Genomic DNA, 115343 nt, shown 5'->3' with positions numbered 1-115343 from the left:
AATTATTTTTCTTTTTGACAAGATTCACAAAATTAATGATTTTAAAGTAAATAGAAATGAATTTATGATGAATTACAAATTCTATCCTCCACAAAAAAATCCCATCCGGAGATGAGATCTTTTTTATATCCTGAAGTATATACTATTATTGAGTAACTCTTTTGAAGGTATATGTTCTTGTCTGGAATATCTTAGGATCCTGAGTCTCCTCTCTTACAGCAAGATTGAGCGTTGTAGCATCCAAAGTAATAACCTTTGCATTTTGCGGTTCTACTATTCCCTGGATTTTCATCTGAACGTCTTTCCCTTCCTTATTATAAGTATAATTGAATTTGATATCTGAAAGAATAGCACACTGACCAGGTGTAGCAGTATCTCCCCAGTTCGTTTTCCCTCCTTTGGAGTCTACGCTAAACCACCATCTTGTCTGTTTCTGACAATCTGTATAAGTAATCGTGTTAGAAACCGGGTCTTCACCAACTTCTACAGTGGTAACTACTTCTTTTAACGGTTGCCATGTCCCAACAAGAGGAGCTTCCAGAACAGTATCATTGTCACTACTACAGCCTGTAGCTGCAGCAAACAAAGATAAACCTGCAAATAGTAATGCTAATTTCTTCATAGATCAATTTTTTCAAGCGCTAAAATTATAATTTTTTTGATTTATATTACTATTTTTTATGAAAAATTATTTCATCTCCTTATATTTATATATATTTAAAAATACGAAGACCTCATTTTCCCTTTATTTAACAAATAATGAATACATGAGCATCATTCATTCTATTAAAAAAGTTATTTTTGCAGGAAACAAAATACAGATGCAGGATATAACGAAAAACAATTTTGACTTTATACGTGTTCTCCTCGCCTTTATTGTCTTTCTTGGACATCTTGGCACCCTCAGCGCTTCTCCTGATCTCAAAATTTTTGAGTACAGTCCTATAGAAATTGCCGTTTTCGGGTTCTTCGCTGTGAGCGGATTTCTGATTGCAAGGAGCTATGAAAGGTCTTCAAGCCTGAAAAGTTATTTAAAAAAGAGAATCAGAAGAATTGTTCCCGCTTACTTATTGGTTATTTTTTTATGTGCAATTTTATTAAGCCTGGTAAGTACATATTCTTTCACCGAATATTTCAGCAATACACAGGTTTACAAATACCTTTTCTGGAATTCATTATTTTTAAATTTTAAAGCACCCTGGCTTCCGGGAGTTTTTGGAAATCAGGCAGTGAACGGTGCCCTATGGACACTGAAAATAGAAATGTGCTACTATTTTGCAGTTCCTCTGTTGTTTTTGCTTTTCGGGAAGAATAATAAGTACAGAAATACCAGTTTGATTATTTTATATTTTTTATCACTTATTTATCTCAACTATTTTGAATCTTTAAATAAAATTTCACTTGCCAAACAGCTTCCAGGAACATTATCCTATTTTATCCCCGGAATGCTGATTTACTTTAATTTTGATAAATTTATCCAACATAAAAATATCATTTTCGTCATTGCTCTTGCCACGGTGTGGATTGATTTATATTTACCTATCCAGCTTTTTTCCCCAATGATGATTGGTGTTATCGTAATGTATATTGCCTATTCATTTAAATTTTTAAATAATTTCGGAAAATATGGTGATTTCACATACGGAATTTATATTTTTCACTTTCCTATCATCAGAACTTTCCAGACTTTAGGATTATTCGAAGATTACAATCCTTTTGTAATGGCTTTGGTATGCATGTTGGTGGTAGTTGCTGTAGGTGTAAGCTCCTGGCATCTTTATGAAAAAAGATTTTTATAATTTTGCAGTATAAAAAACATAAATGAAAAATCTTGTCTCTATTATTACTCCTTGCTACAATTCAGCGGAATTTATCGAGGAAACCATACAGTCTGTTCTTAACCAAACCTATGAAAACTGGGAATGGCTGATTACAGATGATCTTTCTCAAGACAATACTGTTGAGATCATCAGAAAATATAATGATCCCAGAATAAAACTATTGGTACTGGAGAAAAACGGAGGTGCAGGAAATGCAAGAAACAAAAGTCTGGAAAGAGCACAGGGAAGATATATTGCTTTTCTGGATTCTGACGATTATTGGTATCCTGAGTATCTGGAAACGATGACGGATTATATGCAGAAGCATAAAGCAGAACTTGTTTATTGTAATTATTCAAGATGTAATGAACAGCTTGAGCCTATTCTGAAAGATTTTCTGGCGGAAAAGACAGTTACGTTCTCCAATCTGCTGAAAACATGCCGTCTTGCACCGGTTTCTACGATGTATGATACTAAAAGAGCCGGGAAATTTATGTTCCCTGTAAAAAGTAAGCGTGAAGACCATGTGATGTGGCTGAATCTTTTAAAAGTAATACCGGAAGGGATTCCTGTAAAAAAGACAATGGCAAAATACAGAATGCGTGAAAACAGTGTTTCCAGAAATAAGAAAAATATCATCAAAGATCAGTATCTTGTCTATAAAGACTTCATGGGATTCTCAACAGTAAAATCATTGTATTATACCGCTAACTGGGCACTCAACGGATTCCTGAAGTACTCGAAAATTTTTAATTAATGGAATATTCTAAAGAGTTTAAAGCTGCTCTGAGTGCTTTTTCCGGAGCAGAGAAGGATAAACTTATTTTCAGACTTCTGAGAAAGGATAAATTATTGTCCAAAAAGCTCTACTTTGAACTGATAGATCCCGAAACTACCGATGATAAAAGAAATGCCATGGAAGAACATATAAAAGAACAGGTTCTTCTGGCTTCAAAATATGTGGGAAATGCCCAATATTTTCTGTCTGCTGTACGAAAAATAAGTGCTGAAATCACAGAACACACAAAAGTTACCACCGATAAATTCGGAGAGATTTCTCTGAATCTTTTTCTCGTTAACAAGGTATTGGAAAACAACAGTGACCTCAGCAGACAAAGGTTTGACAATGTCTACAAACTTTATATTTACATTATCAATAAAATATTTAAATCGTTGACCCTTGTTAAGAAGCTGGATGAGGATTACTGGATAGAAATTGATGAATATCTTCGTGATACTCTGGATAAAATTTTAGAAAATCATTATCTCCAAAAGCTCTGTATCAACAATGGTCTTGACTTCAACTGGTTTGAATGTGACAGGATTCCTGATAACATTGATCAGATCATGAAAGACATTAAAAGCCAGGGATTCTTAAGATAGAATTTTCTGAAGAATCATTTTGGTAGAGTCTGGTTTTTCATCTACAAATTTCCCGGCATTTTCAGACATTGCGAACAGCTCTTCCTTATTATCGTCATTGGCGAGAAATAACACAAATTCTGAGGCAGCATACTCATCCGAGAAAGATTTTCCACCATTAGCAGAGATCAGGTCATCAGCTTCCGGATTCTTTTTATAATGATTCCCAAAAATCACGGGAACACCAAAAGCAGCAGCTTCCAGAATATTATGAAGTCCCGCCTCATGAAACCCACCTCCTACAACAGCTACATCTGCATAAGAATAAAGCTTCGATAATAAACCAATACTGTCTATGATCAGAATCTGAGTATTGAAAGCTGATATGTGAGTATTTTGTATTTCGCTGTACAGTAAAGCATCCGGGAATATATTTTTCAGATGCTCTACTCTTTTCAGATCATGAGGTGCTATTATAAGTTTTACCGTATTATTTTTACGCGAAACCACTTCTGCTATTTTCTCTTCCGCCTGCCACGAACTTCCGAAAACAACAGCTTTATTCCCTCCGATAAATTCTGTAATATAATCTACATGATTATTTCTTTTGCGGAGCTGTTTTACCCTGTCAAACCTGGTATCACCTGTTACGGAAGACTTCGTTAATCCAACACTTTTCGCCAAAGCCAATGAAAACTGAGTCTGGTGGAAAAACCAATCTACATTTTTCTGAAGCTGTTTTACAAACCATTTTCCGTAGGAAGTAAAGAAAGACTGTCTTTCGTAAAACAATGCTGAGATCACATAGACTTTTGTCCCTTTATTCTTTAATTCTGCAAGGAGGTTGTACCAATAATCATATTTAACCGTAAAAAATAGTTCAGCATTAAACTGATCTGTAAATTCTTTTACAGTCTTTTTATTATCGAAAGGCAAATAACAGATAACGTCAGCAATGTGTTTCTTCTTAACCACATTTTCATATCCTGACGGGGAAAAGAAGGTTACCAATATTTTGTACTGAGGAAAACTTTCTTTAAGCTTCTCTAATACAGGTAATCCCTGCTCATATTCACCCAGACTTGCCGCATGCATCCAGATGACTTTATCCGTTTTTGAAAATACAGATTTTACTTTATCCAAAGACTTCCTTCTTCCTTCAACGCCTTTTTTAGTTTTATTATTAACCAATGCGAATATCTTCATTCCAAGGGTAAGGAGACTGATCAATATATTGTATAAAAAAGCCATTTTACTTATTCTTTAATTTCAATTCTGTCATGATCTGTACAAGGGCTAGATATGACTAAAAATTCGATTTCTTCAGTCGATTCATTGGAGATAAAATGCTTCGATCCCGGCTCAACAGATATAGATTTTCCCTGCCCAACCAGAAATTTTTCTCCACGAATATACAATACCGCTTCTCCTTTCAGAATATAGAAAAACTGTTCTGCCACTTTATGATAATGAAGTTTCTCTGAAATTCCCGCGGGCATTTTCTCCTGCTTTATGGATAAGTTTTGCGTGTTTTTAAGAATCCAGCTGTCACATTGGTTTCCCCACGTATAATGTTCTGAATTATTTTTAGAATGTATCATTTAAATAGATGAGCGATAAAGAGTAATGCAGGAGTAAATAAAATAACTGATAAAAATAGAGTTGCCAATGAAATTCTGGGTTTAGCTTTATCATCAACCGCATATCTGAACATATAGTCCTGAAGATTCAGAAAAACCACTGCCAGCAGAACAAAAAGAATTCTCAGTCCGGTTTTCATAATTAAAAACTGAGTAGTCATGTTTTGATCTGTAATTTCTACAGGAAAATTTGTGTCTTCGGGATGTCTTGTTCCATAAGTGAATACAGCATACAATCCCAGAGCAATTACAGGGATCAGAAAGGCATATATTTTCCCACCAAATCCATCCGCTTTTCCTTCCATATCAAAATGGACGGGAATTCTCTCTGGCAAAGTGTTATAGTTCTTCAGAGTAAATACCCATAAGAAAGCGACCCATCCAAAATTTAAAATATCAAAAATTATATAAAGAATATTTTCCATTCCAGATGAGATTGAATGATGATTAAATTACACTTTTCAACACTCTCAATTTGTGAGTATGCTTATTCATCTCTTTATTGAAAATCCCCGTAGAATCCAGCGTGTCTATTCTCACTTTTCCTGAAGCATGGATGATCTTTTGATTCTCCAGCATAATTCCTACATGGATAATTTTTCCTTCTGCATTTTCAAAGAATGCAAGATCTCCAGGCTGTGTTTCTTCTACGAAAGTAAGCGGTTCTCCTACCTCAGCCTGCTGTGACGCATCTCTGGGTATTTTTATGTTGTGAATTTTATAAACCAATTGGGTAAATCCGGAGCAGTCTACTGCAAAAAAGCTTTTCCCTCCCCACAGATAAGGTACGTTCAGGAACTCTTTTGCTGTCAATGCAATACTTTCACGCACATCATGACTTCTTCTGGAAGCAACCACCGGAAACTCTACTTCTGATCCCATAGAAAGTAAAGTTTTCCCATCGTTCATGAGTACAGAAGAAAAATCTTCGGTTACGACAGTCACTTTTCTTTTGGCCAGCTCTTCGTCTGTCACAGGTTTCAGCTGCTTGGTATCCATCCATCCTTCATAGCCATCATAATGCATTTTTATTTTGGTCCAGTTTTTATTTACTTCCAAAATATCTGCACTTTCCCCAAACAATATTTCCGTAACAATTTCAGCTCTGTCAGAATTTTCTGCACGAACCGGCGCTACTGTAACAATACAAACTCCTTTATTCATTAATTTTCAATTTAAAGATTGAATAATTTAAAGGTTACAATACAATGTATATCTCTTTAAATGTTTAATCCTTGAATATTTCAGTTACTTTCTGCGAAGAAAGTTGACTCCATCACGCAAAGGTAAAATAAGATTTTCAAAATCTTCGTCTTTTGCTGCCAAATCATTTAATTCCTGGATAGACTGAGTAGATTTCAGCTTTGGATTTTCTTCCAGCACTTTTCCATACCACAATACATTATCAAATAAAATCACTGTTCCTGATTTTGTATGAGGTTTAATCAATCTGAAATATTCGGCATAATTTTCCTTATCGGCATCTACAAAAATCAGATCAAAAAACTCATCTGTTTCTTTTAAATATTCCTTGGCGTCCTGAAGTTTAAAATCGATCTGACCGGCATATTCGCTGGATTCAAAATATTTTTCAGGAAGATAGGCAAGATCCTCATTCACATCCAATGTGGTAATTTTTCCATCTTTTGCCAATCCTGATGCAAGACATAAAGTAGCATATCCGGTAAATGTTCCTATTTCGAGAATATTTTTCGGCTGCAGCATCTGGGAAATAATTGTCAGCAGTCTTCCCTGCTGATATCCGGAAATCATATGGGGCTGTGTGGTTTTCTGATAAGTCTCTCTTCTCAGCTTTTTCAGAATTTCGGATTCCGAAGAAGCGTGCGCCTCCAAATATCTGTCCATTTCAGGATTCTTTTCTTCAAAAAAACTCATACCATTTTAATTTAAACAAATTTAAGGATTTTAAAGCTACTTTTTTAATTCAGGAAGAAGATACAAAAAAAGAGAGAAATGAATCCCTCTTACATGCATCTATCGTCACTTTAAAAAGTTATTATAAGGCTACACAATATTGTCCTATTGAAGCACAAACCCATCCCGGGCAGCAGTCAGTGGTTCTTTGACAGATTATCTGAGGATTGCAGTCCAGGACAGCACCTTGTACATTTTTCATAGCTTCTCTTGAGATCTTTTTTAAATTTTTCATAATGATTTTAGTTTAGTATTAATTTCCTACTCTTTAGATTTTCGGATACCTCTTTTATTATTTCCTAATACAGAGATTTAAATATACATATTCTTTTATTAATCAACCCATTATACATTAATAAATTATTTATAAAATGTATTAAAAATTCCACATCAGTGAAAACCCCATATAAAATACCGTGAAAACACGGATGTTATTTTTGTTGTATTAGTTATAAGTTTGTAATAAAAATAAGGGGTAAAAACACTAAGAGAAAACAAGATGATTGCAGGAGAGACACAAACTAACCATGAGAATCACAAAAAAGTTGTACTGAAAAGTAGAACTGATGCTTCTGCAGCAAAAAGTAAGACAGAAATATCCACTTCATTTTTGCAACGAATTATTTCGCTCCTGAAAAAGGAAGAATTAATTTGATTAAGAATAGATCCCGGCCACCTTCGGGATTTATTTTTGTTTTAAACTGTGGAATTTTATTTCCATCATCCCAACATCCATTCAACAGAACTTACTAAGTTCATTCTACAAGTCTTTTATCAGAACTCATCTTTATAAGCCTGCCAAACCGGCTTCAAATATTCATGAGCAGCTAGTACTCTTCAGAAATTCTCACTAAAATTCCTTCCTGAAAAGTCAAAACCCTCATAAAAAACAGGAAAAACACCTGTATTTAAGTGCCCATATGCCTCTACCTTTGAGATAAGTTTTCCAACCATGAAACATTCAAAACAAGGAGGAACCCGAAAATCCTAAAAAGAGTAGGGATATTTTAAAAACAGCAGCATGAAAACAAAGACTTTATTATTAATTGGAGCAATAGTGGGACTTGTTATGATATTTTCCCAGCTAAAACCTCAGGAAATGTCTTTTTATAAAGAAAAAGGCAATTACATTGTAGACAACAATTACCTCCTTAAAGAGGTCAAAAAAATTTCGGATGAAGACATGAAAAATTTATTAAGCCTTCAGAAAATTCATCAGAACAGTTTGGGCACCAATTTCATTGTATACAAAATCAACAGGCAGTATATAATCCGCGGATGTTTAATGAAAGCTAATATCGACTGGAAAAAATATGGTGATCTGAGAGCAAAAGTAGAGGGCATCCTGAAAAAATATGGTGCTAAAGAGCTTGGAACAGATTATTATGCGATTCAAAATAACCAGGTTGCGACCAATGCAGCTTTACTAAGCCAGAAAGATATCGCCTCTTTAAGCAGATTGACTATTAAAGGTGCAGAAGAATATACCATCTGCCCGCCCACGATGGGAAGAAGGAATCTTACCAATGTGATTATAAAATCTTACAAAGTTAATACAGCTATTGATCCCAGAATCAATGTAAAACTGAATAATGTATTGGTGAATTACAAATAAACTCAAAGGCTGTTTTTAGTCTTAAGACAGCCTTTTAAAATTTTCATGCCATGAAAAGAAAGCTACAGCTATCCGGGATTTTCATTATTCTTCTAATAGTCTTCACTATTGGTCTGAAAGGAACATTTGATGGCTATTACGGTTTCTACTATGAAAACAAAAAGTATGACAAGCCTTTGGTTTATGCAATGTCAGAAAATATTGCCCAGTTAAAGCCTGTCAATATATTTACTTCATATACAGGTTTTGATACAGGATATGGCTTCTATGCCCCCAATGTTGCCAGTGATTTTGTAATGAGTTTTGAATTACAAGACAAGAATGGAAAAATTCTGGAACAAAAGACACTTCCATATTTTAAAAACAAGGAAAGCAGAGTAAGATTTACTACTGTCTTCAATATGTTTCTAGATAAAATTTCAAGTAAAAATATATACGACAAAAAATATTATCAGTATCTGGATATTATTATCAGACAGATCGCTAAACATGTGATGACAGAGAATTCAAAAGCGGTCAGCGTTACCACAAAACTTTATCTGTATGATTACCCTTCAATTACTGATTTCAAAAAGGGAAAAACGAATGAAAATTTAATTCTTATTGACGAATTTAAACATTAAAGTGATGAAAAATCTGAATGCATTCTATACCCGTATTGAAAATTTCTTTTTCAAACAGGACAACCAGACGGAATTCCTGGGTTTCTTCCGTGTTGCCATAGGAACGGTTATTCTATTACAGTTTATGGCAGTGATGCCGGATTTTGATCAGTTATTTTCAAGCAGCAGTATTATTCCACAGGATATTATGGGTGTTTTTACTCCCGACTGGATGATTACTTTCTCAAAAATTGTAAGTTTCTTACAAAGCTGCGGAATTGAAGAAAGCACAACGATTCTGATGACCAAAGTCTCATTTATCACATTGTGTACTTTTATTATTACTGGATTTTATTCCAGAATTGCTGCCTTTCTTTTACTTATCCTGCAGATTGCATTGCTTAAGGGAAGTTCTTTCTTTGCCTATGGCGCAGACTTTTTTACGAGTATGTCTTTATTCTATCTGATTCTTTTCCCTGCTGATCAGCATTTTTCACTGAGAAATTTTATTTTCCGCAAAAATCCTGTAGATAGCAATTTCACTCCGGTCAAAAGATTATTTCAGATTCATATTTCTATTGCTTATTTCTTTTCAGGACTCGACAAAGCTTTAGGTTTCAACTGGTGGAACGGCGAATCTATCTGGAAAGCGATCCATCTGCCCTACTCCAACAGAGATCTGAATATTGATTTCAGCTGGCTGGCAGAACATTCTTATATTTTAAGCTTTATCGGATGGAGTACGATTATTATCGAGATGTGCTACCCATTTTTTATCTGGTACAAACCGACACAGAAAACATGGCTTTACCTAACGATTTCCATGCACATAGGAATTGCTCTCGTTCTCAATCTATATTACTTCTCAGCAATTATGATCATCTGGAATATCACGAATTTTTACTTTGAACAAACCGCTAATAAAAAAGTCTTCTCCACAAAGAAAACAATATCGGCGCAATATCTTCCCAATCAAATTGATTCATAAAAAAATCCCGAATTGCTTCGGGATTTTTGATGATATAGGGTTTAATCATTATTTCTTAGGAGCGATATCCATCAGTTTCATAAACTCATCAAGTTTAGGCATGATGATGATTTCTGTTCTTCTGTTTTCTGATCTTCCTGAAACGCTCATATTAGTCGCTTTCGGGTTGTATTCAGAACGCCCGCCAGCTGTAATTCTCGCCGGATCTACACCAAACTGAGTCTGAAGAACTTTAGCTACAGAAGTCCCTCTTAATGCAGAAAGATCCCAGTTGTCTCTCGGAAGATTTGGAGAATTCAGCGGAGCATTATCCGTATTACCTTCAATTAATACTGAGTATTTATCGTAATCGTTGATTACTTTTGCTACTTTTCCTAACACTTCCTGAGCTGCAGGTAAGATATTGTAATCTCCGGTTTTGTATAACATTTTATCTGAAAGAGAGATCATTACAACTCCTTTCAATACTTTCACCTGTACATCCTCATCTGATACATTATCCAAAGATCTCTTCAGTTTATTAGACAGTGCAAGGTTCAGACTGTCGTTCTTAGCATTACTGGAGATCAATTGCTTGATATAGGAATTGGAAGCATTGATTTCCCCTACCAGTTTATCAATGTTTGCAGAACTTTTTCCAGTATTGGACAGACATGCATCAAGTGATGATTTTAAAGCATCATGCTGACTTTTCAATAAGTTGTTTTCCCCTGTCAATGCCGAGTTCTGAGATTTCAAATCCTGAATTTCTCTCTGTCTTTCTCCGATATTTTCAATACACTGCTTATAGTTTGTGCTCAAAGCATCATACTGCTTTTTGCTGACACAAGATGTCATCCCCAGCGCCATTGCAGAAACTGCTAAAATTTTTAAAATCTTCATAAATAATCATTTTTAGACTACTCAAAGTTAGGAAAATTCAATTGAATTATATCGGTTATCTTTGCATAAAAGAAATTCTCAACATCTATGTTGAATAAATTAACCTTTACAAATCAATTAAAAAATCTCGTTCACGAGCCGGGAAATCACACCTATCTTTTAGCAGTAAGCGGAGGGGCAGATTCTATGGTTCTGGCCTCTTTATTCAGGGATTTAGCGCTTGAAAATCAAGATCCGTTGTTTCAGTTTCAGGTTGCTCATATCAATTATAAACTTCGGGGAAATGATTCGGATCTGGACCAGAAAACAGTGCAGGATTTTTGTGAGAAAAATCATATAAAATTTCATCTGTATGAAGTTTCGGAAAAAGATCAGAAGCCTGACAATTCAATCCAGCTTTGGGCAAGAGAACTTCGGTACCGCTTTTTTAACAAAATCAGGAAAAAAGAAAAACTGGAATTTCTTGTTACAGCCCATCATCTTAATGATCAGCTGGAAACTTTCATCATCAATTTATCCAAAGCTTCGGGAATCAATGGATTGAGCGGAATCCCATCAAATGATAATGATATTCTGAGACCTTTTTTACAATTTTCCAAAAAAGATATTTATCAGTTTGCCGAGCAGCATACTATTGAATTCCGGGAAGACCTTTCCAATAAGAAGAATGATTATCTGAGGAATAAGATCAGAAATGAGATTGTACCGATGCTGATGGAAACCAACAACCACTTTCTGGAAAACTTCAGAAAGAGTTCTTTATATCTGAATCAAACCAAAGATTTTGTACAACAACAGATCCAGGAAATAGAAAATCGTCTCACGGTATTTAACCAAAACTATAAAATCCTATCAAAGGAAAAACTGGATAGTGAAAGTGATTTTGTAAAATTTGAAATTTTAAAGAAATACGGATTCAATCAGGAGGAAGAAATTCCGAAAATTTTTAAAGCCGAAAATAACAGTTCTTTTTTTTCAAAGGAATATCAGTTGATTGTTAACCGGGATGAGCTCATTTTTATTGATAAAAGCGAAAAAAAGGCAATTCCGGAAGAAATACTACTGATAGAACACTTTGATTTTTCCAAAAACCAGATGATCCTCGATCTTGTAGATCATATTGAAAGCATTTCCGGAATCAATAAAGAATTTGAATGGGATTTCGATGCCGAAAAGCTTCAGTTCCCTCTTCTTTTGAGAAAACAACAGGATGGGGATGAATTTTATCCAACAGCGTTTTCAGGGAAGAAGAAAGTTTCTAAATTTTTCAGGGACGAAAAATTATCTATTTTAGTAAGGCAAAAAATCTGGATCTTAACAGACCGTGAAAATTCCGTTTTGGGAATTATTCCTTTCAGACAGGATAGAAGATTTATAGCAACAAAAGACACAAAAAAAGTTCTGACGATTACATGAACAGAAGAGCAACAAACACTTTAGCAATTGAAGATTTCCAGAAAGACAACAACGTTGCCTTTGGTATTCTGTATCAAAAATATTTTGGCTACACCCGAAAATTTGTTCTTGCCAACAAAGGGAATCTGGAAGATGCAGAAGATGTTTTTCAGGATGCCTTGATTATTTTGTATGAGAAATTGTATGATGACGATTTCAAAGCCTACACCTGTCTTGCTAATTATGTAACCGGAATTTCTAAAAACCTTTGGCTGAAAAAGCTGCGCAACCGAAATTTTTTTGTGGAAATGCATGAAAGCTATTATTTTGAAAACAAAGAAGAAATCAACCAGGCTATAGAAAATGAAAGAGATTATTGGGATAAACTCAACGATTATATCAATAAAATCTCATCACACTGCCAAAACCTCATCCAGGATATTTTTATGAAGAACAAAAATATAGAAGAAATTCAGAAAAAATACAAGTATTCCAGCAAGCATAATGCCCAAAACCAAAAGCACAAATGTGTAGAGCAGATCCGTAAAATAAAAAAAGACGATAATAATTAAAACTGATTATCAATACTTTAAATAAAATTTAAAAAAAATCACCTTTTCATTGGGTGATTTTTTTTGTTTTGGGGAACTTCTTAATAAATACTTTATCTTATGTTCACAAAAATTATCTATACATTTTTATTTTTAGTCTCAATTTCATTTAATGCGCAAAGCACAAAAGGAATCAGCTTTCAGGCTAAAAATGTAGAAGAGGCCAAAATACTGGCAAAACAGCAAAATAAACTCATCTTTATTGATTTGTACACCACCTGGTGCGGTCCGTGCAAACTGATGAAAAAGAATACGTTTCCGAATCCAGAATTGGGAGAGTTTTTCAACAAAAACTTCATCAGCCTTTACATTGATGCCGAAAAAGAAGGAACAGAACTTGCCAAAAAATTCAAAATTGTGAATTATCCTTCCTTTCTTTTCTTAGATCACAACGGCGAATTGGTGCAGTATGAATATGGATATTACAATGCTGCACAATTTTTAAATGTAGGACAATCGGTCTTAGAAAAAAGAAATACAACAAAGAAAACCCACACATTAAGTGAAGTGAAAGGTAAAATAGTGGGCGAATCCATTCCTGATTTTACGGCAAAAGATCAATTTGAAAAAACATTTTCTTTGTCTCAGGGAAAAAAGAAAACCATTTTGGTTTTCATTCGCGGACAATGGTGCCCATACTGCAATAAGTATGTGGAAAGTCTTCAAAATATCGCACCTGAATTAGAATCCAAAAATGTAAGGCTGGTCATCATTTCCCCTGAAAAACCGGAATTTATAGAAAAAACTGTAAGCAAAACCAAAACCGCATATTCTGTTTTATATGATGAAAACTACAGAATCGCTGAACTTTTTGATGTGCTTTACACGCCTGAGAAAAAAACTCTTGACTTCTACGAAAAACATTTGGGAGACGATTTCAGGAAGAGCCGTTCTGATGAATCCGGAAGACTGCCTGTTTCTGCTACCTACATTTTAGATGAAAATCAGAAAATTGTCTGGAGGCATTTTAATCCCAACTACAAAGAGAGAGCTTCTTTAGAGGACATTTTAAAACAACTTTAATATGAAAAATATCATCATCATACTGTCTTTTTTGTTTTCATTTACAGCATTTTCACAAAAAACCGAACACCGGAATTTAGAAAATAAACTGGCAATTCAGGGATATGATCCTGTTTCTTACATTGAACAGAAAAAGGCCATAAAAGGAAAAAAGGAATTTGCGGTTAATGTAAACGGGGCAATTTATTACACCTCTTCGGAAAAAAACAGAGAGCTCCTGAAAAAAGATCCTGCCAGATACGAACCTGTTTATGGTGGTTGGTGCGCTTTTGCACTGGGAGATTATGGCGAAAAAGTAGAAATTAACCCTACAACTTTTAAAATAATTGACCATAAAACCCATTTATTCTACAATAAATTTTTCAACAATACGCTGAATTCCTGGAATAAAAATGAAACAACACTGAAAAAAAATGCAGACCAAAACTGGAAAAAACTGACAGAAAAATAAACAATTTATCTTAAAAAAACGCTATGAAAATATTTAAAACTTTATTAGGAACAGCGCTTTTACTGCTTCTGCAAAGCAATTACTTATCTGCTCAAGGATGCAGTGATGCCGGATTCTGTACAGTTAACAGCCTCCAGCCAAATAATAACGACAGTATAAAAGCGTATCACAATCAGATTAAAACCGGGATTTTCTTTGGAAAAGCAGACAATTCTATTTCTGTTTTTGGAAATTATATTGAATACAACAGACAAATCAACAAAAAATTGGGTGTGGATGCAAAACTTACTACTTTGGCACAAAATGGCAATGATGTTTCCACTTTTGGACTTTCTGATATTTTCCTGAATGCAAATTATCAGGCAAATAAAAACCTGAAATTTACTTTGGGTGCAAAAATTCCTTTGTCAGATGCAGGAAACTCCAGAGAAAATCTGCCTTTGCCAATGGATTATCAATCCAGCTTAGGAACGTTTGATTTAATTGTAGGCGTTGGCTACGAAATAAAAAAACTCCAGCTGGTTGCCGCTCTTCAGCAGCCTTTAACACAAAATGACAATCAGTTTTTGGCATCACAATACCCAGCAAGTTCAGCATTGAGAGGATTTTTATCTACCAACAAATTTAAAAGAAGCGGTGATATTTTGCTCAGGGTTTCTTATCCTTTAATGATTAATTCAAAAATAAGACTTACACCAAGTATCTTGCCGATTTATCACCTGAAAAACGATCGTTTTACTAACCAGAACAATGTAGAACAAGAGATTAACAATTCAGAAGGTCTTACATTAAACGGAAATGCTTATCTGGACTACGAGATCAACAGGAGAAACAGTATTCAGCTCAACGTAGGCGTTCCTTTTCTTGTAAGAAAATCCAGACCCGACGGATTGACAAGAAGTTTTATTGCTAATGTAGAATACAGAATAAAATTCTGATTCCTTTAATTGGAAACTTTACAACAAAAAACATCAGGAATTATGAAAACAATTATTATGGCATTCTTTACAGCCTTTATTTTGGCTTCCTGCATCAGGGAAAACACATCAACAGAAGATTTAATGGAAATGGTACCGGAAAATGCCATGCTAAAATATTCAGGAGATTTTATGCAGGGTCCTTACGGAAATAACGTGAACGGAAAAGCGGAAATCTATGAAAAAGACGGAATTCAGACCCTGGTTTTTAATAACAATTTCACCATAAGCAACGGGCCGGATCTGTATGTCTATGTAAGTAAAGAACAGCAACCTTCACAATTTATTTCTTTAGGAAAACTGAAATCTGTAAACGGTGGACAAATCTATACTTTTACTGGTTCAGTGAATTTTGACGACTATAAATACGCAGTCGTTCATTGCCAACAGTATAATCATTTATTTTCTTACGCTTTACTTCAGAAACCATAATCACATCATTATGAAAAACTATATCAATTGGGCATTACGGTTAATTCCCGCCATCATTCTACTCCAGACTCTATTTTTCAAATTTACTGCTCATCCTGATTCGGTTGCTATTTTTTCAAAACTACATGCAGAACCGTACGGAAGGATTTTTTCCGGAATTTTAGAACTTATTACAGCAATATTAATTCTGAATCCAAAAACCACTTTTTGGGGAGCCGTTTTAGGATTCTTCACAATGATAGGAGCTATAGCATCACACATTTTTATTTTAGGAATTGCAACCAATAATGATGGCGGAAAATTATTTTATCTTGCTCTCATCGTTTTTGTCTTTTGTGTGATTCTTTTACTTAAATTAAAAAAAAATAAAGTATGAACAGAGACGAGTCGGTTTATGCCATCTTACGCGAGATTCTTACCGGGCAACAAGAGCTTTTGCAAAAAATTTCTACTGAAATATATACTCATAAAATCCCATCTTTAGACGATTCTACCATTGGTGGTCATACGAGGCATATTATTGAGTTTCTTGAAATTTTACTGAACTCTTACCATATGAGTCAAATTAATTATGATGGAAGACAAAGAAATCTGGAATTAGAAGAAAACCCGGAAAAGGCAATGAAAGTAATTACTGAAATACTTTCTGCCATCGATCTGCCGAATAAAAATTTGACTTTGAAGCAAATTGCAGGAAATATTTCTGTAGAAATTCCCACCAATTTTTATCGGGAACTGCTGTACAACATAGAGCACTGCATTCATCATCAGGCATTGATAAAGGTAGCTTTTAAAGAGATTAAAATGAGTCATTTACTCCATAAAAATTTCGGAATTGCGCCTTCTACCATTCAATACAGAGAAACTCAAAATCTAACCTAAATGTGTACCGTAACCTATTTTCCACATAAAGACAAAATCGTACTGACCTCTAACAGGGACGAAAAGCCCAATCGTGCTGCCCAGAAAATCCATCAGGAAAAAGGTCTTTTTTATCCGAAAGATACCGCCAAAAACGGAACCTGGTTTGTGGTTTCAGAAAGCGGAAATGCTATCGTTTTACTAAACGGCGCTTTTGAAAATCATCAAAGAGAAACAGAATACAGGAAAAGCAGAGGCCTCATTGTTCTAGATTTAATAGCACAAGAAAATATAACCAGTGCCTTACAACTGATTCAGTTGTTAAATATTGAACCTTTTACACTGGTTATTGTACAGAAAAATCAATTGGCAGAATTTCGTTGGGACGGCTCGGAAAAACATTTTAAATGGTTAAACATTAACCGTCCTTATATTTGGTCTTCCGCTACTTTGTATGATGAAACTGCAAGAGAAGAAAGAAAACAGATTTTTCAGGAATTTCTGCGGAAAGAAACAATTTCAGAAGAAACAATCTGGAGTTTTCATCATCAGAAAACCAATGATCTGGAAAACGGAATTACCATAAAAAGGCAAAATACGATACAAACCATCAGTACGACACAGGTTGTAATTTCCGAAGAAATTACAATGAAGCATTATGACCGGCTCAACCCACTTTCAAAACCTGAAAAAATTCTCCTTAAAAATGAAACTCAAACATCAACTTCATAAAATTGTACATTGGGAATACTGGTCCACATTTTCCATTTATCTGCCGCTTTTTCCAGTATGGCTTTACTGTGCATGGAAAGCAAGAACGCTCTTGTTCTTCCATGGGGCTAATCCTTCTATAAAATATGGAGGTATGGCTATGGAAAGCAAAAAAGAAATCTATGATTTGATTCCCAAAGATTGGATTCCGAAAACTATTTTAGTATCTTCAGAGATCTCATTTCAGGAAATTATATCTGAGTTACAATTAAAAAAAATAGAATTTCCCATTATTGTAAAGCCCAATATTGGTTTGAAAGGTTTAGGGGTTACACAGCTTGAAGATTTAAATGAATTAAATAATTATCAAAAAAACAATAATTATGATTTTTTGATTCAGGAAAAAATAAATTATCAAAATGAGGTTGGCATTTTTTATCACAGATTTCCTAACGAGAGCAAAGGAAAAATTACAGGAATGGTGAAAAAAGAATTTCTTTCTGTAAAAGGAAATGGCAAAAATACCTTGAGAGAACTGGTGATGGGAAACCCCAGAAGTGCCTTTCAGATCAAAGCCATAGAACAAAAAATGGGCAGCGAGATGCAGAAAATTCTTCCCGAAAATGAAGAGATTATGCTGATTCCGTTCGGAAGCCACACCAGAGGAGCCAAATTTATTGATATTTCAACCGAGGTTACGGAAAAGTTAGAGAAAAAAATAAATGAAATCTGCACCAAAGTGAATGGTTTTTATTTCGGAAGATTAGATGTAATGTATGAAAATCCAATTTTTTTGCAGGAAGGGGAAAATTTTAAAATCATAGAAATAAATGGTGCTAAAAGTGAGCCTACGCATATGTACGACCCGAAGCACTCTTTATTTTTTGCATGGAAAGAAATTGCAAGACATTGGAAAATAATGGCAGAAATCAGCAGAAAAAATCATGAAACAGGTTTCCCTCACTTAGATGTAATAGAAGGGCTTATGGCTCTAAAAAACAATTTGAAAATAGAAAAAAAGCTGAGAAAAGTTTCACTAATTGATTAATCTATAAAAAACAATTACTTTTGTATAACAGTATTTACCTAAAATAAAAATATGAGACTCTCTTCGATTCATAAACTTTCGTTTCTCTTTTTCTTTTTTATTACTCTTAGTTTTTCTGCACAGATCAAGAATCCTGTAAAGTTTAAATTCACCATCAACGATCTGGGAAACAATCAATACGAAGCGGTATTGAATGCTACCATGGAAAGCGGATGGCATATTTACTCTAAAGATTTACCGGAAGATACCGGAATTCCGACAGAATATAAAGTTACAGGAAAGAATATTGAATTGATCGGAAAATTTTCCGAAGTGGGTAAAAAACATGAAGAATTTTCCGAAGCATTTGGAGGTACCATTGTTTTCTACTCCAATTCGGCTGGATTTAAGCAGAAATTTAAATTAAAAGATCCTACCAAGCCTGCAGATGTCACTTCTGAGATTACCTATCAGACTTGTGATGACAGAGTCTGTCTTGCTCCCAACACATTAGAATTCAATCAAAAAGTTACCCCAAAAGGGGCAACGGAAGTGGTTTCAACCGAGGAAACAGCAGCCCCTGTAAAAGATTCTGTGAAAGTTTCCGAGACCGTTACTGAAAATCCTGCAAAAACAGAAGCTACGATTACAGAGACATCAAAACTGGATCCAAAGCAGCTGAAAATTGCAACCATCGATTTCAAAAAACCATTAACAGATTGTGGGACTGCTTCTACTAAAGTGGATGAAAATTACTGGACGTATTTATTCTTAGGATTTATCGGAGGATTAATTGCTTTGCTTACGCCATGCGTTTTCCCGATGATTCCACTAACGGTTTCTTTCTTTACCAAAGGAAATAAAAACAAAGCAAAAGGAAAAAGAGATGCGCTGATCTATGGGTTTTTCATTCTTCTGATCTTTGTTTTACTAAGTATTCCTTTCCACATTATTGATGGTATTGCCGGAAATATCTTCAACGAAATTTCTACAAGCGTATGGCTGAACATTGCGTTCTTTATCATATTCATCTTCTTTGCCGGAAGTTTCTTCGGGTATTATGATATCACACTGCCAAGTTCAATTGCCAACAAATCTTCGAAGGCAGAAGAGGCAGGAGGAATTATCGGTATTTTCTTCATGGCATTAACGCTGGTGATTGTTTCTTTCTCATGTACAGGACCTATTTTAGGAAGTTTATTAGGAAGCGCTGTCACAGGTTCATCCAATGTTCCTATGCTGCTGACCTTTGCTTTGGCAGGATTCGGGCTGGCATGGGCGATTATTTTTGGATTGCTGGCGTTATTCCCGCAGGCATTACAAAGTCTTCCGAAATCCGGAGGATGGATGAATACGGTAAAAGTTGTTTTAGGATTTGTAGAATTGGCTTTGGCTTTAAAATTCTTGTCTAAAGCAGATCTTGTCTCCAAAACATTTTTCTTAAAAAGAGAGCTTTTTATTGCCATCTGGATCATTATTGCATTAGGGTTAGCATTATATTTACTAGGATTCATCAGATTCCCGCATGATGATAAAAAACCTAAAATTTCTGTCACAAGAAAGATATTAGGGGTATTGGGTATTGGTTTTGTGATTTACCTTATTCAAGGTTTAATTCCGTCTGAGCGTCCTAAACTTCAGTTATTAAGCGGAATTTTGCCTCCACTGAATGTAAGTTATTTCCATGATGAAAAAGACGGAATTTTAGGAATGCATCCGGAACACGACTTCTTCAAAGCAATAGAACTGGCTAAAAAAGAAGACAAGCCAATCCTGATCGACTTTACAGGATACGGATGTGAAAACTGTAGAAAAATGGAGGAATTTGTATGGAGCGAACCGGACATCTTGCCAATCCTACAGAATGATGTTGTATTAGCATCTCTGTATGTGGATGACAAAGAAGAGCTTCCTGAAGATCAAAAAACAAAAATCGATCTTGGAGACGGTCAGATCAAAAAGGTAAAAACAATTGGGGACAGATGGAGTTTATTCCAGCAGGTTAACTTTAACAATAACTCTCAGCCTCACTATGTTTTAATAACTCCGGACGGAAAAGTAATCAATACACCTGTTTCAGGATATATGCCTAAAGAGGACTTCAAAAAATTCCTTGAATGCGGAGTGAATTTCTATAAAAAGAATAAATAAATTATTCACATATCATTTAAAACTCGCACTTTATCGTGTGAGTTTTTTTATTGGATCTTGAGCTTATTCCATACATATTTACTATATGTCCCGCAGATAAAAAAACTTAAAAAAACACCACCATGATTAACCGATTATAAAAAATGTATTAAAAGAAACAGAAATGTTTAAAATAAATTACAAAACTATCAATAGATTCATGAATTTATAGATTTATCAATAATCAAGGCATATGTTTTGTATGAATTCTTTAAAAAAATTATAGTCTAACATTCAAAAATTTTAATCATGGCAGAAGTAATTGCACAAGAGAAACAGGGCAGCAAACAAAAGAAAAAAATGATCCGGGTAGACATGACTCCTATGGTAGATCTGGGATTCTTATTGATCACTTTCTTTATGTTCACAACTAATTTTACAAAACCTAACGTAATGGATTTAGGGTTACCAGCAAAAGATCCAAATCCTCATCCTACGGATATTCCCGTAATTGGGGATCAAAACCAGATTACATTTATCCTTGGGAAAGACAACCGGGTATTTTATCATCAGAGTAATCAGAAAGATCTGAATACAGAAAACCTTAAGGAAACCGATTTCAGTGGAATCAAAATTTCAAAGATTATTGCCGATGCCTATAAGAAAGCTCCGGCTCCTAACAAATTCACAGTTATTGTAAAGCCGACAGATGAAGCCAGTTACAAAAATTTTGTAGATATGCTGGACAACCTTGCTATTTCTAAAAAGGAAAGATATGGGGTAACAGACATTAAGCCCTGGGAAACAAAGATTTACAAGGAATTAGTTCAATAAAAGACAAGGGCATTTTTTTAAATGCTCTTTTTTTGATTAAATTTGAAAGGAGAAACGGATCGGCAGCATCTCACCTGCTGTATTATTTTTAACCTTCTAAATTTTGGAATCATGCTGAACTTTGAAAGAAAAGGAAACGGAAAAGAAACTTTGGTACTTCTTCACGGGTTTATGGAAAATCTATCCATCTGGAGTGATATGGAATCTCATCTTTCCAAAGATTTTTCATTACTCAAAATTGATCTTCCCGGACACGGTCAGTCTGAAATTTTAGCTGAAGTTCATACCATGGAATTAATGGCTGAAGAAGTAAAAAAAGTTCTGGATCATCAGCATGTAGAAAAAGTGCATCTTCTGGGGCATTCTATGGGAGGATATACGTCACTTGCTTTTGCAGAAAAATATCCCGGCTCTTTAAAAAGTCTCACTTTATTTTTCTCTACTTACTTTGCGGATGATGAAGAGAAAAAGCAGCAGCGTATTAAAAGCTATAGAATCATTAAAGATGCATTTGCCCATTATGCAAGAGCCGGAGTTCCTAATTTATTTAATCCCAATGAAAGAGATATTCTGGAAGGGAAAATTGAAATTGCTCTTGAAACCGCCCTTTCCACCAACAATATGGGAGCACTTGCCTGTGTAAAAGGCATGGTGGAAAGAACCGACAAAAAACATGTACTGGAAAATCTGGAAGCTAAAATATTAGTACTGGCAGGCAAGCACGACAATGCCGTAAAAACAGATATGATGATCAAACATCTTCCGGACAGAACAAATATCAAGTCTTACATTCTGGACTGCGGACATAACGGACATTGGGAAAAACCCGGTATCTGTGCAGAAATCATCAACACAGAACTTCTTCACAATCTTCCAAAAAAACTGGTTTTATAAAACAGGTTACCTGACAAATTAAACCGTGCATAACAAAAAATCCTGTATATTAGTAGAGGATAATTTTGGTAATGGCTTTATTTTCATTCAAAAAAAAGAAACCACCGGCACCACCGGTTATCGGGCTTACACTTTCAGGCGGAGGAATGCGTGGGATTGCTCACATTGCTGTTCTGAAAGCCCTGGAAGAATATCATCTGAAACCGCACATAATCTCAGGAACAAGTGCAGGCTCTATCATTGGCGCTTTTTATTCTTTTGGAAAAACGCCGGACGAAATGATGGAAATTGTAAAACAGACTTCTTTTTTCTCCAGATCATCCTTAAAATTGTCAAAAAACGGAATTTTCAGCTCTAATTTTATTTTAAAACTGTTCAAAGATTATTTTCCGGAAGACAATTTCAGCATTTTAAAAATTCCTATGTATGTAGCTGCAACAGAAATGACTCATGGCATCGTAGATTTCTTTTCTGAAGGAGAACTTTTTGGGCCATTACTGGCATCTTCCAGTGTCCCATTCATTCTTCCTCCGGTAAGAATTGGAGAGAAAATTTATGTGGATGGCGGCGTTCTTGATAATCTTCCTATTGAACCTATCCTGGATAAATGTAATTTCCTGATTGCTTCTCATGTTAATTCCATCAGCTATGATGAATTAAACAAAATGAGCCTGATGAAGGAATTTGACAGAATCCTTCACTTAGCCATTGCAAAGTCTGTGTATTCTAAAGCGAAATACTGTAATATATTTTTAGATCCTCCCAAAATGACGAAATACAGTCTTTTCAACAAAAGATATATGGATGAAATATTTCAACAGGTTTACGATTATACCTGCCAGGAATTGGAAGAAAAAGGATTCCGGAAAAAGATGTAGGAGTTTTGAGATAAAAAGGATTTAAAACCTATTTACCTTCTCACAATTTATTCTTTTTGCGCTTCTATAAGGCATCTTCTTTTACCTTTTCTTTAAAGTTTACTATTGTTCCGGCTAAAGAATCTAAAGATTTTCCTCCGGCTGCATTAATGTGTCCGCCGCCGTTGAAATATTTTCTTGAGAATTGGTTCACATCCACATCATCCTTACTTCTGAAAGAAATTTTAACGAAATCTTCGTACAAATCTTCCATAAAGAATGCAGACATTTTTACACCGGCAATACTCAAACCATAATTTACAAAGCCTTCTGTATCTCCTTTCTGGAAACCAAATTCTTTCAGTTCATTTCTTGTCAGGCTTAAAATGGCTACTGTTCCGTCATTCACCACTTCTATTCTTCCCAGAACCAAAGCCAGTAAATGCAGTCGGGAAACCGTATTGGTATCCCATGTATTGGAAGTAATCATAGCAGGATCTGCGCCGTGTTCAATAAGATTAGCAATAATTCTGTGCGTAGTAGCACTGGTGGAACGAAAACGGAATCCTCCTGTATCTGTCATTATTCCGGTATAAAGACATTCTGCCATATCCTGGTTCACCAGTTTTTCATCATTCATTGCTTCAATAAAATGATAAATCATCTGTGAAGTGGCAGGAATTACTGTATCGGAATAAACAAAATCAAATTGTTCCGGCTGCTGGTGATGATCAATAAGGATTTTCTTTCCGGGAGCTTTTATTAGCCAGTCTCCCAACAATCCGATTCTTGACGGAGAATTAAAATCCAGGCAGAAAATAACATCTGCTCCGGCAATCATATCCGCAGCAAGCTTTCTTTTATATTCTGCAATAATAACTTTTTTAGATTCCGGCATCCATTTCAGAAATTTCGGAAAATCATTAGGTACGATAACCTCTGCATGAATTCCTTTGGCTTTCAGATAATGTTTCAATCCTAAACTTGAACCAATAGCATCTCCATCCGGATTATAATGGGTAAGAATCACTATTCTGCTCTCCTGGGTAAGTAATGTATTGATATCTGAAAGTTCTGTTGGTGTAAACATCCGGTGTTTATTTTTCGTTAAAATTAAAGTTTTCAAAGATAGAGCTTTTATATAAATCATTTAAATATTATTTTTGCACCGGAAAACGGTTTTCCCGTGAGGGTTTGTAAATACCCAACCGAAAAACAATAAATTTTATTTTAAAAAAAGATAATTAAAGTTTGTAACTTATAAAAATTTATATATCTTTGCAACCTGAAAATTAATAGATTAATTACGATTTAAACATATAGTAATGAGTAAAAGAACATTCCAGCCATCAGAAAGAAAGAGAAGAAACAAACATGGTTTCAGAGAAAGAATGTCTACGCCAAATGGAAGAAGAGTTTTGGCTGCGAGAAGAGCTAAAGGCAGAAAGAGATTAACTGTAAGTGCTGCACGCGCTAAGAGATAATTTCTAATTATCATATACAAAACATGCTTGAGAAGTTCCTTTTCAGGCATTTTTTGTTGTTAAAATTTACTAAAATTTAGGCTGAATCAACATCTTTTTTCTATTTTTAAAAGTTGAAATATTTTTACAAGAAACAGCCTTTAAAATTAAATTATGCCACATACCAATATCTCCGGAGACAATATTATAAGTTTACAACACGCAAAGATTGCGCAAAAAAACTTCACTGTTCTTTCTGATGTAAATCTTAACATTAAAAAAGGGAGATTCTGCTACCTTATCGGAAAAACAGGTTCCGGAAAAAGTTCCCTTCTGAAAACGCTTTACGGACACATTCCGTTGGCATCAGGACACGGAGCTGTTGTTGGATTTGATCTGGCAAAACTAAAGCCGTCCGATATCCCAAACTTAAGAAGAAAACTAGGAATTGTATTTCAGGATTTCCAGCTGCTTTCAGACAGAACGGTTGAAAAAAACCTGAAGTTTGTTCTTGAAGCAACAGGATGGAATGACAAAGTAAAAATGGAAGATCGCATCAACGAGGTTTTAGGAAGCGTGAACATGAAAAGTAAGAAGCACAAAATGCCTCATGAGCTTTCTGGAGGAGAACAGCAGCGTATTGCCATCGCAAGAGCTCTTCTTAACCACCCGGATCTTATCTTAGCGGATGAGCCGACAGGAAACCTTGATCCTGAAACTTCCAATGAAATTATGACGCTATTAAAGCAGGTTGCCCTTGAAAATGGTGCTGCAGTAGTAATGGCAACCCATGATTATCACATGATTCAGAACTTCCCGGGTGAAGCGATCAGATGTGAGGACGGAAAAGTTTCAGTATTGGATACTTCAGAATTATTTGAATAATAATTATTCTCAACCGCCTTACTTAAAGACATGAAACTCCTTCGTGAGTTCAAGATATTGGTCCGAGTATTGTCTCGGACTTTTTTCTATGATAAAATCAGATTCCCTGATTTCTTTTTCATGTGACGAAAACTCAAGAATCAATCTTTTTGCCTTTGCATTTTCAATTCCCCTGATATTAATTTTTCTGTTCAGATGCAGACTGTTTTCTTTACCTACTGAAACAAAAACCTCTCCTGCTTCCACCGGTATGATTACAGAAAAGATTCCGTTTTCAGACAATAATTCTGCCGCATTACTGATTAGCTGTCTAAAGTTGAGCTCTACAGTCTGACGTGCAATCTTATCTTTTTCAGATCCTGATTCTTCAAAATACGGAGGATTGGACACAATAAGATCAAACCGGTCTTTCGTTTCAAAAGTTTTAAAATCCTGATGAGCGTTTTTCAACCTGGCATGAAAAGGAGAATTTTCAAAATTGAGTTGGGTAAGTTTTACTGCTTCTTCATTAATATCCAATCCTAAAAAGTATGCCTGTGAATTTCTTTGTGCCAGCATAAGAGAAATTAATCCGGTTCCTGTTCCCACTTCCAAAACATTGGAAGCATTTTCAATGTCAGCCAAAGCTCCAAGCAGAACTCCGTCTGTTCCTACACGGAAAACGTCTTTAGACTGCTGAATTTCAAATTGTTTAAATGTAAAGGCTTTCACTATAAATTGGTAGGTAGTGTAATAATGAATGTAGACCCCTTCCCTACTTCTGATTTCACAGAGATCTCACCTTTATAATCCTCGATCATTTTTCTCACCATAGACAAACCAAGCCCCATCCCACTGCTTTTAGATGTAAAATTCGGTTCGAAAATTCTTTCGTACATATTTTCAGGAATCCCGATTCCGTTATCCTGAACAGAGATAATCACTCTTCTCTGGTGCTGTTCCACATCTACATTGATGATCAGTTTTCTCTGGTCACTTTCTGCCTGTTTTGCATTGGTAACAAGGTTTGTGATAATTCTGGAAAGATAAATCCTGTCCATATTAATCATAATATTCGTCTTGTTGGCATGCATGAAAATACTGTCATCATTGAATACACGGAGAATATCTTCAACTTCAGTATTCAGATTGATCACTTCATTATTTTTTTCAGGAAGTTTGGCAAATTCTGAGAATGCGGAAGCTACTGTAGCAATAAGATCAATCTGATCCACAATAGTTTTACTCATTTGCTTTACTCTTTCTCTGATATTCGGATCTTCAGGATCAAATTTTCTTTCAAAATTCTGAATGGTCAGCTTCATTGGCGTCAATGGATTTTTCACCTCATGCGCCACCTGTTTGGCCATTTCTCTCCAAGCTTCTTCCGATGCTTTGAATCTAAGTCTTTCTTTCTGGTCCTGAATCTGTAAAATCATCCTGTTATAAGCCCTGGCCAAAGCATTAAGCTCATCATTCTTATAATATCTGATAGGACGCATTTCGTTTTCAAACAAGGTAATACGGGTAATCATATCAGAAAACTTGGTGATGGTTTTTGCAAGACTGTTAGACGTCACCCAACTGATCCAGATACTGAAAAGAATAAGGAATATATCGACTAAAAGAATATATTTTACATATTGATGAAGAACCTCAAGATAAGCAGATTCATTATGGTATAAAGGGATATAAACAATTCCGATGGGTTCAAGCTCATTGTTTTTAAGCAAAAGGTAGGAAGAGGTAAGTTTAGCATCCTTAGCAGCATCATAATTGACCATATCTACTCTTGCATCAGTAGAGAGGATCTTATTAACGATTTCCAGAGGAATTGTTTTCTGCTCCACCAATCCTTCATCTTTGTTGGAAAGCAAATAGTTTCCTTTCAGATCATAAATAAAAATGTCATGCTGGTTGATATCCGCTATTTCAAAGATTTTATTCCCCAAAACCTCCGGAAGATCTTTTGTTTCTATAAGTTTCTGGCTTACGGCATAGTCCAGATATCGCATTACAGCATTGGTTTTATCCTGCATATCGATATTACTCTGCTGTAAAGAATGATTTCTCAATACAAAGTAAGGAACAAGTGATGTAGCAACCACGCTTAAAAAACATACCAGCAGGAAACCGAAAAACACACGATTCCTTAAACTATATCCTTTATACTTATTTATTGACATTCTACTTTTTAATTAACCTAGCAATATACTTACCAATGATATCAAATTCCAGGTTTACTTTATCACCAATTTTCAAATGTTTCATATTCGTAAATTCCCAGGTATAAGGAATAATAGCTACGGAAAACTGATTATCTTCACTTTTAGCAACAGTAAGACTGATTCCGTTTACCGTAATAGAACCCTGAGGTACCGTTACAAAAGTTCCGTCATTTTCATATTTCATGGTAATAAAATAGCTTCCGTCTTTATTTTCGATACTCACCACTTCACCGGTTTTATCAACATGTCCCTGAACAATATGGCCATCCAGTCTTCCATCCATCTTCATGCATCTCTCAAGATTTACAACAGTTCCCAGTTCCCATTTTCCAAGGTTCGTTTTTTCCAATGTTTCATTGATCGCTGTAACTACATAATGATTGTCTTTTATCTCAACAACGGTAAGGCAGCAGCCGTTGTGCGCAAGACTCTGATCAATTTTCAGTTCGTTTGTAAAAGGGCATGTGAGGGTAAAATCTATATTGCTTCCTTTTTCTTCAATCTTCTCAATAACACCAACTGCTTCAATAATTCCTGTGAACATATTATTTTTTGCTAAATTTGTAAATTATAATCTTCAAAGATAATCAAAATGAGCCCAAAAAACCATAAAGTACGAGTAGGAATTTCAATCGGTGATTTCAACGGCATCGGTCCGGAGATCATCATGAAGTCTCTGAAAGACAAAACTATTACAGATTTTTTCACGCCTGTAATTTTTGGCTCGGGAAAATTATTCACTTATCAGAAAAATATTTTTAAGCTGAATCTTAATTTCAACTACGTTAACGAAGCTTCACAGGCTCAGGCAGGGAAACTTAATATGGTTAACCTTACCAAAGAAAATGTGAATGTAGAATTAGGAGTTCCTACTGAAGAATCCACCAAAATGGCGATTGATTCTTTAGAAGCAGCTACTGAAGCTTTGATGAAAGGAGATATTGACGTATTGGTAACCGCTCCCATCAACAAGGATGAAATGGTAAAAATGGGCTTTAAGCATGCCGGACATACAGGGTATTTTGAAGAGAAATTCAATAAAAAGGGACTGATGTTCCTTGTCACTGAAGAGCTTAAAGTAGCCGTTTCCACGCATCATATTCCTATTGCTCAGATAGCAGAAAATATTTCCAAAGAAAAGATAAAGAAACAGATCAGAGTATTAAATCAAACGTTAATAGAGGATTTCTGCATTCAAAAACCTAAAATTGCCGTATTAGGATTAAATCCTCACGCAGGAGACGGCGGCGTCATTGGTCATGAAGAAATTGAAATCATCAGCCCGGCCATCAAAGAACTTTCTGACAACGGAATACTGGCATTCGGCCCTTTCCCTGCAGACAGTTTTTTCCAGCCGATTAAATACAAAAATTTCGATGCTGTGTTAGCAATGTATCACGATCAGGGGCTGGCTCCTTTTAAAACATTAGCCTATGAAGAAGGAGTAAATTATACTGCCGGACTTCCTTTTATCAGAACATCTCCGGATCATGGAGTTGCCTACGATATTGCAGGAAAAAATGTGGCCGATGAGCAGAGTTTTACAGAAGCTATCTTCACAGCGATCAAGGTCTTCAAAAACAGAAGTGAATACACCGAACTGATGAACAACCGCCTTCAGCCTAGAAAAATGGCTGTAGACAACGGAATAGATGAAGATCTACCGGAGGAAACTGAAGCATAAATCTTTAAAACAAATTTTAAATTAATTTGTTTCAGATTTTATTTGTTATTATAAAAAAAATGCATATTTTTGCACACTCATTTTATGGACAAGTTAAGAAACTATGACGTAAGCTTTTCCGGACTTAAAAACGGAAGACACGAGTTCAAGTTTGAGATAGATAAAACGTTCTTTCAATTATTTGACACTGAGCAGGAATTTACAAATCCTAGAATAGAAGTGAATGTATCACTTGATAAACACACTACTTTTTTAGAATTTGAGATTAAGATTAATGGATGGGTTGAATTGGTTTGTGACATCACAAATGAAAATTTCGACTATCCTATTGAGAATGAAATCAAAATTTTGGTGAATTTCGGGGAAGAATATGATGACAGCAATGAAGATGTCATTACCATTCCTACCGCAGAGCATGCTTTCAATGTAGCACATTTGATTTATGAAAATGTAATGCTTTCTATCCCGATGAAAAAGATTTCACCCAATGTAAGTAATGATGATCTTAAAATTCTTGACCAGTTCAGTCCAAAAGATATTGACGTAACTGAAGAAGAACATGAAAGTGACCCTAGATGGGATGCTTTAAGAAAATTAAAAGACAATAATTAAATAGAATAATTTAAATATGATGAGATGATGAATCTCATCGCTCATCAATTAAAAAAGTTATTAGAAAATGGCACATCCAAAGAGAAGACAGTCGTCTACAAGAAGAGATAAGAGAAGAACTCACTACAAAGCTGTAGTTCCTCAATTAGCTAAAGATGCAACAACAGGAGAGCTTCACCTATACCACAGAGCTCACTGGCATGAAGGAAAATTGTACTACAGAGGTAAAGTAGTATTGGAAAAAGAAGTAGCTGCTACTGAAGAAAACTAAGAGTCGCTTTTCGCTGAAAAAGCCTCATTTTAATACAAAAACCGCCCAATTTTGATAAAATTTGGCGGTTTTTTGTTGTTTTTTACGTTTTTTTGGTATCTTTGGCATCAAATCAAATATCAAATTTATGGACATTAAAGACATACAAAATCTTATCAAGTTTGTATCTAAGGCTGAAGTATCAGAAGTGAAGTACAAAACTAAAGATTTCGAAATCACTATTAAAACTCCATTAGCTGGAAGCGATGCTGTTTATGCACAACCTGCAGTATACCACACTGCACCTCAAGCAGTAGCTGCTCCTGCACCTGCTGCAACTCCTGCTGCTGCACCTGCTGCTGAAAAAGCTGAAGCGGCATCTGATGACAGCAAATATGTAACGATTAAGTCTCCAATGATCGGTACTTTCTATAGAAAGCCATCTCCTGATAAAGACGTATTTGTAAATGTAGGTGACGAAGTTTCTGTTGGTAAAGTAGTTTGCGTTATTGAAGCAATGAAACTTTTCAATCAGATTGAATCTGAAATCAGCGGAAAAATCGTTAAGATTTTAGTTGATGACGCTACTCCTGTAGAATACGACCAACCTTTATTCTTAGTAGACCCATCTTAATTAAAATATTGATTAATGATGATTGATAATTGATGATAAAGTCAATTTCAAATTTCAAATTTTCAAATTTCAAATCGTATTAAGATGTTCAAAAAAATATTAATAGCCAATCGTGGCGAAATTGCAATGCGTATTTTACGTACTTGTAAAGAAATGGGGATCAAAACCGTTGCAGTATACTCTACTGCTGATAAAGACAGTCTTCACGTAAGATTTGCTGACGAAGCGGTATGCATTGGCCCTGCTATGAGTAAAGACTCATATCTTAAAATCCCTAACATTATTGCTGCTGCGGAAATTACCAATGCGGACGCTATTCACCCAGGTTACGGATTTTTATCTGAAAATGCTAACTTCTCAAGAATCTGTCAGAAGAACGGTATCAAATTTATTGGTGCATCCCCTGAGCAGATTGAAAAAATGGGAGATAAAGCAAACGCTAAGGCTACCATGAAAGCAGCAGGTGTACCATGTGTACCAGGTTCTGACGGGTTGATCGAATCTTACGAACACGCTGTAAAAGTAGCTGAAGAAACAGGTTACCCTGTAATGATCAAAGCTACTGCTGGTGGTGGAGGTAAAGGGATGAGAGCTGTTTGGAAAGCTGAAGACCTTAAAGATCACTGGGAATCTGCCATTCAGGAAGCTGTAGCGGCCTTTGGAAACGGAGGTATGTACATGGAAAAACTGATTGAAGAGCCTAGACACATCGAAATTCAGGTTGCGGGTGACCAATTCGGTAAAGCTTGCCACCTTTCTGAAAGAGACTGTTCTGTACAGAGAAGAAATCAGAAATTAACGGAAGAAACACCTTCTCCGTTTATGACTGACGAACTTCGTGAGAAAATGGGTGACGCTGCTGTAAAGGCTGCAGAATTCATCGGATATGAAGGAGTGGGAACTATTGAATTTCTTGTAGACAAACACAGAAATTTCTATTTCATGGAAATGAATACAAGAATCCAGGTAGAACATCCTATTACTGAGCAGGTAATTGATTATGACCTGATCAGAGAACAAATTCTTCTTGCGGCCGGAACTCCTATTTCAGGAATCAACTACTACCCTAAATTACACTCCATCGAGTGTAGAATCAACGCAGAAGATCCTTATGCAGACTTCAGACCGTCTCCGGGAAAAATTACAGGATTAAATATCCCTGGCGGACACGGAATCAGAGTAGATACTCACGTATATTCCGGATATACAATCCCTTCTAATTACGACTCTATGATTGCTAAGCTTATCACTACTGCTCAAACGCGTGAGGAAGCAATTGCAAAAATGAGACGTGCGCTTGAAGAATTCTATATTGAAGGAGTAAAAACAACGATTCCTTTCCACAGACAACTGATGGATAATGAAGATTACCTTTCAGGAAACTACACTACAAAATTCATGGAGGATTTTGTAATGGATAGAAAATATGATAATCACTAAGATTATTTTTTAATAAAAATGAAACTGCCTCAAAAAGAGGCAGTTTTTATTTTAACCTGTAAATTTTAAATTTTTAATGCAAAGCACGAAGCAGTTCTAACCGTGTTTTATTGCCGAGGAATGAATAAAAATTAATAAACAAACTGAAAATAAAATTTCACCCTTATAAAGATATATTACCTATAACAGTCTGTCAACAGGGAAAATATTTTCTAATCCTCCATTATTCCACCCTAAAATCTACTTCAATTTTCCCCTCAAACGTCACTTGGTAATTGTTTATACATATCATTAATATTGTGTAAATTTGTAAAAAACAACAATATGTCAACAGCAGAACAAACAAAAAACTCACAGTATTTTATTGACCTTGAAGACAAACATGGAGCGCATAACTATCATCCGCTTCCAGTGGTTCTGGACCGCGGAGAAGGTGTCTTCGTTTGGGACGTGGAAGGTAAAAAGTACTATGATTTTCTTTCAGCATATTCTGCTGTGAACCAAGGACATTCTCATCCTAAAATTGTAGGCGCTTTAGTGGAGCAGGCCCAAAAGCTGGCTTTAACTTCAAGAGCTTTCTACAACTCTAAATTAGGAGAGTACGAACAGAAAATAACGACTCTTTTCGGGTTTGACAAGGTTTTACCAATGAACTCCGGAGCAGAAGCTGTGGAAACTGCCGTAAAATTAGCCAGAAAGTGGAGTTATGAAGTAAAAGGAATTGCAGAAAATGCAGCGAAAATTATCGTTTGTGAAAACAATTTCCACGGAAGAACAACCACTATTGTTTCTTTCTCTAATGATCCTGATGCCAACCAGAACTACGGACCTTTTACACCAGGATTTATCAAAATTCCTTATAATGATATCGCAGCATTAGAAGAAGTTCTAAACAGAGAAGCTGGAAATATTGCAGCATTCCTTGTAGAGCCTATTCAGGGAGAAGCCGGAGTGTATGTTCCGGATGAAAACTTCCTTAAAAACGCTTCTGAACTATGTAAAAAATACAATGTTCTTTTCATTGCTGACGAAGTTCAGACGGGTATCGCAAGAACAGGAAGATTGATTGCCTGCCACCATGAAAATGTACAACCGGATATCCTGATCTTAGGAAAGGCACTTTCCGGAGGTATGTATCCTGTATCTGCTGTTTTAGCGAACGACAACATCATGAATGTTATTAAACCGGGACAGCATGGCTCCACGTTCGGAGGAAACCCTATCGCTTGTGCCGTAGCAGTAGCAGCATTGGATGTAGTAGCTGACGAAAAACTATCTGAAAGAGCAGAAGAACTAGGGAAACTTTTCAGAGCTGAAATTAACAAGCTTATTGAAAAAACAGATCTTATTACCAAAGTAAGAGGAAAAGGTCTTCTAAACGCTATTCTGATCAATGATACGCCTGAAAGTTCTACCGCATGGAATCTTTGCTTACAATTAAAGGAAAATGGACTTCTGGCAAAACCTACCCATGGCAATATCATCAGATTAGCTCCACCATTGGTCATTACTGAAGAACAACTGCTGGACTGCGTGAAGATTATCGAAAGGACTATTCTTGAGTATAAATAAACGGATATTCATCGGTTATTTCAACACGATCAATATTTTAACTGTTGATTCCGGAAAATATTAATGGGTATGGCAGTCAACAGTCATACCTTTAATGTATCATCAATACGTGTATTACACCATCAGAGGTTACTTTAAAAACATAAAAAAATCATATTTTTTCACTTTTTAAAAATTTAGGAATTGTATTTGCTATATACATCCGGCTACAATAAAGTGTATTCTTCAAAGGTGGTATTTTTCGGAATCTGCATAATAGAGATAAATGACAAAGATTCGTCTATAAAATTCAAATTTAAACTTATCTTTGAAAGATTAAAACTATTTAGAATGACCTTAGGAGAGATAATACATATTTCCTTATCAAACAAATCGTTGTGATGAATATAAGTGGTTTGATCATAACATATAATGAAGAAAAAAATATACAGGATATCCTTGAGTCTTTCGATTTCTGTGATGAAATAATAGTGATAGACTCTTTTAGTACGGATAAAACTGTAGAAATTGCGAAAAAATTCGCGCATGTAAAGGTGATTCAGAATAAATTTGAGGATTTTACAAAGCAAAGAAATTTGGCTCTTGATCATGCAACCAACGACTGGGTTTTATTTTTGGATGGTGATGAAAGAATTACTCCGGCACTGAAGCAGGAAATTATTGCAGAGCTTAACAAACCCGGGCAAAAGGATGCCTACTATTTTTACAGGAAATTCTTTTTTGCCCAGAAACCAATTCATTTTTCAGGAACACAGTCTGACAAAAATTTCAGGCTGTTCAGAAAATCGAAGGCCAGATATATGGCAGGAAAAAAAGTACATGAAACTCTTGAGGTAAACGGAACCATCGGGATTTTAAAAAATAAATTACTCCATTACTCCGTTTCAGATTATGAATCTTACAGAAAAAAAATGATTCACTACGGAATTTTAAAGGGGAAAGAACTGGCTGCTAAAGGAAAAAAATACAGTGTTGGGGTTCAATATCTTAAAACTGCTTTTAAATTTTTTAAAGCCTATATAATGAGATTAGGTATTTTAGACGGAAAAGAAGGCTATCAGTTATCCTACCTGCAATCTTTAAGCGTTTACGAAACCTATGAATCATTAAAAAAAGAGCAAAATTAGTTGAATGAAGATTTGTATCATTAGTTATGATTTTTGGAATTATGATAAGTATATTGTTGAAACATTATGCAAAAGAGGTATTGATGCTCATCATATAAAGATCAGTACTGTTACTCATTCCAATTTCAACGAAAGAGCCGTAAATGCTTTAAGTAAAACTTTTTTAAATAAAAATCTTAAGACTGAAAAAAGACAGAAATACGTTCTGGATTCTCTGAAAAAATTAGGACATCAGGATCAGATCCTGGTGATGAATCCGGATACATTTGACCTTTCTACGCTTAAAAAAATCCGAAAATCTACAGACCGTATGGTCACCTATCTTTATGATAATCTTGAAAGAGTTCCGGTGGAAGACAAACTGTATCTTTTTGACAAAGTCTTTTCCTTTGACTATATTGATGTCGAAAAGCACGGATTCGAAAAATTAACCAATTACATTTACCTTCCGTACTGTCCACAAGAAAACCAACAGCCTGAAATGGATCTTTTCTACATCACCTCTTATGATAACAGAAGAGTCTCACTTATAAAATTACTGGCTAAAAAGCTTATTGAACAGGGATTAAAATTCCAGATTATGATTATTGGAAAAAAATCATGGAAACATCAGCTGACCAATATTTTCATGACAGTACCTAAAAATCTTTTCCTGATTTTCAGTATTAAAAAAATTCCGCATAACGATCTTCCAAAATATTATAAAAATTCAAAAGTTCTGCTGGATCTGATGCGTGAAGGGCAATATGGTCTCAGCTTCAGAGTTTTTGAAGCCATATCTCTGGAAAAGAAAATTATTACTGATAATGAAGCCATTAAAACCTATGATTTTTACAATCCCAATAATATTTTGATTTTAAACAAAAATATTAGTAATCTTGACAAATCTTTTTTTGAAAAACCTTACGAGAAAATTCCGGAAGAAATCTACCACAGATACACTTTGGATTGTTGGGTGAATAAAGTTTTTGAACTTGATACTAAAAACTGACAAATGGGAATCTTAAAAAAAATAAAAAAACACTTCGAAAGAAAAGAAAAACTTAAATATCTTCAGTCTAAAGATATAGTCAACATTAATCTGTATGACGCTTCCCAAAAAACAATCCTGTTTGCATCAAGAGATTTCCCTGCCCATGATAAAGAATCCGGGGCTAACAGACTGAAAGAACTTATATTTATTTACAAAGAATTAGGATACAACTGCATTTTATTTGCTCCCCATATGTTTGAAGATGATTCTTATGTGAAGTTTTATCAGCAGCACAATATTATCGTTTATACAGAGAATAATAAGTACAGAAATATCTATGATTTCCTGTCTTCTTTTAAAAAGATAGATTACGTTTGGCTTAACGGCCCTCTGGCTCTGAATCTTTTTTATAAAAAAATGAAAACCATTTTACCTTCTGCCAAATTTATTTATGATATGGTGGATATTCATTTTTTAAGGTTTAAAAGAGCCATAGAACTGGAACCGACGCGTATTTCATTAAAGAAAAATTACAAACATTTTTTCCGCCTGGAAACAGTTGTTGCACCGCAACTGGATTATATAATTGCCATATCTGATAAGGAAAAAGAAATTATGAGCCAGTATGCAGATAAAAATAAGATCATTACGGTATCTAATATTCATTATCCAAAAATTGATATTTCTGAAAGAAAAAATTTCATTGATAGTAAAGGTATTACCTTCATAGGATCTATTCACGAACCGAATATTGATGCGGTAAAGTTTTTATATGAAAAAATAATGCCCATTGTCTGGAAAACCAATCCTGAGATTGAGGTAAGCATCATCGGAAATGTTTCAGAAAAGCTGGATCTTAAATTATATCCTAAGTTTAATTTTTTAGGCTTTGTGGAAAGCATTGAAGAGCATTTTATGAATTCAAAAATTATGGTAGCTCCTCTAAGATTTGGAGCTGGGGTAAAAGGAAAAATCGGGCAGGCTTTTGAATACTTTTTCCCTGTGGTTACCACGGATATTGGGGCAGAAGGAATGATGCTTACCGATAAAAAGAATGTACTGATTGCCAATGACGAAACCCGTTTCGCAGAGGCTATTATTCAGCTGAATAATAATGAAGATCTTTGGAATACATTAAGCAGAAATTCTGTAGACAGCCTGAAAGTATTTTCACCTGAAGAAGTAAAAGAAAAACTTAAAACACTATAATCCATGTCATTAAGTGTAAATTACCATGGTTTTTTTGACGGAAATTTCGGAATTTCCGAAGCGACCAGATTAAATGCTTTAGCATTAGAAGCAATGGGAATCAAAGTAAACCGGATTAATTATTCCAGTGAAACTTTTGAAAAAATGGATACGGATTCCGAAGAATCAGCTTCAATCAATGTTTTCCATATTAATATCAATTTTATTAACAATTTTTTTTCTAAGAATCAGGATCTGAATCTTAAGGATCATTATAATATTATTTACTGGGCCTGGGAATTTCCGGAAGTTTCTGATAAAGTTGTTGAGATATTAAATGTCTTTGATGAGTTGTGGGTACCAAGTGATTTCTGTGTGAATATCTTTACAAAGTATACCGGCATTCCGGTGATCAGATTTTCTCATCCGATTCAAAAAATGGCAGAGTCTAAGGATTTTGAGCTAAGCCAATATAATATTTCTACGGATTCCAGGATCTATCTAACGATTTTCGATTCTCTGAGTACTACCATCAGAAAAAATCCGGAAGCTACGCTGGAAGCATTCACAACAGTTTTCAAAGAAGATAAAAACAGCGTTCTTATCGTGAAAACGCATAATCTTGAAAGAAGCAAAGATGCCCAGAAAGCGCTGGAAGCTTACAATAATATTCCGAACGTCATCATCATTAATGAGCATTTTTCAAAGGAGAAATTACATTCCCTGATCCAGCAGGCTGATGTTCTGATTTCTCTCCACGGTTCAGAAGGTTTCGGACTGACAATGGCAGAAGCAATGGCCTATGGAAAAATTGTAGTCGGAACGGGTTATTCCGGGAATCTGGACTTTATGAATGTAAATAACAGCTTTCTTATTCAGTATGATTTCATCAAAACATCCAATACAAAAGGATTGATTGACGAAGGCTTAACGCTTGCCAGGCCAAGTCTCAAAGATGCTGTTGAAAAGCTCCAAAACATCAAAAACAATTTTGACAGTCTGACCCCGATGAGAGAAAAAGCAAAATTACAAATCGCAGAGAATTTTTCTATCCCATCTGTTGGGGAGCTATTCAGAATAAGACTGAATTTCATTGATGGTTTTGTTAAAAAAGAAAGCAGCGGAGGCCGTGATGTCAATAATGTTTTTTATTTGAGCGAGATTGAAAGGTTAAACAACAGAGTTAATTATCTAGAGCGAACTCTTTATAATAAAATAAGAAAAAAAGTAAACGCATTTTTCAAAAAAAGCAGAAAATAATTTTAATCTCCCTCATTTTCTGGTTTATCAGCTTATGGGAAGATCACCAGATTTAAAGATGAATTCATAATATTTCAGATGAAAGATAAAATTGCAATAGTAGTCCAAAGATATGGGCTGGAAATTAACGGAGGTGCAGAACTTCACGCAAGATTATTAGCTGAAAAATTGTCTGTTAAGTATGATATTGAAATTATCACAACATGTGCTATAGAATTCGAACGTTGGGATAATCATTATCCGGAAGGGATTGAAATCATCAATGATATTAAAGTAAGAAGATTTAAAACTTTAAAAAAGGATTTAAAAAGATTTAATGGGCTAAGTAAAATAGCTCGTAACTTATATAAATATCACAGCAGAAGACTAAGCTTTGTAAACTTCCCTTATTTGCTTTATAAGAGATTTAAATACAGCAAAAAAGACTTCAATTTTAATGAATGGTTAGAAGTACAGGGACCATTTTCCAATGATTTAATTCAGTTTATAAAAGACAAAAAAGAAAATTATAAGGCTTTTATTTTCTTCACTTATTTATATCATCCTACCAATATCGGGATTAGAGAAGTTGCTGAGAAAAGCATTCTTATCCCAACAGCACACGACGAGCCTCAATTTTATCTTGATGGTTATGCACAATTGTTTTCTCTTCCAAAATTCATCATGTACAATACACAAATTGAAAAAGATTTTGTAGAAAGAGTTTATCCACAGGCACTAAAGCTAAAATCAGAAATTGTGGGGATTGGTTTTGATGATTATGATGCAGCATCGGGTGCACTGCCCAACGATCTTTATCATACCAAATACTTTATTTATATAGGAAGGATTGTTGAAGACAAAGGCTGTGTCATGATGATTGAATATTTTAAAGATTTCAAAGAAAAACATCCTGAATATCGTGATGTAAAGCTAGTTATGGCAGGCAAAAATTCTCTTGAGGAAAGAATAACTCAGGGAGATGATATTATCCTTACCGGATTTGTAGATCACGACCTCAAAAATACTTTACTGAAGAATGCCAGCGCACTTATAATGCCCTCATTCTATGAAAGTCTTTCACTGATTACCTTAGAGGCTATGTTACTGAAAATCCCTATCATTGTAAATAAAAACTGTGAGGTCTTGTATTCTCATGTTGAAAAGAGTAAAACCGGGAAAAGCTTTACAAACAGCACAGAATTTTCCCAGGCATTAACGTTTTATATGCAGCAGTCACAGGATGATCTTGTTTCTGAAGGCATCAAAGCAAAAGATTATGTTTTAAAAAACTATTCATGGGATACCATCATCAAAAAATTTAATTCCGCCATTACATCTTTATAATGACCAAAAAAATTCTATTTTTTTTTCCTGAAAATCCATTTTCAAACAGGGCAGGAAATACTACGAGAGCAAAAACCACCCTTACTGTTTTAAAAAAAATGGGATATCACATTGATCTGGTAGGAGCCGCTGAGATTTATAAGAGCCAAAACGATACTACAGATTTTGATCAGAATATTGTTGACCATCTGTTCTTAATTAAACACAGACCATTAAAAGTAAAAACATCAACAGATTATTGGAAGCACAAAATATCAAAATTCTATAAGAAACCTAATGAGTATAACCACTTATTGACAGATTTTGCAAAGAAAGAATTTACTGATATCTTCAATAAGGAAAAATATGATGCCGTTATCATCAATTATGAATTCTGGGCAGGATTAATTGATCATGAATCTATGAAAAACACTTTAAAGATCATAGATACCCATGATTGGATTACCCTCAATGAGTTTTACAAAAACAAATCATTAGATATTGGAAAACGTTTCAATGAGGAAATCAACAATCTCTCAAAATTTGATAAAATAATCACCATTTCAGAAGATGAGCATCTTGTATTTAAGAGATTCCTGGGTGAAAAGGTAATCAATATACCACCTTCTTTCCCCACTCATTTTGAAAAAAGTGATCTTGGTAAAAAGTATGATTTAATTTTTGTGGGGTCTGAAAACATTTTCAATATACAATCCATAAAGTGGTTTTTTGACCATGCATATCCATTGCTTCCTCCAAATATCAACATTGTAATTATCGGGAGAATTTGCAAGCATATTAAAGAAAGAGAAGGTGTTACCTTGATAGAATTTATAGAAAGCCTGGAGGAATATTACCACCAGTCAAAAATTGCAATTTGCCCGATGCTGGAGGGAACAGGAATCAAAATCAAGGTAATAGAAGCATTATCTTACGGTCTTCCTATGGTGGGAACAGAAAGAGCAATTGATGGGTTTCCTTCAAAAACTTCAAATGGATGTCTGGTAAGTGATCATCCTGAATTTTTCAGAGATCAGATCATGTCTTTACTGCAGGATCAATCTTATTATCAGGATATGAAAATACAGGCTGAGGAATATTTTAAAAATAATTTTTCTGAAGAAAAAGCGATTGAAAAATGGAAAAACATTTTACACTAATGGATGACCTGGCCATTATCATACTGAATTACAATTCTTTTGAGGATACCCATCGGGAGGTGAATTCATTATTAATCGAAGGTATCCCGGGAAAGTCTATTTATATAGTTGATAATAATTCAAAAGACAGAAAGGAAATAGAGCAATTGGGCTCTGAAAAGCAAATTAACTATATTTTAAGTGATTATAACGGCGGCTATGCTTTCGGTAATAATTTAGCGATTGACAAAGCGCTTGAAGACGGTAAGAATTATTTTTTATTATTAAATCCGGACATTGAAATTTCCCGCAATACCATCAGCCAGTTATATAACGATTTAAAAGAATTTCCAGATATTGGAATCATTGGTCCAAGAATCTGCTACAGAAATATTCGTGACAGAATATTCTCAGATGGAGGACTGTTATTTCCAGAGGAAGGGTTTCAGGGAGGACACACCCATTCTGAACAGGATAAAAACCATGTAAATGCTCCTCATTATAACTACAGCATAAAATATGTAGATGGAAGCGCCTTGATGTTCCGAAAAGAAATATTGGATGATGTAGGCTTAATGAACACCAGCTTTTTCATGTATTATGAAGAGTCTGAATGGTGTCTGCGGCTTCTTAAAAACACCCAATGGAAAATTGCGGTCAATACACAATGTGAAGCTTTCAATCTTGCCAGCGATAAAGGTAGTTTTTATGAGTATTATATTACCAGAAACCGGATCTGGATGTGCAGGCTGTATGACGGAAATTTAAAATATGTGACCAGAGAGCGATGGAAGTTTGCAAGAAAAGCACTTAAAAAAGGAAAATTTTCCATGGCGAAAGCGTACATAAAAGGTATATTAGACGGTCTTTATTCCAATTTAGATAAAATAAAAAATGAGTAAAAAAAATATTATTAAAGTAGGATATCTTCTATCATATGACTACTGTTACATCTTTACATCTCTTCAGCATATTTATGAGCATGCAGACTGTATCGTAATAAGTTATGATGCCAATAATAAAACCTGGGCAGGAAATGATATTCATATTCCAGAAAGTGTTTTCAGTGCTATCAAAAAATTGGATACTCAGAATAAAATCATCTTTTACAAAGACACTTTTTTCATTGAAGGGATGCAGCCAATGGAGCTGGAAACCAGACAAAGGAACATGATGGCGGAAAAAATGGGTTCCGGCGGATGGCATATCCAGATGGATGGTGATGAATATGCTTATGACTTCGGAGTATTAGCCCAATTTTTGAAAAGGAATAAATTTTTATTAAATAACCCGGCTAAAAATCCTTTTAATTTTCAGGTAAATTTTGTGACATTATTCAAACATAATACGGAGGGATTCTTTGTCATTACTCCTTTTGATGAAAAGTGTATGCTAATTACAAACTATCCTCACTATGAATATGCCAGAAATACAAATAAAGGCAGAATTCTCCCATTGGATTTTTACTTAATACACCAGTCATGGGCACGGGAAGAAAGTGAAATTTCAGAAAAGATCAATAACTGGGGACATAAAAATGATTTTGACACTTCAACATTTTTAAATTCCTGGAAAACGGTGAATGCTGACAATTATAAGACATTTATAGACTTCCATCCTTTATATAAAGGCATTTGGAAAGAGCTTTCCTTTTTCCCCGCAAAAAACATTGATGAATTTATTCTTTCCTTTTCAAAGAAATATCCTCAGCAAAAACTCAATCTGAATTTATCTTTCACAAAAAAAATAAAGATGAGAATTAGAAGTCTTTTTTAATTCTTTCAGACCAAAATAGTAAAGGCTAATGTTTGTTGTAACACTAGCCTTTTTTCTAAATTATCTGATAAAAATATTTTCAAATTTCTCCATGACTATCCGAGGATTGAAAAGCTCTGAGTAGCAATCCCAGTTTTTACCTGCATCCGGTCGAAAATCCTTCAGAATTTGCATGATATCCTGTTTGTCGCTATATAATATGGCTTTATCTCCCAAAATCTCAAGATGTGATTTCTCATCAGATCCGGACCATGTTATAATAGGTTTATTTTTAATAGAAAACTCACCTACAGCCATTCCGAAACTCTCTCCTTGCGTGCGGGCATGCAAAAATGCATCAGAAGTATTAATAAATTTCACTTTTCTTTCGACATCAGTTGTTGGTGGAAGAAAAATAATATTCTTGTAAGACCTGAAAAAATTTCTCTTTACAAATTCATCAGTTCCCATAAAAACAAAGTATATATTTTTATTTTTCAGGGCTGTTTTTTTTACAGCTTCCATCACAAAACCAATATCAAAAGTTTCAGTTCCGCCATATCTCGCGAATACTACGGCATCTTTTGGGATATTCAACTCAGCGCGAAGATCACCACTCACTTCAGGAAGATCTACAATATGAGGAACAAAAGGAAGTTTTCCGCCGCTCATTGTTTTGGCCAGCCATTCAGAGACATAGGCATAAACATCACCGTAAGGTTCGTTATATTTAAAAACCGCATGAATAGCCGTTTTAATAAGATCATGAGGAGTATCTGTTTCTCTTTCTCCGGATTTTATTGCATAAAAAAGATCTGCATTTGCCTTTTTAATAATTTCATCCCTTTCCTTGATATCGCTATATCCAACAACGCTAAATCTTTTTTTAAAACGTCTGATGGCTTCTTCAGCGTTATTCGGACTATTTTTAGGATAAAGGATCATTGACTCGTTGCCAAGCATTTCCTCGTTATAATAAGCATAATCAAAAAGAGCATTAGAAGTCCCTCTATAGCATAATTGATTTTCGTGGAAAATAATTTTCATTTGTTAGTACGTTAAATTATTTAGTTTCACCCTTTCTCCATAGCAGTAATAAAAGTATATAATCTTATTCCTGTATTTTCTGAGATAGATTCTGACAAGCAAAAAAGCTTTTCATTGATCAACTAAACTTATAAGTTACAAAAATACATTTTTAACTACAAGAAAGTAGATTTTCAACTATAAGGACATAGAAAACATTAGTCTTAAATTAATATTACTTATAAAATTTTCCACAAATAATATCTTTTTCTTTACTATATAAAAGAAACCGCCTCAAAATTGAGGCGATTTCTTTGTTGTAAAATATTAATATTATTTAGTTAGTATGCATAGAATTCAATTCCTTCATAGACATATCCTGAAGGTCTTACACTTGATCTTGAATAATAGTGATCTTTACCATTCCAATATCTGTAAATAGGAACCGTATTAGGCTGTTGGGTAGCAAAAGCATTGAACTCAATTCCTTCGTCTACGTATCCTTGGTAATATCCCGGAGTTCTCGTATAATAGTGATCTCTACCATTCCAGTATCTATAGATTGGAATTGTATTTGGAGCTTTATATAAGAATGCATTGAACTCTGTTCCTTCATAAGAATATCCGTTGTAGCTTCCCGGAGTTTTTGTGTAATAATGGTCTACTCCATTATAATATCTGTAAATTGGAATTGTATTGAATTCCATATACACTTTATTATCAATTAAGTATTGATCTACATACGCTTTAAGCTGAGCTTTTTTAGCAGCATCTTTCACTAAGTCATAGATAATAACCAATCCGTTGCTTCCAAAATCAACCAGAACAGAGTTGCTTGCGTTAGAACTGTTTTGCCAGTTGGAAATATTAATTTTAGGATTGGTCTGATCAAGGTTTAAATCTCCAACCAGACCTTTTGACGGATCTCCCCCTCTTGTTTTATAAGCCAATTTTTTAGAGTAGTTCATAGATGATTCCGAAGTATTCACGTCATTGGTTACATCTACATCAAAAATATCTTTCATACCTACTTTTACACCAATTCTTGCTGCACGGTCACGGCTTTGACTTCTTGTTTCTGCCTGGAATAATACATCCATTTTTGCTCCCGTATAGATATCAAGTGTTACGTGAGTTCCATAATCTTCTACAATCTGCTGTGGAGTTTTTGTCTGCAGATCCTGTACAAATTCCGGAGTAAGATAGTCTCCCAACATATCCGTAGTGGCATTGAATCGTACCCTTTTTTGTTTAATCGTAAGGTTATAGCTTCCGTAAATATACTTTCCTTCAAACTTATTGTTGGTTGTTACGGCAGAATTAAAGCCTACTGAAAGTGTTTTTTTGAATAAGGGAATACCTGCAGTAGCATTCACTTTGGTAGAAACCATTTTGGAATAAGATTCGGCATTCTCACCATATTCTTCAGTGTATTCCTGTGAGAATGTGTTTTCACTGATTAATCTGTTGGCCTGCTCCAGTTTAAAACGATCAATATCAATCACTTTAAAACCGGCTGCTGTTGCATTGGCATATTCACCGGCAACGTTATAACCATGTCCTAAGACATCATAAATTCCGTCTCCTGCAAATTTAGCAGCTGATAATCGGTTATTGGCTTTTGCCGCAGGACTTTCAGGAGTTACCTCGCTGTTCAGTTCCTCAGTTGAACATGAACTCATGAAAAGCATCAGTAAACTACTGAAGCAGAATAAAATTTGTTTTTTCATAGTATTATTTAAAAGTTTTAAACAAATATAAAATTCAATACTATGTAAAATATAAAACAACAGCTGATATATATCATTTATTAGTGATTTTAATACACAATTAAAATATTATGAATAAATACTTTAACAATCACTCATTATGAATTAATTAAAAAAGTCAAATTATCAAAATACACTCACCCTCATTTATAAACAGACTCATAAATAAAACCCAATGATTATTACCTATCAGTATATTATTCACAACCACAGTTCATGGATTGTAATCTATGAATAAAAAATTATTATCCTAAAAATAAAATTGGGAGTTTAAAAACCGTATTTATCGAAAATCTATTGAAATAAGTAAAAAAGCCAGGGTTAAAAAACAATACACCGTCAGAAATCATCTCTTAAACGCATAATTTTAAGTAAATTTGCAAAAATTAAAATTGAAATGGAGAAAGTAAGAGTACGTTTTGCTCCAAGTCCTACAGGACCATTACATTTGGGAGGCGTAAGAACTGCATTATATGATTATCTTTTTGCCAAAAATCAAGGTGGAGAATTTGTATTGAGAATTGAAGATACAGATACGGCCAGATATGTAGAAGGAGCTGAAGAATATATTGAAGAAGCTTTAGAATGGTGCGGAATCATTCCTGATGAGAGTCCTAAGAAAGGAGGAAAATTTGCTCCTTACAGACAGTCTGAAAGAAGAGACATCTACGACAGATATACAGAACAGATCCTAAAGACTGATTATGCTTACATTGCTTTTGATACTGCGGAAGAACTGGATGCAATGCGTGCAGAATATGAAGCGAAAGGTGATGTTTTCTCTTATGATAATAAAACAAGAAACCGTTTAAGAAACAGTCTTGCCCTTTCTGAAGAAGAAGTTCAAAGGTTATTAGACGAAAAGACGCCTTATGTCGTAAGATTTAAAATGCCTGTTGACAGAGTATTGAATCTTGAAGACATCATCCGTGGAAAATTTTCAGTCAATACCAATACTTTAGATGATAAAGTTCTGGTAAAGAATGACGGAATGCCAACTTACCATTTTGCGAATATCATTGATGATCATGAAATGGAAATCTCTCACGTCATCCGTGGTGAAGAATGGCTGCCTTCTTTAGGTCTTCACACCTTATTATATGAAGCAATGCAGTGGGAAGCACCACAGTTTGCCCACCTTTCTTTAATTTTAAAACCTGAAGGAAAAGGAAAATTAAGCAAAAGAGACGGAGATAAATTCGGATTCCCGGTATTCCCTCTAGATTTCAAAGATCCAACTACAGGTATAGTTTCTAAAGGATACAGAGAAAACGGATATCTTCCTGATGCTTTCATCAACATGGTGGCACTATTAGGCTGGTCTCCTGCAGATGATAAAGAAATACTTCCTTTAGATGAAATGATTAAGGAATTCGATCTTCATAAAGTACATAAAGCGGGAGCAAGATTCAGCAAAGAAAAATCTGAGTGGTTCAACCATCAATATATTCAGATGAAATCTGATGAAGAACTTCTTCAGATTCTGAAAAACACAGATCTTGATCTTTCCGGTGCTTCTGATGAAAAACTATTGAAAGTAATTCATCTGATGAAAGAAAGAGCCACTTTCCCGAAAGACATCTATGAAAATGGAAAATTCTTTTTTGAAGCTCCTACTTCATATGATGAAAAAGCATCAAAAAAAGCATGGAATGAAGAAACATCAGTAATTTTAGGTGAATTGGCCGCTGCTTTTGAAACGACAGACTTTGTGGGTGAAACTTTAAAGCAGACAATGCATGATTTCGCCGAAAACAAAGGATTAGGAATGGGTAAAGTCATGATGCCGTTACGATTATCTTTAGTAGGAGAACTGAAAGGACCAGATGTTCCGGACATTCTGGAAACCCTTGGTAAAGAGGAAAGTATCTCCAGAATAAACAATGCTATAAATAATTTTAAATAGAATAACCATAATTTTTCATACATTTGAAAGATTTAATTTACTTCAAGAAATGGAATATTTAAGTTTCGAGCTTCCTATCAAAGAATTGATGGATCAATACCAGACGTGTTCTTTAGTAGGAGAGGAAAGTGGTGTTGATGTAAAATTAGCATGCAGCCAGATTGAGGATAAGATTCTAGAAAAGAAAAAAGAAATCTATGGAAATCTTACACCTTGGCAAAGAGTACAACTGTCCCGTCATCCGGATCGTCCTTATACATTGGATTATATCAATGGAATGGCAGACAAAGGCAGTTTCTTAGAACTTCATGGAGACAGAAATTTCGCTGATGATCCGGCAATGATTGGAGGATTGATTACCCTTGATGGTCAGAAAGTAATGATCATAGGGACTCAAAAAGGAAGAACGACCAAAGAAAGACAGCACAGAAGATTTGGAATGCCAAATCCGGAAGGATACAGAAAAGCCTTAAGATTAATGAAGCTTGCTGAAAAGTTCAATATCCCTGTGGTAACTTTAGTAGATACACCGGGAGCTTATCCAGGGCTGGAAGCTGAAGAAAGAGGACAAGGAGAAGCTATTGCAAGAAATATTTTTGAAATGGTTCAGCTAAAAACTCCGATCTTCACTTACATCATTGGAGAAGGTGCCAGTGGTGGAGCATTAGGAATAGGTGTGGGAAATAAAGTATATATGCTGGAAAATACATGGTATACAGTAATTGCACCGGAAAGCTGCTCTTCTATCTTATGGAGAAACTGGGATCATAAAGAAGATGCAGCCAATGCATTAAATCTTACTCCGGCGGATGCCTTAAGAGAAAAGTTCATTGACGGAATCATTGAGGAACCGCTTGGAGGTGCTCATTATGATCAGGAAACAACCTATTTGAACCTGAAAAATTCAATTTTACAAAACATCAAAGCCTTCTCCAAATTTACAGGACAGGAGCTTGAAACCCAGAGACAGGACAAATTCATTGCAATGGGTCAGTTTAAAGGATAAAAAATAAAACGGTTAAGAATTTCTTCTTAACCGTTTTTATTTAGTTTTCTTCTGTTTATTCTATTCCGCAACATTCAGGGCAATTTCAATATCCTGGGTGATTTTCTTTAAGGAAGAATATTTTGCATCACACACCGATGTGGTCATTACATACTCCCCTTTATCAACCAGTATAAAATTCTCCCCTTTTGCAGGAACCGTAAGATTATAGTATTTTTTACCGCTTATCTTAACAATAAGGTTACATGAGGATCTGTTCTTGATATTAATATAAGCTTCACTTTTGTTAACATCGTTATTAAACAGATGGGTAAGCATTGCCGCTCTCCTCTTACCTTCTTCACTAGGTTCAGCTTTGGATGCTGTTGATGCGCCCGCAGTTTTTGCAGTTCCGGCAGAACCTGCTGAAGCAAAAGAGGTAGTCCTTCTTTCTTCTTTTAAAGCTTCAATAGCTGCGGCTGTATTATTAGAAACAGGTTTTCCATTAGCAGTATAAGTTTTATTTGCAGCAATCGTTTTTCCGCTATTCAATTCATTATTCTTAACGATATTTTCAATTTTCTCTTTACTGATGGGTTTAATCGTAGGTTTTGCTTCAGGAGAATTACCGGCCATGATAATATCAATCAGCTTTCTTTTAAAATAGTCTGTTTTTGCGTGTCCCGGGTTCTGTTTCAAAAAACCGGCAATGACTCTTGCCTCCTTTGAGATCTCGGCTTCCTGTTCGGTATAGATAATTACAGTTTCTTTTTCAACAACTGCTCTAGATTTTGTTTTTTTCTTTTTTTGAGAAAAACCCAGGGCAAAAATGCATATAAATAGAAGGAAGAAGATTTTTTTCATTAATCAAACCTTTAAAATAGTATTAAATATATTAATAACGTGAAAAGTCATTTTTTAGTTTATCATTAAAATCATTATCTTTGCACTGCTCTAAAATTAAGCTAAAAATTAATACTAATCTTAAATAAAAAATAATAGATATTATGTCTTATACACCAGTTGCTGCAGACGTAGCTAAATTAAGAAACCAAACAGGTGCAGGTATGATGGACTGCAAGAAAGCTCTAGTTGAAGCTGAAGGAGACTTCGAAAAAGCGGTAGATATCCTTAGAAAAAAAGGACAAAAAGTTGCTGCTAACAGAGCGGACAGAGAGTCTACTGAAGGGGCAGTAATCGCAAGAGTAAACGAAGACAACACTTTAGGTGCTGTAATTTCTTTAAATTGTGAAACTGACTTCGTTGCTAAAAACGAAGCTTTCGTTGAGCTAGCTTACGAATTAGCTGAAATGGCTATCTTCGCTGCTACTAAAGAAGAGCTTTTAGCTACAGATTTCCACGGGATCACTGTTGCTGAGAAATTAGTTGAGCAAACAGGAGTTATCGGTGAGAAAATCGAAATCGGATCTTTCGAAAGAATCCAGGGAGATTTCTTAGGAGCTTACATCCACGCTGGAAACAAAATCGCTGCAATCACGTCTCTTTCTGCTAAAGTAGACGGAGCTGAAGAAGCGGCTAAAGCTGTTTCTATGCAGGTTGCTGCAATGAACCCAATTGCTCTTGATGAAACTGCTGTTTCTCAGGAAACTATCGACAGAGAATTAGAAATCGAAAGACACAAACTTACTGAAGAAGGTAAGCCTGCAAACATTATCGATAACATCCTGAAAGGTAAAATGCAGAGATTCTACAAAGACAACACTTTGGTACACCAGGATTTCATTAAAGACGGAAGTATCTCAGTTGCTGATTACGTAAAATCTGTAAATGCAGACTTAAAAGTAACAGGATTTGTAAGAGTAAGCCTGTAAGCTGACTTTTTCAAAAAAAATATAATCCCGGTGAATTTCACCGGGATTTTTTTATTAATATTATTCCACTCATCAATACAACTCCACATTCTTAAAAATTAGCAGAATTAAAAAAATCACCCATTAAAGAACTATCCACAGATAATCACACAGCTCAAGCTTAAAAGTTAATTACCAGTTTCGTATCCAAGATGGCTTTTAGTTAAAAATTGGCGATATTTTTTTAACATTTATTTAAACTTTATTAAAAATATTTCATTTTTTATTTTATTTTTGTAGAAATCCTAATTCCATACACATGAAAAGATTTCTACTCAGTTTGGTATTAATTTTTTTGACAATTAATCCACTCTTTGCACAAAGGGATACCGAGCATTGGATTGCTCCTTATTATGACAGTGTTGGAGGGTATAACAATATGATATACCTTTCTACTGATTCACCAACTCCTTTTGATGTAACTATTTACAACAATAATACCGTGGTTACAACCGTTACAATCAGCAAAGGTAATCCACAAACCTATAAGGTTGCCAATAACCTTATTTCCACAGGAACATCTACCGAAGCATTCAATGTGGGTAATAAAGGGCTTTATTTAAAGGCTGCCAAACCTTTTTACTGCAGCTTAAGACTGGCTCAGAGTGTTCATGGGGAAGTAATAACAAGTAAAGGAAAGGCCGGAATTGGAAAAACTTTTTTCGTTGCTGCTGCTCCCAATACGAATACAAGCAGTATTCAGAATTTTACGGCAGGTGTCCTTGCTACTGAAGACAACACGAATGTAACAGTATCATGGAACCCAACCGCTGGAGTAGTGTTTATTAACGGCAGCCCAACTGGAAATACTCAGACTTTTACTTTACAAAAAGGACAATCTTTCATTCTTGCAGGATCCGGATCTCAGTCTGGAAACAAAACAGGTTTTATTGGTGCCAAAATAGTTGCTGACAAGCCAGTAACATTGACCAATGGAAGCTGTAACGCCAATTTCTCTGCTTCAACAACAGGAAGTGACCCGGTTCTGGATCAATCTGTTCCGGTTGACAGACTTGGGAATACTTTTGCCATGGTAAAAACAAGATCTACTGATCCTATCTTAAATATGGAGGGTGGTCTTATTGTGGCCACTGAAGATAATACCGAAGTATATTTAAATGGTGGAGGTACTGCTGTTGCTACACTTGCTGCCGGAGAATGGTACAGAATTAATGAAACCAGCTATGTTGCTCAGGGGACATCAGGACATTCAAATATGTTCATTTCCACAACCAAAAATGTATATTTATATCAATTTATTGGAGTATTAGCAAGTGATGCTACCAATGGATTTAACTATATCCCGCCATTAAACTGTTTCCTTCCAAGAAAAATTGATGAAATCGGGAAGATCAATGAAATGCCTCTTGGGGTAGGAGGAGCCAGCTCAACACCAAGTGACCTGAAAGTAAAATTAAATATTTTAACAGAGGCTGGCGCTACTGTCATGTTAAATGATGCTCCTCTTTTACCTGATGCAGGACCTTATCCACTGGCAGGAAATGCGAACTGGGTAACCTATGCCATCAACAGTGTAACCGGAAACATTAAGATTACGTCTACAAAAGCTGTAACAGCAGGTATCAACGGAGGATATAGCTCTGCGGGATACGGAGGGTACTTTGCAGGATTCTCATCAATCCCTGTCATTGCGAAAAAGACAGGTGAGTGCGTACCGGGAATCATTCTTGAAGTAGACGATGGATATGAAACCTACCAATGGTTCCGTGACGGAGTTGCCATTCCGGGCGCTACCAGTTATACCTATACTCCTACGCAGTCAGGAAATTATACCGTAAAAGTAACGATGGGAACATGCCCTCCTGTGACAACTCCTATCTATAAAGTACAAACTTGTTTAAAAGAAACTACACAGGCACTTAATGCTTGCTCTACTAAAATTATTACTCCAACGTTTACTTCTTCCACCCAAACTGTGGTTCCAAGTACAGTAGTAATTATAACTCCTCCTACCAAGGGAACAGCCGTGGTTAATCCAAACGGAACCATCACGTACACTCCTAATCCCGGATATTTAGGACCAGACAAAATTGTTTATAAATTCTGTGGAAACTCAGTTGAGTTTACAGATTGCGAGCAGGTAACTTTAAACCTTACGGTAGTGCCATTCATTGTAACTGACACTTCTATTAAGGCCTGCTGGTATGATGTGGCTCCTTATGCTTATTTTGACCTTACAAAAGCAAAGGTAACAGACTATAATGCTGTTACGAAAAAATATTACCGCACTCTGAATGACCTTACAGCAGGGATCAACGAAATCACAACACCCGAAAATTTCCCTTCAACAGGAGGATTTGTATATGTGAAAGTAACGACTGCTGAAGGATGTACAGCAAATGCAAAAATTGAATTAATTGTACTTCCAATTAAAAAATCTCCAATCCTTGTAGATCAGTATATCTGTATGGATGCAAAAACCAGCCTGGATGCTGGTCCCGGATATGATTCGTACCAATGGAGTACAGGAGCTACCACATCAGGTATCAGAGACATAGGTGTTGGAGAATACACGGTAATTCTTGGTAAGAACGGATGTTTCCTTACACAGACTGTAAAAGTTAAAAAAGTGGAAGATCCGGTAATCCAGACTATTGAGATTAACAATAATACAGCAACTGTAATTGTAAGCGGCGGTAAAGCACCTTACAAATATGCAGTTGACGGAACTGCTAACTGGCAGGACTCAAGTACCTTTACAGGCTTAACAAGAGGTCAGCATACTTTCTATGTAAAAGATGCTTATAACTGTACTCCTGTTGCTGTAGAAGTCACGATTCCTAATCTGTTAAATGCCATTACACCTAATGGAGATAATGTAAATGATTATATAGATTACAGTGAGCTTGCTTACAAAGAAAATCTGAGCTTTGTAGTGTATGACAGATATGGAAATATGGTGTTTACCGGAAATAGATTCAACAACTACAGATGGGACGGAAAACACTTTGATAAAAAACTGGGAACAGGAACATACTGGTATCATATCAGCTGGAATGAATCCAACAAAGAAAAGACTCCAATAAAATATACAGGTTGGATTCTTGTTAAAAACAGAGAGTAATAATTAGTTTAAAACTATTTTGAACGAGCCACGATCATCAGATCATGGCTCATTTTTTTAAGCTGTAAAGTTAAATTTGCTTATTATATTATGTTAAAAAGAGAAAAAAAGATAACATAAACTTAAATTTTGTTTAACTACAATTTCAAAATCATGTATTTTTTGTTCTATTTTCAACAATTTAATACTTTTTATTACTAAATTTGTGATAAAGACCACCGCTGAATGAAAAAAATTTTATGTTTTTTGTTTATGTTCTGTATTTTCACTTCTGCTTTTGCCCAGTTGGACCGAGAGCATTGGTTTGCTCCCATGATAGACAGATCAGGTGCTTCTTCTCCTTACCAGAAACTTTACTTATCTACTAACAGAACAACCCCTTTTCCTGTAAGCATTTATAACAATAATATTCTGATCGGGACGGTAAATATCAGTAAAAACAACCCTCAAAAGTTTGATGTATTAAGGACTTATATTATTACCAAACTGCAGGCAGATCTATTTACTCCAACATCTAAGGGGTTATATCTTAAAGCTGAATTTCCTTTTTATGCCAATCTAAGGTTCTCTGTGTTCAATCATGCGGAAATCCTTACTTCAAAAGGGATTCCTTCCACAGGACAAAAATTCTATGTAGCTTCTGCTCCTATCACAGTAAGCAATCCTATATTGAACTTTATGACAAGTATACTGGCAACTGAAGATAATACTTCCGTCACGATTTCCGGATATAGCCCTGCCGTTCAGTTTTCAAACGGAATGACCGGAGCAACCAACCCGACAATCACTTTCATTTTAAATAAAGGGCAATCTTATATTATTGATGGGATTGGAAATATCGCATCAAACTTTGATGGTTTTATTGGGGCTAAAATTACATCAACCAAACCAATCAATGTTACCAACGGAAATTTTAATGGACAATATGCAGGAAACATCACTTCCAGCTCAGATATTTTAATGGACCAGGCAGTACCTGTCAACAGACTCGGAAATGAATTTGCTCTTGTAAAAGGTAATGGTGCTATTGGTTCCCACATGGAAGGAGCTATTGTAATAGCTACTGAAGACAATACTCAGATATTTGTCAATAATGAAATTCTTCCTGTTTCTACCATCAATGCCGGAAAATACTTTGTAATTCCCGACTCAAAATACATCCTTCAGGGCAACGGACATTATAACTTATATCTCAAAACATCAAAAAATGCTTATGTCTACCAAATTTTAGCAGGAGCTGCAAATACAGGAAATGAAACGGCCACCGGTGGATTTAATTATATTCCTGCTTTGAACTGTTACCTGCCAAAGCAAATTAATGAACTTGGCCTTATCAATGAAAATTTTGTTCATTCCAATGGTAACCCCGGAGGAGTGCTTAATATTCCCACAAAACTAAATATTATTACTGAAAGAGGAGCTAACGTTACAGTGAACGGAGCTAGTCCTCCTGCAATAACCGGCCCTTACAACATGACGGGTACAACGAATTGGGTCACTTATGGAATACCCAACGTGACGGGTACGATTACTGTAGTTTCAGATAAAGCAATTATGGCTGGAATCAATGCCGGAAGTGATGCTGTAGGGTATGGAGGCTTTTTTGCGGGCTTTCCTACACAACCTGTTATTTTACAATCCGGAGGCGGCTGTATTCCGGGAATGATACTTACCGTAGATCCTTTAATCTATGATACCTACCAATGGTATAGAAACGGAATTATTGTTCCGGGAGCTACCACTTCGACAATCACCCCTACATTACCAGGATACTACACATGCTCTGTAACAATGGGAAGTTGTGCACCTTTGGTTACTGAACAATTTAAAGTTCTGAACTGTACAAAACTGACCAATACATCATATAACGTATGTAATGCTAAAACCATAATTCCTACATTCAGCAGTTCATCACAGACTCCCAGTCCAGGTACGGTAGCTATTACGACAGCGCCTTCATTAGGTACAGCTGTTGTAAACCCTGCTACTGGTATTATTACTTATACTGTAAATACTCTGGGCACATCAGGAACAGATACATTCACTTATACATTCTGCGGAAACGACCCCGACTTCCCGGATTGTGAAACAGTAACCGTTACCCTGAATATTCAGCCTCTAACGGTAATGAATGCAACATTATCTGCCTGTGATATCAATGGGCAGGGAACCTTCAATCTGACGACAGCCAATGTTACCAGCAATTCCCCTGTTACCATTACTTATTATCCTACCCTTCTGGATGCTCAGAATGAAAATGCCGCAGCATTGATAAATAACACAACCGCCTATACCGCAACTAACGGAACAATCATATATGCAGTTGTTAATGACCATATTGGCTGTAAAAATATTGCACAAATAACACTATCTCTTTTTAATAAAGCTATCATATTGGATAACTACAATGGTGTTTTCTGTGATGATAATCTGGATGGATCAGTTACTGTTGTGCTTTCCAATATTACCCCTATTGTATTGAATAACCCTAATTACTTTACGAATGTCAGATATTATGCAAATTTAGCAGATGCCAATGCAGGAAATAGCAATAGTCTCCCTAACAACTGGAGTTATACAGCAAACACAACCATTTATATCAGAGTAGATTCTCCTGATGGATGTGCTTCCGTAATCAAACCTTTACAATTCAGTATCGGAGCCAAAATAACATTGATTACAAAAAACGTTACTGAAAGCATCTGTGATGATGATTTAGATGGAATAAAAAACATCAACTTAACTCAGTTTATTCCTCAGTTTACATTAGATCCAAATGTAGCCTACACTTTCCATGCAACTTTAGCAGATGCGCAGAATAATGTGAATGCAGTTTCACCCACTGTTAATATTACGACTTCGCAGACTTATTATATCCGTTTTGAAAAAAATGGAATTTGTCCTGAAGTAGGCACTCTGAAAATCAACATTAAAGTTCCTAAGAAATCAGACATTCTAAAAGACAAGGCAATTTGTCCAAAAACAACTACAACACTTAATGCAGGACCTGGTTTTGAAAAATATTTATGGAGCACAGGAGCTACCACTCCTTCCATCACCAATGTCGGCCCCGGAAGTTATTGGGTAGAACTTACCTCCAATGGATGTGTTTACAAGCAATCCGTAAATGTTACAGAACTGCCGCTTCCTATAATAACCTCTATTGAAATTGACGGAACAACTGTAAAAGTTGGAGCAAGTGGTGGTACACCCCCTTATGAATATTCTTTAGATGGTGTAGTATGGCAAAGTTCTAATGTTTTCTACAATGTTCCCAGAGGAGCACACAATATATTTGTAAGGGACTCCAAAATGTGTGAGGATATTAAAAAACCCTTTGCCATTATCAATCTGATCAACACTATTACTCCAAATGGAGACGGCGTTAATGAAACAATAGACTATTCTGCTTTAATGAAGAATGATAATCTTGTATTTCGTATCTTTGACAGGTATGGTGCGGAAGTCTTCAGAGGTACTCCTGAAAACAGATACACCTGGGATGGAAGAATTGGTGGCAGGTATGTTCCTACAGCAAATTACTGGTACTTTATTACCTGGACAGAATATGGTTCCAATCTTCTGGTAAAATACACAAGCTGGCTACTTGTAAAACATAGATAACAACAGAAAGCCGGATGAAACATCAATTGAAGATTCAGCACCTCTTTCTTCCGGTTTTTTATATACATACCCTACTTTTTAAATGAATGGCAGGTTTCTAACACTCCTTAACAATTAAATCCCAAAGTTTAATATAACTTTAACCACTATTCTTCATCTAACTATATATAATTGCTTTATTTCTATGTAATTTTGCGCATTATATGAAGAAACTGTTTACTCTGCTGCTATTGGTTTTTCTGGCAAAAATTAATGCACAAATATATTCCGGGGAGGTATTTCTGAGAGACAACTCTATTTTATATCTCAATCAGGTGTATGTCACAAACTTGAATACACAAAAAACTGTTCTTACGGATTACAATGGTAATTTTAATATTCCGGCCAATACCGGGGATGTGATCCGGTTTACCTCTATTGTAACCGAAAGAAAAGATATCAAGCTTACCCCTCAATCCATGGAACAAAAAAATCTGGTTGAGCTTAAGATTGCCTATTATGAAATTCAGGAAATTGTTCTCAGCAGGTTCAAGCCTACCGGAAATCTTCGGTATGATGTAAATTCTTTAAGAAAAGAAGACAAAGCTTATGCTCTTAAAAAAGTAATTGGTCTTCCTGAACCAAAAGGTGACGGTACGCCTCCAGAACTGCCTGTTGCCGGACTTCGGGATGGAGGTCTTACCTTCAGTCTGGAAAGCATCTATGATATTCTTTCAGGAGAAAGAAAGAAAAAACAGCGTTATCAGGCCTATGAAAGGATGAACAGTTCTGTGGCACAGATCAAAAATTATCTGGGTAAAGATTATTTTGCCAAATTTAAAATACCGGAAAACTTAATTGATAACTTCCTTCAGTTTGTTTATTCCTCAGAAAACATCCAGGCTTATGTGCTGGCAGGCAACTTTGAAGCTGTGAAAGTGCCTATTGAAAAATACCTTCCAATCTACCAGAAAAGACTTAGAAGTTCGCATCTTCAGGAAGTTGTAGGCAGTAACTAGAAAATCAGGTAAAAAACAACTCAAAATATTTTATAACTCATGTATATTACATGGGTTATTTTTTTGTTGAATAGCTGGAAAGACCATCTATCCTTTACTGCTATTCGAAAAATATGAATTATTCAAATTTCACAACACATTATTCTTTAATGTTCAAAAATATGCTTAATTTTATCTCACAAACAAGTGTTTAAAAATAAAAAGCCTTGTATTTCGTTATCAAATAAAAACTAAGCAACCAAAACGCAAATTAAGAGTGAAGCACCGAATTTTTAATTTAATATTAATTAATGAAAAAATTACTTTTACTTCTTTGTTGTATGTTTTTCGTTACCATGTCTTCTCAAAAAAAAGGGAAAGACTACAGTAATATTTTGAAAAGTAAGAATATCTACGAGATTAATGCCTTTTTACGGGACGCCCATCCTGATGATCCCAAAAGATCCGTTCTGAAACCCAGGGTGATGGAAATGATGAAAGAGTATATCAAGAATGCACATCCTGCAGACCAAAAGGTAAAAGACATGCAGGAAATGCTTGCTATGCTGCGGAGAAGACCTTCTACCAAAATTACCTTTGATGAAATGAATGCCATCATCAAACAAAAACAGATTGCAAAATATAAAGCTGAGCTGGCTGCAAAACAATCTACCACTGTGTATACGCCCAGTACTGCCCAAAATACATATGTTGTCAACACTACTGCCAATAGCGCAATTCCCAACACTGAAGCAGAAGAGTTCAACATGTTAATGGCAGTCTCTCCTGTAGAACATAAAAACAGGACTGTAAAAATTTTAAATTCCTTATTTGATAATGATCCTAATGCTAAGGAATGCATTGTTTTGATTCAAAATAAGTCAGACTGCAATATCATTGTAAGAATGGAAGGTGTAGGAACTACCAAATATAGACTGGCAGTTCCTGCTCAGGGCGAAGGCTCCATTGTTATAGAAAAAGGGCAATATCTTTTTACCAGCCTGGTTTGCGGAGCTCAGTATGCTTCACAAAAAACAATTGAAAGACCCATTATGGTGGCTCTGGGAAGTCAATAATACACACCAAAGGCAAATTATCTCTATGTCTTTTACCACCAAAAGACATAGAGACTCCATAAATTTTCACTATTTTTGCACTCATTTTATAACTCAATGGGCAAGAATAAATTAGCAAGATTTGCAGAAAACAAAATATTACCGAATGTAATCCAGCCAACAAGGGAAGATGCTTTAAATGGTTTCGATCTTAAAGGAAAATGGAGAGACAATTTCTTTAAAAATGATAATCCAGTTATACTGGAATTAGGTTGTGGAAAAGGGGAATATTCTGTAGGGCTCGCAAAAACATTTCCTGAAAAAAACTTTATCGGAGTAGATATTAAAGGAGCAAGATTTTGGTTTGGCGCAAAAGAAGCTGTAGAAAACAACATGAATAATGTAGCGTTTTTGAGAACTCAGATTGAGCTTGTTGATTATTTCTTTGCAGAAAATGAAGTTGACGAAATTTGGATTACATTCCCGGATCCACAGATTAAATACAAAAGAACAAAACACAGATTAACACATCCGGATTTTTTAAACCGATATAAAAAGTTCCTGAAGCCAGGAGGTATCATTCACCTTAAAACCGATTCAGAATTCCTGCATGGGTATACGCTTGGATATCTGCAAGGAGCAGGTTATGAGATCATTTCTGCCCACCATGATATATATGGTGCACCAGAATACGATCCTAATACAGAGCATTTGAGAGATATCAAAACGTATTATGAAGAGCTATTCTCAGCGAAAGGAAAAACCATTACTTATATCAAATTCCGGATAAACTGATGAATTAAACGATATGATGAAAAAAAATTTTTTAACAATTTTATTCTTCACATTTCTTATCTCCAACTTTACACAGGCCCAAAAGAGCAGTAAAGACATTTTAAAAAGCACAAATATTAAAGAAATTGAAGAATACCTGAAGAACGCACACCCTGACGATCCTAAAAAAACCGTGCTGAAGCCCAAGCTTATTGCTTTAAAAAACTCCGAATGGACAAAGGGTGCACTTACTGCCAAACCTATGGAAGCAAGGTCTGTTATTGCGGATATTCCGAAGAACGCGATGAGGAATCCTGATTCTGATGATGCGGAAGAGTTTAGAAAGCTTATTGCTGAAACATCTGCTGAACATAAGGAGAAGACAGTAAAGGTGCTGAACGCTATGTTTAATGAGGATATCAGCCGCAATGAAGCTATTCTCTTATTCAAAAATAATTCTGACTGCAATATTGTATTACGGATAGAAGGAAAAGAGTTTTATAATCTTGCAGTTCCTGCTCGTGCAGAAAACTTCATTGTACTTAAAAAAGATTCATATACGCTTAGCAGCAACATCTGTGATATGAAATATTCCTCTCAGAAAGACATTAAAAAAAGTATATTTGTAACAATAGACAACCCGAAACCCTCCAATGTTGAACTGAAATCAATTCAAAAGGAGCAGATAACGGAGCAATCACAGAAAAAACAAAAGTCAAAAAATAAAATAGGATGAAAAAACTATTAGTTCTTACCGGAACTTCATTGATTCTTGCCAGCTGTAATGTCAATTATGGAGCCTACCCGGGAGGAACTTCCTACCCTTATCCTGCCAACAATTCCGGTAACAGAGCCAATACAGAAAGAGAGTACAATGATCTTATAAAGACTTATAAACCGGAAACAGCCGACGTACTTAATGACCTTCTTAATAGTGATGATCCTAAAAATCCCAGGACCTCTATTTCTGTAGAAAATAAATCCCCATGCAATATGGTGCTTACAGTAAGCGGAGGTAATTTTTTCAAGAAAATTCCTATTGGTGCCGGTAAGATAGGATACACTATGGTTCCTAAAAATCAGAACTACAGATTATCCGGGGTTGTGTGCAACTCTATTTACCAGTCTACAAAGTTTGTCACAACTTCTTATTCTGTAAAACTTTCAAACTAACATACAGCCCGCAGAGTTTCTGTGGGTTTTTATTTTAAATAAAAAATTCTGATATTTTCTTGCAATGAATAGCCAAAAGATACTAAACAAGATTATTTTAAAACTTTCAAGGTAAAATTGATCACTAAGTATAAAAATGAGTTTTATACATACTTTTCTAAGAAATAGCTCTTGTATATAAATAAAAAAACGCTGGACCGAAATCCAGCGTTTTTCCTATATTAAAGAAAATCTTCAATTATTCTGCATCGAAATCAGCATCTGTATCAGCAGATACTTTTTCTCCTTCTTCTTTAGATTTTTCTTTATCAGCTTTTCTTTGAGACTGACCTTCTTTGATAGATTCAGAAACTACGCTAAGGATCATATCAATAGACTTAGAAGCATCATCGTTTCCTGGGATAACGAAGTCAACTTTTCTAGGGTCAGAGTTTGTATCAACGATACCGAAAACTGGAATACCAAGTTTCTTAGCTTCAGTTACCGCGATGTGTTCTCTCAAGATATCAACTACAAATACAGCAGATGGAAGTCTCACCATGTCAGCGATAGAACCTAAGTTCTTCTCCAGGTTAGCTCTTTGTCTGTCAACTTGTAATCTTTCTTTTTTAGATAAAGTTTCGAATGTACCGTCTTTTTTCATTTTGTCGATAGCATTCATCTTCTTTACAGCCTTTCTGATAGTAACGAAGTTCGTTAACATACCACCTGGCCATCTTTCTGTAATATAAGGCATATTAAGTTCAGAAGCGTGTTTTGCAACTACTTCTTTCGCTTGCTTTTTAGTCGCTACGAAAAGAACTTTTTTACCTGCAGAAGTTAATTTTTCTAAAGCGCTGCATGCTTCATCTAATTTAACTGCTGTTTTATGTAAGTCTACAATGTGAATACCGTTTTTCTCCATAAAAATGTATGGAGCCATATTTGGATTCCACTTTCTAGTCATGTGACCGAAGTGTACGCCAGCCTCTAAAAGGTCTTTTACATTTGCTTTTGCCATGTTTTCTGTTTTTGTTAGTTTACTTTCCGTCTTTTAAACAATCAACAACTTCTTTAGATGGGAGAAGCGTTTGGATGCTAAACGTAACGGGCAATTGGCGGTCTGCTTTTTGCTTTTGGCAATGGGCTTTTCGCCGAGATTAAGTTTAAAAAAAATTTAATACATTTCTGTAGCCAGTAGCCATAAGCCATCTGCCAACGAGAAATCTTAACGTTTTGAGAATTGGAATCTCTTTCTTGCTTTTTTCTGACCTGGCTTCTTTCTTTCCACCATTCTTGCGTCTCTTGTAAGTAAACCAGCTGGCTTCAATGCTAATCTGAACTCAGCGTTGATTTCGCATAAAGCTCTAGAAATACCTAATCTGATAGCCTCTGCCTGACCTGTATTTCCACCACCGAATACGTTTACGGTAACGTCATACTGACCAACAGTCTCAGAAAGGATAAACGGTTGGTTTAATTTGTAAACCATCACGTCTGTAGAGAAATATTCTTTAGCATCTTTACCGTTTACTGTAATAACACCAGAACCTGGTTTTACATAAACTCTAGCTACAGAAGTTTTTCTTCTTCCGATTTTGTGAACTATAGACATAATTAATTATTTAAATTCGTTAACATTAATTGTTTTTGGCTGTTGAGCTTCATGTTTGTGCTCAGTTCCTTCATATAAATAAAGGTTCTTAAGGATAGCAGCTCCTAATCTGTTTTTAGGCAACATACCTTTTACAGACTTTTCTAATACCTTTAAAGAATCTTTCTTTTGAAGTTCAGCCGCAGTCATAGACTTCTGCCCACCAGGGTATCCTGTATGCCAGATATAAGTCTTATCAGCCCACTTGTTTCCGGAAAGTGTAATTTTCCCAGCATTCAAAACGATTACGTTATCACCACAATCTACGTGAGGTGTGTAGTTCGTTTTGTGCTTACCTCTCAAAATCTTTGCAACCGTAGAAGCTAATCTACCTAACGGCTGTCCTTCAGCGTCTACCACAACCCATTCTTTATTAGCAGTAGCTTTGTTCGCTGAAACAGTTTTGTAACTTAATGTATTCACACGTTTTAGTTAAAGATTAAACATAATTTACCCCTAAAAGGGTGTGCAAAGGTACAAATTATTTTTGTAACCCAAAAACATATTTTATTTAATCTATATAATCTTTTCCCTGCCCCCTTCTATTAATAGATTTTAACACTATTTACAATTTTGGCACAGATCTTGAAAACTCATGAGCCGATGAAAAATACACTTCCAAGATTCTAAAAACACCAATGAAACAGCAAAGAGTTTATTCCCTCAACTCTTTCTTTTATTAAGTTTACTGTAACGATTCTGTAAGATATATTAACATCATCACAATTTCATCGAAATAATTATATTTGTGGCAATCATATTCCATAATCATGAGCCACGGAAAAATAAGAGATGATAAAACCTGCCTCAACTGCGGGCATCAGGTTGAAGAAAGGTTTTGTCCCCACTGCGGACAGGAAAATACTGAAAGACGACAGCCCTTCTACTTTCTTTTCACCCATTTCATTGAAGACTTCACTCATTATGACGGGCAGTTCTGGGGAACAGTAAAAAATTTGTTATTTAGACCCGGCAAACTGACAAACACTTATCTGGAAGGAAAGAGACAGAAATTCGTTCCTCCTGTAAAGCTTTATATTTTTGTCAGTTTCATTACATTTTTCGTTTTTGCTCTGTTTCCTATGGTTAATATAGGCTCTACAAAAGAGGGAAATAGTGGTGAAAATAATAAAACAAACTTTTTAAAAGTCATGAAACCTGTCGGAAAACAAAAGCTTATAGACAGTATAAAAGCAAAAAAATATCTGACTGAAAAAGACTCTCTTGCGATTGAAGGAATAAAAGCAGTTCCTGACTCTTCTGAAATAGAAGATATGATTGACATGGACAAAACAATAGATCCGGATTTTACTTTTGGTGACTACAAAACCAGGAAGGCTTATGATTCTGCTAAAGCCAAAAATCCGTCATCTCTTAGTTTTATTGAAGCCCCTATCATTCACAAATTCTTTGAGCTTAAAGAAAAAGGCGTGAAGAAAAAGGAAATTATTGCCGGTATGGTAGAAAAGTCATTTCATAATCTCCCAAAAGCACTTTTTATCTATCTCCCTCTTTTCGCATTATTTTTATGGATCTTTCATAGTAAGAAAAAATGGTGGTACTTTGATCACGGAATTTTCACGCTGCATTACTTCTCGTTTTTACTGCTTACCATATTATTGATATTCTTACTTACCAAATTGGCGGGTCTCACAGACTTCTGGCTGATTAATACCATTTTATATTTAGCAATATCACTCCTGTCATTATACACTATGGCCTATTTCTTTATTGCTCACAGGCGGGTTTATCGCGCCCATGGTTTGGTAAGCATTATTCTCGGAATGATATTATTCACCATTAACTTTATTGCATTCATGTTTTTGCTTTTAGGCCTTGCTCTAATAAGTTTCATGATGATTCATTAATAATAAAAGAGGCTTTCAATTGTGAAAGCCTCTTTTATTTATTTTCTTAATGACTTAGTTGCCCTAAAGCTTGCTATTACATAATAGGCTACAAACACCATAGAAAACTTTAGAATGGATGGAATAGCCAGTTCAAGTTTAAAAATTAAAGTACCTGCACCAACCAGAATCGCCATCACTACAAAAGACAGTCCCAGTTTTTTAGCCAGTGTAAAATCTGGAGTATCCAAATAATAAGCAATACCCCAGGCCGCACCAAAAGCAATAGCATAATAGAACTCCAAACCAATGTTTTCTGAACTTAAAAAGAAATAATTAATCAGGAAGCTTACTACAGTTCCCAATGCGAAATATATCAACGCTTTTTGCATGTCTGTAAAAATATGCTGCAAAAATAGAGAATTTAATCGGGGTGCAGAATTGTCGCAAACATTTAATTATTGAAACCAACAATATCACCCAAAAAGGTAATTGACCACAAACATTACAAATTATAAATTTGAAATAGAATCAGGAGCTGAGATATCCTCCTAATCATTTTGCAGGGTATCGAAGAGGAAACATCTGATTTTTCAAAAATTAAAAAAACAATTACAAACCAAAAAAACAATAGACATGAAAAAGATTCCAAAAAAAACAGTAGAAATTACGGACTTTAACGAAGACAATGTTGAAGTGAATGTAATAATCAGTGCCAATACACAATTTGGTGATCCCCATTTTATCATCAATGGAACCCGGATAGATGACAACAATTTAAAAGATGACGGATTTTCTTTTACTATTCCAAAAGCAGATGTAAAGTCCGGTAATTTACTTTTTGCAACTTCTTTTAATATTAATATGCAGGTAAACCATCTGCAGATCTTAATCAATACATGCAGAATAAAATTCGAGTTCCCTCAAATTCCTAGCAAGAATTTTGACTTCAACCCCTTTAAAGGTAAAACAACCGAAGATTTAGCTGGCAGATTCATCTATGGAGTCTATAAGTACATAAATATTGAGCTATGAAAAAGATATTACTAGTAACTCTGACAGTTGGATCAACATTACTATTTTCTCAAAACAAAAAAATTAGTGCAGAGTTAAACAAGCTGGAGCTTTCCAATGCTCCAAGTGTAATACTTCTCGGCTTGGCAACTTCTGATCTGGAAACCCCAAAATCGAAAAAAGCATTCATGACCAGTATTGTGAATTCTTTCAGCGAAAATGAAGGTCTTCCCAATGCGTACGCAGTAGAACTTACCCCGACCCATTTATTTCCTCTGACGGAAATGGATGCGTTGAAATACGCTGGCATTAAAACCATCAAAAATGCTGATAATAGAAAAGAGGAGTATAAAAATAACATTTTCAGTGAAGCAAAAAACGTTTCAGTCTCATTTGCCTTTCTGAAAAATTATAAAATTGAAAATCTTGAAACGGAAAATCCTTCGGTATCTTTTTCTTTGCGAACTACAGTAGTTAAAATAAGAAATAAAAAAAATATAGAGGCTATCACAACCTCAAACACGAATATATCAAAGGAATTAACCGATATCCAGGAAGAGTTTAGAAAATCAAAGGAATATAATGATATAGAAGCATCCAATGCCAGCCCAGATGAAAAAAATGAGATGAGGGTAAAAGCGCTAGAAAAGTTCGTCCCAGATTACTACAAGACAGAAACTGAAAATTATAAAAAATACCTTGACGAAAAACCTGCTTTTCAATTAGATGTCGCTTCGGCCTACAGTACTTTCTTTTTAGATAACCAGTTTAAAAATAATCAATTCGGGAAATTTGGGGTTTGGCTGACAATGAGTTCTGGAATCAATCTGGAAAGGAGAAATCAAGAGCCAAAGCCAAAATCAGCTGAAGAACAAAAGTTAGCCGCAAATCAAAAGAACGAAAAGCCCAAAGTAATGATCAAAGAAACCCCTGAAGACCCTTCAAAGATTGAAAAACGATTAAATTTTTATGCCGTTGCAAGATACATGCAGGACAAAACAGTTTATGATGTTGCCAACGGGTTCAGCAAAACCAACAATTATGATTTTGGTGGAAAAATAGAGCTTGTTTATAATAAATTTTCCATTGGGTATGAATTCATTTACAGAAGCAGTGATTTAGACAATACCTATCGTTCTAACGGAATCATTAACTATAAAGTATCCGACAGCGTTTATATTAATGCAGCTTTTGGAAAGAATTATGGTGATAAGGATAATCTGATTTCATTTTTAGGGTTGAACTGGGGATTGGACAGCAAAAGAAAAACACTTTTTTCAGAGAAACAATAAAGGAAGCTTTCTGAAACCAAACTTATGGTTAAAAATGTCGGTAGATTTTGATCTGCCGACATTTTTATTATTACAGAGCAGCGTAATAATCTGTAAAATACTGATTCAGCCTCTGACAAAGTCTACAAAACCAAAAAAAAACAATTATTATAAATGTTTAAAAATCAAAACATTAAATTACAAGTCTTGGTTTTCATTTTATTACTATATTTGAGAACTTAGAAACTGTCTAGAATTTTTATGGAAACCCAAAAATATACTCCAACCAACAAGGTAAGAATCGTAACTGCTGCCTCATTATTTGACGGGCATGATGCTGCAATCAATATTATGCGTCGTGTCATCCAGGGAACAGGATGCGAAGTGATCCACTTAGGACACGATAAATCAGCAGAAGAAGTTGTAAATACAGCAATCCAGGAAGATGCTAATGCTATTGCATTAACTTCTTATCAGGGAGGTCATAACGAATATTTTAAATATATTTATGATCTTTTGAGGGAGAAAAATTCACCGCAGATCAAAATTTTTGGCGGCGGTGGCGGTGTAATCCTTCCGGAAGAAATCAAAGACCTGATGTCTTACGGAATCGACAGAATTTATTCTCCGGATGATGGCCGTGAGCTGGGACTTCAGGGAATGATTGATGATCTGGTACAAAGATCAGATTTTGCTACAGGAAAAGATGTTACAGCAAAAGATCTTGATGATATCAGCTTTGAAAATCCGTCAAGCATTGCTCAAATTATTTCAGCTGTTGAAAACTTCTCAGAAGAAAAACCTGAGCTTGTAAAAGCAATCGATGAAAAATCTAAAGATCTGACTATTCCAATCATTGGTATTACAGGTACCGGAGGAGCTGGTAAATCATCACTAACAGATGAATTGGTAAGACGTTTCTTACGTTCAAATAAGGATAAAAAAATCGCTATTATTTCCATTGACCCTTCGAAAAAGAAAACCGGAGGGGCTTTATTAGGCGACAGAATCCGTATGAACGCGATCAATGATCCAAGAGTTTATATGCGTTCTATGGCAACCAGAGAAAATAACGTTTCTGTTTCTCCTTTCATTCACTCTGCACTGAATGTATTGAAACTGGCCCGTCCTGATATCATCATTCTTGAAACTTCGGGGATCGGGCAGTCTGGTTCAGAAGTTTCTGATTTTGCGGACGTTTCCATGTATGTAATGACTCCAGAATATGGAGCATCCACTCAGTTGGAAAAAATCGACATGTTAGACTATGCAGATCTTGTCGCATTGAATAAATCTGACAAGCGTGGTGCATTGGATGCACTTCAGGCGGTAAGAAAACAGTTCCAGAGAAATCATTTACTATGGGAAAGCCCGTTAGACGATATGCCGGTATATGCAACCAAAGCATCTCAGTTTAATGATCATGGAACTACAGAATTATACAACAGATTGGTTTCAAAAGTAAATGATAAATTCTCTGAATTAAATCTAAAAACCTTTGTAGAACAGGAAATTACAGAAGAAGTAACCATCATTCCTCCGAAAAGAGTCCGTTACCTTTCTGAAATCGTTGAAAACAATAAACAATACGACATCAATATTGAAAAACAGGCAGAATTAGCCAGAAAAATGTATCATATTGAAGGCGTTAAAAATATCATTTCCAATGACGTTCTGGATGCTGAATATCAAAAAGCAGAAAAAGAACTTCAACAGGATAATATCGACTTCCTAAAGACTTGGGACGACACGAAAAAAGCTTTCCATGCAGAGTTTTATTCTTATTTTGTGAGAGGAAAAGAGATCAAGGTTGAAACTTCTACTGAGTCTTTATCTCACTTAAGAATTCCAAAAATTGCATTACCAAAATACAATGACTGGGGAGATCTGATCAAATGGAAAGGACAGGAAAACCTTCCGGGAAGCTTCCCTTACACTGCAGGTATTTATCCGTTCAAGAGAACCGGAGAAGATCCTACAAGAATGTTTGCAGGAGAAGGAGGTCCTGAAAGAACCAACAGAAGATTCCATTATGTTTCTGCAGAAATGCCTGCAAAACGTTTATCTACAGCTTTTGACTCTGTTACACTATACGGTCAGGATCCGGCTTTACCACCGGATATTTATGGTAAAATCGGAAATGCGGGAGTTTCTATTGCAACACTGGATGATGCCAAGAAATTATATTCCGGATTTGATCTTGTGAATGCATTGACTTCGGTTTCAATGACGATCAACGGTCCTGCACCAATGCTGCTGGCTTTCTTTATGAATGCCGCCATTGATCAGAATGTTGAAAAATATATTAAAGAAAACGGTTTAGCATCTAAAGTTGAAGCTAAGCTTAAAGAAAAATTTGACGATAAAGGGTTAGAAAGACCGAAATACAACGGTGAGCTTCCTCCATCCAACAATGGTTTAGGATTACAGCTTTTGGGATTAACAGGTGATGAAGTAATCCCTGCTGATGTCTATGCAGAAATCAAAGCTAAAACGATTGCTACGGTTCGTGGCACCGTTCAGGCTGATATCTTAAAAGAAGACCAGGCACAGAATACATGTATCTTCTCTACGGAGTTTGCCTTAAGATTAATGGGTGACGTTCAGGAATATTTCATCAGAGAAAAAGTAAGAAACTTCTACTCTGTTTCTATTTCAGGATACCATATTGCCGAAGCGGGAGCGAATCCGGTTTCCCAATTAGCATTCACACTGGCTAATGGTTTCACTTATGTGGAATATTACTTAAGCCGTGGAATGGATATCAATGATTTTGCACCGAACTTATCTTTCTTCTTCTCCAATGGTATTGATCCTGAATATTCAGTAATCGGACGCGTGGCAAGAAGAATCTGGGCAAAAGCAATGAAATTAAAATACGGCGCAGACGAAAGAAGCCAGATGCTGAAATACCACATCCAGACTTCAGGACGTTCTCTGCACGCTCAGGAAATTGATTTCAACGATATCAGAACCACTCTTCAGGCTCTTTATGCAATCTATGATAACTGTAATTCACTTCACACCAATGCGTATGACGAAGCGATCACAACTCCTACTGAGCAGTCTGTAAGAAGAGCGATGGCAATTCAGCTGATCATCAACAAAGAATTAGGATTGGCTAAAAACGAAAATCCGCTTCAGGGATCATTCATCATTGAAGAATTAACGGATCTTGTAGAAGAAGCTGTATATGCAGAATTCGACAGAATCACAGAAAGAGGCGGTGTTCTTGGAGCAATGGAAACGATGTACCAACGTTCAAAAATCCAGGAAGAATCCATGCATTACGAGTGGCTGAAGCATACTGGTGAATATCCGATCATCGGAGTAAATACTTTCTTAGGAAAAGATGGTTCTCCAACCGTTTTACCAGGAGAAGTTATCCGTTCTACTGAAGAGGAGAAACAGGCACAGATTGAATCTCTTCACAACTTCCAGCAGGCGAATGACAGCAAATCTGAAGAAGCCTTGAAACAACTTCAGCATGCAGCTATTAACCAGCAAAACTTATTTGAAGTAATGATGGATGCCGTGAAATATTGTTCTCTGGGACAAATTACCAATGCTTTATTTGAAGTAGGCGGTAAGTACAGAAGAAACATGTAAACCATAATTGGACATACATTTTTTATAAATCAAACCTCAAAGAAATTCTTTGAGGTTTTGTTATTTTTAATGTGAAAAAACACTAAATTTTGATGCGTTTATTTATAATGTTTGTTAAAAATTAAAAATAAAATGATCTGATCCTCTATATTTACCATCAAAAAAAATTGAATGAGAACATATATTAAAATTATTTCGGTGTTTGGTCTTTTTGTAGCGTTAGGTTCCTGTAAAACATCTAATGTAGATACCTCTCATAAAAGCGATATGGCTAGAAACGCTGAAGAACTACAAAAAAGAGAACAGGCGGAGAAAAATAGAGTTGATGTTACAAGCTCCCTAAACAATTACGGAAAGCCAGCTTCAAAATAAGGAAGTCTCCTTTGTAAATAAAATCTCCTTATTTTTGGGAGATTTTAATTTTACAATGAAACCAAAAGCTTTATTCAACTGGAGCAGCGGAAAAGATTCCGCCCTTGCTCTTTACAAAATACTACAGGAAGATCAATATGAGATTTCTACTCTGCTTACCAGCATCAATCAGGAATTCCAAAGGATTTCTATGCACGGTGTGCCTATTTCTCTTTTAGAAAAGCAGGCCGAAAGTCTTGGAATTCCGTTAATTAAAATGGAACTTCCTAAAGAACCCTCTATGGAAGAATACCAACAGATCATGAGTACAACAATGACTGGAATTAAAGCTCAGGGTATTACCCATTCCATTTTTGGAGATATTTTTCTGGAAGATCTGAGAAAATACAGGGAAGACCAGTTAACGGCCATCGGTATGAAAGCCGTATTTCCTCTGTGGAAACAAGATACAACTAACCTCATTCATGAATTTTTAGATCTTGGCTTTAAAACAATTGTAACATGTGTGAACGGATCTTATCTTGATCAAAGCTTCGCTGGACGAATTATTGATCAGCAATTCATTGATGACCTTCCTGAAAATGTAGATCCATGCGGAGAAAACGGAGAGTTTCATACTTTTACTTTTGATGGCCCTATTTTCAAAAATCCGGTTCAGTTCGAAATAGGAGAAACAGTTAAAAAGACTTATCCTAAACCTAAAACAACTCCTGAAGAAGAAGATGGGGAATATGTTTTCTGGTTCCGTGATCTGCTATTAAAATAAGCCTGTGAATATTCTTTCACAGGTTTTTTAATGTATTATTTTTCAAAAATACTTCCATTCATAGCACTTAAATTTTCCACAAAAGCGGATTACCTCTGCATTAACCTGATCATGCAGGCGATCTTAGCACGCAATTTGCTTCCCATACTGCTCTTTTGGATATTTTGCTATCTTTAAGAATATCAATCATCATTAAAAAATACAACACCTGTGATCAAAAATTTAGTATTCCTGTCCTTTTTTTGTTTTTTATTTTCCTGTACAACAACCGAGGTTCAACAAATTGCCCCTGTTGATAAAAAAGCCATCATTGATTCTACCATTACCGCTTTTCAGAAAACCCTTTTAGAACAACAGATTGATTCTACTTTCAAGAAGTACCATTTCAATGGAAGTATTGCCGTTTTTAAAGATTCTACTCCACTTTACAGACGAGAAAACGGATATTCTGACTTTAAGAAGAAAACTAAAATTGACAGTAATACCATTTTTGCAATAGGTTCGGTTAGCAAGCAGTTCACGGCTGTTTTGATCTTGCTTCAAATGGAAGAAGGAAAACTTAATGTGACAGATAAGGCATCAAAATACCTGAAAGAATTTCAGATCAAAGAATATGAAAACATTACCATTCATCAGCTGTTAAATCATACTTCCGGGTTGAATCTGATGGGCGGAAAACTGATGTTTAAAAGCGGATCAGATTTCTTTTATTCCAACGATGGATTCAATGCACTTGGAAAGATTGTGGAAAAAGTATCCGGAAAATCATATCATGAAAATGCATTGGAACTTTTTAAAAGATCAGGAATGACTCATTCCTCAACGGGAGATAGTTTTCAAGGAACTCATTTTGCCAGTGCTTATGTTGGAACTCCTGTCAAATTCTCTGAGGTCCCCAATATGCCGAAAAGATTAGGCGGACCAGAAATAGGAACACCTGCCGGTGGAATATTATCTACCATTCAGGATCTTCATTCATGGAATAATGCTCTGTACGGAGGAAAAATTCTAAAACCTGAAACCCTGAAACTCTTTATGGCTAAGAGTGCGGAAAGACACCATGCTATTTTTGGGAAAATGGGTTACGCTTACGGAATCATGCTTAATATCGGCCAGCCCAATTCTTATTTTCACAGTGGTTATGTGAAAGGCTCTCCCTCTTTAAATATTTATTATCCGGGCACAAAAACATCCGTAATCATTCTATCTAATATTGCTGATGAGGAAAAAGGAAAAGGTTTGATCTTCAGACCGCATATTGAAGTAAAAAAGATCACTGATCATCTTGAGAATACGCTTACAGAGCTTAGATCAAAACATTAGTTTTAATAGTACTTTATTTATACCGGCTTAAGGAATTCCTGCATTTTTAATAAATTTTTTTTATGCTCAATAAAATTGAATAATGCAAAAACAAGAGCTACCTGTAATAGAAAAGGAAGGATCAAAGTCATGAGAAACCCTGCAACATCAGTATAATTGTGTTCTCTGAAAAACTGGTAAGCATAATCTCCGCTCCTTATTGCCACTTGCATCATGGAACTGGCACAAACAATCGTTAATCCCAGATTCTGCTGGTACATCGTGTAAAGAGATTTCCCCTTGTATTTAAAGTCAGTTTTAATATATTTCCAGATTTTATAATTTAAAATCCAGATTAATATCGTTACCAATACAAACGAGCCATTCAGTAGTTTAAAGAACAGATCATATTGCTTTTGATTTCCTGACATAAAAATCAGCGATAAGTTAACAGCAAAAGCCAGAACCCCTACAATCAAAGATTTTTTAAAAAGCCCTTTGTATTTTTCGTGAATGATTTTCCTGGCAATCAATGGAATTTGAGTTGGATAAAACAATAAGTAATTAACCATTTTAAACTCTCCATTCCATGATTCTTTTACCTTTAAGAAAGCTTTCTCAAAACTGATATTTTCATTGAACTGCATATCCGAAATCTGGCTGATCATATGATCTCTGATTTCTACCAGAATATCCAGAGAAAGCTGCTGACCTAACAGATAATCCGTAATTTTATTTTCCTGTACTTCGGTGATCATATATTGAATATTGTCTGTAGGTTAAGTAAATAACTTTTCATCTCGTTTTCCTGCTCTGTCTGCTGTTTTTTACCTTTTTCAGTCAGCAGATAATATTTACGGTCTCTCCCGTTGATCTTTTGAATTTCGGAAGTTATCATTCCGTCACTTTCCAGTTTGTGCAGCAGCGGATAGAGTGCACCTTCCGTCATTTCAAGCTCTCCCAGAGTAAGTTCTTTCGCTCTTTGGGTAATTTGATACCCATACATTTTAATTTCTTTTGAGAGGAGCTTCAAAATAATATTCTGCAGGGTACCTTTATAGAGACTACTCTTTTTCATAGAATGATTTGTATACATTGCAAACTTATGCATAATTTTCTTATGTATATTAAATTAATATAAAAACTTTTTAAATTGCTGTATGAAAAAAATGTACTTCATAGCGATTTATCCTCCACAGGAGATTATTGAAGAAGTAAAAGTCTTTAAAAAAGATCTGTTAATGAATTATGCCAATTCCAAAGCGTTGAAAAACGAGGCTCATATTACACTATTTCCTCCCTTTTCAAGAGAAATTGAAATGGAGGGCGATATTCATATTGCTTTTCAGAAGATCAATACAGAAATCCCCCCTTTTGAAGTAGAAATGGATGGCTTTGGAAGCTTTCCCAATCCTAAAAATCCTGTACTCTATATTCAGCCAAAAGAAAATATTCATTTAACAGAGCTTTATCATAGGGTAAAAGAGTACTTTAATTTTGCCCAGTATTCTTTTCATCCTCATATGACTGTAGGATTCAGAGATCTGACCTGGGAAAATTATCTTAAGGCCTGGGAAAAATATGAAAACAAGGAATACAAAACTAAATTTTTAGTAGATAAAATAATCCTTCTTCGTCATGATGGCCAGTGGATACCTATAGCAGAGAAAAAACTGAAAAAATAAAACCGCTGATGGAGCCGGTTGAGCTTTATTTCTCATTTATAATCTTCTGGATCAGTTTTTCAGAAATATCATGCACACATGTATTTTTTTAAAATCCTGTTTTTCTTTAATAAGGATTCCAGTAACATGAAGAATATTATGATTGTGTACTTTCATATGAATTAAAATCTTTGCGGATACTTTTTTACACTTAAAAGATAGAAAGTCATATCTTTGAAGCAATGATTTCAGAGAAAATAATTTTAGGAATTGACCCGGGGACAACGGTAATGGGATTTGGTATTATCTCCGTAAAAAAAGGAAAAATGGAGATGGTCTCTATTCATGAACTGATCTTAAAAAAATATCCCAATCACGAAACTAAACTGAAGTATATCTTTGAAAGAACACTATCTCTCATTGACGAATTTCACCCTGATGAAGTCGCTCTTGAAGCTCCTTTCTACGGAAAAAACGTGCAGAGTATGCTTAAACTTGGACGTGCTCAGGGCGTTGCCATGGCTGCCAGTCTCTACAGAAATATCCCTATTACCGAATATTCTCCAAAAAAAATCAAGATGGCAATCACCGGAAATGGAAATGCCAGTAAGGAACAGGTAGCAGGTATGCTTCAAAACCTTCTTAAATTAAAGGAATTTCCTACAAAATATCTAGATGCATCGGATGGTCTTGCCGTAGCAGTATGTCATCACTTTAATTCCGGGACGATTGCAGATACGAAATCGTATTCGGGATGGGAGAGTTTTCTGAAACAGAATCCGGACAGACTGAAATAGCTTTTTACAAATTTTCAAAATTAAAAATTAACACCCTTAAAAACAGCACCTTATACAAATACACATAATTACTTGGTAAAACATAATACTATCTTTTACATTGGTATGATTTTTAGTACTACCTTTGTATAAATTTTCAGTTATGAAAACAAACCAACAAACTATAAATCAAGGGACTCATAAAATAAACTGGTTCCAAAAGTTTCTGATGGTATGTTCAGGCGGGAACATCCATATTTTAAGAAAGACTCCGAGTGAATGGAATAAATTTTCCGGCATTGGAGGGATTGTCCTTTTCACTGCAGTATTCGCCACTTTGTCTGCAGGCTATGCTATGTATACAGTATTCGACAATATTTGGGCGGCTGTAGGATTTGGAATCTTATGGGGTCTGATGATTTTCAATCTTGACCGTTATATTGTTTCTTCCATCAAAAAAACAGGAACATGGTGGAATCAGATTCTGATGGCTATTCCCCGTCTCATCCTTGCTACGTTCCTGGGAATTATTATTTCCAAACCTTTAGAGCTTAAAATCTTTGAAAAGGAGGTGAATAAACAGCTGAACACTATCATTCAAAGAAATAAAAAACAGCTTCAGGGAGAAATGAACGGCAGGATTCTTCAACAGAGCGGTCCTTTTGAAACCGAAAAGCAGCAGATTTCAGGAAAGATCGCTCAATATCAGCGGTCGTACGACTCAGCTTCTGTAGAGCTTGAAAAAGAAATCCTGGGTAAACAATCGGGATTAACCAGTGGAAAAGAAGGTTATGGTCCCAATGCAAAACGTAAGCAGCAATTAAAGGAGCAACGCAGACTGGATCTGGAAAATTATCAGAAGCAGGCAGCGCCAAGACTGGAATATTTAGACAAAGAAATATCCAAGGTATACACGAATCTGGAAACGGAAAGAAAATCTACAGAAACATTTGAAGATAAATTCAATGGTTTTGCGGCAAGGCTACAGGCCCTGGACGAACTTGGTAAAAATTCTGCGATCATTGGACTTGCAGCCACTTTTATCATGGGATTGTTTATCTGTCTTGAGATTTCTCCGGTACTGGTAAAACTGATCTCTCATATAGGACCCTATGATTATCTTTTAGAAAAAACAGAAAACGATTTCAGGTTATATTCCAAAGAAAAAATTGAAAAAGGAAATGCACTGACTGATTTCAGAATCGATGATTTTAAAGATAATCTGAAAAATTAAAGTGATCTTTTCATATACTATCCAATCTTAAACATTAGAGAAAAAATCTATAATAAATCATTTTCTAATAAATAAAACCTAACCTTTTGTTATATAACGAAAGGTTTTTCTTTTAATTAAGCGTTTTATGTAAAATATTTTCTAATTTTATACTACATAAAATCCTTATTATCATGAAAAACTTAATTTTTGCATGTACACTGCTGATAGGCAGCGCATTTTCTCCTGCTCTGAAAGCACAGGCATCAGAACCATTTTTAGGCCAAATAGCCTTTGTACCTTATAATTTTGCTCCAAAATACTGGGCAGAATGTAATGGGCAGCTTTTGCCCATCGCACAAAATCAAGCATTGTTTTCATTGTTAGGAACTACCTATGGAGGAAACGGAATTACCACATTTGCTTTACCTGATATGAGGGGAAGAGTAGTTGTTCATAACGGACAGGCTCCGGGAGGACCTACAACATACACAATGGGACAAACCGGCGGAGCTGAAAGTGTAACATTACTGATAACACAAATGCCGGCTCACAATCATACTATAAATGCAGTAACGGCGGAAGGGAATCAAAATTCTCCAACTAACAACCTTCCGGCAGATACCAAAATTCTTGATAAAGAATATTCTGATGCATCAGCAAACACTACTATGAAGAGTACAATGGTAAACAACGCCGGAGGAAGCCAGCCCCATGAAAACAGACCTCCCTTTATTACCCTGAAATGCATCATTGCATTAGCTGGAGTATTTCCATCGCAAAACTAATAATTATGAAAATTCTTTACTTACTATGTCTTGCTATAGGAAGCTCAGCTTTCACGCAGACAATAACTTTCAGTGGATGTCCTAATCTGTTTGACAGTCCACCTAATACTTTTGTATTTAACAAAACTGGAGTAGATGCCTTTAGTAAGAACATCTATATGACTACCCCTATTGATGGCGGACAAGATTGTAGCGGATTAGGTACCTGCGAATTTAAAATCCAATGGAACAATACGCTTACAAGATGGGAGTTTCTTGGAGATGAAGGAAACGGAACATTTACCACTCCGTCTTTGCTTTATTATAATTCAACAGGAAATAATTCTCTTCCTATCCCTCCTGGTAATATTGTTGGAACCTGGGTAGAGAATACAGCAATTACAAACGGACAGTGTGGAGGAAACCTTACTGCTGTAAATTCTACTATGACAGGTGATGTACAGACCACCACATTAGGAACTTCAGATCTTTCAAAAAATAAAATACAGGTTTTCCCTAATCCTGTGAGTGATTTTATACATATTTCCGGTATTGATGACGGGCTATCTATCCAGATCTATAATATGGACGGACGTTTGGTAAAATCGGAATCGTTTGATTCAAAGATTGATGTTTCTCAAATTGTCCCCGGTGGATATGTAATGAAAATAAATACCCGAAATTTTCAGACTCATCAATTTAAATTTGTAAAAAAATAAATTATTAAAGCTTTCGAAATTTCCGGAGGCTTTTTTTAATCTAATTTTGATATATAATAAAAAATGCCTCATGAGAATGAGGCATTTATATTTATTTAAATGATATTCAATTTATTTGATAATCAACTTTGAAGACTTACTGTCTTTTCCATTAGAAACCTGAATCATATAAACTCCTTTTTCTAATTGCTGATCTACTTTGAAAACACCATTTCCTTCTTCAGTTACAGATGGACTTGATACCAATCTTCCTGACATATCAGAAATAGAAACTTTCAGATTTTTACCATTTTTAGCTTTAATGAAGATTTTATCTCCGGTTGCTACAGGATTAGGATAAACTGTTAAATCACCATTATCGGCTTTCACTTCACTTGTTCCCAGGTTGGTAACAAATTTTACAGTATAATCTTCAACCTGCCCGTACTTTAATTGCCCACAAGGAGTCATGTTAGAATTCTCATCATCTACAAGTACTCTCATTCTTAGTGGAGTATTCAATACTACTGAAGCTGGAGCTGTAATGGTAGTACTGTAAGTTCCAATTTCTGTAACCGGATCTGCAGCAATATTATCAACAGAACCTACAAGTTCAGATGTCTCAAACGTTCCATTATTATTATAATCAATCCACACTCTCACATCATTATTCGAACCTGATACATTCACCTGAAGATTGTGAGTACCCGTTGCTGAAAGTTCTGTAGAGGTAGCTTTCAGGCAGCCTGCTCCTGTATAATCTTCATAAAAACTGGCATTATTCTGCCAATATCCTGTAGTTGCATTATTAATACTTCCCAATTTTACAAGAGTTGGTCCTACAAAATAATTATCTGGTGTTGAGATACCTGCGGGATTACATGTTGCAGCAATAGGTGTTCCAATCGCAGTAGTAGAAGAAGGGGCAGTTCCTCCTAATGAAGTACTCAATGATCCTCTCATTAAAAAGAAGTAAAGAGCTGCTCTATCATGTTGTCCATTGGTAAATTTAAATGCTATCGGATTCGTATAGTTCATCATATTGTACTGCACTCCCTGATAGTTCACCCCTGAACAATAATTCATATCATTATTAGTAGGTGCCGGATCGTTCAGCAAGCTTCTTGATCTTTCTGTATCACATACCTGATCATCGTCTGTAGCACAGTTATTGGTTGTTGCAGGACAAAAATTTGTAGTAGAATCACCTTGTGGCGCGTCAGGATTAGCACTTCCAAAAGTATGAAGTAATCCCATACTATGCCCAAATTCGTGCGCCAGAGTAATATCATCCTGTAGTGTAACTACAAAAGACTTCATAAAGGATTCGTAGTTAGCATCGGCATTTTGAGGTAATCCTGCCCATCCCATGATACCATAAGTACCACCACCATCTACTTTATTCATAATATAAATATTGAAGTATGATGCTTCCGGCCAGTGAGGAGCAATAGTTTTTACCTGTGCTGTTGTAACTCCATTAGCTCCGTTACGCTTTACTCCATAAGTATCGTATCCGGTAAGAGCTCCTCCGTTATATCGAATAATCCCGGTAGTAGCATTACAGTTAGGATCTCTTTTAGCCAATACCAATTTAATCGGCATTGTAGCAGCATTACCAAAATCTGCCGGAACTCCCTGAGCCCACTGATAAGTCCCTGCATACATTTGATTACAATGATCCAGCCAAGCCTGAATTTGTGCATCACTCTTATTATAAGCGGTACCAATAGCAGCACCTGTAGGTGTTATTACGTGTACTACCACAGGAATTTCGTAAACTCCATTTACAATTTTGTATGCACTTCCATTTTTAGCAGTCATATTTTGATTACCGCTAATAATTTTGTTACGGATATTACGAATCATTTCATCAATTTCCGCATTCTGTTTTTGGTGTACTCTCTGTTCATTATCAAAGTCACACCACTCTTTTTTTTGCTGTGCAGATAATGAAAGGGATAGTAACAAAGCCCCACAAAGGATAGTTCTCTTCATTTTAATAATTTAAAAAATTAAACAATTTGTAAATTTACCGCATTTATTTAATTACTCGTGATATTCACAACTAAAAACAAGCAATAAACTTAAAATTTTATTACAGTTAGTAGAAAAAACTCAACTATTGTTACATTTAAATTAAAAAAAAAAAAAATTAACATCAAACATAATAAACTTAATTTTATTTACATTATAACCAAAAAATAAAGAAAAAAACAAACAAATAAATAATTTAAAAAATCATTTATTTTAAATTAACACTCTGTCAACCAAATTATTAAAGTAAAATCATAAAATAAAAAAACCGCACAAATTGTGCGGTTTTTTATATTTAAATTCAATTATAATTTTATAAAGAATAATTCGGGGCTTCCTGTGTAATAATTACGTCATGCGGGTGAGATTCTTTCAATCCGCTTCCGGTAATCATAACTAATTTTGAGTCTCTTTGAAGGGTTTCAATATCTTTTGCACCACAATATCCCATTCCGGCTCTTAAACCTCCTGTCAGCTGGAAAATAACATCCTCCAGCTTTCCTTTATGCGGAACTCTTCCTTCAATTCCTTCAGGAACGAATTTTTTAGCTTCACTTTGGAAATATCTTTCTTTACCACCTCTCTTCATTGCTGAAAGACTTCCCATTCCCTGATAAGATTTGAATTTTCTTCCCTGGAAGATAATTTCTTCTCCCGGAGCCTCATCTGTACCTGCTAAAAGTGAACCTAACATTACAGCACCTGCACCGCTAGCGATAGCTTTTACAATATCTCCGGAAAGCTTGATACCTCCGTCACCAATTACTGCTACATTTTTAGACTTAGCATATTCGTAAACATTATAGATGGCAGATAGCTGAGGAACTCCTACTCCGGCCACTACTCTGGTGGTACAGATAGATCCTGGCCCCACTCCTACTTTCAATACATTTGCTCCTGCTGCAATAAGATCTTTTGCAGCATCTGCGGTTACAATGTTTCCTCCTACAATATCAAGGTTAGGATATGCTTTTCTGATCTCTGAAATTTTATCTAAAACTCCTTTAGAATGACCATGTGCAGAATCAATCGCTACGATATCAACTCCTGCCTGTACTAAAGCCTCAATTCTCTTTAACGTATCTTCTCCTACGCCTACTCCTGCTCCTACGATAAGACGGCCATTTTCATCTTTATTAGCATTAGGATACTCCAACTGATTATCGATATCCTTGATGGTAATTAAACCTACAAGTTTATTGTCTTTATCTACGATAGGAAGTTTTTCAACTCTGTTCTTAAGAAGGATTTCTTTTGCTTTTTCAAGATTGGTATCTTTGTCTGAAGTGATCAGATTTTCTTTGGTCATGATCTCTTCCACTTTCATATCAAGATTTTCCTGATATTTTACATCTCTGTTGGTAATAATTCCAATAAGGATATTATCAGGATCTACCACAGGAAGACCTGAAATCTTATATCTTGACATAAGATCTCTAGCTTCACCTAAGGTATGATCTTTAGATAGAGTTACCGGATCAGAGATCATTCCGTTTTCGGAACGTTTTACACGGTTTACCTGAGCTGCCTGCTCAGCGATTGTCATGTTTTTATGGATAAATCCTAAACCTCCAACTCTTGCTAAAGCAATGGCCAGATCAGCTTCAGTAACAGTGTCCATCGCAGCGGAAACTATCGGAACATTCAGCGTGATTTTGTCGGTAAGTCTTGATTTTAATGAAACCTGGTTAGGTAAAACTTCTGAATAAGAAGGGACTAGAAGAACGTCATCGAAAGTGATGGCTGTCTCTACAATTTTGTTATGAATAGACATCTTTACTTTCTTTGCAAAATTAGGTTATTTTAGTGAGATATGAAAATCCTTTTTAATAGTTTAAATAAAAATTAATAATCAATAACTTAAATCAAAAAACCGTTCTTTTGTCGGAACGGTTACGGTACAAAATAATTGAATAAGTATGAAACTACTTTATATATATGTTAAATAGGAAAATCAAAGGTCTATTTCACCAGGTTTCCATTTTCATCGATATTTTCAATGTGGGTCTGATTATTTTTATCAATGTATAATTTTAATCTTACTTTCCCATTGGTATCACGGATAAAGATTCCTACATCACCATTGGCTGTCTTGCCTGCGAAGAAACGCTCACTTCCTAACCTACCTTTCTCCTTCAATTGTGCAAATGCTTTCCTGGAGGTTTCCGGATTGTTCAGTTTCTTGATGGAATCAGCTGCTTTAATAAGATACTCCATAGGAAAATCATCAGGTCGGTCCCAAAGTTTCAATCCATATACTCTCTTTTTATCCTTACCCGCTGATTCAGAATATTGCAGCTGCATAATCTGATCTGTATTTCTCTGATCCACAGAATATGCCATCCCGGATTCCTTTTCATTGCCATCATACACAAGACCTCCGCATTCGTCTCCCATGGAGTTGAAAAAAATAAGTCCCGCTTCTCTCTCCCGTGGATTCATCTCTTTATGGTTCACCAAACCGGGGTGCTGACGTTCTTTATTGCTGATGACCATCTTTAACGTTCCGTCTTTTTCAACAATATTGATACGTTCCACATCTATTTCTTTAAAACGTTCGTTGGAAGACTGATTTTTAAAGGCGAGAAAGAAAAACATGGCACATAGTACGGTAAGTACAACTGCATAGATTTTAAGGATTCGGACTTCTCTTATTAATTTTTCCATGCTGCGAATATTTGAGGGGGTATGATTATTTACCGGAAACAGAATTAATCATTTTTGAGATATCATTGGCGGTAAAGTTTCCTTTCACATCTACGAATACTATTTCATTTTTCTTAGAACCTACGGTGATCAGCATATTTTTTATAATCTCTCCATCCTGTTTTACCCTAATGTTGATATCATCTCCATCATGTTTTATGCTGGCCCACTCTTCATAATGATTATGATTCAAAAACTGAGCGTAATCATTTAGCATTTTCTCATTCCCATTGGTTACAGTAAGAACCTTTATTTTAGAAGCTTTTTTAACCAGTTCTATGGTCTCTTCGCTTTCCCCTTCTTCTCTCAGAGCTTTCTTAATATAAGATTTAGCCAAAACCATGGGTACATTAATACTTGCAAACTGCGCTCCTCTGAAATCATATTTTGAATTCTGAAAAAAATCAATGTTCGGCTTTTCTGAAACAATACATGATTGAAGCACACCCATTATCAGAATAGAAAGAAAAATGTTTTTAAGAGTTTTCATCGTTTAGTTTTTTTATTTGATTTGTCTTAAGCTGCCTCCCGAAATTTTGTCCACTTTGGCATCCAGCTCAGGGTTTCCTCTCAGTTTTACATCAGCTCCTGAAGAAACACTTACTTTCAACTTGTCTGTAACAAGTAAGGAAAGACTTGCTCCTGAAGTAGATTCTGCTACTGCTGTGGTAATCTTTAGGTCATCGGCTTTACACGAAGCTCCACTGCTCGTTTCTATTACTGCGGAAACAGCTTCTCCGGATAAGCTTACACTTGCTCCGCTAGAGGTATCCAAAGCCAGTTTCTGTGTGGTGAGTTCAGCATTCACAACAGCTCCGGAACTTACTGTAACAGCTGCTGACTGTCTCGCATTGAAAGTTCCTTTAATAACAGAACCAGATTCTGCATCAATCTCCATATTATTTTCATTAACAGGATTCACTGCTGTAAAAATACTTCCGGATGAAGTTTTTATACTTTGAAGATTAGGAGCAGAAACGTTAACATTAAGATTTTTAAATCTCAGATTACGGACTCCTTTATTATCCACGTATATTTTTAACACTCCGTTTTCCACTTTGGTGATAACATATTGAAGTTTATCTGCATCTGCAATCACCTTTACACTTCTGGTATTTTCCTGCTTGAAAGTAACATTTACTCCCACACTGGCATCTATTTTTGAAAACTCACCAACATTTCTGTTATCACCATTCAAATAAGAAGATGTATTCCCTGAGGTAAGGTCATTTCTTACCGAACTTGTCACTGAAGAGGTAGTTGTTTCAGCTGAATTAATGATTTTATTAACATCCGACAGTTTCATTTTTCCATTGAGAATAAAAATGATATTTTCTTCTTTGGAATCTACATTGAACACCAGATTCTCCAGATAGTTATCTTTTTCTTCTTCAGCCAGAAATTTCATGGAAGTACCGTCACTGCTCATGGACATCAGCTCATTGAAGTTGAGAGCGTTTAAAGCGTTGTTTATTCTCTCCGTCTTTTCTTCATTCATTTTTATGTTCGCAAGATTTTCATCTTTTAAACGATCCGGGAAAGTAATTTTAGGAATAATCAGAATTTTAAGTCCCTCTACATCGTTCAGTATAGGTTTTATCTTTCCGATATAGGCATCATCAACATCAATGGTATTCAATAGCTTGAACATCGGTTTTTTGATATTGATAGAGGTTACTCTTCCTTTTTTTTCAAAATCCTGAAAAAGCTTGTCCAATTTCTCAGTCTGTGCAGAATAAGTTGCAAAGCTGCTTAGCATTATGGCTATTATAAAAAATATTTTTTTCATGAGATTGATCTGATTTTTAGTATTCGCTGTCAAGATTTTCATTTTTTTGGGAAGATGCTACTGTTTTTTTAAACTCGTTTCCTAATTTCATAAAGGAATATCTGGTAACATCCAGGGCTTCTTTTTCACTGCTGATTCTCTTACCGTTTACAATGACATATGAGTCATTGTATGCAGAAGCAGAATCATTTGTATTTTTATTCGGGAAGGAAGAATTATCTACATATCTGGGTTTTCTTTCCTTTTTAAGTCTTCCTCTTTTAGGCAGAATTTCGTCCATAACATCTTTTTCTGCCACCTGGTTATCCTGAAAAACAGAATCTTTTTTCACTCCGGAAATAGAGTCTGTGTGATTCACGGCAACCTGTTCCTGATGATCGCTGTTTTCTTCAATGAACCCGGACTTCTGTTTTAAGATCTCGTCTTTTACCAGTTTTTCCCTGTCCTGTACATCTGTTGTACCGGAATTATTAGAGTTGAGAAATAAACCGATCCCGAAAATCAATATTACACCGGCGGCCATCCAGAACCATTTGGGAAAGGAGGGCTTTTTCTGTTCTTCCAATGGAATAACAGGTGCTGTATTCTGTTCAGGCTCCGCACCTTCTGCAGTCTGAAGAAAGTCTTCAAAACTCCAGTCCATTTTTTCTTCCTTAATTTCCCGGAAGACTTCGTTGTATTTATCTTGTAATTGATCTTTTTTCATAGCTCATCAGTTGTGAGATTTGTTCTTTTACTTTTTGTCTCGCACGCATCAGGTTTACCCTTACTGCATTTTCCTCCATTTCCAGCATTTCAGAAATTTCGGAAACATCATATTCTTCTACATCTTTCAAGTGGATGACTATCTTCTGTTTTTCAGGGAGCTGATTGATAAATCCTACAATATGTTCCTTAAGGTTATCAACTTCCATACTGTAAAGCTCCGAGCGATGAAGCTGCATATCCGCAAAGCCGATTTTTACATCGTGATGCTTCAGACGGTTCAGGCATTCGTTCCGGACCGACTTCAGCGCATAGGATTTAAAATTCCCGAATTGCTCAAGCTCATCCCTCTTCTGCCAAAACTTCATCATGAGATCCTGTACTACATCTTCCGCTTCATCACTGCTCATGACAAACCGCTTCGCAAAACGATACATCTCGTCTTTGAGAATAAACACCGTATTCTTGAAAGTTTCTTGGGTCATGAGTTTTGTTTCTTATAGGTAAGACAATTGCCATTACTTATCTATTACATCAAAAATAAAAAAACTTCAAAAAAATTTGAAGTTTTTATTATAATCGAATTAATACGTATCAAAAATATGTTTCAGAATCGCTTTATCTTCTTCTGTTAACGCTACTTTTCTTCTCGCCATGGCTCTTTCTGCTACTTCGTATACTTTATCAAGTTTGAATCTTTCATCATCTTTCAGTCCGCCCCATGAAAAGTTTTCCACAAGGTTAGGTGGAAAACCTGGTTTGAAGATATTGGAAGCAACACCAATTACCGTTCCTGTATTCAATTGGGTATTGATAGCCGTTTTGGAATGATCACCGACAATCAATCCCGCAAACTGCAATCCTGTATCTTCAAAAGTTTTGGTTCTGTAATTCCAGAATTTAACGTTTCCATAATTATTTTTCATGTTTGAAGAATTGGTATCTGCTCCAAAATTACACCACTCCCCAATCACAGAGTTTCCTACAAAACCTTCGTGCCCTTTACTGGAATATCCGAAGATAATGATATTATTCACTTCTCCTCCTACTTTACAGTGAGGACCGATTGTGGTAGCCCCATAAATTTTAGCTCCAAGATTCAATTTGGAATCATCACAAAGAGCGATTGGCCCGCGAAGATGACAACCTTCCATAACCTCTGTATTTTTACCAATATAAATTTTTCCGGTTTTAGTATTCAGGGTGGAAAATTCAATTTCAGCTCCTTCTTCAATAAACAGATCTTTTTTATCTCCTAAAAATCCATTTGTGGAGGATAATTCCTGCGAAGCTCTTCCTTTGGTAAGGAGATCAAAGTCAAAATCAATCGCATGATGATTATAGGTAAACAGATCTTTGGGTCTTTTAAAGAAAACAAGATCCTCCTTAATGTCTGTCATTTTCTCAATCTGGTTCAGAGAAAAACCTTTCATATTGATTTTTGCGGCGATTAATTCGTCTTCATAAACCAGTGCTTCCCCTTGCTTAAGGTCTTTAATCTGTTGAATTACAGTCTCTGTGGGAAGGAAGTTCGGAACCAGAAAAAGACTTTCTTTTTCCTCAGGGCTTTTAAATTTATCCTGAAGATACATTTCGGTGAAGTAAGCTACCTCTGTGTTTTCGAGAATTTTCTGCCATCTTTCTGAAAATGTAACAATTCCGCATCGCATTGCAGCAACCGGACGGGTAAAAGTAAGCGGAAGAAAGTCTTCCCAATATTGTGCATCTGAAAATACTAATTGCATCGTTCAGTTTTGATTTAAAGTTTAAAATTCAAGGTTAACAAATTTACAATAAAAAAAAGTCTTCCAAAGAACTGGAAGACTTTAATATTTTTAAGTACAAAAAATTATTTAGCGAATTTTTTGTATTTGTTCATGAACTTATCAACTCTACCTGCAGTGTCAACTAGTTTTACTTTACCAGTGTAGAAAGGGTGAGAAGTTGAAGAGATTTCCATTTTGATTAGAGGATACTCTTGTCCTTCGTACTCGATAGTGTCTTTTGTTTCTGCAGTAGACTTGCAAAGAAACACCTCGTCGTTACTCATATCTTTGAAAACAACAAGTCTATAATTTTCTGGGTGGATTCCGTTTTTCATAATACTATTTTTAAAAAAATTAAGTTTGCTTTCGAAATAGTAATGGATATTTCTCTGCTAAATTTTAGGTTGCAAAAATACAACTTTTTTTTAAATTTCCAAATACTGAATTCAATATTTTTTTATTGATAAGAAATTCAAAGTATTTTCGTTAAATTTGGAACTTACTTAAACTTTAATTTCAATGAAATTCAAATTATTACTGGCTTTTTCCTTCTGGATGTTACTTGTAGCAGTATCATGTAATAAAGATGACATAACGTTTGACAGTCCTACACAGGAGCTTCGTTTCTCAAGAGATACAGTATTCTGTGATACGGTATATCATCAGGTACGTTCAGAAACTTATGTTGTGAAAGTATATAATAATGAAGATAAGGACATTATGATCCCAAGAGTGAACCTTGAAAAAGGAGCTGCTTCATTATATAGAATCAATGTAGATGGAAAACCGGGATATGATTTTAAAAATGTTCCTTTAAGAAAGAAAGACAGTCTTTATATATTTGTTGAAATTGCTCCTGAAGCTACCGGACCTGAAGCTATTGCTGAAGACAAAGTACTTTTCACCAGTCCCGGCGGACAGCAGCACGTAACATTATTTTCTGTGGTACAGGACGCTGAATTCTTTATCCAGACCCCTGGCAATCCCAATATCATTACCAGTTCCACCACATGGAATAATAATAAAGCAAAGATCATCTACGGAAACCTTACCATCAACCCAAGTGTTACTCTTGATATCAACGCTGGAACTAAAGTCTACTTCCACAAAAACAGCGGAATGAAAGTTTCTTCAGGTGCTGTTTTAAATATTAACGGAACCCAGACTGATCAGGTTATTCTTCGTGGTGACAGAAATGATCCTTATTATGATACGATTCCTAAAAACTGGAATTCTATTAAAATGGAAGCCAATTCCACCCTTAAGATGAACCATGCAAGACTTTTCGGAGGCACAAGAGGACTGGATATGAAGCAGACCAATGCTACCATCACCAATTCCTTCATCCATACTTTCTTTGAATATGGAATTTATGCTGTAGGTTCTACAGTAAATGCCAACAATCTTGTAATGAACAACTGCGGTTTATCCTGTGTAGGGATTTTCCTGGGTGGAAAACATAGCTATACTCATGCTACGATTGCGAATTACTCCAAGACCATGAGTTCTTTCGACAGAGCAGGAATTTTTGCCGCCAATGAATGGAAAAATGATGCCGGGCAGACGCAACAAGGTGCTTTGCAGCAGCTTGACATCAAAAATAGTATTATATATTCTGACAGGGATGATGCTGTTCATTTTGAACAAACTCCGGGACAGCAGTTTGAATTTTTACTTCAAAACTCATTAATCAAATATACCAGTGCCACCGGAGCAGGTTTCACTTTTGAGAACAATCCGAATGTGATACAAACGGTAAAAAATGCAGAGCCTCAGTTTGTCAATTATTTTATGGCTAAAATGAATTTAAGGGTAAAACCTGGTTCTCCAGCCCTTGGAAAAGGAAATGCGGCTGTTGCAGCAACGGTACCTTTTGATATTGTGAATGTTTCCAGAACTACCAACCCAACTTTAGGAGCTTATCAATAATGGAAATTACGCAGTTACAACAGCAGGTGGATGAATGGATCAAGACCATTGGGGTAAGATACTTTAATGAACTTACCAATATGGCGATGCTGACAGAGGAAGTAGGCGAAGTAGCAAGAATCATTGCCCGAAGATATGGTGAACAAAGCGAAAAGGAAAGTGACAAGACTAAACATCTTGGTGAAGAACTGGCAGATGTGCTTTTCGTAACATTATGTTTAGCCAATCAAACCGGAGTCAACCTACAGGACGCTTTCGACAAAAAAATGAAAATTAAAACTGACCGTGATAAAGACCGGCATCAGAACAACGAAAAATTGAAATAATGATAAATGATGAGTTATAAATAATACATGCATTTATAACTCATCATTTTAAAGATAATGTAGATCATAATGAAGCTAGAAAAATCAAAATTATTAGGTGATACAACAGTACAGATCAGCGGTTCGAAAAGTATTTCGAATCGTTTATTGATTCTGGAAAGTCTGTTTAGCAATATAAAAATCGGAAATTTATCCAATTCTCAGGATACTCAGTTGCTGAAAAAAGCTTTATCTGAAAATACTGATGTGGTAGACATTCATCATGCAGGAACGGCAATGCGTTTTCTTACTTCTTATTATTCTATTCAGGAAGGAAAAACAACTATTCTTACAGGTTCGGGAAGAATGAAGGAAAGACCTATCAAAAATCTGGTAAGTGCTTTAAGGGATCTTGGAGTGGAAATTGAATATATGGAAAATGAAGGTTTTCCCCCTTTAAAAATTACAGGAAGAAAGATTACTGAGACTTCTGTGAATGTTCCGGCGAATATATCAAGCCAGTTTATCACTTCTCTGCTTCTTATTGCAGGAAAGCTAGAAAATGGTTTGGTCATTAATCTTGTGGGCGATGTTACTTCAAGATCTTATATTGAAATGACCCTTGATATTCTGACCAGATTTGGCATTCAAAGCAGTTTTGAAGGAAATACCATCAAAGTAAAACCTTTTAATCCTGACAATTCTGAGGTTGTACATTATGAAGTGGAAAGCGACTGGAGTTCGGCTTCTTACTTCTACTCCATCTGTGCGTTAGGAAGAAAGACGATTCACCTGAAGAGTTTTTATAAAGAGTCTACGCAGGGAGATTCCGCCATTGCTGATATCTATGAAAAGTTTTTCGGGATTAAAACAACATTTTCTGAAGATGAGCATCAACTAACACTTGAACCTCTGCCTGATTTTTCTTTCCCGGAGAAAATTATTCTGGATATGAACAACTGCCCGGATATCGCACAAACCCTTTGTGTAACTGCGGGAGCTTTAAAAATTCCTTTTGATATTTCCGGATTGGGTACGTTAAGAGTAAAGGAAACCGACAGGCTTCTTGCTTTATATAATGAGCTTAAAAAGCTGGGTACTGAAACAGAGATCACAGATTTGACGATTAAATCAATCAGTTTTGGAGAGCCACAAGATGATATTTCAATCAAAACGTATCAGGATCATAGAATGGCGATGAGTTTTGCTCCGTTCTGCCTTATTAAAGAACTCAATATTGAAGATGAAGATGTAGTAGAAAAGTCTTATCCAATGTTCTGGAAAGATCTTGAAAGCATATTGGCTCATTAATTAATATTATAAAATGTGGTCATTTGAAAATAATTGCTGTTTTCAGATGACCACATTTTAATTTTATATCATAACCATGAAACATTTCTTTTCCTTTTTGTTTGTTTTATCTGTTTCAGGCTTATCTGCCCAGAATCTGAAAGCCTTTTCGGTTCCGAAAGGATACATCCAAATAGCAGAAACCAAAGGGGATCTTGACAAAGATGGAAAAGATGAAGTAGTATTGGTTTTTGACACCAATATAAAAGCATCAGACACGCAAAACCCGGAAGGTACAAGTGACTATAAAAGGATTTTTTATATTCTGAAAAAGGAAAACAGCGGTCTAAAAGTATGGAAAGAAAATTCTGCCATTATTTTTTCAAGCGGATTCGGGTTTTATCCTTCAGATAATACTCTTACAATCAATATAAAAAATAACGGTCTTATTATTGAACAGCTATTTTTTACCAACTCAAGGCATACCCAGCAATATAAACATACCTTCAGATTTCAGAACGGAGATTTTTATCTGATAGGTTTGTACGATCATTTTGAAGATACCTGTGATTTCAGTTTCACCAATGAAATTAATTTTTCTACAGGCCAAGTAATTGTTGACAGAGAATATTCATCCTGTGATGCTGATACCAAACTACCCGAAAACTTACACAAAGAGTTTACTTATAAATTCCCGGCTCTTATTAAAATGAATGATTTCTTTATCGGAGATCACAACTTCAAAATTCCCGGACTGAAAGAGGATTTTGTTTTTTAGGATGGAAGATTGAAGCTGGATACTGGATGTTACTGTTTGACAGTGAGCTTCAACACTCATTTATTATGATTTTTTATAGCTACATTTCTTTAATGCAAAGTAAAATTAATTCTAATGTTATAGTAAAGTGGGCAAAGAGGCCGACATATGTCGGTTATGAAGCTTTCTTTTATACACCAGCTTAGAAAAAATCAAATTCATTGATTTCATCTTTGCTTACTCGATATTTCCGAAACTAAAAATAAACTTTGAGTTAAGAAAAATCAGTTTTCCAATTTACTTCTTCCAACTTCAAGCTCCCGGACTTTATACCAACTTAATTATCTCTTAAAGTTAAATTAACTCCTTATGCTTTGATATATTCTTATTTTTAAGCTACCTTAAAAAATAAAAAAACTATGTTCAAACAAAGCATGAAACGTATGACAGCTATCACACTTGGGGTGGTTACTGCATCTATCTTTTTTTCCTGTTCCAATGACAGTCTTATGGAAAGAGACTCTAATGAAAACAGTTTAACTTCTTTAGCAAAAACAACGGGTAAAGCTTCATTATTGCCTGTTTCCATGAACAGCTGGATGTCTGGTCTTCAGGATAATATTTCCATTTCAAAAATCTCAATTCCCGGAACTCATGATTCAGGAGCACGTGTAGATGCTCCTGTTATATCAGGTACGGCTAAAACTCAAGACCTCAGCATTGCTGAACAACTGAATGCCGGAGTCCGTTTTCTGGATATACGCTGCAGACATATTGACAATGCTTTCACCATTCATCACGGAGCGATTTACCAAAATCTGAATTTTGATGATGTCTTGAATGCTTGTTATGCCTTTCTTAACAGTCATCCTTCTGAAACGATTATCATGTCGGTAAAAGAAGAATACGATGCTTCCAACACAACCAGAAGTTTTGAACAGACATTTGATTCTTATGTACAGAAGAATCCTTCTAAATGGGATCTTGGCGCAAATATTCCTACGCTGGGTGCTGTTAGAGGAAAGATCAAGTTATTAAGAAGATTCTCTTCGGGAATAACCAAAGGAATCAACGCTTCACCATGGGCGGATAATACCACTTTTGACATCAACAATTCGAGCGTACAGCTGAAGGTTCAGGATTACTACAAGGTGACCAATAATGATGATAAGTGGAACGGAATTTCAAGCCTGCTTAATGAAGCAAAAAATGATACGAATGGTAAACTTTTTGTAAATTTCACGAGCGGTTATAAACCTGGAATTTTTGGAATCCCAAGTATTCCTACAGTATCCAACAATATCAATCCAAGGCTTAAAACATTCTTCCAATCCAATACTCACGGATCTTTCGGAATAATGCCGATTGATTTTGTGAATGCTGAACTTTCCCAATTGATCGTTAACACCAATTTCTAAATTGTTATTTGTTAGATTTATTCAAAGGCCGCCTCTCTTTCTAAGGCGGCCTTTTTTGAAAAAAAAAGACTGCTCCAAAAATGAAGCAGCCTCTCTTTGTAAAAGTAAAAGTATAAATTAAAAGCTATTTCTGGATTCCGTAAGCTCCCAGTATCTTGCTGAAGATCTCAGTGTTTTCAAACAATCCTGTGAATTCTTTTGAATTGGGTCCGTAAGCAAAAACACTTGACGGAATAGAGGTGTGATCATTCGTGCTGAAGTTTCCAAATATCCAGCCTTCTTTCAGGCTTCCGTCTAAAAGGGTTAAGCCTCCTGTTTCATGATCTCCCACCACAATTACTAAAGTTTCTTTATTTTCGTCAGCAAATTTCATCGCCTTCCCTACAACATGATCGAAGTCCAGTAATTCTGTAACCAGCTGTTCAATATTATTGCTGTGGCCTCCACCATCCGTCTGGGAAGCTTCAATCATCATAAAGAATCCCTTTTTATTATTCTTTAAATCATTTAAGGTAAGATCAAAAGCATCAGCCAGCCAGTTTCCTCTTCCACTGGTTACTCTTTGTGAAGCCAGAGGATCAATAACCAGGGTACGGTTATTAATTTCCTTTACTGATGTTAAATCGTGATAGAGATCTATTTTTGCTTCTTTGAATTTCCGTAGATTTTCCTGAGACAATCCGTTTGTAGGACCGCCGATCAGTATTTTAGTTTTTGAAGCAACGAAATCTTTCAGAATAGGTTCTGAACTGTTTCTGTTGTCCGAATGGGCATAGAAATCTGCAGGCGTAGCATCTGTAACATCTCCTGTGGAAATCAATCCGGAAACCATTCCTTTTTCAGCGATGATATCAGGAATTTGTGCGAGTGCTTTTCCCATATTGTCAACGCCTACAAACGTATTTTTGGTTTTCACACCGGTTGCAAATGCTGTAGAACCTGGTGCCGAATCCGTAATATAAGCATTGGATGAATTGGTTTTGGAAAGTCCGGTGGATTTCATGTTGAAAACATTCAGCTTTCCTTTATTGGCTGTGAAAGCAGCATAATATTGTGGTAAAGAAGTTCCGTCCGGAATAAGAAGAATCACATTCTTTACTTTTTTCTCCACACCATCTGATTGATAAGTTGGCGTATAAGTGGAGTATTCTTTTGTATTCTTATAAAAGTTTTTCGGAATACTATTCATGAATTTTTTAAGATTCGGAATATGATCGGTATTGATATAATCCACCCCTAAATCCATCAGATTTACCCATGCATTAGGAAAATCCGGCGCTCCATAAAAACGAACCGGCTTCTGCTGAGCATGAGCTTTGTCTACTGCAGTTTTGATTTTTTGCGTTTCTTCATCCCTTGGAATTCCTTTTCCATTCCATTTTACCAACCCCGGAAGGTCTGCACTGAACATTCCGATTCTTTTCAACTGATCTGCAGAATAGTTTTTGTCAAGATCTCCATCAAAATAAAGATAGTTCGGATAATTATTAAACTCTGACGGTTGAGGCTTTCCGCCAGTAATGACAATTTTAATTCCCGGATTTCCTGTGATCTCCGGATATTTCTTTAATGTACTGACCAAAGCAGCCAATGATGTTTTGTAATCCTGTTTAATATCAATCAGCAGCTGAAGCTTTTTATTGACATCGGGATAAATATTTCCTTTGTTAAGTTTAATCTGTTTCGAAATATTGTCTAGATAAAGATTTTCCAGTGTTCTGTCTGCCGAAAGTTCTTTTTCGGTATGTGCAACCCAAAGTTGCCCTTTTACCAGAAAAACATCTGCCTCAATAGAACCGAAGTTAGCATAATAAGCCTGCCAAAAGGGAATTTCCTGCATATAATCATTATGCGAATGGGCATTCCCAACATTATATTTTAAATAATTCTGCGCCTGGTTTTCTGAAAAAACAGCCAGTGCCAGTACAGCTAATATTTTTGATAGTTTCATTTGTTTATCGTTATTATTTTATAGGTGGCATAAAACGGCCTATCCCTACTCCTTTGAAAAAACTATATCATCACAGAATGTTCTGCAATGATATAGCGACTTGTAGATAAAGATTAAATTTTACCAGCCTTCATTTTGTTTAATGATTCCGTGACTGTTTACAATTTCAACCTGCGGAACTGCCCAAACATTATGCACTGCAGGATTAAAGTTTCTTGCTGCCCAGACTACCTGTCCATTGATACCGTGCAGAGGCTTCGCATAAGCTGCCTGTGCATCTCCCCAACGTACAAGGTCTCTGTGTCTGTCTGCCCATTCACCTGCCAGCTCGCAACGTCTTTCATGCTTCAGGTCAGCCAATGTACATCCGTTTTTAGCTGATAAACCTGCACGCATTCTGATCATATTGATTTCCTGGTCTGCCGATTTCCCTTGCATCAGTAAAGCTTCTGCTTTGATCAGGATCACCTCAGCATAACGCATAATCGGAACGGCAAGGTCTGTACACGGATAATCTCCGTTGGCACTCACGTGACCACTTTTCAGCTCATATTTGAAGGCATCCATATATTTATTGAACTGATATCCGGTAAGGGAATTGGAAGAAGCGTATGTTCTTTCTTTTCCGTTAAAGGTAAATTTGTCTCCTATTTTAAGAATGGTAGCACTTCTTCTAAGGTCTCCTGCTTCATATTCATCAAATAATTCTTTGGTCGGTTGAAAATATCCCCATCCGTTATACTCTCCCCATCCTTTATTTTCAAGCATTACTCCCGGAAGAATACTTCCCCAGGCTGTAAATTTAGGAGTTCCGGGGATAGACCAGATATATTCTGAGCTGTAGTTATTTTCAGCCTTGAAAACATCTGAAAAATTACTCAACAAAGCTCTGTTTCCTTTAGTCATTACTTCGTTGGCCCAGAATTCTGCATTCTTCCAGTCTTTCATAAACAAATATACTTTGGCCAACAATGCCCATGCTGCGGCCTTATGAGGTCTTCCATAGTCTTTTGCAGGAAGTTCTGCCTGAGTAGGTAATAATTCTGCCGCTCTTTTCAGGTTATTCACAATGTAAGTGTAGTTTTCCATTACATTGGCTGCTCTTGGAATCGGGTTGGGATCCGGATCTTTTGCACGGTCAATAATCGGAACTCCGGCTTTTTCATTTCCGTAAGAATAAGCAAGCTCAAAATACATTCTGCTGCTCATGAAAAGGGCTTCTCCAAGATATTTATTCTTAATAGCCTGCGAAGTCTGAATATTATCAACGTTACGGATCACACGGTTGGCCACTCCGATCACGTTGTATCTTTTGTTCCACTGGGTTTCAAGATCACCTGCTGCGATGTAATTGCTGCTGAAGTTTTTGGCGTTATCCGCCTCACTTTTTGCTCTTCCGGTTACCATATCATCACTGGCATTGATAAACCAGAAAAGTCCTCTTCCATAAAATTCACCATCGAATAAAGGCTTATACATGGCATTTGCTCCGGTAACCAGATCGTTTTCTGTTTTCCAGAAACTGGCTTCCGTAGGGGTTCCTTCCGGCTGAACATCAAGTTCTCCTGTACATGAAAGAAGCATTACTGATATTCCTGATACTAACAATATTTTATTGAAAAATTTCATTTCTTTTACTTTTTGTTGGTTAAAATTATAATCCGATCTCCACTCCAAAGATGAATGAGCGTGCCTGAGGATATCTTCCGGTATCAACTCCGTAAGAGTTCATTCCTACTTCAGGATCAAATCCTGTATATTTCGTTATAGTAAACAGGTTGTTGGAGGTCATATAAATTCTCACTTTGTTTACATCCAGCTTTCTGTACAATTCTTTTGGTAATGAATACCCGATGGTAAGGTTCTTCAGTCTTAAATAAGATCCATCTTCCACATAGAAATCTGATACTTTGGAATAATTACCGCTTGGGTCGCCGTGTACCAGTCTTGGGATATCGGTATTCGTATTCTGAGGCGTCCATGCATTCAGAATATCTATGTCCATATTATAGTTTTGTCCCGTTCCGCCCGGATTCAAAGAAATAAATTTCATCCCGTTGAATATTTTATTTCCGTAAACACCCTGGAAGAATAGATTCAGATCAAAGTTTTTCCAGGTCATATTGCATGAAAAGCCATAGGAGAACTTAGGGTATGGACTTCCAAGATTGACAAAGTCATTATTATTAAGCACTCCGGTATTTCCTTCTTTTTTGAGGAATTTGATATCTCCCGGCTTGGCATTGGGCTGGATAAGATTTCCGTTGGCATCTTTATAATTGTTGATTTCTTCCTGACTCTGGAAAATTCCTCCTGTCTTATAACCATAGAAAGAATACAGAGGATCACCTACTTTTACGCGGGTTGGTTTCAATACACCTCTTACTCCATTATCATTGATAAAGATCTCATCTACATTGGCAAGCTGCTTCACCGTATTTTTTAGTTGACTCATAGTAGCTCCCACTGAGAAAGTAAAGTCATCGGAAACTATTTTGTTGTAATTGATCCCTAATTCGTATCCCTTATCCTGAAATAATCCTGCATTCACATACTGATTATTATACGTTGCCGTACTGGGTAAGCTTACATTGAAGATCTGATCTTTAGAATTCTTCACAAAATAATCGAACTGTAAAGAAAGACTGTTGTGAAGGAATGAAGCATCCACTCCAAAGTTGGTCTGCTCAGATTTTCCCCATTTCAGATCCGGATTCGGTCGTGTAGTTGCATAGTAAGCAATATTCTGTGAAGGATCCTGACCGAAAATAATATTATTGTCTCTGGTCATCAAAGGATTTACAGCCTGTGGTGAAATCCCTCCAAGGTTACCCAAAATACCATAACTTCCTCTTAATTTCAGACTGGAAAGCCAAGAAATATCCTGCATGAAATTTTCTTTCGAAACTACCCATGCACCGGAAACCGCATAGTAATTCGCAAATCTGTTTTGTTTTGCTACGAGTGAAGAACCATCACGTCTTCCCAATAAGCTAACGATATATTTCCCCGCATAATCGTAGTTTACTCTCGCCAGATAAGAAACCAAAGACTGTTTGAATCTGTAACTGGAAACATCTTTATTGGTATCTGCAGCATTCTGAAGGTGTTGGAAAACCTCAGCTTCACTTCTGAAGTCATACGATTTTGCCACAAACCCATCATCAATTGTTTTCTGGAATGTAAAACCTCCAAGGAAATCAAAATTATGCTGTCCCGCTGAAATTTTATAAGTCAACAACTGCTCTGCAAGTGCTGTAGATGAATTATTGGACTGGTATTCTAAATTATTGGTATCAAAAATTTTTCCTACTTCCAAAACTCTGTAGGTAAAGTTTTTTACAGTACCCAATTTAAAAGTCTGTGAAAAATTGGAACGGAATTTTAAATTTTTTGCCAGTGTAATTTCAGCATAAGGATTAATTAAAATCTCGTGGGTAGGATTTCTGATGCTGATCCTTTTAAGATAAGCTACCGGGTTAATCATATCTCCATAGCCACCTGCCACATCAATCGGCAACCCTGAAAAAGCACCGCTGGGTGTATATACCGGAACATTGGGCGGATAGTACATAGCCGCCACCAAAGCACCTGTATATCCACTTTTGGTATCAGCTGTATTGCCGTCTGAGTAATTATAATACATATTTTCTCCGATCGTCAGCCAGTCTTTTACTTTATGTTCAGAATTGACTCTGAAATTGTATCGTTTTGCCTGAGTATTGAGTAAGATTCCTTCAAGGTTTCTGTGATTCATGCCCACAAAATATCTGGATTTTTCACTTCCTCCGCTCAGGTTCACATTATATTCCTGAATGGTTCCTGTTCTGAAAATTTCTTTCATCCAGTCTGTTCTGGTAATTCTTCCGTCCGGATATTGATTAGGATTAAAAGCCATCGGTAAGCTTCCCAATTTCCCTGCATTTTCGTAGGCTTTGTACATCACGTCCTGAAATTCTGCCGCATTCAGGGATTCTTTCAATCTCCAAGCCTGGTTTACTCCATATTTAACATCAAAATCTACGGTAAGGTTTCCTTTTTTGCCTTTCTTAGTGGTAATAAGAATAACCCCACCGGAAGATCTTGCTCCATAAATGGCTGCAGAAGCATCTTTCAGTACAGAAATATCCTGAATATCATTTGGATTGATAGATGGTGTTCCGTTGAAAACCACTCCATCCACCACATACAAAGGTGTTTCTCCATTGATTCCTCCCAGACCACGAATATTGACCTTAGGTGCTCCGTTGGGATCTCCACCTTCGTTCACTACAGTTACTCCGGGAGCTTTCCCCTGAAGAACTTCTCCTACTCCGGATAAAGATCTGGAGGTTAGCTTATCCAGCGAAGCCTCCGAAACGGCTCCGGAAACTTTACTTTTTTTCTGTGTTCCATAGCCGATAACAACAATCTCGTCGATGGATTTTTCTTTTAAGCTGTCTTTTTTCTGAGCGAGGAACACCGGTGAAGCCGATATTGCACCAATAAGTAATACCCTTCCCGTTAAATACGTTACGGATAAAGGGATTTTAAATACATTCATGATCTCCTTTTTGATTAGGTGCAAAATTAGATCAGTCTGCTTCCATGCCTCATTAAGGTTTTCTTATGTTTTTATTAAGAAATTTTAGATTTTTTCAGGTACCATCTACCACAAAACAAAATTAAACGCCTGTTTTTCAGAAACATATGTAATTAAAAGTAATCATTCCTCAAATATTACATGCAGGATTGAGATTAAGTTTGTCTTAATTTTATTATCAAATCGGGACAATAGATCAAGAAATCATTAAAATTATTTCAGGAATAATAAATAACTGAGTTCATTTTTCTTTTTTTACATTTGCTGAAAATAGATTTTACTTTTGAACACAGACCTTTAAAAACGTCTCACTGGTATCAGAAGAAATAAAAACATTAAAAATCATACGAATTCAATGACCATCATTATAACAGGAACCTCATCAGGAATCGGGTTTGCATTGGCCGAATATTTTGGTAAAAAAGGACATAAAGTATATGGACTAAGCCGAAAGCATACGGAAAGTCAGTATTTCAAATCTATCCCAACTGATGTGACAGACAATACTGCAGTTCAAAATGCTGTAGCTGAGGTTTTAAAAACAGAACCCAAAATTGATGTTCTGATCAACAATGCCGGAATGGGAATGGTAGGTGCAGTGGAAGATTCTACGAAAGAAGATATTGTGAAGCTTTTCAGCCTGAATCTTGCCGGGCCTGTACAGATGATGAGTGCCGTTCTTCCGAACATGCGCAACCATCAATTCGGAAAAATCATTAATATTTCCAGTATCGGAAGTGAAATGGGTCTGCCTTTCCGCGGATTTTATTCGGCTTCAAAATCTGCTCTGGATAAAGTAACAGAGGCAATGAGATATGAAGTATACCCATGGAATATTGATGTATGTTCTCTACACCTGGGAGATATTAAAACCAATATTGCAGACAACAGAGTGATTGCACAGGTTTCCCAGCCCTACAAAAATGTTTTTGACAAAGTATATGCGCTGATGAATTCTCACGTAAATGACGGAACAGAGCCTTTGGAAGTCGCAGAATACATTGAAAAACTTTTAGCAAAAAATAAATGGAAAGCGCATTATTATTTTGGTAAATTCGGGCAGAGAATCGGAGTTCCTTTGAAATGGATTCTTCCACAGGGAACTTATGAAAATTTGATGAAGAAGTATAATAAACTGGATAAAAATTAGTTGATTGATAAGGCGCATTGTCATTCTGAACACTGACGGAAAGTCTGCGAACATAGTTCAGAAATGCAGTGAAGAATCTTTTGTATTTTTATAGAGATTCCCCTTCATATTCAGAAGAATAAATTGAAATTACTTTTAAAAATATTTTTTGTACTGTTCTGCGTTTTTACACAAGCGCAGAAGAAGCAGTATTGGCTGATTGATACGGAAACCAAAGTCAGAAAAAAGGTAAAAGATTCCACTTCTGCAGTAAAGTTTCTGGATTCATTAGCCCAAAGTAATTATTTCTTCACCCAACTGAAAGATGTTAAAGTAAAAGGCGACAGCACTGAAATTTTCTACGATAAAGGCAGGAATTTCAATGAAACATATGTCAACCTTACGGATTCTCTTGTTCAGAAATTAAAGATCCAGAAGGATTTTTTCACTAAAAATCTAGACTCCACCAAGAAGAGTATCAACAAAACTTATATTGATGAAGGCTATTCTTTCAGCAGAATCAAATCTAAATACAAAGGGCAGAAAAACGGCTATCCCATTGTAGAACTCGACATCAACAAAAATGATAAAAGAACAATCAACGGGTTTGTAGTAAAGGGATACGAAAAAGTTCCCAAAAGGTTCATCAAAAATATGGAAAAGGAGTTCAAAGGTAAAAACTATGATGACAAAAACCTTTTAGCCATCAACAAAACCTTTCAGAGCCATCCTTTTCTGATCCTCGAACGGCAGCCACAAACTTTATTCACAAAAGACTCCACCAGTATTTACCTCTTTCTGGAAAAGAAAAAGACCAATACCTTTGATGGGGTGATTGGTTTTGGAAATGATAAAACCTCCAAGTTTACCTTAAACGGAACGATGAATGTCAATTTCAGGAATATGTTCAATGGTTTTGAAACCGTCAATTTATACTGGCAGAGAAACCCGGATAAAGGGCAGACTTTTGATCTTCGGGTAGATATTCCTTACCTGTTCAAATCAAACGTCGGAATGGATACAAAAGTAAATATCTACAGACAGGACTCAACGTTTGCCAACGTAAAATTCCTGCCTGCTTTTTATTACCATATCAACAACCGAAATAAAATAGGTCTTAGAGGAACTTTGGAAACTTCAACAATTATAGATGAACTCTACACCCAGGGAAAAGACTATAACAAAAAAGGAATAGGGGTATGGTTTGAAATGGTAGAACCTACTGACATTGACCTTTTCCTTTATAAAACAAGGATCAATGCCGGATATGACTTTTTGACAACCACTTACTCAAAAGATAATATCAAAGCCAACCAAAATCAGTTCTATTTTTTCGGAGAACACAATTATCATATTTCGGGAAACCACTTTCTGAACATCAAAGCGGAAGGTGCCATGATGGATTCTAAAATAGCATTCTCGGCCAATGAATTATACCGTTTCGGAGGCTGGAATTCCATGCGGGGATTTAATGAAAACTCTCTTGCTGCCGATTTCTTCTATTATGGAAGTCTGGAATACCGATACCTTATCGGGAATCAGGCCTTCTTTGACGTCTTTGGACAATATGGCCAGCTCAATAATAAATCTTTGAATGTAAAACCCAAACTCTATAGTGTGGGGCTTGGTTTTAATTTCTTCATTCCTATCGGATTGATGAGCTTTCAGCTGTCTAACGGAAATGAGTTTGGAAATCCTTTTAAGTTTAATGATATTAAAATCCACTGGGGAATTCTGAGTAGGTTTTAAAAATAGAAAGGAAGAGGGAAGCTGGAGGCTGGAAGCTATCGAAGTCACAGTTTTACTATCCTGTTGTTTTTATAGAAAAGTTTCTCATCAAAAATCTATTACTGAGGGCTTCAAGAAGTTGGCAACACCAAAATAACTTCCATCTTCCCTCTCCCAGCATCCCTCCTTATATTAATATCTATAAAATAAAGCAAAAGTCTCTATACAAAGAATATTTCCCATTTTACTTATTTATTAATTTTTAATGTTAAAAAATATTAAATCGTATTCTTATTTTAATACATCATTAAAGAACAGGTAACAGTACTCTGCTAAATTTGCCTTCAAAAAAATGAAGAAAACTCTAGCCACTTTTGCCGTTTTTTTACTTCCCCTTTATTTTTCCGCTCAGGAAATTACTATCTCCGGAAATGTAAAATCTGAAAACGGTTCTAGTGTTTCCGGTGTGAACATCACCGACAAAAACACAGGAAAGACTGCTACTACAGATGAAAATGGTAATTTCACCATTTCTGCAAACCCAAAAGATATTCTTGAATTTTTTGCTCCTGATTTTTCTGTTTATACCGTTGAGGTTTCTTCCAAAAAACAGTATTCTGTTGTCTTAAAAAAGCAAAACGAAAAGCAGATTGAAGGCGTTGTTATTACCGCATTAGGTATTGCCAAGAAGAAAGAAAAGATTGGTTATGCCACTCAGGAAGTGGGAACGAAACAGTTTGAAACCATTACTACGCCAAGTATCGGGAATTTATTCTCAGGACAGGTTGCTGGGCTGAATGTTTCCAATCCTACAGGAATGCAGCAGGCTCCGCAGTTTACTTTGAGAGGAAATTCCAATCTCGTTTTTGTGATTGACGGTGTGATTGTTGAAAAAGAGGTTTTCCAGAATTTGGACCCTAACAATATTGAAAACATCAACGTGCTGAAAGGAGCTACCGCCTCTGCTCTATATGGTTCAAGAGGACGTTACGGAGCTGTTTTGATCACAACAAAAAATGCTAAGAAGAAAGGTTTTTCTGTAGAATTTTCTCAGAATACCATGATCACTGGTGGTTTTACCAATCTTCCGAAAACCCAGACTGAATACGGTAACGGCTCTCATGGCAAATATGAATTCTGGGACGGAGCTGATGGCGGAGTCAACGATGGGGATATGATCTGGGGACCAAAATTCGTTCCCGGCTTACAGATTGCCCAATGGAACAGTCCAATCAGAGATAAAGTAACCGGACAGGTAGTTCCGTGGTATGGAGCTGTTACAGGAACTCAGTATGATGACAAATCAAGGTATGAAAGAGTTCCGATTGACTGGAAATACCATGATAACTTAAATACATTCTTAAAGCCCGCTGTCATCAACAATAATAATTTTGCGATCAGCTATAGAAATAACAAAGACGTATACAGATTCTCCGGAAATTTCATGAATTATGATGACAGAGTTCCGAACTCTTATCTTCAGAAATACGGAATCAACTTTTCTTCTGAAAATCATCTTGGTGAGAAATTAATCTTTGACACAAAATTCAACTTCAACCAGGCCTTTACTCCTAATATCCCGAACTACGATTATAATCCAAGCGGACACATGTACACTATTCTGATCTGGATGGGAGGAGATGTAGACGGAAAAGCATTGAAAAATCATATGTGGATTCCCGGAAAGGAAGGAAGAGCACAGGCCAACTGGAACTATGCATGGTACAACAACCCATGGTTCGGAGCTGAGTATTACAAGAATCAGAACAGAACCAATATTATCAATGCACAGACAGGCTTAGAGTATAAAGCAACACAGGATCTATCGGTAAAAGGGAAAATATCTTTAGTGGAAAACCACAGCAAAACAGAAATATTGAGTCCTTATTCTTACTTCAATTATAGTGCACCGAGAAGCGGAGGTTATATTTTGAAAGATAATAAAACATGGAACCTTAACTACGATGTCCTGGCGACTTACAAGAAAAAAATATCTGAAAACTTTGATTTCACCATCAACGCCGGAGGTTCAGCTTTTTACTATAAAAACAACAAAAATGAAAGATCTACGGACGGATTGAAAATTCCTGAAGTGTACACTTTTGAAAACTCTATCGGAGCGCTTAAAAATTATATGTATTTGAAGGAAAAGTTAATTTACAGTGCTTATTCAACCATTGATATCGGATTATACAATGCTTTCTTCATCAATATTTCCGGACGTAACGACTGGTCTTCTACACTGCCTAAGGCCAACAGATCTTACTTCTACCCTTCTGCTTCCATCAGTGCCGTTATTTCAAACCTGGTAAAATTACCGGAGTCTGTCAATATGCTGAAACTTTCCGCATCATGGGCCAAAGTAGCGTATGACTTCCAGCCCTATTCCATCAGAAATTATTACCTGAACAATGGGGGAATCACATTCAATGGAAATCCTACTTATTATTTTCCAACAACGCTGAATGTTGAAAATATGCTGAAACCTGAGCAGACAAAATCTTATGAATTAGGATTAAGTGCCGGTTTCCTTAATAACAGAATTACTTTCGATGCCACGTATTTCAGAACATTAGATTATAATAATATCCTTCAGTTCCCGGCTGCTGAATCATCAGGTTTCACCTCACAATATGTAAACGGAAATGAATATACTACGAAAGGATTTGAAGTTTCCCTTGGTTTAGTTCCGGTAAAAACTGCTGATTTCAGTTGGAAAACATTGATCAACTGGAGTACTTATGAGCAAAAGCTGACTTCCATTTATGATAATATGCCGAACTACAACAACATTAAGTTGGGAGAAAGAATGGACAGCTATTATGACTATACATGGCAAAAGTCTCCGGATGGAAAAGTTATTCTTGATGCTAATACAGGAATGCCGACAAGAGCTAATACTCCAAGTAACCTGGGACACTTCAACCCTGACTGGACTTTCGGTTTCAACAACACCTTTAAATATAAAAAGTTTACTTTAAACATCGGAATTGACGGAAGCATCGGTGGGGTGATGAGGTCTCAGGTAGTGGAAAAAATGTGGTGGGGAGGAAAACATCCTAATTCTGTAGCGTACAGGGATCTTGAGTATGCTAATCCGGGAACCTATTATTTTGTACCGGATGGAGTTAACTACAATCCCGCAACCGGGCTTTATACACCACACACAAAAGCAATCAGCTATCAGGACTGGGCACAAAATTATCCCTACCGTGCAAGAGTAACGCAGGATGAGAGTGAAGAATTTGCCAACGTTTTCGACAGAACCTTCGTTAAGTTGAGATCTGTTGTTCTGGAATATGATTTCTCGTCATTACTGAATCCGAAAGGAATGGTAAAAGGCTTCACTGCCAATATTTCTGCCTATAATTTAGCCATGTGGAAAAAATCAAAGAATCTTTACTCCGATCCTGATTTCCAGATCAAAACAGGAAGAGAAGGTGATGTAAGCAATGATATTCAGGATCCTTCCAGCAGATGGTTTGGAATAGGTTTTAATCTTAAGTTTTAACTAAAAAGTACGTCTAGACAATGAAAAATACTATAAACAAAGTGAAAAGGCAAAAAGGTAAAACAGCATTATGGATGATGAAATCTATATTTGCAGCCGGGCTTCTGACGTTAGCATCATGTGAATCCAACCTTGATACAATTAATGAAAACCCGAATGACCAGGCCAGCATTGATCCCAAAAATCTTCTGACCTATGTTTCACAATACACCTTCAAAGTGGATGGAGATAATATGTACGCTTCAAGAATGATGATTGGTACTGATGGCGAAAATTCTTATCAGTATATGAAATGGAATGATTTATCCTTTGAAGTTTACACAAAAGGACTTCTGAATACAGGGAAAATGATGCAGGAAGCAGAGAAAAGAGGAAACAAAAATTATCTGGCTATCGGAAAATTTCTGAGAGCCTATCATTTCTTCAACATCAGTTTGAAAGTTGGAAGTGCTCCGTATTCTGAAGCGGCAAAGGGTGAATCCGGGATTACACAACCCAAATATGATACTCAGGAAGCGATCATGGCCGGGATTTTATCAGAACTCAAAGAAGCCAATGATCTTATTAATACCAACGATAAAATTGAAGGAGATATTGTCTACAACGGAGATGCTTTAAAGTGGAAGAAACTGATCAATTCATTCCGCCTGAAAATACTGATCACTTTATCTAAGAAAACGACGGTAGGAAGTTATAATATTGCTGCAGAATTTGCTTCAATTGCAGGAAGCCAGTCTATAATGACTTCCATTGCAGATAACGGTGAACTTAAGTTTGCTGATGCTGCTGACAGCAGATACACCATGTTTAATAATAGCGGATATGGTTCGGGTTTGTACATGGCGGATTATTTCATTAATATGTTTAAAGACAGACATGATCCGCGTTTGTTTACATTTGCGGCACAAACTACCGGAGCAAAAGAAGCCGGAAAAGCGATCACAGATTATACAGCTTATAACGGAGGAAATCCTACGTCACCTTATTCTGATAATGCTGCTTTGATCACAGCAAAAAATATCTCTAAAGTAAACGACCGTTTTTATAAAGATCCTACCAATGAGCCTGCTTCTGTATTGAGTTATTCAGAACTTGAGTTTATTCTGGCCGAAGCTGCGGCAAGAGGCTGGATTTCCGGATCTGCAAAAACACATTATGACAACGCAATCAAAGCGAGTTTCAGTTTTTATCAGACGTATGTAAAAAATCCGGGACAGTATTTCTCAGGCTTTGATGTGAATCAATATCTGGCAACTCCTTTAGTGGTTTATAATAATGCTGATCCACTACAAACACAGCTGGAGAAGATCATGATCCAAAAATACATGACCATGTTCCATCAGGCACAGTGGACATCATATTATGACTATTTAAGAACAGGTTATCCTAACTATCCTTTAAAAGCAGGTGTTGCAGCACCTTTCAGATTCAGATATCCGCAGTCTGAGTATAATTACAACAGCAATAATTTAAAGGCCGCATTAGCCGCTCAGTATGGAGGAAATGATAATATCAATTCCAAACCCTGGTGGCTGCAATAAAAACATGATTATTTTTATATAAAACAAAGAAATCGCAGGAAAATCCTATTAACTTGCGGTTTCTTTCTTATTACGATTGAACATGAACAGAAGAGAATTTTTAGAGAAATCAAGTCTTTTATTAGCTGGATTAGGAACTTCAAATGTTCTGCATCCTTCTATTTTAAAAGCTTTAGCCATTGATCCTGCTGCGCAGTCTACGTTTTATGATGCAGAGCATGTTGTCATCCTGATGCAGGAGAACCGTTCATTTGACCACGCTTTCGGTGCCCTTAAAGGAGTAAGAGGCTTTTTGGATAAAAGAGCTTTTATAAAACAGGATGGACATTCTGTTTTCTTTCAAAAAAATGACGAAGGAAAATATGCTTCTCCTGCCCGACTGGATTTAAGAAATACAAAATCTACCTGGATGAGCTCACTTCCACATTCATGGGCTGATCAGCAAAAAGCATTGAACAAAGGAAAATTTGACCAATGGCTTCAGGCGAAAGCCTCAGGAAATAAAGATTACAAGAATATTCCGCTTACCTTAGGATATTACAACCGTGAAGACCTTCCGTTTTATTATCAGCTGGCAGATGCATTTACCATATTCGATCAGTATTTCTGCTCTTCACTTACCGGAACTACTCCCAACAGATTATTCCTTTGGTCCGGAACTTTGAGAGAACAGCAAAACGGAAAAGTAAAGGCCAATGTTGTTAATGAAAACATTGATTATGACAAGGCAAGACAGGCAAAATGGAAAAGCTTCCCGGAGATTTTAGAGCAGCAAAATGTTTCGTGGAGAATTTATCAGAACGAGATCAGTCTTCCAAAGGGAATGTCCGGCGAACAGGAAGCCTGGTTAAGCAATTTTACAGATAACCCGATTGAGTGGTTTTCAAAATTCAACGTTAAGTTTTCAAAAGGATACCATCAGAATATTCCTAATATCATCACCTATCTGAAAGGGGAAATTGAAAAAAATCCTGGTCAGAAACAAAGGCTGGAGGCTATGCTGGCGGAAGTACAGGAAGATCAGGTGAAATACCATCCTGATAATTATTCCAGGCTTTCTAAGGAAGAAAAAAACCTTCACGAAAAAGCATTTACAACCAATTCCCACGATCCGGATTACTGGAAACTTGAAATCGGAAAGGATGAAAACGGAGAAAGACTGGTTGTTCCTGAAGGAGATGTACTTTTTCAGTTCCGAAAAGATGTGGAAGAGAAAAAGCTTCCATTGGTTTCCTGGCTTGTGGCTCCTGAACATTTCTCAGATCATCCAGGATCGCCTTGGTACGGAGCCTGGTATATTTCTGAGGTTTTAAATATTCTTACCAAAGATCCTGAAACATGGAAAAAAACCATATTCATCATCAATTACGATGAAAACGATGGATATTTTGATCATGTGCTGCCTTTCGCACCACCGGTGAATCCAAACCAGCCCGTTGACATGAATGGAAAAGAAGGAGTGGAATATGTAGATCAGTCTCAGGAATACATGAGCAATCCTTCTTTAAAAAGCTATGAAAAAGTGGAAGGAACTGTTGGTTTAGGCTATAGAGTTCCTATGATCATTGCTTCACCATGGACCAAAGGAGGTTTTGTCAATTCCGAAGTATCGGATCATACTTCTGTGCTGCAGTTTCTGGAGAAATTCATTATGAAGAAATTCAAAAAGAATGTACATGTTGATAATATCAGTGACTGGAGAAGGGCGGTATGTGGGGATCTTACATCAGCTTTCAATTCTTCCAGCGTGAAAGTTCCGAAAATGGATTATCTGAATCAGAAGGATTACGCTAAAACCATCAATGCAGCTAAAAATAAACCAGTTCCTGATCTGAAATGGTATTCTGAAGATCAACTTAATGATAGTTTGCTTGACATTCAGGAAAGAGGACTGAAGCCATCCAACCCGCTGCCTTATCATTTCCATGTCAATTTGGAAGGCGATCATATAAAAATGACTAATCTGAAAGAAAATGGAGTCCCTTTGCTTGTTTATGACAGGACTCAGTTTAACAGTAATAATTATCATTTTTCATATGCCTTATATTCCAGACAAAATTTATCCCATGCTGTGCATTCCGGAGCCTATGACTATGAAATTTTCGGTCCCAATGGCTTTTTCAGGAAATTTCAGGGAAGTATTTATCCGGAAATAGAGATAATTTTAGAAAATATAACAGCAAAAAACCAGGTTGAGCTGACTGTAAGAAGTAACAAAAAGAAAAATTTCTCCATCAGCCTGGAAGATTTGTACACAAAAAATAAAAAAACAATTCCTGTAGAAAAATCAGAAGAAAAAATAATTATCGATCTTGATAAATTTAAAGGGTGGTATGATTTGAAAATCTCGTCAAACGAGCATCTGTGGCACTTTGCCGGACGTATTGAGACCGGAAAAGCTTCTGTTTCTGATCCGCATTGGGCGTAAAAAATTCTTTTAATATTGATAAAAACCTGTACAAATTTGTATAGGTTTTTTTTGACTTATTCTGTTAAAGAATATTTCAATTAAAATACATTACGCAATGTAAATACTTATTAATATAAAAATTATTATATATTTTATTCAATGTATTCCGAATTTCGTTATATTCACTCTACTAATTATCACCATCATGAAAAAATTAAATTTGACTATTGCAGCGTCTTTATTTGCGTTTGCTCTATCCGGGAATCTGAGCGCACAGGACATCAATACAGACAACCATACGGTTACCATTTCTATTCCCGAAGTTGCATTGGTAGATATTGAACCGGCAGCGACAAAAAACATCACTCTTGGATTCACGGCTCCTACTGAAGCAGGAAGTCCTATTATTCCGGATGCAGCCAACACTACTTTATGGCTTAACTATTCTTCTATTAAATCTGTTGCAGACCCTACACGTAATGTAAGTGTAAAAATGAATGCCATTATTCCAGGAGTAGATCTTAACGTAACTGCTGCGGCAGCTACCGGAGCAGGGGCAGGAACACTGGGAACCTCTGCAGGCCTTCTGACATTAAGTGCAGCCGATCAGACTATTATTTCCGGAATCGGAAGTGCTTATACCGGTAACGGAGCCAATAACGGACACAATCTTACCTACGCTCTTGCTGCAGGAAGTGGTCCTGGAGGAGTAGCAGCTTATGCCGATTTACAAGCTACAGCTACGGTTGCTGCCACCGTTACCTATACGATATCAGACAATTAGAATTTAACTAAAATTCAATTTTGCCTTTCAAAAACAAGAAGAAGCTGTTATTCAGTTTCTTCCTGGCTTTGTATTATTAATGATTTAACTTCAAACTTTACATCATGATAAAGCGTATCCTTATTTTGATCACCCTGATTTTGCAGTTCAGCTTTTTACATGCCGGTATTGTGATTCTCAACGGGCTTACGCATTCTTACAAAATAGAAAACGGAAAGGTGTATAAAGGAAAAGTTGCTATTGAAAACACAGGCAGCAACCCTCAAAGTGTAAAAATATTTTTACAGGATTATACCTACCATGCAGACGGAACCATCAATTATACAGCATTACGTACCAATAAACGCAGTAATGGAGAATGGCTAAAGCTCAATACCAATCTTGTTACTCTTAAAGGTAAGGAAAAGACTGAGATATTTTATGAAATAACAGTTCCCAACCAGGCAATGGATCCGGGAAGCTATTGGAGTGTGATCATTGTAGAACCGGTAGAAGAGATAAAACCCAGCGACAATAAACCGGGAGTGAGCATCACTTCTGTTATACGATATGCCATTCAGGTCATTACAGATGTTGAAGCAGAAAAGGGCCAACCGGACCTTAAGTTTGAAAATGTAAAGGTAGAAAAACAGGAGGGAAAGCAGACAGCAAAGATAGCAATAGCCAATCATGGCAATCTTTACTGTAAACCGACAGCTTCTATTGAAATCTATAACCGGAAAACGGGTGAAAAGATGGGAACTTATTCAAGTTTAACGATGGGACTTTTGCCAGATACCTCCAAGACATTTTACATTGATATCAGTAGATTACCCCCTGACAAATACAAAGCAACTATCATAGCAACGGATGAAGAAGAGAATGCTTTTGCACTCAATGTGGAATTAGAAGTAAAAAATGATTAGAACTTGGACTTTATTTATTATCATCTCAATATTCCCGGTATTTATTTTTTCCCAAGAGCAATCCGACAGATTGGTCAGTAAAAAAGATAGTTTAATGCCGGGAATGTCTACTTCTATTCCCTTCACTTTAGAAAATAATTCGGCGGAAACCAAAATATATGATATTTCAGTTGTCACTTCAAGTTCCTCAATAAATCCTATTTTAGCAAAGGGAGAATTTCAGATTCTGCCTTATGAAACATCGGTATATCTGGTTCCTTTACGGATCGGTACTGAAACAGGACAGGGTATTTATTCTGTCACCCTGAACATTACAGACCGCAATAATGGAACAGCTTTTACACAAAGTTCAAAAATTGTAGTTTCCGGAAGCAGAAAGCTTATGGTTACGGTTTTAAATATACCTGAATTTGTAAGAGCTGGAGAAACGGTCCGTGCATCTTTTCTTTTAAAAAACAATGGTAATATAACGGAAAGTATCGTTATTGAAAGTAAAAATGCTGTTATTGATAATGAATCATCTCTTGTTCTTGCACCCAATGAATCCAAAATCATTACGATTCACAAAGTAACAAGTTCTGAACTTGCTCAGAATGAATTTCAGAACCTAAATCTTTCGGTACATCCGAGGAATAATCCCAAAGAAAATCAGGATGTCTATGCAACCACTCAGGTGATATCAGTAAAACCCTCTGAAAACGATATTTATCACAGACTGCCTGTTGCTTTCTCTTTATCTTTCATTGGAATGCAGAATATGGGCGTTTATAATGATGGTTTTCAAGGTGAAATTTACGGAAAAGGAACACTTGATAAAGACAATAAGAATCAGATTGAATTTAGGGCTGTCACTCACAATCCGGTAGAGCTTAATACATTCACCCAATATGAGGAATATTTTGTGAATTATAAACGGGATAAGTTTTTTCTTCACCTTGGCGATAAAACCTACTCTTCTTCTTATCTTACAGAATTTGCAAGATATGGACGCGGGGCAGAAATCCGATATGATTTTAATAAAGTAAGCTTCGGCGGCTTCTATAATCATCCCAGATTCTTCCGAGATATTAAAGATGAATTTAATATTTATTCAGCCTTTAAAATCCGAAAAGAGTCTGAAGTATCTGTAGGATATCTCTACAAAACTCCGAGGAAAGAAGAAATCCGATCTGGAGATGTAAAACTTGATTCAGATGCTCATCTGCCTTATGCTAAAGGGAAATTTAAAGTTTCAAAAAATATTAATCTTTCCGGTGAACTGGCATACAGTACAACACAAAAAACAGATGGAACAGCTTATTTATTACAGGCAGAAGCCATTTTAAAAAAATTGAACGGAAGTCTGATGTACATGAGAGCCAGTCCTGATTTTGCAGGATATTTTACCAATACAAATACCTTTAACGGTAATATTTATTACAATATCACCAAAAAGATCAGCATATTTGCCAATTACATGCAGGATGCCAAAAACTTCCAAAGAGATACCCTGTTACTGGCAGCCCCCTACAGAAAGTATTTTCAATATGGAGTACAGTACAAATATCTGCCTAGTGGTTTCATTATTCTTAATAACGGGTATCAAACCTATAAAGATCGTTTAGAACCTAAACAGTTTGATTATTATGAACGTTATTTCAAAGTGAGTATTAATCAACAGATAGGAGTATTTCAGGTAAATGTAGATGGACAATTCGGGAAAACAGATAATTATCTGACTGGATTTAATGGAAATTCGAGTTTCTATTCTGCCAACCTTTCATTTCAAAAATTCAAAACATCTTTTAACATCTTCGGAAGTTATGCTATAAGCTCAAGATATCAGCTTCAGAATCAGAAAAGCCTTTACTACGGAGCAAGAATTTATAGTCAGCTTTCCGATAAAACCAGCTTAAGCATTTTTTATCAGAACAATTATATGCCTGAGGAATATTTCAAAGACAGAAATCTGTTTGAACTTCTTTTTCATCAGCAATTATTTCCTGGAAACGAACTTGACCTTTCCGGAAGATATTCATTGCAAAGAGGAGAAATTGGAGATAAAGATTTCATATTCTCTATGCGCTATACATGGCGGCCTAACATACCTGTACAGAAAATTGCCGATTATATTTCACTCTCTGGAAATGTAAGCAACTTAGGTATAAAAAAAACTGAGGGAATAAGATTAATACTTGGAAGTTACCTATCCGTTACCGATAAGGATGGAAATTATATGTTTAAAAATGTTATCCCGGGTAATTATTTTCTTGAAATAGACCGTTCCACCACAGAAATCAATGATATTCCAACCCAAACTTTTCCAGCCTCCCTTTCATTGATGAATAAAGAGCATACTTTTAATTTCGGATTAACAACCGCAGCAAATGTTAAGGGCCAGGTTAATTTCCTGGAAACCGGAGAAAAAGACCAGCCAGATTCCGGGCAACAATTATCTTTAAAAGGAAAGAAGAAAAGGGAAAGTATCATTGTAGAAGCTAGCAGCCATGATCAGACTTTTCGTAAGGTATGCTACATAGGAGAAGATTTTGATTTCACTTATCTACGTCCGGGAGACTGGATTGTAAAAGTTTATCGTAATGGGTTGGATAAACGCTATAAAATCTCAACAGACCAATTTCTGTTTACTTTACAACCATCAGAAACAAAAAAATTAAGCATCAATATTGTTAAACAACAGATAGAGATCAAATATCAAAAGGAATCCTTGAAAGTAGGATATAATGAAATAAAAAAGAAGAAATGATTCTGATCCGTTCCATATTATTAATTGTATTTTGTACTGTATACAGTTCAACCTATTCCCAGACTGCAAGTACTACCGTTACTTTGACTTTACCCAAAGTAACTTTAATGGATATTGAACCTACAGGAAGCATAACTTTAAATTTTACACGCCCTACCGAGGCCGGAAATGCTCTGGTAGCTCCAGCACCCAATACGTCAAAGTGGATCAACTATACATCTGCTATCGCTTCCGGAGGACTTACCAGAAGAATTACAGCATCAGTAAATACAGTTATTCCAGGTGTTAATATAAGAATTCAGGCAGCTGCAGCTTCCGGAGCCGGAGGTGGAACATTGGGAACATCTGCAGGGCAGGTTATCCTTACAACCACTCCAACTACGATTATTAGTGGTATTGGAGGAGCATATACAGGAAATGGAGCGAATAACGGCCATGCCCTCACCATTTCACTTGCCACTAGTACTTATGGCAATTTACAGGCACAGACCAATACAGCTATTGTCATCACCTACACCATTACAGAATAAAATTAAAAAATGAAAATTAAAAGTCCTTTTCTCAAAGAACAGTTCTTAAAAAGATATCTATACATTATTGCTTTAATAATGGGAAGTTACCTTGAGGGGCAAACCATAAATATTACAGGATCTAACTGGAATGCAAGTGCACCTACCATCACTGAAGCGGGAACCAACTATACCGGAACTTACGATAATCCTGGCTTATTCACATTGTCGGGTCATTTACCAGGATCTTTCCTGAATCTTCTTGGTAGCTCTGGTGCCAAAATCAGTATGCAATATCTTCCTACCAACTGGAACAGCTCTCTGAAACTTTATGCAAAAAGAAGTGGTGGATCAGCAACTATCAACGGGCTTTGTTTGCTTTGTTCCGTTACATTTTCTGGAGGAACGGCGAATTATATAGAAATACCTCAGTCCAGTGCAGTAACACTTTCTACAATTACATTTGGTGGAGTATTAGGCGTTAACAACAGTGTAGACTACTCAGCTATAAATGTACAATTACAAATAGGTGGTGTATCTGTAACAATTCCTGCGGCAACATATAGCGCACAAATAGTTTTTACAATCGCAGCAAACTAAGTGTCTTTTGTAAATTCAAAATCAAAATGCCATAAATGGAACCACTTCTTTACAGAGGTGGTTTTTTATTTCTTTTGGCTTAAAATAAAGTAGATTTGAGCTACGCGGACATATTTATCAGGAAATTGTACTTCTTATTTGTGATAATCGATTTATGAGATTTAAAAAAGGAAAGAATATTATTCTCCCAATAGAATAGATAAACATCCTTTTCCAATGGCGTCTTCTTTTTCATTTGCTCCGTTTCTTTCTACTGTGTCATTCCGCAGGAATCCAGGCTTGTTTATTAGAAGCTTATATTTTGTTACAGAATGTAAAATAGATTGTTCAGACTCCTATGGAGTGACAACTGGAGGGTGTACTTTCCATCATAAGGATGAGTGATTAGTGATAGTTGATCAATGATAGTTGATTGATGTATCGTTTATCATCTATTACTCATTATGTATGAGTTTAGGGTTCCCTGCTTGGGTATAAAGCAAAAAAAATCCTTTATCAATAAGATAAAGGATTTTAAAAATAAAATA

The 115343-nt window shown here is 35.9% G+C and carries 106 protein-coding genes; 73 read left to right on the top strand and 33 right to left on the bottom strand.

Features of this window, described 5'->3' with window-relative positions; all coding sequences use genetic code 11:
- Positions 1–145 precede the first annotated feature (145 nt).
- A complete protein-coding gene (locus C8D70_RS17460; RefSeq protein ID WP_034693028.1) occupies positions 146–622 on the bottom strand; it encodes a lipocalin family protein in 477 nt (158 codons plus the stop codon).
- Positions 623–767: 145 nt separating this feature from the next.
- On the opposite strand from C8D70_RS17460, the gene C8D70_RS17455 reads away from it, so the two are divergent.
- From C8D70_RS17455 to C8D70_RS17445, 3 genes are read left to right on the top strand one after another with little or no spacing between them, the layout of a single operon-like run.
- Positions 768–1799 (top strand): acyltransferase family protein, encoded by a 1032-nt coding sequence (locus C8D70_RS17455; RefSeq protein WP_168801924.1) that lies wholly within the window; start codon positions 768–770, stop codon positions 1797–1799.
- A gap of 22 nt (positions 1800–1821) precedes the next feature.
- Positions 1822–2577: a glycosyltransferase family 2 protein gene (locus tag C8D70_RS17450; protein WP_076594927.1), complete on the top strand. Its 756-nt coding sequence runs from the start codon at positions 1822–1824 to the stop codon at positions 2575–2577.
- Positions 2577–3203, top strand: coding sequence for a deoxyuridine 5'-triphosphate nucleotidohydrolase (locus C8D70_RS17445; protein WP_076594926.1), 627 nt, complete (start codon positions 2577–2579; stop codon positions 3201–3203). Before C8D70_RS17450 ends, C8D70_RS17445 begins: the two co-directional genes overlap by 1 nt.
- Here C8D70_RS17445 and C8D70_RS17440 read toward each other — a convergent pair.
- From C8D70_RS17440 to C8D70_RS17415, 6 genes are all read right to left on the bottom strand, one after another.
- Complete coding sequence (locus tag C8D70_RS17440; RefSeq protein ID WP_110368153.1) at positions 3195–4433, bottom strand: 3-deoxy-D-manno-octulosonic acid transferase; 1239 nt, start codon at positions 4431–4433, stop codon at positions 3195–3197. The genes C8D70_RS17445 and C8D70_RS17440 overlap by 9 nt on opposite strands.
- 5 nt (positions 4434–4438) lie before the next feature.
- Entirely contained in the window at positions 4439–4783 is a 345-nt protein-coding gene (locus tag C8D70_RS17435) for a cupin domain-containing protein (protein ID WP_110368152.1), read from the bottom strand.
- Complete coding sequence (locus C8D70_RS17430) at positions 4780–5247, bottom strand: DUF1648 domain-containing protein (RefSeq protein WP_110368151.1); 468 nt, start codon at positions 5245–5247, stop codon at positions 4780–4782. Before C8D70_RS17430 ends, C8D70_RS17435 begins: the two co-directional genes overlap by 4 nt.
- Positions 5248–5269: 22 nt before the next feature.
- Complete coding sequence (locus tag C8D70_RS17425) at positions 5270–5986, bottom strand: C40 family peptidase (RefSeq protein WP_076594922.1); 717 nt, start codon at positions 5984–5986, stop codon at positions 5270–5272.
- An 84-nt stretch (positions 5987–6070) separates the two neighbouring features.
- Positions 6071–6718, bottom strand: a complete 648-nt coding sequence (locus C8D70_RS17420; RefSeq protein WP_110368150.1) for an O-methyltransferase — start codon at positions 6716–6718, stop codon at positions 6071–6073.
- A gap of 121 nt (positions 6719–6839) precedes the next feature.
- On the bottom strand, positions 6840–6992 hold the full coding sequence (locus tag C8D70_RS17415; RefSeq protein WP_110368149.1) for a CCPGW family putative bacteriocin: 153 nt from the start codon (positions 6990–6992) through the stop codon (positions 6840–6842).
- 786 nt (positions 6993–7778) lie between these two features.
- Between C8D70_RS17415 and C8D70_RS17410 the strand changes: the two genes are divergently transcribed.
- The 3 genes from C8D70_RS17410 to C8D70_RS17400 are packed head-to-tail and all read left to right on the top strand — an operon-like array spanning position 7779 to position 9962.
- Complete coding sequence (locus tag C8D70_RS17410; protein ID WP_110368148.1) at positions 7779–8372, top strand: hypothetical protein; 594 nt, start codon at positions 7779–7781, stop codon at positions 8370–8372.
- Positions 8373–8422: 50 nt separating this feature from the next.
- Positions 8423–8995: a hypothetical protein gene (locus C8D70_RS17405; RefSeq protein WP_110368147.1), complete on the top strand. Its 573-nt coding sequence runs from the start codon at positions 8423–8425 to the stop codon at positions 8993–8995.
- A 4-nt stretch (positions 8996–8999) separates the two neighbouring features.
- A complete protein-coding gene (locus C8D70_RS17400) occupies positions 9000–9962 on the top strand; it encodes an HTTM domain-containing protein (RefSeq protein ID WP_110368146.1) in 963 nt (320 codons plus the stop codon).
- 48 nt (positions 9963–10010) lie between these two features.
- On the opposite strand, the gene C8D70_RS17395 is transcribed toward C8D70_RS17400, so the two are convergent.
- Positions 10011–10844: an OmpA family protein gene (locus C8D70_RS17395; RefSeq protein WP_076594917.1), complete on the bottom strand. Its 834-nt coding sequence runs from the start codon at positions 10842–10844 to the stop codon at positions 10011–10013.
- 87 nt (positions 10845–10931) lie between these two features.
- On the opposite strand from C8D70_RS17395, the gene tilS reads away from it, so the two are divergent.
- The 14 genes from tilS to C8D70_RS17325 all read left to right on the top strand — a co-directional run bounded on the left by tilS (position 10932) and on the right by C8D70_RS17325 (position 23068).
- Positions 10932–12260, top strand: a complete 1329-nt coding sequence (tilS, locus tag C8D70_RS17390; RefSeq protein WP_110368145.1) for a tRNA lysidine(34) synthetase TilS — start codon at positions 10932–10934, stop codon at positions 12258–12260.
- A complete protein-coding gene (locus C8D70_RS17385; RefSeq protein ID WP_110368144.1) occupies positions 12257–12811 on the top strand; it encodes an RNA polymerase sigma factor in 555 nt (184 codons plus the stop codon). Before tilS ends, C8D70_RS17385 begins: the two co-directional genes overlap by 4 nt.
- A gap of 99 nt (positions 12812–12910) precedes the next feature.
- Positions 12911–13873 (top strand): redoxin domain-containing protein, encoded by a 963-nt coding sequence (locus tag C8D70_RS17380; protein ID WP_110368143.1) that lies wholly within the window; start codon positions 12911–12913, stop codon positions 13871–13873.
- Between the two features lies 1 nt (position 13874).
- On the top strand, positions 13875–14324 hold the full coding sequence (locus C8D70_RS17375) for a YHS domain-containing (seleno)protein (RefSeq protein WP_076594914.1): 450 nt from the start codon (positions 13875–13877) through the stop codon (positions 14322–14324).
- 23 nt (positions 14325–14347) lie between these two features.
- Positions 14348–15262, top strand: a complete 915-nt coding sequence (locus C8D70_RS17370; protein WP_110368142.1) for a hypothetical protein — start codon at positions 14348–14350, stop codon at positions 15260–15262.
- 42 nt (positions 15263–15304) lie between these two features.
- Positions 15305–15733, top strand: coding sequence for a DM13 domain-containing protein (locus C8D70_RS17365; protein ID WP_076594912.1), 429 nt, complete (start codon positions 15305–15307; stop codon positions 15731–15733).
- Between the two features lie 10 nt (positions 15734–15743).
- Positions 15744–16109: a DoxX family protein gene (locus C8D70_RS17360; RefSeq protein ID WP_076594911.1), complete on the top strand. Its 366-nt coding sequence runs from the start codon at positions 15744–15746 to the stop codon at positions 16107–16109.
- On the top strand, positions 16106–16615 hold the full coding sequence (locus C8D70_RS17355; RefSeq protein WP_076594910.1) for a hypothetical protein: 510 nt from the start codon (positions 16106–16108) through the stop codon (positions 16613–16615). Before C8D70_RS17360 ends, C8D70_RS17355 begins: the two co-directional genes overlap by 4 nt.
- Positions 16616–17326, top strand: a complete 711-nt coding sequence (locus tag C8D70_RS17350; protein ID WP_110368141.1) for an NRDE family protein — start codon at positions 16616–16618, stop codon at positions 17324–17326.
- Complete coding sequence (locus C8D70_RS17345) at positions 17301–18353, top strand: D-alanine--D-alanine ligase (protein ID WP_110368140.1); 1053 nt, start codon at positions 17301–17303, stop codon at positions 18351–18353. Before C8D70_RS17350 ends, C8D70_RS17345 begins: the two co-directional genes overlap by 26 nt.
- Positions 18354–18404: 51 nt before the next feature.
- Positions 18405–20483 (top strand): protein-disulfide reductase DsbD family protein, encoded by a 2079-nt coding sequence (locus C8D70_RS17340; protein ID WP_110368139.1) that lies wholly within the window; start codon positions 18405–18407, stop codon positions 20481–20483.
- Between the two features lie 288 nt (positions 20484–20771).
- The gene (locus C8D70_RS17335; protein ID WP_076594906.1) at positions 20772–21296 is read left to right on the top strand and encodes a biopolymer transporter ExbD; all 525 of its coding nucleotides are present in this window, start codon (positions 20772–20774) and stop codon (positions 21294–21296) included.
- A gap of 111 nt (positions 21297–21407) precedes the next feature.
- Entirely contained in the window at positions 21408–22190 is a 783-nt protein-coding gene (locus C8D70_RS17330) for an alpha/beta fold hydrolase (protein ID WP_110368138.1), read from the top strand.
- Positions 22191–22261: 71 nt separating this feature from the next.
- Positions 22262–23068 carry a patatin-like phospholipase family protein gene (locus C8D70_RS17325; RefSeq protein ID WP_076594905.1) on the top strand — a complete coding sequence of 269 codons (807 nt, stop codon included), beginning with the start codon at positions 22262–22264 and terminating at the stop codon, positions 23066–23068.
- A 64-nt stretch (positions 23069–23132) separates the two neighbouring features.
- Here C8D70_RS17325 and C8D70_RS17320 read toward each other — a convergent pair whose 3' ends face one another.
- Positions 23133–24137, bottom strand: a complete 1005-nt coding sequence (locus C8D70_RS17320; protein WP_076594904.1) for a DHH family phosphoesterase — start codon at positions 24135–24137, stop codon at positions 23133–23135.
- Positions 24138–24372: 235 nt separating this feature from the next.
- On the opposite strand from C8D70_RS17320, the gene rpmH reads away from it, so the two are divergent.
- Together rpmH and C8D70_RS17310 are read left to right on the top strand one after the other, a co-directional pair.
- Positions 24373–24531: a 50S ribosomal protein L34 gene (gene rpmH, locus C8D70_RS17315; protein ID WP_002976260.1), complete on the top strand. Its 159-nt coding sequence runs from the start codon at positions 24373–24375 to the stop codon at positions 24529–24531.
- A gap of 153 nt (positions 24532–24684) precedes the next feature.
- Positions 24685–25395 carry a cell division ATP-binding protein FtsE gene (locus C8D70_RS17310; RefSeq protein WP_076594903.1) on the top strand — a complete coding sequence of 237 codons (711 nt, stop codon included), beginning with the start codon at positions 24685–24687 and terminating at the stop codon, positions 25393–25395.
- 18 nt (positions 25396–25413) lie between these two features.
- Here the strand turns inward: C8D70_RS17310 and C8D70_RS17305 are convergent, their stop codons facing one another.
- The 3 genes from C8D70_RS17305 to C8D70_RS17295 are packed head-to-tail and all read right to left on the bottom strand — an operon-like array spanning position 25414 to position 28146.
- Entirely contained in the window at positions 25414–26106 is a 693-nt protein-coding gene (locus C8D70_RS17305; protein ID WP_110368137.1) for a tRNA1(Val) (adenine(37)-N6)-methyltransferase, read from the bottom strand.
- Positions 26106–27560, bottom strand: a complete 1455-nt coding sequence (locus C8D70_RS17300) for a sensor histidine kinase (RefSeq protein ID WP_076594901.1) — start codon at positions 27558–27560, stop codon at positions 26106–26108. The genes C8D70_RS17305 and C8D70_RS17300 overlap by 1 nt, the downstream gene beginning before the upstream one ends.
- A gap of 1 nt (position 27561) precedes the next feature.
- Positions 27562–28146: a riboflavin synthase gene (locus C8D70_RS17295; protein ID WP_047435612.1), complete on the bottom strand. Its 585-nt coding sequence runs from the start codon at positions 28144–28146 to the stop codon at positions 27562–27564.
- A gap of 48 nt (positions 28147–28194) precedes the next feature.
- Here C8D70_RS17295 and pdxA point away from each other — a divergent pair, with 48 nt between their 5' ends.
- The 14 genes from pdxA (at position 28195) to C8D70_RS17225 (ending at position 42562) form a co-directional block, all read left to right on the top strand.
- Positions 28195–29286, top strand: a complete 1092-nt coding sequence (gene pdxA / locus C8D70_RS17290; RefSeq protein WP_110368136.1) for a 4-hydroxythreonine-4-phosphate dehydrogenase PdxA — start codon at positions 28195–28197, stop codon at positions 29284–29286.
- Positions 29287–29370: 84 nt separating this feature from the next.
- Positions 29371–29898 (top strand): YceD family protein, encoded by a 528-nt coding sequence (locus C8D70_RS17285; RefSeq protein ID WP_110368135.1) that lies wholly within the window; start codon positions 29371–29373, stop codon positions 29896–29898.
- A 67-nt stretch (positions 29899–29965) separates the two neighbouring features.
- Complete coding sequence (gene rpmF / locus C8D70_RS17280) at positions 29966–30169, top strand: 50S ribosomal protein L32 (protein ID WP_002976251.1); 204 nt, start codon at positions 29966–29968, stop codon at positions 30167–30169.
- 127 nt (positions 30170–30296) lie between these two features.
- Positions 30297–30782 carry an acetyl-CoA carboxylase biotin carboxyl carrier protein gene (accB, locus tag C8D70_RS17275; protein WP_076594898.1) on the top strand — a complete coding sequence of 162 codons (486 nt, stop codon included), beginning with the start codon at positions 30297–30299 and terminating at the stop codon, positions 30780–30782.
- An 84-nt stretch (positions 30783–30866) separates the two neighbouring features.
- Complete coding sequence (accC, locus tag C8D70_RS17270; RefSeq protein WP_034692971.1) at positions 30867–32222, top strand: acetyl-CoA carboxylase biotin carboxylase subunit; 1356 nt, start codon at positions 30867–30869, stop codon at positions 32220–32222.
- A 324-nt stretch (positions 32223–32546) separates the two neighbouring features.
- Complete coding sequence (gene rocD, locus C8D70_RS17265; protein ID WP_076594897.1) at positions 32547–33794, top strand: ornithine--oxo-acid transaminase; 1248 nt, start codon at positions 32547–32549, stop codon at positions 33792–33794.
- A 380-nt stretch (positions 33795–34174) separates the two neighbouring features.
- On the top strand, positions 34175–34921 hold the full coding sequence (locus tag C8D70_RS17260; RefSeq protein ID WP_076594896.1) for a glycosyltransferase family 2 protein: 747 nt from the start codon (positions 34175–34177) through the stop codon (positions 34919–34921).
- 4 nt (positions 34922–34925) lie between these two features.
- Entirely contained in the window at positions 34926–35912 is a 987-nt protein-coding gene (locus C8D70_RS17255; RefSeq protein ID WP_110368134.1) for a hypothetical protein, read from the top strand.
- A 3-nt stretch (positions 35913–35915) separates the two neighbouring features.
- Positions 35916–37103 (top strand): glycosyltransferase family 4 protein, encoded by a 1188-nt coding sequence (locus tag C8D70_RS17250; protein WP_076594894.1) that lies wholly within the window; start codon positions 35916–35918, stop codon positions 37101–37103.
- Positions 37104–37106: 3 nt separating this feature from the next.
- Positions 37107–38342, top strand: a complete 1236-nt coding sequence (locus C8D70_RS17245) for a glycosyltransferase (protein WP_110368133.1) — start codon at positions 37107–37109, stop codon at positions 38340–38342.
- 78 nt (positions 38343–38420) lie between these two features.
- Positions 38421–39668, top strand: a complete 1248-nt coding sequence (locus tag C8D70_RS17240) for a glycosyltransferase family 4 protein (RefSeq protein ID WP_110368132.1) — start codon at positions 38421–38423, stop codon at positions 39666–39668.
- A 98-nt stretch (positions 39669–39766) separates the two neighbouring features.
- Complete coding sequence (locus C8D70_RS17235) at positions 39767–40807, top strand: glycosyltransferase family 4 protein (protein ID WP_181416152.1); 1041 nt, start codon at positions 39767–39769, stop codon at positions 40805–40807.
- Positions 40786–41688, top strand: a complete 903-nt coding sequence (locus tag C8D70_RS17230) for a glycosyltransferase family 2 protein (protein WP_228408058.1) — start codon at positions 40786–40788, stop codon at positions 41686–41688. The genes C8D70_RS17235 and C8D70_RS17230 overlap by 22 nt, the downstream gene beginning before the upstream one ends.
- Entirely contained in the window at positions 41681–42562 is an 882-nt protein-coding gene (locus C8D70_RS17225) for a hypothetical protein (RefSeq protein WP_110368130.1), read from the top strand. The genes C8D70_RS17230 and C8D70_RS17225 overlap by 8 nt, the downstream gene beginning before the upstream one ends.
- 60 nt (positions 42563–42622) lie before the next feature.
- Here the strand turns inward: C8D70_RS17225 and C8D70_RS17220 are convergent, their stop codons facing one another.
- Together C8D70_RS17220 and C8D70_RS17215 are read right to left on the bottom strand one after the other, a co-directional pair.
- Positions 42623–43588, bottom strand: coding sequence for a hypothetical protein (locus tag C8D70_RS17220; protein ID WP_110368129.1), 966 nt, complete (start codon positions 43586–43588; stop codon positions 42623–42625).
- Positions 43589–43908: 320 nt separating this feature from the next.
- Positions 43909–45297, bottom strand: coding sequence for an MAC/perforin domain-containing protein (locus C8D70_RS17215; RefSeq protein ID WP_110368128.1), 1389 nt, complete (start codon positions 45295–45297; stop codon positions 43909–43911).
- Positions 45298–45733: 436 nt separating this feature from the next.
- Here C8D70_RS17215 and gltX point away from each other — a divergent pair, with 436 nt between their 5' ends.
- Both gltX and C8D70_RS17205 read left to right on the top strand, forming a co-directional pair.
- The gene (gene gltX, locus C8D70_RS17210) at positions 45734–47242 is read left to right on the top strand and encodes a glutamate--tRNA ligase (protein WP_076594885.1); all 1509 of its coding nucleotides are present in this window, start codon (positions 45734–45736) and stop codon (positions 47240–47242) included.
- 49 nt (positions 47243–47291) lie between these two features.
- Positions 47292–48248, top strand: a complete 957-nt coding sequence (locus tag C8D70_RS17205; protein WP_062675714.1) for an acetyl-CoA carboxylase carboxyltransferase subunit alpha — start codon at positions 47292–47294, stop codon at positions 48246–48248.
- Between the two features lie 60 nt (positions 48249–48308).
- Here the strand turns inward: C8D70_RS17205 and C8D70_RS17200 are convergent, their stop codons facing one another.
- On the bottom strand, positions 48309–49091 hold the full coding sequence (locus C8D70_RS17200; RefSeq protein ID WP_076594884.1) for a DUF6759 domain-containing protein: 783 nt from the start codon (positions 49089–49091) through the stop codon (positions 48309–48311).
- Between the two features lie 143 nt (positions 49092–49234).
- On the opposite strand from C8D70_RS17200, the gene tsf reads away from it, so the two are divergent.
- From tsf to C8D70_RS17160, 8 genes are all read left to right on the top strand, one after another.
- On the top strand, positions 49235–50059 hold the full coding sequence (tsf, locus tag C8D70_RS17195; protein WP_034692936.1) for a translation elongation factor Ts: 825 nt from the start codon (positions 49235–49237) through the stop codon (positions 50057–50059).
- Between the two features lie 298 nt (positions 50060–50357).
- Entirely contained in the window at positions 50358–53183 is a 2826-nt protein-coding gene (locus C8D70_RS17190) for a gliding motility-associated C-terminal domain-containing protein (protein WP_110368127.1), read from the top strand.
- Between the two features lie 225 nt (positions 53184–53408).
- Positions 53409–56807, top strand: coding sequence for a T9SS type B sorting domain-containing protein (locus C8D70_RS17185; protein ID WP_181416151.1), 3399 nt, complete (start codon positions 53409–53411; stop codon positions 56805–56807).
- A gap of 203 nt (positions 56808–57010) precedes the next feature.
- Complete coding sequence (locus C8D70_RS17180) at positions 57011–57805, top strand: hypothetical protein (RefSeq protein ID WP_110368126.1); 795 nt, start codon at positions 57011–57013, stop codon at positions 57803–57805.
- 290 nt (positions 57806–58095) lie between these two features.
- Positions 58096–58860 carry a DUF6759 domain-containing protein gene (locus tag C8D70_RS17175; RefSeq protein WP_110368125.1) on the top strand — a complete coding sequence of 255 codons (765 nt, stop codon included), beginning with the start codon at positions 58096–58098 and terminating at the stop codon, positions 58858–58860.
- Positions 58861–58956: 96 nt separating this feature from the next.
- Positions 58957–59634, top strand: coding sequence for a tRNA (guanosine(46)-N7)-methyltransferase TrmB (gene trmB / locus C8D70_RS17170; RefSeq protein WP_110368124.1), 678 nt, complete (start codon positions 58957–58959; stop codon positions 59632–59634).
- A 13-nt stretch (positions 59635–59647) separates the two neighbouring features.
- Complete coding sequence (locus C8D70_RS17165; RefSeq protein ID WP_228408057.1) at positions 59648–60349, top strand: DUF6759 domain-containing protein; 702 nt, start codon at positions 59648–59650, stop codon at positions 60347–60349.
- Positions 60346–60786, top strand: coding sequence for a DUF6759 domain-containing protein (locus C8D70_RS17160; protein WP_076594877.1), 441 nt, complete (start codon positions 60346–60348; stop codon positions 60784–60786). Before C8D70_RS17165 ends, C8D70_RS17160 begins: the two co-directional genes overlap by 4 nt.
- 238 nt (positions 60787–61024) lie before the next feature.
- Here the strand turns inward: C8D70_RS17160 and rpsB are convergent, their stop codons facing one another.
- The 3 genes from rpsB to rplM form a co-directional block, all read right to left on the bottom strand.
- Entirely contained in the window at positions 61025–61786 is a 762-nt protein-coding gene (rpsB, locus tag C8D70_RS17155; RefSeq protein ID WP_062675707.1) for a 30S ribosomal protein S2, read from the bottom strand.
- A gap of 207 nt (positions 61787–61993) precedes the next feature.
- Positions 61994–62380, bottom strand: coding sequence for a 30S ribosomal protein S9 (gene rpsI / locus C8D70_RS17150; RefSeq protein ID WP_002976218.1), 387 nt, complete (start codon positions 62378–62380; stop codon positions 61994–61996).
- A gap of 6 nt (positions 62381–62386) precedes the next feature.
- The gene (rplM, locus tag C8D70_RS17145; RefSeq protein WP_002976217.1) at positions 62387–62842 is read right to left on the bottom strand and encodes a 50S ribosomal protein L13; all 456 of its coding nucleotides are present in this window, start codon (positions 62840–62842) and stop codon (positions 62387–62389) included.
- Positions 62843–63189: 347 nt separating this feature from the next.
- Here rplM and C8D70_RS17140 point away from each other — a divergent pair, with 347 nt between their 5' ends.
- Positions 63190–64287, top strand: coding sequence for a DUF3667 domain-containing protein (locus C8D70_RS17140; RefSeq protein WP_181416150.1), 1098 nt, complete (start codon positions 63190–63192; stop codon positions 64285–64287).
- A gap of 38 nt (positions 64288–64325) precedes the next feature.
- On the opposite strand, the gene C8D70_RS17135 is transcribed toward C8D70_RS17140, so the two are convergent.
- Positions 64326–64658 (bottom strand): hypothetical protein, encoded by a 333-nt coding sequence (locus C8D70_RS17135; RefSeq protein WP_076594875.1) that lies wholly within the window; start codon positions 64656–64658, stop codon positions 64326–64328.
- Between the two features lie 244 nt (positions 64659–64902).
- On the opposite strand from C8D70_RS17135, the gene C8D70_RS17130 reads away from it, so the two are divergent.
- The 6 genes from C8D70_RS17130 to C8D70_RS17105 all read left to right on the top strand — a co-directional run bounded on the left by C8D70_RS17130 (position 64903) and on the right by C8D70_RS17105 (position 72621).
- On the top strand, positions 64903–65301 hold the full coding sequence (locus C8D70_RS17130) for a hypothetical protein (RefSeq protein WP_110368123.1): 399 nt from the start codon (positions 64903–64905) through the stop codon (positions 65299–65301).
- A complete protein-coding gene (locus C8D70_RS17125) occupies positions 65298–66572 on the top strand; it encodes a hypothetical protein (RefSeq protein ID WP_110368122.1) in 1275 nt (424 codons plus the stop codon). The genes C8D70_RS17130 and C8D70_RS17125 overlap by 4 nt, the downstream gene beginning before the upstream one ends.
- Before the next feature lie 240 nt (positions 66573–66812).
- Positions 66813–70160, top strand: coding sequence for a methylmalonyl-CoA mutase family protein (locus C8D70_RS17120; RefSeq protein ID WP_110368121.1), 3348 nt, complete (start codon positions 66813–66815; stop codon positions 70158–70160).
- A 171-nt stretch (positions 70161–70331) separates the two neighbouring features.
- Positions 70332–70532, top strand: coding sequence for a hypothetical protein (locus C8D70_RS17115; RefSeq protein ID WP_076594871.1), 201 nt, complete (start codon positions 70332–70334; stop codon positions 70530–70532).
- A gap of 55 nt (positions 70533–70587) precedes the next feature.
- Positions 70588–71298 (top strand): diphthine--ammonia ligase, encoded by a 711-nt coding sequence (locus C8D70_RS17110; RefSeq protein WP_076595069.1) that lies wholly within the window; start codon positions 70588–70590, stop codon positions 71296–71298.
- Positions 71299–71508: 210 nt separating this feature from the next.
- Positions 71509–72621 carry a serine hydrolase domain-containing protein gene (locus C8D70_RS17105; protein ID WP_110368120.1) on the top strand — a complete coding sequence of 371 codons (1113 nt, stop codon included), beginning with the start codon at positions 71509–71511 and terminating at the stop codon, positions 72619–72621.
- Between the two features lie 17 nt (positions 72622–72638).
- Here C8D70_RS17105 and C8D70_RS17100 read toward each other — a convergent pair whose 3' ends face one another.
- Both C8D70_RS17100 and C8D70_RS17095 read right to left on the bottom strand, forming a co-directional pair.
- Positions 72639–73358 (bottom strand): hypothetical protein, encoded by a 720-nt coding sequence (locus tag C8D70_RS17100; protein WP_110368119.1) that lies wholly within the window; start codon positions 73356–73358, stop codon positions 72639–72641.
- Positions 73355–73678 (bottom strand): PadR family transcriptional regulator, encoded by a 324-nt coding sequence (locus C8D70_RS17095; RefSeq protein ID WP_110368118.1) that lies wholly within the window; start codon positions 73676–73678, stop codon positions 73355–73357. Before C8D70_RS17095 ends, C8D70_RS17100 begins: the two co-directional genes overlap by 4 nt.
- Before the next feature lie 82 nt (positions 73679–73760).
- On the opposite strand from C8D70_RS17095, the gene C8D70_RS17090 reads away from it, so the two are divergent.
- The 5 genes from C8D70_RS17090 to C8D70_RS17070 all read left to right on the top strand — a co-directional run bounded on the left by C8D70_RS17090 (position 73761) and on the right by C8D70_RS17070 (position 77739).
- On the top strand, positions 73761–74285 hold the full coding sequence (locus C8D70_RS17090; protein WP_110368117.1) for a 2'-5' RNA ligase family protein: 525 nt from the start codon (positions 73761–73763) through the stop codon (positions 74283–74285).
- Positions 74286–74506: 221 nt separating this feature from the next.
- On the top strand, positions 74507–75061 hold the full coding sequence (gene ruvC / locus C8D70_RS17085) for a crossover junction endodeoxyribonuclease RuvC (protein ID WP_034692903.1): 555 nt from the start codon (positions 74507–74509) through the stop codon (positions 75059–75061).
- Between the two features lie 142 nt (positions 75062–75203).
- Positions 75204–76274, top strand: coding sequence for a DUF4407 domain-containing protein (locus C8D70_RS17080; protein ID WP_076594866.1), 1071 nt, complete (start codon positions 75204–75206; stop codon positions 76272–76274).
- 173 nt (positions 76275–76447) lie between these two features.
- Positions 76448–77041, top strand: a complete 594-nt coding sequence (locus C8D70_RS17075; protein ID WP_110368116.1) for a phage tail protein — start codon at positions 76448–76450, stop codon at positions 77039–77041.
- A gap of 5 nt (positions 77042–77046) precedes the next feature.
- Positions 77047–77739, top strand: coding sequence for a T9SS type A sorting domain-containing protein (locus tag C8D70_RS17070; RefSeq protein ID WP_110368115.1), 693 nt, complete (start codon positions 77047–77049; stop codon positions 77737–77739).
- A 111-nt stretch (positions 77740–77850) separates the two neighbouring features.
- Here the strand turns inward: C8D70_RS17070 and C8D70_RS17065 are convergent, their stop codons facing one another.
- The 9 genes from C8D70_RS17065 to C8D70_RS17025 all read right to left on the bottom strand — a co-directional run bounded on the left by C8D70_RS17065 (position 77851) and on the right by C8D70_RS17025 (position 87056).
- Positions 77851–79716 carry a GEVED domain-containing protein gene (locus C8D70_RS17065; RefSeq protein WP_110368114.1) on the bottom strand — a complete coding sequence of 622 codons (1866 nt, stop codon included), beginning with the start codon at positions 79714–79716 and terminating at the stop codon, positions 77851–77853.
- A 352-nt stretch (positions 79717–80068) separates the two neighbouring features.
- Positions 80069–81529 carry an IMP dehydrogenase gene (gene guaB, locus C8D70_RS17060; protein ID WP_110368113.1) on the bottom strand — a complete coding sequence of 487 codons (1461 nt, stop codon included), beginning with the start codon at positions 81527–81529 and terminating at the stop codon, positions 80069–80071.
- Between the two features lie 188 nt (positions 81530–81717).
- The gene (locus C8D70_RS17055) at positions 81718–82422 is read right to left on the bottom strand and encodes a hypothetical protein (protein ID WP_110368112.1); all 705 of its coding nucleotides are present in this window, start codon (positions 82420–82422) and stop codon (positions 81718–81720) included.
- 25 nt (positions 82423–82447) lie between these two features.
- Positions 82448–82951 carry a DUF4252 domain-containing protein gene (locus C8D70_RS17050; protein WP_110368111.1) on the bottom strand — a complete coding sequence of 168 codons (504 nt, stop codon included), beginning with the start codon at positions 82949–82951 and terminating at the stop codon, positions 82448–82450.
- A gap of 12 nt (positions 82952–82963) precedes the next feature.
- A complete protein-coding gene (locus C8D70_RS17045) occupies positions 82964–84250 on the bottom strand; it encodes a DUF4252 domain-containing protein (protein ID WP_228408056.1) in 1287 nt (428 codons plus the stop codon).
- A gap of 16 nt (positions 84251–84266) precedes the next feature.
- Positions 84267–84956: a hypothetical protein gene (locus C8D70_RS17040; RefSeq protein WP_110368110.1), complete on the bottom strand. Its 690-nt coding sequence runs from the start codon at positions 84954–84956 to the stop codon at positions 84267–84269.
- The gene (locus C8D70_RS17035) at positions 84931–85440 is read right to left on the bottom strand and encodes an RNA polymerase sigma factor (protein WP_110368109.1); all 510 of its coding nucleotides are present in this window, start codon (positions 85438–85440) and stop codon (positions 84931–84933) included. Before C8D70_RS17035 ends, C8D70_RS17040 begins: the two co-directional genes overlap by 26 nt.
- A 99-nt stretch (positions 85441–85539) precedes the next feature.
- On the bottom strand, positions 85540–86700 hold the full coding sequence (locus C8D70_RS17030; RefSeq protein ID WP_110368108.1) for a putative sugar nucleotidyl transferase: 1161 nt from the start codon (positions 86698–86700) through the stop codon (positions 85540–85542).
- 104 nt (positions 86701–86804) lie between these two features.
- Positions 86805–87056, bottom strand: a complete 252-nt coding sequence (locus tag C8D70_RS17025; RefSeq protein WP_002976190.1) for a type B 50S ribosomal protein L31 — start codon at positions 87054–87056, stop codon at positions 86805–86807.
- 184 nt (positions 87057–87240) lie between these two features.
- On the opposite strand from C8D70_RS17025, the gene C8D70_RS17020 reads away from it, so the two are divergent.
- From C8D70_RS17020 to C8D70_RS17000, 5 genes are all read left to right on the top strand, one after another.
- A complete protein-coding gene (locus tag C8D70_RS17020) occupies positions 87241–88650 on the top strand; it encodes a hypothetical protein (protein ID WP_110368107.1) in 1410 nt (469 codons plus the stop codon).
- On the top strand, positions 88650–88976 hold the full coding sequence (locus tag C8D70_RS17015) for a nucleotide pyrophosphohydrolase (protein ID WP_110368106.1): 327 nt from the start codon (positions 88650–88652) through the stop codon (positions 88974–88976). Before C8D70_RS17020 ends, C8D70_RS17015 begins: the two co-directional genes overlap by 1 nt.
- 69 nt (positions 88977–89045) lie before the next feature.
- On the top strand, positions 89046–90266 hold the full coding sequence (locus C8D70_RS17010) for a 3-phosphoshikimate 1-carboxyvinyltransferase (RefSeq protein WP_110368105.1): 1221 nt from the start codon (positions 89046–89048) through the stop codon (positions 90264–90266).
- Between the two features lie 76 nt (positions 90267–90342).
- The gene (locus C8D70_RS17005) at positions 90343–91023 is read left to right on the top strand and encodes a hypothetical protein (protein WP_110368104.1); all 681 of its coding nucleotides are present in this window, start codon (positions 90343–90345) and stop codon (positions 91021–91023) included.
- A gap of 398 nt (positions 91024–91421) precedes the next feature.
- Positions 91422–92420 (top strand): phosphatidylinositol-specific phospholipase C, encoded by a 999-nt coding sequence (locus C8D70_RS17000; RefSeq protein WP_110368103.1) that lies wholly within the window; start codon positions 91422–91424, stop codon positions 92418–92420.
- Positions 92421–92544: 124 nt separating this feature from the next.
- Here the strand turns inward: C8D70_RS17000 and C8D70_RS16995 are convergent, their stop codons facing one another.
- The 3 genes from C8D70_RS16995 to C8D70_RS16985 form a co-directional block, all read right to left on the bottom strand.
- Positions 92545–94371, bottom strand: coding sequence for an alkaline phosphatase (locus tag C8D70_RS16995; RefSeq protein WP_110368102.1), 1827 nt, complete (start codon positions 94369–94371; stop codon positions 92545–92547).
- 120 nt (positions 94372–94491) lie between these two features.
- The gene (locus C8D70_RS16990) at positions 94492–96000 is read right to left on the bottom strand and encodes a RagB/SusD family nutrient uptake outer membrane protein (protein ID WP_110368101.1); all 1509 of its coding nucleotides are present in this window, start codon (positions 95998–96000) and stop codon (positions 94492–94494) included.
- 25 nt (positions 96001–96025) lie between these two features.
- The gene (locus C8D70_RS16985) at positions 96026–98914 is read right to left on the bottom strand and encodes a SusC/RagA family TonB-linked outer membrane protein (RefSeq protein WP_110368100.1); all 2889 of its coding nucleotides are present in this window, start codon (positions 98912–98914) and stop codon (positions 96026–96028) included.
- Between the two features lie 394 nt (positions 98915–99308).
- On the opposite strand from C8D70_RS16985, the gene C8D70_RS16980 reads away from it, so the two are divergent.
- The 10 genes from C8D70_RS16980 (at position 99309) to C8D70_RS16935 (ending at position 114816) form a co-directional block, all read left to right on the top strand.
- Entirely contained in the window at positions 99309–100103 is a 795-nt protein-coding gene (locus tag C8D70_RS16980) for an SDR family oxidoreductase (protein ID WP_110368099.1), read from the top strand.
- Positions 100104–100226: 123 nt separating this feature from the next.
- Positions 100227–101831, top strand: coding sequence for an autotransporter assembly complex protein TamA (locus C8D70_RS16975; RefSeq protein WP_110368098.1), 1605 nt, complete (start codon positions 100227–100229; stop codon positions 101829–101831).
- A 331-nt stretch (positions 101832–102162) separates the two neighbouring features.
- A complete protein-coding gene (locus C8D70_RS16970) occupies positions 102163–105321 on the top strand; it encodes a SusC/RagA family TonB-linked outer membrane protein (RefSeq protein ID WP_110368097.1) in 3159 nt (1052 codons plus the stop codon).
- A gap of 20 nt (positions 105322–105341) precedes the next feature.
- Positions 105342–106862, top strand: a complete 1521-nt coding sequence (locus C8D70_RS16965; protein WP_228408055.1) for a SusD/RagB family nutrient-binding outer membrane lipoprotein — start codon at positions 105342–105344, stop codon at positions 106860–106862.
- 82 nt (positions 106863–106944) lie between these two features.
- Positions 106945–109290, top strand: coding sequence for a phosphocholine-specific phospholipase C (locus tag C8D70_RS16960; RefSeq protein ID WP_110368096.1), 2346 nt, complete (start codon positions 106945–106947; stop codon positions 109288–109290).
- A gap of 187 nt (positions 109291–109477) precedes the next feature.
- Positions 109478–110056, top strand: coding sequence for a hypothetical protein (locus C8D70_RS16955; protein WP_110368095.1), 579 nt, complete (start codon positions 109478–109480; stop codon positions 110054–110056).
- 104 nt (positions 110057–110160) lie between these two features.
- The gene (locus C8D70_RS16950; protein WP_110368094.1) at positions 110161–110961 is read left to right on the top strand and encodes a WxL protein host-binding domain-containing protein; all 801 of its coding nucleotides are present in this window, start codon (positions 110161–110163) and stop codon (positions 110959–110961) included.
- Positions 110954–113707, top strand: coding sequence for a hypothetical protein (locus C8D70_RS16945; protein ID WP_110368093.1), 2754 nt, complete (start codon positions 110954–110956; stop codon positions 113705–113707). Before C8D70_RS16950 ends, C8D70_RS16945 begins: the two co-directional genes overlap by 8 nt.
- The gene (locus C8D70_RS16940; RefSeq protein ID WP_076594843.1) at positions 113704–114237 is read left to right on the top strand and encodes a hypothetical protein; all 534 of its coding nucleotides are present in this window, start codon (positions 113704–113706) and stop codon (positions 114235–114237) included. The genes C8D70_RS16945 and C8D70_RS16940 overlap by 4 nt, the downstream gene beginning before the upstream one ends.
- A 9-nt stretch (positions 114238–114246) precedes the next feature.
- The gene (locus tag C8D70_RS16935; RefSeq protein ID WP_110368092.1) at positions 114247–114816 is read left to right on the top strand and encodes a hypothetical protein; all 570 of its coding nucleotides are present in this window, start codon (positions 114247–114249) and stop codon (positions 114814–114816) included.
- The last annotated feature ends 527 nt before the right edge of the window (positions 114817–115343 follow it).

Source organism: Chryseobacterium sp. CBTAP 102, from assembly GCF_003201365.1.
Lineage (GTDB): Bacteria > Bacteroidota > Bacteroidia > Flavobacteriales > Weeksellaceae > Chryseobacterium > Chryseobacterium candidae.
This window is presented reverse-complemented; position numbering and strand designations above follow the sequence as displayed.

Bases quoted from the DNA above. Each gene is read 5' to 3' on its own strand.
- rpmF (WP_002976251.1), top strand. From the start codon at position 29,966: ATGGCACATCCAAAGAGAAGACAGTCGTCTACAAGAAGAGATAAGAGA.
- C8D70_RS17230 (WP_228408058.1), top strand. From the start codon at position 40,786: ATGGAAAAACATTTTACACTAATGGATGACCTGGCCATTATCATACTG.
- guaB (WP_110368113.1), bottom strand. From the start codon at position 81,529: ATGTCTATTCATAACAAAATTGTAGAGACAGCCATCACTTTCGATGAC.
- C8D70_RS17130 (WP_110368123.1), top strand. From the start codon at position 64,903: ATGAAAAAGATTCCAAAAAAAACAGTAGAAATTACGGACTTTAACGAA.
- C8D70_RS17135 (WP_076594875.1), bottom strand. From the start codon at position 64,658: ATGCAAAAAGCGTTGATATATTTCGCATTGGGAACTGTAGTAAGCTTC.
- rpsI (WP_002976218.1), bottom strand. From the start codon at position 62,380: ATGTCTATAGTTCACAAAATCGGAAGAAGAAAAACTTCTGTAGCTAGA.
- C8D70_RS17395 (WP_076594917.1), bottom strand. From the start codon at position 10,844: ATGAAGATTTTAAAAATTTTAGCAGTTTCTGCAATGGCGCTGGGGATG.
- C8D70_RS17385 (WP_110368144.1), top strand. From the start codon at position 12,257: ATGAACAGAAGAGCAACAAACACTTTAGCAATTGAAGATTTCCAGAAA.
- C8D70_RS17435 (WP_110368152.1), bottom strand. From the start codon at position 4,783: ATGATACATTCTAAAAATAATTCAGAACATTATACGTGGGGAAACCAA.
- C8D70_RS17140 (WP_181416150.1), top strand. From the start codon at position 63,190: ATGAGCCACGGAAAAATAAGAGATGATAAAACCTGCCTCAACTGCGGG.
- C8D70_RS17005 (WP_110368104.1), top strand. From the start codon at position 90,343: ATGAAACATTTCTTTTCCTTTTTGTTTGTTTTATCTGTTTCAGGCTTA.
- C8D70_RS17015 (WP_110368106.1), top strand. From the start codon at position 88,650: ATGGAAATTACGCAGTTACAACAGCAGGTGGATGAATGGATCAAGACC.
- C8D70_RS17010 (WP_110368105.1), top strand. From the start codon at position 89,046: ATGAAGCTAGAAAAATCAAAATTATTAGGTGATACAACAGTACAGATC.
- C8D70_RS17215 (WP_110368128.1), bottom strand. From the start codon at position 45,297: ATGAAAAAACAAATTTTATTCTGCTTCAGTAGTTTACTGATGCTTTTC.
- C8D70_RS16945 (WP_110368093.1), top strand. From the start codon at position 110,954: ATGATTAGAACTTGGACTTTATTTATTATCATCTCAATATTCCCGGTA.
- C8D70_RS17320 (WP_076594904.1), bottom strand. From the start codon at position 24,137: ATGTTTACACCAACAGAACTTTCAGATATCAATACATTACTTACCCAG.
- C8D70_RS16965 (WP_228408055.1), top strand. From the start codon at position 105,342: ATGAAAAATACTATAAACAAAGTGAAAAGGCAAAAAGGTAAAACAGCA.
- C8D70_RS17455 (WP_168801924.1), top strand. From the start codon at position 768: ATGAGCATCATTCATTCTATTAAAAAAGTTATTTTTGCAGGAAACAAA.
- C8D70_RS17410 (WP_110368148.1), top strand. From the start codon at position 7,779: ATGAAAACAAAGACTTTATTATTAATTGGAGCAATAGTGGGACTTGTT.
- C8D70_RS17120 (WP_110368121.1), top strand. From the start codon at position 66,813: ATGGAAACCCAAAAATATACTCCAACCAACAAGGTAAGAATCGTAACT.
- C8D70_RS17380 (WP_110368143.1), top strand. From the start codon at position 12,911: ATGTTCACAAAAATTATCTATACATTTTTATTTTTAGTCTCAATTTCA.
- C8D70_RS16970 (WP_110368097.1), top strand. From the start codon at position 102,163: ATGAAGAAAACTCTAGCCACTTTTGCCGTTTTTTTACTTCCCCTTTAT.
- C8D70_RS16995 (WP_110368102.1), bottom strand. From the start codon at position 94,371: ATGAAACTATCAAAAATATTAGCTGTACTGGCACTGGCTGTTTTTTCA.
- C8D70_RS17300 (WP_076594901.1), bottom strand. From the start codon at position 27,560: ATGTCAATAAATAAGTATAAAGGATATAGTTTAAGGAATCGTGTGTTT.
- C8D70_RS17450 (WP_076594927.1), top strand. From the start codon at position 1,822: ATGAAAAATCTTGTCTCTATTATTACTCCTTGCTACAATTCAGCGGAA.
- C8D70_RS17190 (WP_110368127.1), top strand. From the start codon at position 50,358: ATGAAAAGATTTCTACTCAGTTTGGTATTAATTTTTTTGACAATTAAT.
- C8D70_RS17180 (WP_110368126.1), top strand. From the start codon at position 57,011: ATGAAGAAACTGTTTACTCTGCTGCTATTGGTTTTTCTGGCAAAAATT.
- C8D70_RS17035 (WP_110368109.1), bottom strand. From the start codon at position 85,440: ATGACCCAAGAAACTTTCAAGAATACGGTGTTTATTCTCAAAGACGAG.
- trmB (WP_110368124.1), top strand. From the start codon at position 58,957: ATGGGCAAGAATAAATTAGCAAGATTTGCAGAAAACAAAATATTACCG.
- C8D70_RS16955 (WP_110368095.1), top strand. From the start codon at position 109,478: ATGAAAAAATTAAATTTGACTATTGCAGCGTCTTTATTTGCGTTTGCT.
- C8D70_RS17165 (WP_228408057.1), top strand. From the start codon at position 59,648: ATGATGAAAAAAAATTTTTTAACAATTTTATTCTTCACATTTCTTATC.
- C8D70_RS17045 (WP_228408056.1), bottom strand. From the start codon at position 84,250: ATGAAAAAAATATTTTTTATAATAGCCATAATGCTAAGCAGCTTTGCA.
- C8D70_RS17025 (WP_002976190.1), bottom strand. From the start codon at position 87,056: ATGAAAAACGGAATCCACCCAGAAAATTATAGACTTGTTGTTTTCAAA.
- C8D70_RS17125 (WP_110368122.1), top strand. From the start codon at position 65,298: ATGAAAAAGATATTACTAGTAACTCTGACAGTTGGATCAACATTACTA.
- C8D70_RS17065 (WP_110368114.1), bottom strand. From the start codon at position 79,716: ATGAAGAGAACTATCCTTTGTGGGGCTTTGTTACTATCCCTTTCATTA.
- pdxA (WP_110368136.1), top strand. From the start codon at position 28,195: ATGAGCCCAAAAAACCATAAAGTACGAGTAGGAATTTCAATCGGTGAT.
- C8D70_RS17080 (WP_076594866.1), top strand. From the start codon at position 75,204: ATGAAAACAAACCAACAAACTATAAATCAAGGGACTCATAAAATAAAC.
- tilS (WP_110368145.1), top strand. From the start codon at position 10,932: ATGTTGAATAAATTAACCTTTACAAATCAATTAAAAAATCTCGTTCAC.
- C8D70_RS17285 (WP_110368135.1), top strand. From the start codon at position 29,371: ATGGACAAGTTAAGAAACTATGACGTAAGCTTTTCCGGACTTAAAAAC.
- C8D70_RS17310 (WP_076594903.1), top strand. From the start codon at position 24,685: ATGCCACATACCAATATCTCCGGAGACAATATTATAAGTTTACAACAC.
- tsf (WP_034692936.1), top strand. From the start codon at position 49,235: ATGTCTTATACACCAGTTGCTGCAGACGTAGCTAAATTAAGAAACCAA.
- C8D70_RS17185 (WP_181416151.1), top strand. From the start codon at position 53,409: ATGAAAAAAATTTTATGTTTTTTGTTTATGTTCTGTATTTTCACTTCT.
- C8D70_RS17425 (WP_076594922.1), bottom strand. From the start codon at position 5,986: ATGAATAAAGGAGTTTGTATTGTTACAGTAGCGCCGGTTCGTGCAGAA.
- C8D70_RS17095 (WP_110368118.1), bottom strand. From the start codon at position 73,678: ATGAAAAAGAGTAGTCTCTATAAAGGTACCCTGCAGAATATTATTTTG.
- C8D70_RS17110 (WP_076595069.1), top strand. From the start codon at position 70,588: ATGAAACCAAAAGCTTTATTCAACTGGAGCAGCGGAAAAGATTCCGCC.
- accC (WP_034692971.1), top strand. From the start codon at position 30,867: ATGTTCAAAAAAATATTAATAGCCAATCGTGGCGAAATTGCAATGCGT.
- C8D70_RS16990 (WP_110368101.1), bottom strand. From the start codon at position 96,000: ATGAAATTTTTCAATAAAATATTGTTAGTATCAGGAATATCAGTAATG.
- C8D70_RS17055 (WP_110368112.1), bottom strand. From the start codon at position 82,422: ATGGAAAAATTAATAAGAGAAGTCCGAATCCTTAAAATCTATGCAGTT.
- C8D70_RS17255 (WP_110368134.1), top strand. From the start codon at position 34,926: ATGAAGATTTGTATCATTAGTTATGATTTTTGGAATTATGATAAGTAT.
- C8D70_RS16950 (WP_110368094.1), top strand. From the start codon at position 110,161: ATGATAAAGCGTATCCTTATTTTGATCACCCTGATTTTGCAGTTCAGC.
- C8D70_RS17070 (WP_110368115.1), top strand. From the start codon at position 77,047: ATGAAAATTCTTTACTTACTATGTCTTGCTATAGGAAGCTCAGCTTTC.
- C8D70_RS17445 (WP_076594926.1), top strand. From the start codon at position 2,577: ATGGAATATTCTAAAGAGTTTAAAGCTGCTCTGAGTGCTTTTTCCGGA.
- C8D70_RS17430 (WP_110368151.1), bottom strand. From the start codon at position 5,247: ATGGAAAATATTCTTTATATAATTTTTGATATTTTAAATTTTGGATGG.
- C8D70_RS17340 (WP_110368139.1), top strand. From the start codon at position 18,405: ATGAGACTCTCTTCGATTCATAAACTTTCGTTTCTCTTTTTCTTTTTT.
- C8D70_RS17415 (WP_110368149.1), bottom strand. From the start codon at position 6,992: ATGAAAAATTTAAAAAAGATCTCAAGAGAAGCTATGAAAAATGTACAA.
- C8D70_RS17365 (WP_076594912.1), top strand. From the start codon at position 15,305: ATGAAAACAATTATTATGGCATTCTTTACAGCCTTTATTTTGGCTTCC.
- C8D70_RS17260 (WP_076594896.1), top strand. From the start codon at position 34,175: ATGAATATAAGTGGTTTGATCATAACATATAATGAAGAAAAAAATATA.
- C8D70_RS17030 (WP_110368108.1), bottom strand. From the start codon at position 86,700: ATGCAATTAGTATTTTCAGATGCACAATATTGGGAAGACTTTCTTCCG.
- ruvC (WP_034692903.1), top strand. From the start codon at position 74,507: ATGATTTCAGAGAAAATAATTTTAGGAATTGACCCGGGGACAACGGTA.
- C8D70_RS17115 (WP_076594871.1), top strand. From the start codon at position 70,332: ATGAGAACATATATTAAAATTATTTCGGTGTTTGGTCTTTTTGTAGCG.
- rpmH (WP_002976260.1), top strand. From the start codon at position 24,373: ATGAGTAAAAGAACATTCCAGCCATCAGAAAGAAAGAGAAGAAACAAA.
- C8D70_RS17075 (WP_110368116.1), top strand. From the start codon at position 76,448: ATGAAAAACTTAATTTTTGCATGTACACTGCTGATAGGCAGCGCATTT.
- C8D70_RS17400 (WP_110368146.1), top strand. From the start codon at position 9,000: ATGAAAAATCTGAATGCATTCTATACCCGTATTGAAAATTTCTTTTTC.
- C8D70_RS17460 (WP_034693028.1), bottom strand. From the start codon at position 622: ATGAAGAAATTAGCATTACTATTTGCAGGTTTATCTTTGTTTGCTGCA.
- C8D70_RS17100 (WP_110368119.1), bottom strand. From the start codon at position 73,358: ATGATCACCGAAGTACAGGAAAATAAAATTACGGATTATCTGTTAGGT.
- C8D70_RS17050 (WP_110368111.1), bottom strand. From the start codon at position 82,951: ATGAAAACTCTTAAAAACATTTTTCTTTCTATTCTGATAATGGGTGTG.
- C8D70_RS17375 (WP_076594914.1), top strand. From the start codon at position 13,875: ATGAAAAATATCATCATCATACTGTCTTTTTTGTTTTCATTTACAGCA.
- C8D70_RS17220 (WP_110368129.1), bottom strand. From the start codon at position 43,588: ATGAAAATTATTTTCCACGAAAATCAATTATGCTATAGAGGGACTTCT.
- C8D70_RS17345 (WP_110368140.1), top strand. From the start codon at position 17,301: ATGAAACTCAAACATCAACTTCATAAAATTGTACATTGGGAATACTGG.
- C8D70_RS17090 (WP_110368117.1), top strand. From the start codon at position 73,761: ATGAAAAAAATGTACTTCATAGCGATTTATCCTCCACAGGAGATTATT.
- C8D70_RS17235 (WP_181416152.1), top strand. From the start codon at position 39,767: ATGGGATATCACATTGATCTGGTAGGAGCCGCTGAGATTTATAAGAGC.
- C8D70_RS17370 (WP_110368142.1), top strand. From the start codon at position 14,348: ATGAAAATATTTAAAACTTTATTAGGAACAGCGCTTTTACTGCTTCTG.
- C8D70_RS17020 (WP_110368107.1), top strand. From the start codon at position 87,241: ATGAAATTCAAATTATTACTGGCTTTTTCCTTCTGGATGTTACTTGTA.
- C8D70_RS17355 (WP_076594910.1), top strand. From the start codon at position 16,106: ATGAACAGAGACGAGTCGGTTTATGCCATCTTACGCGAGATTCTTACC.
- C8D70_RS17205 (WP_062675714.1), top strand. From the start codon at position 47,292: ATGGAATATTTAAGTTTCGAGCTTCCTATCAAAGAATTGATGGATCAA.
- C8D70_RS16985 (WP_110368100.1), bottom strand. From the start codon at position 98,914: ATGAATGTATTTAAAATCCCTTTATCCGTAACGTATTTAACGGGAAGG.
- C8D70_RS17245 (WP_110368133.1), top strand. From the start codon at position 37,107: ATGTCATTAAGTGTAAATTACCATGGTTTTTTTGACGGAAATTTCGGA.
- C8D70_RS17335 (WP_076594906.1), top strand. From the start codon at position 20,772: ATGGCAGAAGTAATTGCACAAGAGAAACAGGGCAGCAAACAAAAGAAA.
- C8D70_RS16940 (WP_076594843.1), top strand. From the start codon at position 113,704: ATGATTCTGATCCGTTCCATATTATTAATTGTATTTTGTACTGTATAC.
- C8D70_RS17405 (WP_110368147.1), top strand. From the start codon at position 8,423: ATGAAAAGAAAGCTACAGCTATCCGGGATTTTCATTATTCTTCTAATA.
- C8D70_RS17440 (WP_110368153.1), bottom strand. From the start codon at position 4,433: ATGGCTTTTTTATACAATATATTGATCAGTCTCCTTACCCTTGGAATG.
- C8D70_RS17200 (WP_076594884.1), bottom strand. From the start codon at position 49,091: ATGAAAAAAATCTTCTTCCTTCTATTTATATGCATTTTTGCCCTGGGT.
- C8D70_RS17350 (WP_110368141.1), top strand. From the start codon at position 16,616: ATGTGTACCGTAACCTATTTTCCACATAAAGACAAAATCGTACTGACC.
- rocD (WP_076594897.1), top strand. From the start codon at position 32,547: ATGTCAACAGCAGAACAAACAAAAAACTCACAGTATTTTATTGACCTT.
- C8D70_RS17360 (WP_076594911.1), top strand. From the start codon at position 15,744: ATGAAAAACTATATCAATTGGGCATTACGGTTAATTCCCGCCATCATT.
- C8D70_RS17225 (WP_110368130.1), top strand. From the start codon at position 41,681: ATGAGTAAAAAAAATATTATTAAAGTAGGATATCTTCTATCATATGAC.
- C8D70_RS17175 (WP_110368125.1), top strand. From the start codon at position 58,096: ATGAAAAAATTACTTTTACTTCTTTGTTGTATGTTTTTCGTTACCATG.
- C8D70_RS17250 (WP_076594894.1), top strand. From the start codon at position 35,916: ATGGGAATCTTAAAAAAAATAAAAAAACACTTCGAAAGAAAAGAAAAA.
- gltX (WP_076594885.1), top strand. From the start codon at position 45,734: ATGGAGAAAGTAAGAGTACGTTTTGCTCCAAGTCCTACAGGACCATTA.
- C8D70_RS17240 (WP_110368132.1), top strand. From the start codon at position 38,421: ATGAAAGATAAAATTGCAATAGTAGTCCAAAGATATGGGCTGGAAATT.
- C8D70_RS16935 (WP_110368092.1), top strand. From the start codon at position 114,247: ATGAAAATTAAAAGTCCTTTTCTCAAAGAACAGTTCTTAAAAAGATAT.
- C8D70_RS17420 (WP_110368150.1), bottom strand. From the start codon at position 6,718: ATGAGTTTTTTTGAAGAAAAGAATCCTGAAATGGACAGATATTTGGAG.
- C8D70_RS16980 (WP_110368099.1), top strand. From the start codon at position 99,309: ATGACCATCATTATAACAGGAACCTCATCAGGAATCGGGTTTGCATTG.
- C8D70_RS17160 (WP_076594877.1), top strand. From the start codon at position 60,346: ATGAAAAAACTATTAGTTCTTACCGGAACTTCATTGATTCTTGCCAGC.
- C8D70_RS17295 (WP_047435612.1), bottom strand. From the start codon at position 28,146: ATGTTCACAGGAATTATTGAAGCAGTTGGTGTTATTGAGAAGATTGAA.
- C8D70_RS17330 (WP_110368138.1), top strand. From the start codon at position 21,408: ATGCTGAACTTTGAAAGAAAAGGAAACGGAAAAGAAACTTTGGTACTT.
- C8D70_RS17000 (WP_110368103.1), top strand. From the start codon at position 91,422: ATGTTCAAACAAAGCATGAAACGTATGACAGCTATCACACTTGGGGTG.
- C8D70_RS17040 (WP_110368110.1), bottom strand. From the start codon at position 84,956: ATGAAAAAAGATCAATTACAAGATAAATACAACGAAGTCTTCCGGGAA.
- accB (WP_076594898.1), top strand. From the start codon at position 30,297: ATGGACATTAAAGACATACAAAATCTTATCAAGTTTGTATCTAAGGCT.
- C8D70_RS16960 (WP_110368096.1), top strand. From the start codon at position 106,945: ATGAACAGAAGAGAATTTTTAGAGAAATCAAGTCTTTTATTAGCTGGA.
- rpsB (WP_062675707.1), bottom strand. From the start codon at position 61,786: ATGGCAAAAGCAAATGTAAAAGACCTTTTAGAGGCTGGCGTACACTTC.
- C8D70_RS17325 (WP_076594905.1), top strand. From the start codon at position 22,262: ATGGCTTTATTTTCATTCAAAAAAAAGAAACCACCGGCACCACCGGTT.